The following is a 115343-nucleotide window of genomic DNA, read 5'->3' as shown; positions in this document are numbered from 1 at the left end:
GCCGTCGAACAGGCTGTACCAAGCGCCCTTCAGGGGGGCTAAAGCACCTTCACCACCACCGAGTCGACGGGCGGCTTCCGGTTCGAAAATCAGTGCGATGGCACAGCCAACCAGGGAGCCGATGATCAATGTTGGGAAAGCGGGGACTTTGCGCCAAGCCATTGCCAGCAACAAGATCAAAGGCAGCAGGCTAACCAGGGAAATTTTGAACTCACTGCTAAGGGCGGTGAGCAATGATTCGATATCAGTTGCGGAGGCAGAACTGGCTTCAGAGGTAAAACCCAGGAAAGCGAAAACCGCCAGGGCGATCGCGAAGGCCGGGATCGCTGTGGACATCATATGGCGAATATGCTGGAACAGATCATTGGATGTTACCGCTGCGGCCACGTTGGTAGTGTCAGATAGCGGAGACATCTTATCGCCGAAGTAGGCGCCAGAGATTACCGCTCCGGCAGTGACCTCAAGGGATAGGCCCAGAGCGCCGGCAATTCCCATCAGTGCCACACCCAAGGTGCCCGCTGTGGTCCAGCTGGAGCCAATACTCAGTCCTACTACGGCACAAATAATACAGCTGGCGGCGTAGAACCACTGTGGCGACAGAATCTGCACGCCGTAATAGATCATTGAAGGCACTGTGCCGGCCAGAATCCAGCTACCGATAAGTGCACCTACAGACAGTAGGATCAGAATAGCGCCAAATACCAGGCCAATGCCGTGGAGCATCCCACCTTCCATGTCGTTCCAGCTGTGTCCGTTCTTCATCCCCATTAGGGCCACAACGCAGGCACAGAGCAGTAACGCTATTTGATTGGGACCGTAGGAGGAGTCTGCACCGTAGAAATATACGGATAGTGACAACAGGGCGACGAGAATCCCGAGAGGGATCAGGGCGTCCGTTAAGCTGGGAGCGCGCGGCTCTGAGCTGGGGTTGGATTGAGACAAGGTGAACTCCTGCTTGACTGCGTGGCTAGCGCCGTATTCGTTATCGTTGTTTTGCCGTCGGCGGCGGTTAATAGCCTTATTCTCATAGCTTGGGGCGGTGAAGTCCACTTTGTATCATCGCACCATCGCTGTATTTTGGCGTTGACCTGGTCGTCGAAACCGGATTTATCACTGCGGTCAACTATCTGGTCGGGTCCAGTGCTGGCAGTTCGTCGACGCTTCCGGTATGTTCTGCGCCCAGTAGTCCCGGCTGATCCAGCCGCAAAATAAATAAGTGCGGGCCGTCTGAGGCAGGTCCGACAGGTAGTATTTCATGAGAGCAAGTGAGTTAGACCCCTCTCAATTCGAGGATATGCGCCCCTATCGCGATGATGAAGTGCGCGAGGTTATCAAAAGGCTAATTGCCGACCCGGAAATGTCCCATGCAGCGGCGCATTTCCTTGTCCCCAAACTGGCTCAGCTGGAGGGCGCCGTCGCCTGGTTGGTACGTCAGTTTCTGCGCTTTGAACTGCGCAATGTTCGCAATGTGCGGGATCTTCAAGAGATTGTCGGCAAATATATGGAGAAGGTGATCAAGCGCACCACCTCCGGCCTGAGCATTTCTGGTCTGGACACCCTGCCCAGGGATCGCGCCTGCCTGTTTGTCAGTAATCACCGCGACATCGCTATGGACCCGGCGCTGATGATTCAGGCGATGTTCCGCGAAGGGCATGAGACCTCCCGCATTGCGATTGGAGACAACCTGCTCAGCAAGCAGTTTGCCAGCGACCTGATGAAGTTGAACAAGTGCTTCACTGTGGTGCGCAGCTCGGGCAGTCGCCGGGAAAAGCTGCAGGCAGCAACCCAGTTGTCCAATTACATCTATCACTCCATCGTCAACGATAACGAGCATGTGTGGATCGCACAGCGTTCCGGGCGCGCCAAAGATGGCCTGGATCGCACCAATCCAGCACTCTGCGCCATGTTCGCCATGACTAAGGACCGGGAAACGCCCTTTGCCGATTTTTGGCGCAAGTTGCACATTGTTCCGGTGTCTATTTCCTACGAATGGGACCCCTGTGATGCACAGAAGGCCAAGGAAATTTACGTTACCGAGCACAAGGACGAGTACAAGAAGGGTAAAAACGAGGACTTGGCCTCGATTGGTAAGGGCATTGTCGGTCACAAAGGCCGTGTACATGCCGCCTTCGGCACGCCGATTGAAGGTGATTTTAACGATGTAAACAGCCTGGCTGAAGAAATAGATCGCCAGGTTATCGGCAACTACACATTGCATCCATCCAATATGATTGCCTACGAGATGGTTTACGGTGAGGTTCCGCAATTACCGGTGGGATATCCGGCTAAAGCCTGGGACCCCGCTGCACATAAAGAAGAGCGGGAGAAGTTTGAAGCGCGCATGGCTCGGGTCGATGAGCGCTGGCGCGACAAGGCTATTCAGGCCTACGCCAATCCCGTGGTATCTCGCCTCGCCTATGAGTAAGGCCCGCTGAGTTCAGAAGCTGGTGGGGAGAGGGCGCTTAGTGGATAATAGCGCCCCCTGCGCCAGCCACTTAGTGAATAGACCTCACCCCCGTGCTCAACGAAAAACACAAAAGCGCCATTCAGGGCGCCTATAGCCAATTTCTGTCTGGCCGAGGGCTGAAAGCCCGCTACGGGCAGAAGCTGATGGTAGCCGCCATTGCCCGCTCCCTGGGTTCCATCGCCCAGAATGCCAGTGGTGAGCGCGATAGCGACAAGACTGATGGCGAGCATATCTGTGTGGTTGAAGCGGGTACGGGTACCGGTAAAACCGTAGCTTACCTTCTCGCCTCTATTCCCCTGGCCCAGGCCCAGGACAAGACCCTGGTGATATCCACCGCTACGGTGGCCCTGCAGGAACAGATTATCCACAAGGACCTGCCAGAAGTTGCTCGTCACAGTGGGCTCAAATTTGAGTTTGCCCTGGCGAAGGGCCGTGGCCGCTATCTCTGCCTATCCAAGTTGGATCAACTCTTGTCCAGCTTTTCTGCCTCCGGCACCGGCCTTTCCCTTGGTCTCTATGAAGATGAACTCCCGCAGGTGGAAGCGGAGAGTGTCGCTCTCTACCAGAAGATGACGGATAGCCTGACATCGGGTACCTGGGATGGCGATCGGGATAACTGGCCGGATACGATTGAGACGGATGATTGGAGTCGGGTTACCACTGACCATCGCCAGTGCAGTGGCCGCCGCTGCCCCCATGTCACCAATTGCAGCTTCTTCCGAGCGCGAGAGAGCCTGGGCAAGACACCGGTGATAGTTGCCAACCACGACCTGTTGCTGGCGGACCTGGCCCTGGGTGGTGGCGCGATTCTTCCGCCCCCGGAAGAGACTATCTATGTACTTGATGAAGCTCACCATCTACCGGAAAAGGCCCTCAATCATTTCTCTCACCACAGCCGCGTAGGGGCTTCCACCGGCTGGTTGGATCAAACCAATAAGGCCCTGGGGCAGATGCTGGGTGAGATTGGTGACGGCGCCCAGATCGACCGCTGCGGCGAGCAACTGCCGGCGGTTCTCACCTCTGCCAAGCAGGGGTTGGAGCAGATGTGGCCGCTGATTGAAGAGCTGTGTGAATTTGAAGATGAGCGGGGCAATACCATCCGCCATCGCTTTGAAGGTGGGGTAATCCCCGATTCCATGTCGCAGCTGGCGGAAAAGCTGCGGGAAGACTTTGATGAGTTGGAAAGCCTGCTCAGCAAGATGTTGCAGACCGCCCAACGCATGATGGAGGACGGCCACTCGCCGGTACCCCTGGCAGATCTGGAGCGCTGGTACCCCCAGTTGGGCAGTTGGCATGGGCGCGCTGAGGCCAATCTTCTGTTGTGGGCGAATTACGCCCGTGCCGATGCTGATGGCGCATTGCCCCAGGCGCGCTGGGTCACCCTGGTGGACTGGGGCGGCTCCACAGATTTTGAGGTTTGCAGCTCACCGATACTCGCAGGCAAAACCCTGGAGTACAGCTTGTGGCGCCGCTGTTACGGCGCGGTACTGACTTCGGCCACACTCACAGCTTTGGGGAAATTTGATCGTTTGCAAATGCGTGCCGGTACTCCGGACAATGCCAGCTATCAGGTGGTGCCGAGTCCTTTCGATTTTTCCCGTGCAACACTGCAAGTGCCCCCGGAAGCTGTAGATGCGGGCAATGCAGAGCAACACACAGACGCCATTATCGATGCGTTGCCAGATCTGTTGAAAGGGGAGGGTGGCGCTCTGGTGCTGTTTTCCTCCCGGCGCCAGATGGAGACGGTTTACGAGGCGCTCCCTGGTACCTGGCGCAACCGAATCCTGATGCAGGGGCAGCAATCCCGCCAGCAGTTGCTGGATAGCCACCGTGAGATTATCGATGGCGGTGGCAGCAGTATCCTGTTCGGGCTTGCAAGTTTTGCCGAGGGATTGGACTTGCCTGGTGACTACTGCCGCCACGTGGTTATTGCGAAACTGCCTTTCGCGGTGCCCGATGATCCGATTGAGGCGGCGCTGGCGGAGTGGATTGAAGCTAAGGGCGGCAATCCATTTATGCAAATCACAGTGCCGGATGCAGCCCTAAAATTGGTGCAGGCCTGCGGGCGCTTACTGCGGGCAGAAGGGGACAGCGGCACAGTCACTTTGCTGGATCGCCGGGTGGTTACCCGTCGCTATGGTCAGGCAATACTCAATTCACTGCCGCCCTTTAATCGAAAAATTTAGAAAATCTTTGGTCGTATTTGCGCTGTTACTCAGATTGGGCAGGTGGCTATTGCGTATTATCACGGCTGTAAATGTGAAGGTTCTATGAGTTATGCAACCTATTTATTCTGAAATCGCTGATCAGCTCCTGTTCCTCGAGTCCGAACTGCGCAGCCTGCAGGTTTGGCAGGATAATGCGCCGCCTGCAGAAGCCCTGGCCAGCACCGAGCCATTTTGTGTGGATACTTTGACCTTGCCCCAGTGGCTTCAATTTATTTTTTTGCCGCGTATGCAGGTCCTGATTGAAGGGGAGATGCCCCTGCCGGGCCAGTGTGGTATTGCTCCGGTTGCCGAGGAGTTCTTCAAGGGGCGGGATGATGCTGCGGCATTGCTGGCTATTTTGGAGACTATCGATCAGCGCCTGCAGCGGGGCTAACCAGCTTCTGATTCCCTGAGCCCGGTGCTCCCAATCACTCTGGGCGGCATGTCACATTGTTAGTGTTGAGTCCCGCGACTCGGCGGACATCGCTGTGCAGTGGCCGCGCTCATGAGCTAATATCGAGCTTTTGCCTGAGGCGGGGAGCAATTTCTCCGTCAGATAAGCGAACACCGCGCGTTTGTAGCGGTCCGAATGGCATTGCTAATGGGGCTTGAGGTAATTGGTCGGTATGCAGAGATTTTCCCTTCTGTGGTTAATGTTGACGCTTTCGGTGCTCGCCGGTTGTGAGTCACTGATGTATCCGGGGCGGGACAGGGCCGCTCAACCAGCGGAAGTTGCACCACCGGTAGAATCACCTGATTCTGCAATGCAGTGCCCAGAGCCTGCGGAAGTGATTTGTGCGGAACCGGAAGTGAAGGTTGTTGAGCGGGTAATCGAACGAACTGTAGAAAAAGTAGTCGAAGTGCCCGTTGCCAAAGATAAGCTGGTTTTGGGGTCGGTAGAAGAAGTGGCCATAGAGCCTCCCGGCCTGATCCTGGAATCCGTTGTCGATACAGGTTCACCAACCTCCACACTGCGGGTCAGGAAGCTGACTCCGTTCGAGCGGGATGGCAGGGACTGGATCAGGTTCCAGATTGTTCAGTCGAGCAAAATGGACCCGGTTTCGGTAGAGCTGCCGATAAAACGCCATGTTCGAGTGGAGCGCCTGGGCTTTGATAATCAGCGCAGGCCGGTAGTGGAGCTTAACCTGACCGTTGGGCGTATAACCCACCAAGTCGAAGTTAACCTGACCGATGAGGGCGGCTCTGATCTATTGATGCTGCTGGGACGCAACTTCCTCAAAGATGCCGCTGTTGTCGATGTGAGCCGGCGCAATGTCCAGGGCCAACCCCAAATAGACGGGGTTAAATAGGCCAGTTATCCAATTGGGTTCCTAATTGGGACCTCAGAGTTACGGGGAATGGCGAATGTCGCCGCGTGTCCAAGTTTATGTAATTGCGGCGTTACTCGCATTGGTAGGAGCAGGCCTGACCGCCTATAAAAACCTCGAGTTGGGTTTTCCGCTGTTGCCGGGTGAGTACCGCACCGTGTGGACCATCGAAGCAAAAGTGGGCTTCGATGCCGATGGCGGTCCGGTGAAGGCCGCACTGACCCTCCCGCGCGAGCAGCGCAATATGGAAATACTGGGGGAGACCTTCAGCTCCTCCGGTTTTGGTTTCTATATCGCGAGAGAAGATGATGCCTATCGGGCCATTTGGTCTCGCCGGGCCGCAAGAGGCCCCCAATCTCTCTTCTATCAGCTGGATGTCTACCAGCGTCCCGGTGCTGCGCTGGCGCAGCCTCTGGATCTGAGCACTGAGATACAAAAACCCTTCCTGGGGGCCCGTGAGCAAGAAGCGGTGCGCTTGGCGATTTACTCCCTGGTTGAGCAGGCCCGCGAGCGCTCTTCTGATGTGGAATCTCTCACTACCCAGTTACTATTCGAATTGAATGACGATGAAAATCAGGATCGCAACCTGATCTTCCGTCATTACGCTGACCGCTCTTTCGTGGATGTTGCCTTGCTTGTACTGGCCACAGCCGATATCCCCGCCCACCGTATTCGCGGCCTCTACCTGGAGGATGATCGACGTCGACTATCTCCAGAAGATCTGCTTGAGGTCTATGATGGCAAGCGTTGGATCGTGTTTGAACCCAGCAGTGGCCAGCCTGGTGTGCCGGAAAATTTCTTTATTTGGCAGCGCGGCGGCAAGAGTCTTTTAGATCTTGAGGGCGGTCGTAACTCCCAAGTGACTTTCTCTGTGATTGCCAATGATGTCCCCGCTCGCGATGTCTCTATGCGCAGCACCAAAGATGAGAAAGATGCGCTGGTGGATTTCTCGATCTACAGTTTGCCCATTGAGCAGCAGAGTATTTTCAAGCTGATTCTGCTGGTGCCTGTGGGAGCCCTGGTGGTGGTGCTGCTGCGTGTGTTTGTAGGTCTGCGCACCTCCGGTACCTTTATGCCGGTACTGCTGGCAATTGCCTTTATCGAAACCCAGCTGATTACCGGTTTAGCGATTTTTACTTTGATCCTGATCCTCGGCCTTTGGGTGAGGTTCTATCTCAGTAGGCTCAATTTGCTATTGGTATCGAGGATCGCCGCCGTCGTGGTGACGGTGGTGATAATAATGGGGGCAATCAGTGTGGTCAGCTATAAGCTGGGCATTGAGCAGGCTCTCACAGTGACATTCTTCCCGATGATTATCCTTGCCTGGACTATCGAGCGTATGTCGATTGTGTGGGAGGAGGATGGTCCCTACGAGGTGGTGGTGCAGTCCGGGGGCAGTTTGTTAGTGGCGATACTGGCTTGGTGGGTAATGACCAACCGCTATATTGAGCATTGGACGTTCAACTTCCCCGAGTTACTGTTGGTATTGCTGGCCTTTATTCTGGTGGTGGGCAACTACACCGGATATCGACTCAGTGAGTTGATGCGTTTCCGTCCGCTGGTTCGCTAGGGGGCGTTATGCTGCAATTTTCAGTTAAGCATATCTTCAATAAAGTTCGCGGCGGAGTGGTATCTCCGCTGACCCTGCGCCGCATGGGGGTGTTGGGGATGAATGCGCGTAATATTGACTATATTGCGCGCTATAACGATCGCAAAAAATATCCCATCGTCGACGACAAGCTAAACACTAAGCGCGCGGCTAAAAAAGCGGGAATTCCTGTGCCCGAGCTGATCGAGGCATTTGAAAGCCCTGCCAGCCGCAAGCGAGTTATGGAGGTGATTGACCCTCTATGGCAGTTTGTTATCAAGCCGGCACGGGGCTCGGGTGGTAAAGGTATTCTCGTTATTGCCGGTCGCAATGGTGACAAATATAAAAAGATATCCGGTGCTGAAATTGATGCGCTGGATATCTTGCGGCACGTGAGCAATATTCACAGCGGCCTCTACAGTCTCGGTGGCAAACCCGACAGGGTGATGGTGGAGGCCCTGGTGGACTTTGACCCGGTCTTCGATCGCTACTCTGTTGAGGGTGTGCCTGATGTGCGGGTTATTGTTTTTCGCGGTTATCCGGTGATGGCCATGCTGCGCTGCTCAACCCACGCCTCAGATGGTAAAGCCAATTTGCACCAGGGCGCTGTAGGTGTTGGTATCGACCTGGCCACGGGCAAAAGTTGTCATGCGGTAATGCGCGGGTTGCGAATTGACCAGCACCCGGATACTGAAGTGCCTTTCGATGCATTGCAGGTACCAGGTTGGTACGAGTTGGTCCGCTTGGCGGCAAGCTGTTACGAAATGACCGGGCTGGGTTATTTAGGCTGTGACATTGTCCTGGATCGTGAACGTGGCCCGCTCTTATTGGAGGCTAATGCGCGCCCGGGATTGGCAATCCAAATCGCCAATGGTGTTGGCTTGCGCGAGCGCTTGGGCTTTATCGAAAAATTTGATGAAGAAATGTTCAGGAAAAATGTGGATGAACGGGTGGCATTTTCCATGCGCAAATTTGCCAGCGACTAGGAAAGTCCGCTAATAGTTTATCGATTTTATTATCTTGCAAAGCAATACTTATTGCCTGGTTAGGGGGTGGTCGCCCCTTCGATTGATCGAATTTTTTCAATTAGAGTTTTTAGCCGCTTTCCTTGCATTTTGAGTCCATATTCAAGTTCTTGGATTTTCGTTTGGATCGAAGTGAGTTCCCACTCGCTGGGTGGCTGACCATGTTTTTCTCCATGGCGTAAAAATTGAAGGGATTTCCAGTTCTTCAATAACTTGGCGAATCCACGAGCCTCACTTTCCAGAATCTCTTGCCAGCTCTCTTTATCTTTAGTCTTTTCAATTTTCTCCCTGGCTTGTTTGAAAAGCTGCTCTACCTTTACTTTTTGGATCTGAATAGGTGGAGCAACCCTTAAATTATAGGTGAGTCCAACAAGGCTCAATGATTTGATCAACCATTTGGTAGGGTCATACTGGAACCAGCGAATACCACTTCGATAATCTATCTGAAAGGTGTGGTGATAATTGTGATAACCCTCGCCAAATACAAATAGGTTGAGGAAAGCGTTATCTCTTGCGCTGATTGATCCCTTATAGGGGCGTCGGCCCCATAAATGTCCAAATGAGTTAATCATAAAAGTAGTGTGATGATTAACCACAAGGCGCAATACTCCGGCCAGCAAAACCATACCGAGAACGTCTCCAGTAATGATCCCCAAGATTATAGGTAGGCCAAGGTTCATGGCGATAATGATGGGAACATAGTTATTGTGTTGCCACATTACCAACTTGTCCCTTTGAAGATCCTTAACATTTTTGTAATCGAGATAACTGCTGGGATATTCGTGCATCATCCAGTCCATATGGGAGAACCAGAAGCCGCGCCCTGCTGAATAGGGGTCTCGATTGTTATCGTCGATAAATTGATGATGGTATCTATGGCTTGCACACCAATTTAAAGTGGTGTTTTGCATGGCTGCCGCACTGAATAAAATAAATAAAAGTCGAATTGACCAGTGGGCTTCGTAGCTTTTGTGTGACCACAACCTGTGATTTCCTGCTGCTATAGAAAAGCTGCAAAGTGCACCAAAAATGGCAAATGCAAGCCATTGATACCAGTGGTACCCGTAGACAAATCCATAAATCGGTACTGCGGTAAGTGCTAACAAACCTGTGCTGGCAAATAAAATTGTGGGAATCCAAAAACGTTTTCGCTGATTGCTGGAACTTAGAGGAGTTGCGTTCATAGCAGGCCCCCTTTATTGAGGATTGCCCATGACTATTTTGAGAGAGGGGTGGAAGTATTTCCTTTGGCCAGATTTTACTTTTTCTTCGTAGCTTTTCACTTGAGTGCATTGTTTTGGTGCATTTTGGCCATCTGAAGGATCGCATTGGTTCGCTATTCCACAGAAGCGCTGGAGTATGAAAGCTAAGGCCTTAAAAAACGCTGTTTTAAAAGTTGGCATAAGGGTTGCATTGGTAAATGTGCGGGGCAAAGGACCCGCATTTCGGGAGAGTTTCTTAGGGTTATGGCAAACCATTAACACTGGGTGACTTCCCGTTTTCTCTCATCATCGCTGATTACGGCCCCGCATTGCGGGGCCTTTTTTTTGCCCGCACTTTGCGCAAAGCTCATAATGCTTTAGTTTAGGGTCTCCCCAGGCGTTCCCAAATTTGACGGCCCCGGGAGAGAGGCTCTCTTTTATGGCAAGGATGCATGAGCCAGGTAATTAATGAGCTAATTTCGATAGTCGAGCCCTGTGTGTCAGAGTCACTAACCCCAAATCCGTCCAGCGCAGTGTTCCAGTTGGCAACCAGCGATGAGCTCTCTTCTTTGGATGCATCGCGCCTGCCTCGTCATACCGCTTGTTTGCAAGATTTGTTTTTGGATTCAGATTGCGGGTTGTGGGAGTGGCATCCGGATTCCGGTGCCCAGCGTGCTCAGGGTGAAATTTGGCTCCTGTTTGCAGAAACTGCAGAACTCTCTTTGACTTCCCTGTGGACGGGTGATGAATTGCGTTCGGTTCACTCTGATGAGCGGGATCGAATTATCACTGTGCGGCGTCGTCTTACTAACAAAGGTGGACACTTCGATACTACTTTTCGGGCCTACGACAGTCTCGGTCAGTTGCGCTGGTTACGATTGCGGGGACGCGCAATAAACCTCGAGGATGACAGTGGATTTGTTGTGATTGGAAGTTGCGCTGACTTCACTGAAACTTTGGCCCAGCGCTACCTATCCAACCTGCCTGGCGAGCGCCCCTTACAAACACTGTCTGGAGTTGGCGATGGTTTATGGGAGTGGGATCTACGCGCAGATGAAATGGTGCTTGATGATGCCTGCTGGGGGATTTTGGGTTACGAAGTGAGCCCGATACGCAGTATCGGTATTTCAGCCGCGGAGCAGTGGAAGGCTCGAATTTTAGCGGAGGACTTCCCTCGGGTTGAGCAGTCCATGCGGGATCATGTGCGCGAGGGGTTACCGCTCGATGTGGAATTTCGCATCTGGCGTTCGGATAGCAGTGTGGTTTGGGTTCGCTGCCGCGGCAAGGCCCAATTAAATAGTCGCGGTCAGCCCGTGCGGGTGTTGGGAGTTTTACAAGACGTCAGCCGCAGCCGGGAAAGACTTTCGCAAATGGAGCGGGAGCTGGAGTTGCAGCGGGAGGAAAATGCGCATCGGGCAGATTTATTATTTAGCCTGAGCCATGAATTACGCACGCCACTTAATGCAATTTTAGGTTACAGCCAAATTGTCGAATTAGATCAGAGTCTCAACGCAGACCAGCGTCAGCGCTTATCAGAAATTCGTCGCGCGGGGCAGCATTTATTGCATTTGGTCGGCGATGTATTGGAGCTGGCCAGAATCGACAGTAGGCGTTTGGGCCCCTCGATGGAATTAATTCGTCCGGCCGATTTGGTAGCAGAATGTAAACGTTTGCTCGAGCCCCTGGCTGAAACCCGTCGCGTAAGTTTGATGTTTGAGCCTCTCGGCTGGGAGTCCGCTTATATTTGTGCGGACCCAGTGCGCTATAAGCAAGTTGTATTGAACCTGGCGGGCAACGCGGTGAAATACAATCGTGAAAATGGCCGTGTCATTATTAATTTTACGCCGCAGGCCGATGGCTGGTTGAGACTGAATATTTTGGATACCGGCAAGGGGATTGCAGCAGAGAGACGCAAAGAAGTTTTTGAGCCCTTTAATCGTCTGGGGGAGGAAAAAGGGCATATCGAGGGTACGGGTGTCGGTCTTGCAATTGCCAAGCGTCTGGCGGAGGCGATGGGGGGGCGGATCGATTTTGACAGTCAGGAAGGGCAGGGCTCAGTATTTTGGGTTGAATTCCCAATGGTCGATGCAGCGGAGTCTTTCCTGTCATTTGCAAATTCTGTTGATGCCCCGTCAACATTACCCGACTGTAGATTGCTGCTAGTGGATAACCGTCCTGAAAGTGTGGCTCGGGTGGAAAAACTTTTGCAGGGGGCGCCGCAAGTACAGCTTTCTGTGGCCGCAGATGTTGTTGAGGCCATATTTATGGCGCGTACCCAAGCACCGGATGTAGTGTTGTTTCACAATACCTTACCGGGAATGTCGGTTGGGGATTTGGTAAGTATCCTCAAGCAGGATCAAGTCACTCAAAAAACCTGTTTGGTGGTTATGGGAGGAGAGGCTTCCTCGGGGGTGACAACCGCTTTGCCGGATAACTTTGATCGACCGCAGCTTGCGCGAGTTTTGGTGGAGTGTTTGACGGGGAAGAGGTGAGCTGGGCTCTTGGAATCAGCACCCCGGCATCTTATTTGCCGGAGTGCCGTTCAGGCTTTTAGCGTATGTGCCCCATATGTTTGCCCACGATTTTCACCAGGGGCTTAAATACTTTCGGAGTGGCGCAGACCAGGTGGCCGGAGTCCAGGTAATCTTCACCACCGCGGAAATCGCTGATCAGGCCGCCGGCTTCTTTGACCAACAGGGAGCCCGCTGCGATATCCCAGGTGTTCAGGTACATTTCCCAGAAGCCGTCGAATCGCCCGGCAGCAACATAGGCAAGATCCAGCGCTGCGGCGCCAGGGCGGCGGATTCCCGCAGTTTGCCCAGCGATATCTTTTAGGGCGGCCAGGTAGGCGTCGATGTTATCCAGCGGCAGGCCGTTGAAGGGAATGCCGGTGCCAATCAGAGAGCCGCGCATGCCCTGGCGTGAAGAGACGCGGATACGGCGGCCATTCAGGGCAGCGCCGCGACCGCGACTTGCGGTAAATTCTTCGCGTTTGATGGGGTCCAGTACGACTGCGTGCTCAATGCGGCCGCGATAGCGACAGGCGATAGAAACAGCGAACTGTGGGACTCCGTGGATAAAATTGGTGGTGCCATCGAGAGGGTCGATAATCCACTCGTAATCGGGCTCAGCGCCCTCTTGCAGGCCGCTTTCTTCAGCGCGGATGCTGTGCTTGGGGTAGGCCTTGCGCAGGTGATAGATAATCTCCTGTTCGCTGGCCTTATCCACTTCAGTAACGAAATCGTTGCGCGTCTTTTCTTCGAATTTCATCAGGTCGCCGCGCTCCCAGGCCCGTTCGATCAGTTCTCCTGCCTTACGCGCCGCGCGCAGGGCAATATTTAGCATGGGTTCCATAACTATTCCGCACAAAGTGGTTAAAGGGGTTAAAAAGCAGGCCGCAGGTTAACTGCGACGGACGCGATTGTAGGGATTCCGATTGGTTTTTGCTACACTCGCGCGCCCCCATGACACCGATTTATTACTTTCAGTATGGCCAAGTCACCTTTAGACACGACTCCACTTGCCGCGCTCGACAATGTGCGCGTGGTTCTGGTTAACAGCGCACACCCCGGAAATATTGGTGGTGCGGCGCGCGCGCTCAAGAATATGGGCCTGAGTCAGCTGTACTTGGTAGCGCCTCGGGAATTTCCTGCAGCCAATGCTGTTTGGCGTGCAGCCGGGGCAGCTGAGCTGCTCGATAGCGCCGTTGTGGTGGATACCCTGGAAGAAGCCGTGGCTGATTGTGGTCTTGTTGTGGCCACCAGCGCTCGCGAGCGCCGAATCCCTTGGCCCCTGCTGACCCCGCGCCAGTGTGGAGAGCGTACCGTCGCCGAGGCCGCGTCTCATCCGGTTGCTTTGGTGTTTGGCCGCGAGGATCGAGGGCTTACCAACGAAGAGTTACAGGCCTGTAACTACCATGTGCATATTCCTGCCAACCCGGAATACAGCTCCCTTAACCTGGCGACTGCTGTTCAGGTACTTGCCTACGAAGTGCGTATGGCGGCCCTGGAAGCGGAAAAGGGTGAGCCTTTGAATTACACCGATTGGGATCGTCCACCGGCCAAGGCCAGCGATATGGAGCTGTATTTCGATCACCTGCAACAGGCGCTGGGCGAGCTGGGCTTTATTGACCCGGATAACCCCCGTCAGACAATGACCCGCCTGCGCCGACTGTATAGTCGGGTGCGCCCCGATGATATGGAGCTGGGTATCCTGCGCGGTATGTTGACCTCAATCCAGAATTACATCCATCGCTCTGGTGGTAAGGGGCGACCCGACTAGTTGAGTACCCGAGTGTCCCGCTGGGTTATATACTTGACTACAGTAGTGGGTTATTCCATACTCGCGCCCCGATCGGAAAAGGGCTGTACATCAGTTGGGAGCTGATATGCGTTTGACAACCAAAGGCCGCTACGCGGTGACTGCCATGCTGGACCTGGCGTTGCACGCTGATCGCGGACCGATCAGTCTGGCAGACATATCCAAGCGCCAGGGTATATCGCTGTCCTACCTGGAGCAGCTGTTCTCCCGGTTGCGGCATTCTGGGCTGGTGTCCAGTGTGCGCGGGCCCGGCGGTGGCTATCGCCTGGCGCGGGATGGTGAAGAGATTTTTGTGGCGCAGATCATTGATGCGGTCAATGAGTCTGTAGATGCCACCAGCTGCGGCGGCAATGCGGATTGCGCCAATGGCGAACAGTGCCTGACCCACTACCTCTGGTCAGACTTGAGTGATCAGATTCATAGCTTCCTCAGCAGTATCAGCTTGGCCAACCTGGTTTCCCGAGCTGAGGTGCAGGAAGTTGCGCGTCGGCAAGATATGCGCGAGGCGCCGGAAGAGAGGGTCGCTGTACTCGGCGGCCTGTGATTGGGGCCCAAACGGGCCAGCAGACAGATATTAGAGATTTACTAAGCGGAAACGGTATGACTATGAAGCTTCCCATCTATCTGGACTATTCGGCTACCTGTCCGGTTGACCCACGCGTCGCCAAGAAAATGGCAGAGCAGCTGACGATGGAAGGCAATTTCGGCAATCCGGCCTCCCGCTCCCACCTGTTTGGTTGGAAAGCGGAAGAAGCTGTGGAGAATGCCCGACGCCAGGTGGCGGAGCTGATCAACGCCGATCCGCGCGAAATTGTCTGGACCAGCGGTGCCACCGAGTCCGACAACCTGGGTATCAAGGGTGCGGCCCACTTCTACCAGAGTCGCGGCAAGCACATTATTACCTCCAAAATTGAGCACAAAGCGGTTTTGGATACCTGCCGCCAGCTGGAGCGGGAAGGTTTTGAAGTGACCTACCTGAATCCCCGTGAAGACGGCATCGTCTATCCGGAGCAGGTTGAGGAAGCCATGCGCGAGGACACCACTGTGGTGAGCCTGATGCACGTCAACAACGAGATTGGGGTGATCAACGATATCGCTGCAATCGGCGAACTGTGTCGCTCGCGCAAAGTTATTTTCCATGTGGACGCGGCCCAGAGCGCCGGCAAGTTGCCGATCGACCTTCAGGAAATGAAAGTTGACCTGATGTCCTTCTCCGGCCACAAAATTTACGGCCCCAAAGGTATCGGTGCCCTTTACGTACGCCGCAAGCCCCGCGTCCGTCTGGAAGCCCAGATGCACGGTGGCGGCCACGAGCGCGGCATGCGCTCCGGTACCCTGCCGACTCACCAGATTGTCGGTATGGGCGAAGCCTTTGGTATTGCCAAAGAAGAAATGGCTCAGGAAGCCGAGCGTCTGCGCTCTCTGCGCGACCGTTTCTGGGATCAGATCAAGGATATGGAAGAGGTCCATATCAACGGTTCCGCCGAGAAGAGAATTCCGGGCAACCTGAACGTGAGCTTTGCGTTTGTAGAAGGTGAGAGCCTGATCATGTCGCTGCGCGACCTGGCGATCTCCTCCGGTTCCGCCTGTACCTCTGCGAGCCTGGAGCCCAGCTACGTACTGCGAGCCCTGGGTGTTAACGACGAACTGGCGCACAGCTCACTGCGCTTCAGCTTTGGTCGTTTTACCAGCGAGAGTGATGTCGATACCGCTGCCGCAGAAGTGCGCAAGGCAGTGGAGAAACTACGTGAATTGTCACCGCTTTGGGATATGTACAAAGACGGCGTAGACCTGAACAAGATTGAATGGGCCGCTCACTAAGCGCGCGCAAGAGTTAGGAGAAAAGTCATGGCCTATAGCGATAAAGTAATTGACCACTACGAGCACCCCCGCAATGTTGGACGTATGGACGACAAGGCGGACAATGTAGGTACCGGTATGGTGGGCGCGCCCGCCTGTGGTGACGTGATGCGCCTACAGATTCAGGTAAGCGACGAGGGTGTTATCGAAGACGCCAAGTTCAAGACCTACGGCTGTGGTTCCGCCATTGCCTCCAGCTCCCTCCTGACCGAGTGGGTGAAAGGCAAGACGATCGACGAAGCGGAGCAGATCAAAAACACTGCCATTGCAGAGGAGCTGGCGCTGCCGCCGGTGAAAATCCACTGCTCGGTTCTCGCCGAAGACGCGATTAAAGCTGCGGTTCGCGATATCCGCGAAAAGCGCGGTGAGTCCGATGACGCTGTAGAAGCCAAGGAATCTGCGGCGGGTTAACTTCTCGTCCAAATGTAGCGTCCAAACATAGCGAAGGTGTTATTTTGGCTATTAGTATGACCGAGGCCGCTGAGGCCCACATTCAAAGTCAATTGGCCAAGCGAGGCAAGGGAATCGGCATTCGTGTCGGTGTCAAAACGGCCGGCTGTTCCGGTCTCGCCTATGTGCTGGAATTTGTCGATTCGTTCGAAGCCGAAGATACGGTATTTGAGCAAAACGGCGTTAAGTTGGTGGTGGACCCCAAGAGTCTGGTTTACCTCGACGGCACCCAGCTGGATTTCGTCAAGGAAGGCCTGAACGAAGGCTTCACCTTCTCGAATCCCAATGTAAAAAATGAGTGTGGCTGCGGCGAGAGTTTCCACGTCTGATTCGCTCTCGCCCCACAAGGCCGGGTGCGCTGCGCATACCGGCCTTTTTATTGGCCCCTCGGACAGTTGGGGGCCGTGCAGCAGTAAGCGGCAACTTCAGCCGCGTCCCAGGCTGTGCCCCAGTAGGTATATTCAGATGGCAACCAACCTGAACCATTTCGAAGTTTTTGGTCTGCAACCCGCGTTCGCGGTCGATCGCAGTGCCCTGGCGACCCGCTACCGGGAATTACAGCGGGAATTCCACCCGGACAAATACGCTTCCCATTCCGAGGGCGAACAATTGTTGGCCATCAAAATGGCGGCTCAGATCAATGAGGCGCACACCGTTTTGCGCGACCCGGTACAGCGCGCCGCCTACCTACTCAAGTTGGCCGGGGTAGATGTGCCACCTGAGCAGACCACCAAAGATACTGAATTTCTGATGCAGCAGATGATGTTGCGCGAGCGCCTGGAAGAAGTGCGCGAGCAGCCCGATCCGGCAGCTGCGCTGGATGAGCTCAGTGCTGAGGCGCGGGGGCTGATCTCCAGTGAGGAACAGCGCTTTGCCGAAACTTATGACGGGGGAGATCTGGGCGCAGCAGAGGACTCGCTGCGCAAGCTTCAGTTCCTGGCCAAGCTTGAGAAACAAATTGACGAGCTGGAAGAAGACCTTTTCAACGACTAGTTGCGAGAGCACCGACTGAGAGGGCCAGACGGTACCGCGCCCCGCTTAAAGAAGAGATAACTAATGGCATTACTGCAGATTTCTGAACCGGGCCAGAGCCCAGCTCCCCACCAGCGCAAGCACGCAGTGGGTATCGATTTGGGGACCACTAACTCACTGGTAGCGACCGTGCGCAGTGGATCGGCAGAGGCCATTGCCGATGACCAGGGTGAAGTGATCCTGCCATCAGCGGTGCACTACGGAGCCGAGGCGATTACCGTGGGTGCTGAAGCCCGCGCGTGCGCTGCAGAAGACCCCTACAACACCATGATTTCTATCAAGCGCCTGATGGGGCGAGGTGTTGCGGATATCAAAAGTTTTGGTGAGCAGTTGCCCTATCGCCTGGCTGAGAGCAGTGGCGGTATGCCTTCGATTGAAACTGCAGCCGGAGCGGTAAACCCGGTGCAGGTATCGGCAGAAATCCTGAAAAAACTGGCCGCGCGCGGCCGCGAAGCGCTCTATGGCAAAGCGGGCGGTGAGCTGGATGGTGCGGTGATCACCGTGCCGGCCTACTTCGATGATGCCCAGCGCCAAGCGACCAAAGACGCCGCCCAACTGGCGGGTCTGAAAGTCCTGCGCCTGCTCAACGAGCCCACAGCAGCGGCTGTTGCCTACGGCCTGGATAAGGGCGAAGAGGGTGTGATCGCGGTCTATGACCTCGGTGGCGGCACCTTCGATATCTCTATTCTGCGCCTGTCCCGGGGTGTGTTTGAAGTCATGTCTACCGGCGGCGATACAGCCCTTGGTGGCGACGATTTCGATCGCACTATCGCTTCCTGGATCGCCGAGCAAGTGGGATTGGGTACCAATCTCGACGCCGCGACCCAGCGAGTCCTGTTAGACAGCGCCTGTGCTGCGAAAGAATCCCTGTCCAGTGTCGAGCAGGTGGAAGTGAAATACGGCGACTGGTCAGGCGTGCTCGATCGCGACACCATGGCTTCACTGCTGGATCCCCTTATCGACAAAACCCTACGCGCCTGTAAGCGCGCCCTGCGCGATGCCGGTATCAGTGCCGATGAGGTGCAGGAAATAGTTTTGGTGGGTGGCTCCACTCGTACTTTGCGCGTGCGGGAGCGGGTTGAGGGTTATTTTGGTCGTCCCCCTCATGCGGAAATTGACCCCGACCAAGTAGTAGCAATCGGCGCCGCGATTCAGGCTGATGTATTGGTGGGCAATAAGTCCAGCGAAGAATTGCTGCTGTTAGATGTTATTCCCCTTTCCCTCGGGATTGAAACCATGGGTGGCCTCGCGGAAAAATTGATTGATCGCAACACGACCATCCCCGTCTCCAAAGCCCAGGAGTTCACCACTTTTAAAGATGGCCAGACTGCCATGGCGATCCATGTCGTGCAGGGCGAGCGGGAGCTGGTGAGTGATTGTCGCTCACTGGCGCGCTTTGAATTGCGCGGCATACCGCCGATGGTGGCCGGTGCCGCCCATATCCGTGTGACTTTCCAGGTGGATGCTGACGGTCTTTTGTCGGTGACAGCTATGGAAAAAAGCAGTGGCGTCAGTGCCGATATTACGGTTAAACCTTCCTACGGCCTGGAAGACAAGGATATTGCGCGCATGTTGCAGGAGTCCTACACCCACGCCGCTGAGGATATCGCCCTGCGTGCCCTGCGCGAGGCCCAGGTGGAAGCGGAGAGAACCCTGGAAAGCATGTTGGTGGCCCTGCGTGAGAACGGTGCCGAGCTGCTGGACGAAGGTGAGTTAAACGAGCTTGAGCACGCGATGGAAGCTCTGCGCCTGGCCCATAACGGCGGCGACGCAGAGGAAATTCGTCGACGTATCGAAGCCTTGAATAAGCTGTCTGAGCCTTTTGCTGCCAAGCGTATGGATGCCTCCATTAAGCGGGCTATGCAGGGCCACAGCTTGGATGAATTTGATAAATAACCATGATCAGGCGCAGACTCTGCGCTGCCGGCGGCCGGGGAGTCGTTACTTTCTCCCCGTCGGATTGAGACCACAGAGGTTCAGTACCCCATGCCGAAGATAGTATTTTTACCCCATCCGGAAATGTGCCCTGAGGGCAAAGTGGTGGAAGCGGAGAGCGGTGTCAGCGTGATCGACGCGGCCCTGGCCAACGATATCGAAATTGAGCACGCCTGTGAAAAAGCCTGTGCTTGTACCACCTGTCACATCATTGTGCGCGAGGGCTTCGATTCCCTGGAAGAGCCGGACGAGCTTGAAGAGGACCTGCTGGATAAAGCCTGGGGCTTGGAGCCCGAGTCTCGCCTGTCCTGTCAGGCGATTGTGGAAGATGAAGACCTGGTGGTCGAGATTCCCAAGTACACCATCAACCAGGTGTCGGAAAAGCACTGACCTGCACGCTGAGGAAGCTGAATCATGAAGTGGACTGATATTCACGATATTGCCATAGAGTTGAGCGAAGCTCACGAGGATGTGGACCCTCTGACGGTCAACTTTGTCGACCTGCGCAACTGGGTGATGGCGCTGCCCGGATTTGATGACGATCCTGATCGCTGCGGAGAGAAAATCCTCGAAGCGATCCAGGCTGCCTGGATCGAAGAGCAGGAGTGACCGGCCTTCGGGGGCAGTATTGGCAAGAGAGTACAAAAGTCGATCAATACCCCGTATAATCCGCCGGCCGCGAAATGCGGTGATCAAAAATTGAGTACCCCCCGGTGGGTATGAAAGGAATATCAGGGAAGAGCAACTGAGTAGGTTGCTCTTTCTTTATGTAGGGAGCCTCTGAACAACTCCGCAACAATCCCGCAACACCTCTGCGAGCCTTGAAGGCCCGCCCTGCGGGGGCTTACAGAGTTGTTTAGAGGTTCCTAAGTTAAGTTACAAAAAATCAATTTGGAGATAACCATGGCCCTGGAGCGTACCCTTTCTATCATCAAGCCGGACGCAGTAGCCAAGAATGTAATCGGTGAAATCGAGAGCCGTTTTGAGAAAGCTGGCCTGAGCATTGTTGCCATGAAGATGGTTCAACTGTCCCGCGAAAAAGCTGAAGGTTTCTACGCTGAGCACAAAGAGCGTCCTTTCTTCAAAGACCTGGTTGACTTCATGACTTCCGGTCCAGTTGTTGTACAGGTTCTGGAAGGCGAGAACGCTATCCTGGCAAACCGCGACCTGATGGGTGCTACCAACCCTAAAGAAGCTGCTGCTGGCACCATCCGCGCTGACTTCGCTGACAGCATCGACGCCAACGCTGTACACGGTTCCGACTCCGCAGAGTCCGCTGCTCGCGAAGTAAGCTACTTCTTCGCCGACGACGAAATCTGCGCGCGCGCTTAATCCGCGCCACAAATCGCACCGGTCTGTCCGGACCGGTGCAATTCTTCCCCCGAGGTGAAATGAATGACCACAGAGAAAACCAACCTGCTCGGCCTTTCGGTAGAAAAGCTGGCCGCCTTTTTTGAATCATTGGGCGAGAAGCGCTTCCGCGCTGTTCAGGTTTTAAAGTGGATTCACCAGAATGGGGTTGATGATTTTGCTGAGATGACCAATGTCAGCAAGGCCCTGCGTCAAAAGCTGGCGGAAGTGGCCGAAGTCCGTGCCCCGGAAGTATTGAATCAGTGGGATTCCGCCGATGGCACACGGAAATGGTTAATTAAAGTCTCCGGTGGCAATGCTATCGAGACTGTTTATATCCCCGATGGTGATCGCGGCACCCTTTGTGTCTCCTCCCAGGTGGGCTGTTCCCTGGATTGCAGCTTTTGTGCAACTGGCAAGCAGGGCTTTAACCGCGATTTAACGGCGGCAGAAATTATCGGGCAGGTCTGGATTGCCTGTAAATCTTTCGGTCAATTGGACCCGAAAGGACCGCGCAAGGTTACCAACGTAGTTATGATGGGCATGGGTGAGCCATTGCTCAATTTCGACAATGTGGTCGATTCCATGAACCTGATGATGGAAGATAACGCCTACGGTATTTCCAAGCGTCGCGTCACCCTGTCGACCTCCGGTGTAGTGCCCGCACTGGACCGCCTCGCCGATGTGACCGATGTGAGCCTGGCAATTTCCCTGCATGCGCCCAACGATGAATTACGTAACGAGTTGGTGCCGATCAATAAAAAATACCCTATTGCGGTGCTACTGGATTCCGCCAAGCGCTACATCGACCGCATGCCGGATACGCACCGTAAAATGACCATTGAATACACGCTGATGCGCGAGGTTAACGACCGCCCGGAGCACGCTGAGCAATTGGCAGAGCTGCTTAAAGAGATTCCGGTGAAAATTAACCTGATTCCCTTTAACCCGTTTGAGTTGTCCGACTACCAGCGAGTGAGTAATAACGCACTGCGTCGCTTCCAGCAGATTTTGCTCGACAAAGGTTATACCGTGACTGTGCGCACTACACGCGGCGATGATATTGATGCGGCCTGTGGTCAGTTGGCAGGCAGTGTTAATGACCGTACCCGCCGCTCCGAGCGCTACCGCAATGCAGAGCGCCCTGTTCGTATTGTTAACTAGTCGCTGGTAATTTTTTGTATAGGTTGCCAAATTGTTGGCAGCCTATTGGCTTCGATTTTCCCCTTCTCAAAAAAACTCTGTTTAGCCTAAAAGTTCCTTTCTATTCTATTTTTCGTGTCAACGAAATTGCTTTATCTAACGTTTAACGCTCGAGGAAAATTTACCCGGGAAGGGAGCGTTGGATATATGCATGAGATTAGGTCAAAACGATCATATTTTTTTAATTTGCATTTTGCTTGCAACATTTTGACTTTGAATGAAATAGCTGGCCATTGGAGAGAGGTCTTCACTAGACCGTCTGGCACTGGATCTTTGCAGTAGCTACACCCGTATCTCCAACATCCATCAAAACATTATGACGCTATAGCGTGCTATCCAGTCATTTTCATTTGGCCTGGAGCTGTTACAGCGTGCTTAGGTTCAGGAAAAACAAAGTGTAGAAATGCTTGCACAGCTGTGTTGAGAGTTGAAGTGCATGGAGTTCTCTGAGTTGCCTGGCTTAGGAAAAGAAAAGTTATCGACGGGACTGTTCGAACATTATGAACGCGGAAAAAAACCAATTAACCCAATTGCTTGTAGCGCTGAATAAGCTGCTGTTCATTTCTTTATTTCTATTTATGGTGGGCTGTGGGGGAGGTGGTTCCTCTAGCGGTGAGGATGATTCATCGACAGAAACTACTGAAAATGATAGCGGCTCTGGGGATAGCTCTGGCTCAGACGATGGTGACGATTCGGACGGTGATACTGATGGTGATACTGATGGTGATACTGGGTCAGATGATGAATCCGATTCAAAGCAGGGGATCTTGGTTGCTGAACTGATTGCAAATCCCTTCTCCGGCACCAGCATAGGGCTCTCTTGGGAGGACTCTGAAGAGACCTACAGCATCTATCGCGATGGCGAATTGATCGCAGAAACTACAGATAACCATTACGTGGATGAAGGCCTCTCAGTTAATACTGAATATAGTTATTGGGTCGGTGTGGGGAGTATTGATAGTGATACTAATAGTGTTACTGCAAAAACACTGGTTAATAACACGAATGATGGCCTGAGCAATGGTACTGAAGCAGAGGCCATTGAAAAGCGCATTGTTGATTTTGATGAATGTCAAAATGAGCGCTCAGCCGTAGATGTTGACGATAGTAGTCTCGACAGTTGCTTGCAGGCTGTGCTGGATGAAGTGGGAATGGCAGAGCAATTGGAGGATATGCGCGCTTTTGCTGCTCGAGTTAGAAGTGAGCAAGACCCGGAGATGGTTGAGTTGGGTATGCGGTTATTCCACAGTAAAAGTCTTAGTGCTAACGGTGATACCGCCTGCTCTTCTTGCCACCACCCGACAATAGGCTGCGCTGGTGATGATCTTTCCATGTCTGTTGGGGTTAATGCCGTTGATCCCGATTTGCTTGGCCCAGGGCGTTCCGATGGTGAAAACGAAGTGCCGTTGGTTGCACGCAATGCCCAGCCTATTTGTAATGTGGCGCTCTGGGATAATGGATTATTCTGGGACAACCGCGTTCTTTTCACGAGCGACGGTGGCCTTAAAACAGACTCCAGGGATGTAACCAATAATACTGAAGCGGCGGTAGGTACCGGTACTTTGGCACTTATGATGGCCCAAGCCCATTTTCCGGTGACTGATGCTGCTGAGATGGGGGATATTTCTGAATTTGGCTACGACGAAAGTAGCGACGATGACCTTACTGATTACCGTGAGGAATATCTTATACCAAAGCTCAATGAGGAGTCCTGGGGCCCCTTATTTGCTGCCGCTTATGGAGACAACAGTATTGACTACAGTAGGGTCGCACAGGCGATTGCCGCCTATGAAGCGGTATATATTTTCATTGATAACCCCTTCTTTGACTATATCGACGGTGACCTGACAGCGCTGGATGACGATGCGAAGCGGGGAGCAATTACTTATTTTACGCCAGGCTCTGGTTGTACTGCTTGCCATACGGGCGCCTTCTTTACTAACCAGGGTTTGAGGGTCGTTAACTATCCTCAAATTGGTGTCGGAAAAGAGGATGATGGCGCTGATTGGGGAGGGGCAGTACTCGGTGGCTTTCGTGTTCCAACACTGCTCAATGCAGGCATTACTGGTCCCTGGGGGCACGCCGGGCAGTTTGGCTCCTTAGAAAGAAATATTGAGCACTATGCCGGGCAAGCGGATTCGGTGTCCCGGTATTTCGCAGATAGTGAAATGTGCGATCTGGATCAGTTTGCTGAGCTAGAAGACTGCGCAGCGAAAGTTGCGCCCAATGGTCTGGAGTTGACCGAGGCAATTCTGGAGATAGATGGTGATGCAGCACTTCCGATAGACGACGATGAAGTGAAGCTGTTAGCGGCATTTCTTGAGGCGCTCACTGACCCGGATGCTGAGAATGTAAATTCAAATGCAACCCAATCCCTGATTCCTCCCCGTGACGGCGGACCCGATGGAATGCAGCTGGATGCCTGGGATCAGGACGGCAACGAACTTTAACATTCCTGCATTTTATTTGAGCATCTCACTAATATTGACTTACTGGTGAGATGCCAACTCTTCATTAGCGACCTTTATTCGCATTCATCATTCAGGCAACCGCCTTCTGCCTTAAAATTCACCACAGTTTCATTCTTACTTTGCTTCCAGAGCCAGGCCGGAGTTGATTCGAGAGTGAATTCCTACGATCAGGGCTAGGTATAAGTCATCGTCTGGATTGCGAAGTTTTAGTCAGTTGTTGCTGGAAAAAAACTCTATCCCCTGAAATTCTGGTGAGCTGGTCGTTCCCTCCGGGATTCACTCCGGACTTTTGTTCACATTTCTTCCTTAATTGGTCAACCAAATCTATTGGTGTCGCGTTATCACCTATGAACTATTAAAAATATATGGAAGGGACCACTAGGATTCTTATGAGTGCTCAGAAGTTCGATCAAAAAGTCTTTCCCAGAGTCCTACTTAGACTCTTTTTCCTCACGCTGTTTTCGCTGTTAGTTGGTTGCGGCTCCGGGTCATCTGGTAGTGAGGATAATTCGCCTGCAGATACCGTTCAGGGTGATGATGGTTCCGGTTCCGGTTCCGGTTCCGGTTCCGGTTCCGGTTCTGGCTCAGGGACGGGCACCGATCCTGAGCCTGATCCTGAGCCTGATCCTGAGCCTGATCCTGAGCCTGAGCCTGAAGAAGCCGGTGAACCCGCTGAGCTAATTGGCTATGCCCACTCGGGAACCAGTATCGGTCTTAACTGGGAAAGAGATGGTGAGACTTACTTTATCTATCGAAACGGTGAAAAGGTCGCGGAAACCAGCAATAACTATTATGTCGAACAGGGCCTCTCAGTTAACACCGAATATGTTTACTCTGTCAGTACAGTTGATGCTGCAAACGAATCGGAAACTTCGCAGGTTACAGTCAAGACACTAGTTGATGACACAAATACTGGCCTGAATAACGGTACAGAAGACGATGTTCTGAATGAACAAATATCTAGTTTTGCAGAGTGTAGAAATGTTTCTAGTGCATTGGACCTGCTTGAGGAGGATCTGGACACCTGCCTAGGGGCAATGCTTGAGCTTAACCGGATGGTGACCCTTGTTGAAGATATACGTGCTTTTGGAGCGCGGGTTCGCAGCGAACAGGATCCGGCCATGGTAGAACTGGGCATGCGCCTGTTCCACAGCAAGTCTTTAAGTGCTAACCAAGATACCTCCTGCTCTTCCTGTCATCATCCTGCGATTGGTTGCGGTGGAGATGATCTATCGATGCCTGTTGGGGTAAATGCTGTGAATACTGCTTTGTTAGGACCAGGCAGGTCGGACGGTATTAACGAAGTACCACTAGTGCCTAGAAACTCGCAGGCAATTTGCAATACCTCGCTTTGGAGTCGCGGCCTGTTCTGGGATAACCGTGTTTCTATGGGGACTAATGGGACCCTGCGGACAGAATCAACGGACGTCACCCGAAATACTAGAGCAGCGGTGGACTCTGGTTCCCTGGCACTGTTAATGGCTCAAGCCCACTTCCCTGTTACAGCACCTCCCGAGATGGGTGACATAATCGATTTTGGATACGATGATTCTGTTGATGAGAATTTTACTTCCTATCGTGAGGATATTTTAGCCGCAAACCTGGATGTTGAAGCCTGGGCGCCGTTATTCACTTCAGCATTTGGTGATTCTGAGATTAATTTCAGTCGGATCGCTCAAGCAATAGCTGCATATGAGGCAGTGCAAATATTTATCGATAATCCGTTTTTTGAATATACCGGGGGCAACCTGGAGGCGCTCAGCGCTGAGGAAAAACGTGGTGCCATTACATTTATGTCTAAGGAGGCGGGGTGCACTTTTTGCCACAAGGGGGCCTTTTTCACATCTGAGGCATTGATGGCTGCGAACTATCCGCAAATAGGGGTAGGCACCGATGAGAGTGGGAATGGGGCTGATTGGGGCGGCGAGGGATCACTTGGGTTTGGTGCCTTTCGTGCACCGACGTTGCTCAACGTGGCACTTACCGGGCCTTGGGGGCACAATGGGCAATTCGGTACGCTGAAGAGGAATGTTGAGCACTACAGTGACCAGGGAGCCTCAATTACCCGGTATTTTGAAAATAGTGAAATGTGTGATCTTGTGCAATTTCAGGATGTTGAGGGTTGTGCCAATAAAGTGGCTCCAAATGGTTTAACCCATTCCCAGAACATTATTGATGGAAATGAAGGAGGAGGAGTTAACCGCCTTTCTGCCGATGAAATTGATCTTGTAGTGACATTTCTCGGGACGCTCACAGACCCCAATGCTGCCGATACCAGTTCGAATGCGATTCAATTCTTGATTCCTCCCAGAGATGGTGGGCCTGATGGGAAGCAGTTGGATGCAATCGACAAGGATGGCAGAAGCCTGTAACTGTTTTTCTCCAACATCGCCGATTGGGTAATTTAAACTGAAATAGCCCTTCTCAGCAGTTGCCAGCAAATGCCGGCAACTGCTGTTCTAATAAGTACAAGAGTATTGCCTGGGTTAAAAGCTTAAAACCCGCTCTTGCCTATAGCGTTCCAAGTGTGATTAATCTTCCATTCAATTTATCATTTTGAGGACATTGGCAATGTACTGTTGCGACGCCCTTAGCAGAGTTTCTTACTCTGAATCGTTACAGTAGTTCAAAATGAAAACATCCAATTTGTAATTACAGTGAGATTTTTCGCTGCTGGACACAGTGGGCCGAAATTATTCCTGATTCCATCTGGTAAATACTAATTTAAAGGTTTTCCCTGTAATTTAATGGCAAGCATTCAATTACCCTTTGGTGTCAGCATTGGCACTTCGCCCTGTATTTAGTGTCCAGAACTCGGAATAAGAAAAGGTCATTGACGGGCAGGTCAAGAACTATGAATGTTGATAAAAATCAAATCACACTATCGCTAACGGCTCTGGTAAAGCTGCTGGTCCTATCTCTATTTCTTGTGATGGTGGGTTGCGGAGGAGGTGGTTCCTCAAGTAGTGACAATGACACACCTACTGAAACTTCTGATACTGGCAGTGATGGTGATTCTGGTTCAGGTGATGATGAAAATGGCGATGGCGATGGCGATGGCGATGGCGATGGCGATGGCGATGGCGATGGCGATGGCGATGGCGATGGCGATGGCGATGGCGATGGCGATGGCGATGGCGATACAGGCTCAGGTCAGGGAATTATTCCTGCAGAACTGATCGGCAACGCATTTTCCGGTACCAGCATTGGTCTTTCCTGGGAAAGCACCGGTGCGACCTATGTTATCTATCGTGGCAGCGAACGAGTTGCTGAGACGACTAGCGGATACTATGTCGATGAAGGTCTCTCATCAGACACTGAATATACCTACTCAGTAACCACCGGCGATGTCGACAGCGAAGATGAGACCGCCAGCGTCACTGCCAGAACATTGGTAAATAATACTAATGACGGCCTCAGTAATGGTTCTGATGCAGACGGTTCTGATAGCCGAATTTCCGATTTTGATGAATGTCAAAATGCGCGTTCAGCGGTCAATATTGCTGATGGCAGTCTCGATAGCTGCTTACAGGCAGTGCTGGATGACGTTGGCATGGCCGAGCAGTTGGAAGATATGCGCGCCTTTGCTGCCCGGGTCAGAAGTGAACAGGACCCTGTCATGGTAGAGCTGGGTATGCGCTTGTTTCACAATAAAAACCTGAGCGCTGATGGCGATGCATCTTGCTCTTCCTGCCACCACCCGGCAATAGGTTGTGGTGGTGATGACCTGTCCATGCCAGTTGGTGTTGATCCCGTTGATGCTGAATTAGTCGGTCCCGGTCGCTCCGACGGCCAGAATGAAGTTCCGCTGGTACCGCGAAATGCCCAGCCTATCTGCAATGTAGCCCTTTGGGATAATGGCTTGTTCTGGGATAACCGAGTGGCGATCAATGGTAATGGCGGGCTCAGGACAGACTCCCGGGATGTTACTCGCAACACAGAGGCGGCCGTGGGTACTGGTACCCTCGCACTGATGATGGCCCAAGCCCACTTCCCGGTCACAGAAGCTGCTGAGATGGGGGATATCACCCAGTTCGGTTACGACGATACCAGCGATGATGGTTTTACTGATTATCGTGAGGATATTCTCGCTGAAAAATTAACCCAGGACTCGTGGGGTGTAATGTTTACCGCAGCATTTGGCGATTCGGCAATTAACTTCAGCAGAATTGCAGAGGCAATTGCCTCTTACGAAGCGGTGCAAATTTTTATCGATAACCCCTTCTTTGATTATGTTGATGGAGACCTTGCGGCCCTCAATAACGATGAAAAGCGAGGGGCAATTACCTTTATGACACGAAATTCAGGGTGTACAAATTGCCACTCAGGAGCCTTTTTCTCTAATCAAGGGTTGAGAGCTGTCAGTTATCCACAGATTGGTGTTGGTAAAGATGAGAGTGGCAGTGGTGCTGACTTGGGTGGTAATGGAAGCGGCAGCTTCCGCACGCCAACGCTGCTTAATGTGGCGCTCACTGGCCCCTGGGGACACGCAGGTCAGTTCGGTACATTGAAAAGAAATGTCGAACACTACACTGGTCGAGCCGACTCTGTTTCCCAGTATTTCACCAACAGTGAGATGTGCGATTTGGATCAGTTTGCAGAGGTGGATGAGTGTGCCGCGAAAGTTGCGCCCAATGGCCAGGCACTGACTGAAGCACTGTTGGCTGAAAATGGCGACGGCGCTGTGAATTTGGACGACGAGGAGGTTGATTTACTGGTAGCGTTCCTCGAAACCCTAACTGATCCAGATGCGGCAAATACTGACTCCAATGCAGTCCAGTCATTGATTCCGCCGCGGGACACTGGTCCAGATGGCATGCAGCTGGATGCGGTTGACCAGGAAGGTAATCAACTCTAACTCTTCTAAGCCCTTTTTACTTATTCCGCCGGTACACCGGTACTGGCGGATTGACAATACTCGACAAAGTCATCACTAAATGGAATTGATTGGGTTTTAGGGCTGCAACTGGCAAGGCTTTCCGGCAGTATAGGGATTTGGAAAGTGCCAGCTGAGGCGGAATCAGATTTCTCACACAAAATACCGATATGTACTTTTACCACTGCCAGTGGATGCCGGTGGTCGATGTTGGGTTTTGCTGTGTTTTGCGGGCTTGCTTTGTCCAGGGATTGGCGTTAGCACTCATTGGTGTATTGGTGACACCCGCGCAATCTCGCTGGGCCGATAAGTGAAAAATAAAGATACAGGTGATGTAGTGTCCGCGAAATTTAAGAGCCTGTCGCTCCTGGTGCTGCTCGGTACTCTGCTGGGGGGGTGTGTAACCTCTGGGGGACCCGAGCGCAAGGAAGTTGACCTGGATAAGGCATTGGAGACCCATGTTCAGTTGGGGCTTCGCTATTTGCGGGACCCCAACAGCAGGGAGCAGTCCCGCCGTCATTTTAATCGTGCTTTGGAATTGGGCAAAAAGAACCCACTGGCACATCACGGTCTGGCACTGCTTTATCAAGCGGATGGTGAGCTGAATATTGCGGAATCTCACTTCAAGAAAGCCTTGCGCTATAGCGACGGGTTTTCCATGGCTCACACTAATTACGGCGTTTTTCTCTATAAACAAGAGCGCTATAAAGAGGCCCTCAAGCAGTTCGAACTCGCCTCTACAGACCTCACCTATAATCGTCGATCTTTTGCCTTGGTTAACTACGGTCGTACGGCCGCGCGTCTGGGTCTCACCGACAAGGCGGAAGGGGCCTATGCCAGGGCGTTAGCACTGAACTCCGATTTGCCGCTGGCGTTGATCGAAATGGCTGAGCTGAAATTTAACGCCGGTGATTACGCAAAATCCAAGGCGTACCTGGATCAGTTTAGTGAAAAGAATCGCCAGACTCCCCAGTCACTGTGGCTTGGGATTCGTATCGAGAAGGTGTTTGGCAATCGTGACAAGGAGCGAAGTTACGCCCTTGCTTTGAAGAATTTGTACCCGTACTCTGCGGAGACACTGAAATATCAGGAGTTGAGTGGTAATGACGGATAGTAGTCCCGAACACTGCGAAGGTGGTGAGGTCGTATCCAATACGCAAACTTCTAAGGGTTCCGCTGGCAATCTTTTGCTGGCGGCTCGGGAAGCGGCCGGGCTGTCCCGAGAGGAGTTATCGCAGCGCCTGTGTATTATTGATAACACAGTTGAGTGGATTGAAAGCGATAATTACGAAAAGCAGCCAGAAGCTGTCTACACGCGAGGCTATATCCGCAATATTTGTCGCGAGTTGAATATTCCTGCTGAGCCGGCTTTGGAAGCCTATGATAGGGATCGGCCGCAGCCAGCACAGCGCAGTGAATCCCGGCGAACCACTAAAGCCGAGGCATTTCGCCCTGAGCGCAAGCGCGGACATGGTGCCCTGGCCCTGATTCCCCTGTTGCTCGCGGGTGGTGTCTTCTGGTGGAAGTACGGTACTCCAGTCAATATTCCCGGTATGCCCATGGGTGAGGATACTGCGGACCTGGTTGCCGAAGCCCCCGTTGCCAGTGAAGTTGTAACTGATCCGGTTACTGAAGTAGAGGGGCAGGAAGTTGCAGTTGAAGAGTTGAGCTCAGAGCCATTTGCACCAGCATCAAATGGAGTTGCTCATGTTCAGCTTGAGGTTGGCAGTGCTGAAACGGTGGAGAATAAACCCGCTGCTTCTGTGGAAAAAGTGGTTGAGCCTGTTCCCGCCCAAGTAGCCCAGTTGGACCAGGCCCTGAAAGGCGCATTGCGGCTTCGCTTTGATGAAGATGCCTGGGTTGAGGTGAAAGACGCACAAGGTGTGATTTTACTGGCCGGGGTCCAAGCTGCTGGCAGTGCCAAATCTTTAGATGGAGATGCTCCATTTGAGCTGATGTTGGGAAATGCCCGTGCAACCCATGTGGTTTACCGCGATGAAACTATCGACAGCCAGCCTATTGGCGACCGCCGCACTCGTCGTCTGATTGTCGGCGATTAAGATGATCTTCCCCGTTTGGGCGCGAACCCTGTAGGTTTGCGCCCAATCTCTCTATAATCTCCCCTCGATTTTTATCAGTAATACCACCAGGTCAGCCTATGCAATTTGAATCTCCCATTGTCCGCCGCAAGTCGCGCCAGATCATGGTGGGTGATGTACCGGTCGGAGGGGATGCCCCGATCTCGGTGCAAAGTATGACCAACACCGAAACCTGCGATGTAGCAGCTACTGTTGGCCAGATCCAGCGCCTGGAACAGGCTGGAGCCGATATAGTGCGGGTTTCTGTGCCCAGCATGGATGCCGCAGAGGCGTTTGGAGAAATTAAAAAACAGGTGAATGTCCCGTTGGTCGCAGACATTCACTTCGATTACCGTATCGCCCTGCGGGTCGCAGACCTGGGGGTGGATTGTCTGCGTATTAACCCCGGCAATATTGGCCGAGAGAAGCGTATTCGGGCCGTAGTGGATAAAGCTCGCGATCTGAATATCCCGATTCGTATCGGTGTCAATGCGGGCTCCCTGGAAAAAGACCTGCAGAAAAAGTATGGCGAGCCCACGCCGGATGCTCTGGTAGAGTCGGCGCTGCGCCATGTATCGATCCTCGACAGCCTGGACTTCCAGGACTTCAAAGTCAGTGTAAAAGCATCCGATATCTTTATGGCCACGGCTGCCTATCGCAAGCTGGCCCAGCAGATTGAGCAACCGCTGCACTTGGGTATTACCGAAGCTGGTGGCTTGCGTGCCGGCACAGTGAAGTCGGCGATTGGTCTCGGTGCCCTTCTGCTCGACGGTATCGGTGACACCCTGCGGGTTTCCCTGGCTGCAGACCCGGTAGAAGAGGTCAAAGTGGGCTGGGATCTGCTCAAAAGCCTGCGTCTGCGCAGTAAAGGTATTAACTTTATTGCCTGCCCCAGCTGTTCGCGCCAGAACTTCGATGTGGTGAAAACCATGAATGAGCTGGAGACGCGCCTGGAAGATGTGACTACACCGCTGGATGTGGCAGTAATTGGCTGTATCGTCAACGGCCCCGGCGAAGCGAAAGAAGCCGATGTAGGCCTGACTGGTGGTACCCCGAGCCATGCCATCTATGTGGATGGGCAGCCAGACCGCAAGTTTAAGAATGAAAATCTGGTGGATGATTTAGAGCGTTTGATTCGCGAGAAGGCGGCCGCCAAGGCCGAGCGCGAAGCGGATATCATCGCCAAGGCGTAGAGGGCAACAGCTCCCTGCGCAAGACCCAATTAATTGAGTGAAAAATTAAGGAACAGCGTTGAAACAGCTTCGCGCAATTCGCGGCATGAACGATCTGCTACCGGAACAGTCCCCGGTATGGCAGTACGTGGAAGCCACACTGAGTGAACTTACTAGTCGCTACGGCTACACCGAAATTCGCACTCCCTACCTGGAGTCGACCCAGTTATTTTGCCGTGCGGTGGGCGAGGCTACCGATATTGTCGAGAAGGAAATGTACACCTTTGATGACAAGAGCGGTGACAGCGTTACCCTGCGCCCTGAGGGCACAGCGGGCACTGTGCGTGCAGCAATCCAGAGCAACCTGCTGAACCAGCCACAGCGCCTGTGGTATTTCGGCCCTATGTTCCGCTATGAGCGCCCACAGAAGGGGCGCCTGCGTCAGTTCCACCAGTTTGGTGTCGAGGTGTTTGGCATTCAAGGGCCGGATATCGATGCAGAAATCCTGATCATGACTGCACGACTGTGGCGTCAGCTGGGTATCAGCGAACATGTGACCCTGCAGCTCAATTCCCTGGGTAACGCCGAGAGCCGCGCTGCTTATCGGGATGCGCTGGTCACTTATTTAAGTGAGCGTCGTGACCAGCTGGATGAGGACAGCCAGCGCCGTCTGGAGCGCAATCCGCTGCGAATTCTCGACAGTAAAAATGCGCAAACTCAGGAACTGCTGGCGGATGCGCCCTGTCTACTGGACTTCCTCGATGAGGAATCCGCCGCCCACTTTAGTCAGTTAAAGGCACTTTTGGACGGGGCAGGCGTTAAGTATGAGATCAATCCCAAGTTGGTGCGCGGTCTCGACTACTACGGAAAAACTGTATTTGAGTGGGTGACCGACAGCCTCGGTGCCCAGGGCACTGTATGTGCCGGTGGCCGCTATGACGGCCTGGTAGAACAGATGGGTGGCAAAGCCACCCCGGGCGTGGGTTTTGGCCTGGGTGTTGAGCGTCTTGTATTGATGCTAGAAACCCTAGAAGTGTTGCCTGAGTCCCTTTCGCAACAGGTAGATGCCTACCTGGTTGCCGTTGGTGATGTACAATCAGCTGCCATGACAGCCGCCGAGCAATTGCGCGACGAGCTGCCCTGGTTGCGACTGCAGTTGCACTGTGGTGGAGGAAGCTTTAAAAGCCAGATGAAGAAAGCTGATAAGAGCGGCGCCGATTATGCGCTGATTATCGGCGAAGATGAGGCTGCAAGTGGTCAGATAACTGTGAAGTACCTTCGCGCTGACCAACCGCAGCAAACGCTGGCACCGAAAGAGCTGGCAGCACTGCTGCAAGGCTGAAAGAAACACTGAGGGAGGCGGAGGCCCCCGCCGGGAAAGTTAGTAATCTACAGGAAAGGCAAATTACCCAATGGCTGAGCATCTTACCGAACAAGAACAAATAGAAACGCTGAAGCGCTGGTGGGCGGAAAATGGCAAGGGAATTGTGACTGGCGTCGTGCTGGCCCTGGCCGGTTACTTCGGTTATCAGTGGTGGCAGGGAGATCAGCGCACTAAGGCTGAAGCGGCCTCTGACCTGTACCAGACTTTCGTTGAAGCGGTCTCCGCCAACAACAATCAACCGGACAACAAGCAGCTTACCACTGCCAAGAATGTGGCCGAGCAGCTGAAAGATGATTTTGCCAAACGTATCTACGCCAGCCAGGCTGCACTGCGTCTCGCGGCTATTTCAGCGGAGAGCAATGACCTGGAAGCTGCCGAGCAGCAGCTGCAGTGGGTACTCGACAACACCAGTGAAGCAAGCCTGGAGTTGCTCGCTAAACGCCGCCTGGCCGCTGTTTTGGCGGCCCGTGGTGAGTCTGATGAAGGCCTGAAGTTGCTCGAGGGCACTATACCCCCGGCATTCGCGGCCCTTTATTCTGAGACTCGTGGTGATATCCTGAAGCAAAAGGGTGACATCGCCGGTGCGCGTGCCGCGTACGAGCAAGCACTGACAGAGCTTCTGCCAGAGCAAGCGGGCAACACCCAACTTCTGCGCCTGAAGGCTGAAAGCCTGGCGATAACCGAGAGCAGTGACGCTCAGAACCAAACCGAGCCTGTATCTGAGGGAGACGAGTAATGGGATTTCTGAATCGCGCTGCGGGTCGCACTGCAGCGGTGGCGCTAGCGGTGGCCCTGGCTGCCTGTGCCTCTAATGACGAGAAGGAAGATGTCGACCCCGTCGAACTGGTGGATATTAACTCCACTGTTGCCCTGCAAGAGGTGTGGTCTGCCGATATTGGCGGTATTGACCAAAAGCGTTACGCGATGCTGCAGCCGAGCCTTATCGATGGTCGCCTGATAGCTGCCAGCAGCGATGGTGAAATCAGTGCTTTTGATCGCAGCTCCGGGCGCAAGCTCTGGGAGACAGATCTGGATGTAGATCTGAGCGGTGGTGTGGGCACTGGCCTGGGCATGGCGGTAGTCTCCGACTACCGCGGCCGCGCCGTGGCTCTGGACCTCGAAAACGGCGCTGAGCTATGGAATTACCAAGTCTCCGGCGAAGTAGTTGCCGCTCCAGCGATCGGTGCTGGCGTGGTTGTCCTGCAGACCGTAGATGGCAAGCTGGTTGGCCTCGACGCTACCAGCGGTGAAGAGTTGTGGAGCCACAATACCAACTTGCCAGTACTGACCCTGCGCGGTACTGCAGCACCTGTTATCAGCGGTGGTATGGTGATTGCCGGCCTGGATAACGGCAAACTGCTGGCCCTGGACGCCCGCGATGGCATTCAGCGCTGGGAACAGCGAGTCGCTATTCCCCAGGGCTCTGCGGAGCTGGAGCGGGTAGTTGATATCGATGGTGCTCCAGTAGTGCGCGGCGATTTGGTGTTTGCCGCCAGCTACCAGGGCCGTGTTGTCGCCCTGTCCAAAGATAATGGCCGCGGCCTCTGGGCTCGCGATGCCTCTACCCACCACGAAGTGGCAGTAGGTGGTGGCCATGTCTACCTCAGTGATGCCTCCGGTAGCGTCTATGCCTACAATGTGGGCAGCGGCCAGATCGAGTGGAGTAATAACGAACTATTGCGCCGCGAATTGAGCGGACCGGCTTTCTTCCAGGACGTGGTCGTTGTGGGAGATCTGGAAGGCTACCTGCATGTGCTGGACCCCAATTCCGGACAATTTATTGGCCGCGAGCAGGTGGACGGTGATGCGATTCGCATCCCCATTCTGGTTGATGGCGATCTGATATTTGTGCTGTCGGATGACGGCAAGTTATCAGCTCTACGCCTCGCTGATTCCTGATAATCGCAGCCAACTGACGAGAGGCGGACAGGCTGTCCGCCTTAGGGCTTAGAGCCCGCAAATGGAGCCTGCTGTGCAGGCAAGTTGAAATCGCCCGCCTCGCGCGGGCTTTTGTATTTTTTTATACGGCTAAAACCAGAATTTGTATGCTGCCAGTAATTGCCCTGGTCGGGCGCCCCAATGTGGGCAAATCCACACTTTTTAACCGGTTGACCAAGTCTCGCGACGCATTGGTGGCCAACTACGCCGGGCTTACCCGCGATCGCAAGTACGGTGAGGCGGAGATCGACGGGCGCAAGCTGTTACTGGTCGATACCGGTGGTATTTCCGGTGGCGAAGAAGGCATCGATGCGGCTATGGCCGAACAATCTATGCAGGCCATCGAAGAAGCAGACTTCGTACTCTTTTTGGTGGACAGCCGCGCCGGCCTGACCCCAGCCGACGAGATGATTGCCGAGCGCTTGCGCACCCGCTCCAAGCCCACTTTCCTGGTGGCCAACAAAGTTGATGGGGTAAACCCGGATATTGCCCTGGCACCTTTCTATGAATTGGGTATTGGTGAGCTTTTCCCGACGACTGCTACCCACGGGCGCGGTGTTCGCTCCCTGATGCAGCGGGTAATCGAGGACCTGCCCGAGCAAGAAGTTGAAGAGGAAGCCGAAGAAGCGACCGGAATCAAGATTGCCATTGTGGGCCGCCCCAATGTGGGGAAATCCACCCTGGTTAACCGCCTCTTGGGTGAGGACCGGGTTGTTGTCTACGATCAGCCCGGCACAACCCGCGATAGCGTCTATATCAATTATGAACGCGACGAAAAGCCTTACACCCTGATCGATACTGCGGGCATTCGCCGCCGGAAAAATATCAAGGAATCGGTGGAGAAGTTCTCTATCGTCAAAACCTTGCAGGCGGTGGAAGATGCCAACGTGGTGGTGCTGGTGATCGATGCCCGCGAAGGCCTGGTGGACCAGGATATGCACCTGATGGGCAGCGTAGTACAGGCGGGACGCGCGCTGGTAGTTGCCCTGAACAAGTGGGATGGGCTGGAAGCGGATCATCGCGACTATGTGAAAGCCGAGTTGGAGCGTCGCCTGCGCTTTGTGGACTTTGCTGATGTGCACTTTATTTCTGCACTACATGGCACCGGTGTTGGGCATCTATACGAGTCCATTGAGGGTGCTTACCAGAGCGCTACAGACAAACTGTCCACTAATCACCTCACTCGTATTCTGGAGTGGGCGGTAAGTGAGCACCAACCACCTTTGGTGCACGGACATCGTATCAAATTGCGCTACGCTCACGCCGGTGGACAAAATCCGCCGGTTATTGTGATCCACGGTAACCAGACTGAGCAGGTACCGGCACATTATGTGCGCTACCTGGAGAAGACTTTCCGCAAGGCTCTGGATTTGCACGGTACTCCGGTAAAAATTGAGTTCCGCACCAGCGCTAACCCCTACGCGGACAAAAAGAACAAGCTGAGTGACCGCCAGAAGGCCAAGAAACGCCGCCTGATGAAGTTTGTTAAAAAGAAGAAAAAATAAGAGGCGGTAACTTAGGTTACCTGTAAGCCGGCAAGGGATACTGCCGGTTTGCGCACCACTCCAGCTTCTACAGCCTTAACCCACAATGGAATGGCATTGTGGGATTTCTATCGTACCAGTGATCCCGTTTTTGACGGGGCCAGGGAAGAAACCACAAGGAGAATACGATGTTGAAGCTGAAGAATCCTGCATTGCTGCGCAACCAGTCCTATATCAATGGCCAGTGGATTGACGCTGATTCTGGCGATACCTTCGATGTGTTGGACCCGGCAACTGGCAAGGCGGTTGCCAGAATCGCCAACTTGGGGGCAGATGAGACTCGCCGTGCTATAGAAGCTGCTGATAAAGCCTGGCCTGCCTGGCGCGATACTCCGGTAAAAGAAAGAGCGAAAATTCTCAGACGCTGGTATGAGCTGATAATTGCTAACGCTGATGACCTAGCCATTATTTTGACCGCAGAGCAAGGCAAGCCACTGACAGAGTCCCGTACCGAAATTGTGTATGGTGCTAATTATGTCGAATGGTTTGCGGAAGAAGCCAAGCGCGTCTACGGGGATGTTATTAGCCCGCCTTCCAGTGATAAACGGCTCTTGGTTATCAAGCAGTCGATTGGTGTGACCTGTTCTGTAACGCCATGGAATTTCCCCAGCGCTATGATCGCACGCAAAATGGCTCCCGCTATTGCCGCAGGCTGTCCATTTATTGCCAAGCCCGCCTCCGAAACACCTCTATCCGCACTGGCTCTCGCAGTTCTCGCTGAGGAAGCGGGAATCCCCCCAGGTGTTTTTAATATTGTCGCAGGGGATAAGGCACCGGAGATTGGCGCAGAAATGACGGCCAATCCATTAGTGCGGAAATTTACTTTTACCGGTTCTACCGCTGTCGGAAAATTGCTGCAAGCCCAGTGTGCAGCAACCATGAAAAAAACCTCTATGGAATTGGGAGGTAATGCCCCATTTATTGTTTTTGATGATGCTGACATTGGCGAAGCCGTAAAGGGCGCAATTGTTTGTAAATATCGCAATGCCGGTCAAACCTGTGTATGCGCTAATCGCATTTTCGTGCAAGAAGGTGTTTACGAAGAATTTGCACAGAAATTTTCCGCTGCGGTAAACCAGCTTTCCATGGGCAGTGGTTTTGATAGCGGTGTCGACATGGGTCCTATGATTACCACCAAAGCAGTGAAGAAAACGGAATCTCTGGTGGAAGATGCGCTGCAAAAAGGCGCGCAAACCCTAGTTGCTGGTGGTCCCAGTACTATGGGGGAGTGCTTTTATTCTCCTGTAGTATTGGGTGGGGCCACCGATCAAATGCACTTGTTCAAAGAAGAGATCTTCGGTCCGGTAGCTCCGCTATATAAATTCTCCTCTGAAGAGGAAGTCATTAAAATGGCCAACGATACGGAATTTGGTCTGGCTTCTTATTTTTACTCCAGGGATATCGGTCGTATTTGGCGTGTTGCAGAGGGACTTGAATACGGTATGGTCGGTATCAATGAGGGTATTATTTCAAACGAAATGGCACCCTTTGGCGGTGTAAAAGAATCCGGGCAGGGGCGCGAGGGCTCAAAATACGGTATTGAGGATTACCTGGAAATAAAATATCTGTGTGTCGGCGGTATTGATAAGTAGTTTGTTAAAGTGTTTGGATTTTAAATGGTTGTAGAGCCTATTGCGCGGGTGCATTCCTGCTTTGGAGAAAAGTTTGGAGTACCCCGCCAGCCACTATTGGCGGATGCCAGTCGCGCCAGTATTGTGTTGTTACCTCCCCTGGATACGCCAGATGCAGTTGCCGGTCTGGAGCAAAATAGCCATATCTGGGTAGTGTTCCAATTTCACCAAGCCGCTGGGCAGTGGTCAGCTAAAGTGCGCCCGCCCCGTTTGGGCGGCAATAAGAAACTGGGTGTACTCGCCACTCGCTCGCCCTTTCGTCCCAATAATATCGGGCTGTCAGTAGTTCGTCTTCTGGAGGTGCGCACCTCTCCTAAAGTGGAGTTGATAGTTGCCGGGGCAGATTTGGTCGATGGTACGCCAGTGTTGGATATTAAACCCTATGTTCCCTATGCGGATGCGTTAACGCATGCGCAAAGTGAATTTGCTGACGCAGCTCCAGTGCAAATTCCCGTTACTATCCCCGAGCCAGTTCTGAATAAAGCCAAAGCCTACCGCGATGACTGGGGTACAGATCTCCCCCGTTTAATTGAACAGGTGTTATCCCAGGATCCAAGACCGGCATACCAAAAGACCGACCCTCAGCGCATTTATGGCATGCAATTGTGTGAATTCAATTTGCGTTGGCGTTATACCGATGCCGGAATAGAAGTGGTGGCACTGGAATAACCCTCGACCAGCTAGTTTCAGTATTCTGCAGCAAGTCAGGATGTGTCTCCTCCGTGACTGTCTAGGGTTCGGAAAGGATATGTCATTCATTTTCATGGGAAATACAATTCCCCAAGATACGGCATTCGCCTAAAAATAACGCCTAGCTATCCAAGGGCACAGCTATGCCAGTACGTGAAACCTTTAATTATCAAGGCTTAGATGCTATTCGCGTCGGCCGAGTCAATATGGGTGTTAATACAACCTTTGTTGTTTATCGCCTCAATGGAACCGTAATTGATACAGGTCCCAGCAATCAGTGGAAGTATGTCAAGCCGTTTATACAAAGCGCACCGCTAAAGCAGTTATTGCTGACTCATCACCACGAAGACCATAGTGGCAATGCCGGCGCTATCCAGAAACTTACCGGTGTGCAGGCGGTGGCCCCGGATCTGACTATTGGTATATTAAAAAAAGGCTTCCGAATTCCCCCGATGCAGAAGTTTTTCTGGGGAACTGCGGGAAAAGCGGAGGTGGCACCTCTTCCAGAGGAAGTCTACATTGGTGAAGAAAAAGTGGTTCCAGTATTTAGTCCCGGGCATGCAAAGGATATGACCTGCTATTTACTGCCTGAGCGCGGCTGGCTGTTTAGCGCTGATTTATTTATTGCCAACTACTTAAAGTTCCTGCGTATTGATGAAGATGTCCCTACATTAGTGAAAAGTATAAAGGGGGCCCTGGATCATTCATTTGACGTTATCCTTTGCCCTCATAGAGGTGTGGTGGAGGATGGTTGGCAGCAGTTGAGTAAAAAATATGAGTACCTGCTTAATCTATCTGGAGAGGCGCAGGAGTTGACGCAACAGGGATTTTCCTTGGAAGAGGTTACACAGCGCTTACTTGGAAAAGAGGGATTATTCAGTGCTTTGACGGGATATAACTTTTGCAAGAGGAATTTGATTGCTTCTTGTTTGACAGTTAACTTGGAAGAGATGCCCCGCTTCTAAATTCAGTTCTGGTTTCAGGGTAGCTTAAGCTGCCTGTCCCGCCTGTTTTACTTTTAGTACAAAAAATGTTCGTGACATTCTTGCGCTTAGTTAATTTTATGCCAAAAAGCCATCTATACATAAAAAATTAAAAAATTTTATTAAGGTTGACGACCGTTTTAGATAGTTATTATCATGCGTGGCAACTTGAGTAGTCAGTCCCATTATGGGTTTATGGGGCTAGATAGTACGGGCGATTAACTTTGACAGGATGTTATAGATTAGGAATCCAGCTGATTGGATTGCTGATATTTTTCTTCGGTAGTCAACTAGCAGTGGCTATAGATGAGTCTGCAGATGATCATCATCGTTGCATATCCCTACCCGACCGTCAGTCGTTTACCGGAATTTATGGGGTTGCTAAAAACACATCTGAATTGTGTTTTGCTCGCAGTGAAGAGTTAACTGGTACACTTGATCAATTTATATTGATTGATGTATCTGAAAAGTTACCTGATCAGAATGTACCCCAAGATATCCTTTCAATTACCACTTCTAGAGTTAAGACTAAGAAATTCCTTAAATCCAAGGCCATTCTAGTTTTTTCTGAACCCCACAAGAGGCACTCCTTGGCAAAGCTATGTCAGGAGCTTGTGAGTTCAGGTTTTGAAAAGCCAAAAGTACTGATTGGCAAGAGACCCGAAGAGTTGTCTCAAGCGAAGACCACCATAGTGTCTCCGAATGATTATTTGGTTGAGTTCAGTCATTTTGGCGCAGTTACTCTTGCAGCTACTCACAGTATTGGTGAAGAGCTAGTAAATATGGGAATCTCAGTTGTACCTCACCAGGTAGATGAAGACCTGAATACCAGAATACGCAGTGCATTTATTAGTTATTCACTAAATGGCTACTTGCCAATATTTGTTGTTGCGGAAGATGGGCAAGAACAACGTATAGCAAAAAAGTTAAAACTAGGCTTTAAAGGTGAGGCTTTCGTTATTGCCGGTGGATTAAGTGCTTTAAAGAATGCCGTAAGGAATAGTGCATTAGGTGCAGCTAAACGAGCGGGAGTGGATGGGATGCCGGGCTGTGCAAGATAAGAAGTACCAAGTTAAGTTTAGTCTGCTCGCCTGTTTACTGGGAGCGATAGTATTTGCTTGCTTTTGGGTATATAAGCAAGTTGAACCCAATGATGCAATATATAAAACTATCCAAACGATACGTTATAGTTTTGAAGTTAGTAATCGGTCGAATCGATATATAGCGAGCCCCGTTTTCAGTGCGTTTGCACCGGTAGAGCAAAATTCCTATCAAAAAACGGAATCTATTAACGCTAACTTTCCATTTGAGTTAAAAGTAGACCAGTCAGGTAACCAGGCGTTGTTATTTGATTTGCCTGGTCTAGCTCCCTTTTCCAGCCAAGTTGTCAATATAACCGCTGTAGTAAAGCTGGCCGATAAACCTCAACCATCTACTTTGGAAGACCCACGCTACCTTGGAAGTGAGCCGGGGATTGAAACAAAAGCACCAGAAATAGTCTCTCTAGCCTCTAAACTCAATGGTAATCCAGAAAAGATTAGTAGTTGGCTTTATCGCAATATCAGAGATATCGGCTATGTTGCCGAAGACAGAGGAGCGAGCTACGCAATAACAGCTCGGCAAGGAGACTGTACCGAATTTGCGTCGGCCTTTGTTGCGTTAACTCGATCTTCAAATATTCCGGCCCGTATGGTTGGGGGATTCACTATTGATAGTTCAGGTCGCTTATTTGCTGAAAATTATCACAACTGGGCTGAATACAAGGCTAATGATCAGTGGGAAATTGCTGATCCGCAGAATAATATACTGAATGCCGGATATGGATCCTATGTTGCATTTTATAACTTCGACGAGTATTCACGCTTGAAAAATAGTCAGCGTTTTTTGATTTATGACAAACGTCTGAGTGTGCAAATGCAATAGAAAATAAATAGTTCAGGAGTTCTCGTGAGCTTCTTGAGAATTGCTTTTAAAATTATCTAGATCTTTTCGTTTTGTATTTACGGGCGAAATAATATTGGGGAAATTAAATGAAAGGCTACTTGTCTGCACTTTTATTCATGGCCTTGACTGTGTTTGCTATTCAAGTTTCCGGTTACGGCGTAAATTCGATAGGCGCAGAAAGCTCCCCCGATAATGTTGACGATATAGAGAATATTTTCATAGATAGTGATACTACTATTTTAGAAACTGATAATTTCTATTCGGGTAAGAATATTGTTGTTGATGGCGTTGTGCTCACTCTGACTGGAAAGCACAGCTTTAATAGATTGGAGGTAGTTAATAATGGCCACGTTACTGCTTTAGTAAATGAAATAGTTGATTTGGAAGTGACTACTACCCTAATCGTATCCGCTGAATCTTCAATTAACCTTGATGGTAAAGGGCTAATCGGATCTGGCAGTAGTTATTACGGTGCTAGCCACGGAGGCACTGGCGGCGGACTTGCTTCTGACACGACTTATGGCGACTTTGCTGAGCCAACTTCCCTGGGAACTTCCCACAATTCTCATGCTCGAGGTGGGGGAGCTATAAAGCTTACGGTTGATAAATTAATTCTGGATGGTGGGATTTACGCAAATGGCGTACAGCCTGCTTACTATGGTGGTTCCAGCGGTGGCTCCATCTGGGTAATTGCCAATACTATTTCTGGGCTTGGTGAGCTGTCTGCTAATGGTGGTGATTCTGCAAATTCTTCTTCTTATTATGGCGGGGGTGGTGGTCGTATAGCCCTCTACTACGGACTTAATGAAGGTTTTGATTTCAATAATATCCAAGCCAAAGGAGGTAATTCATACAGCTCTTCTAAAGAGGATGGAGGCTCTGGAAGTACCTATATAAATGATCAATCTACGGGAGAGGGAAGGCTTGGTTTTATAGGTCTAAATAAAAATTCTGCACAAAGTTTATTTCAGGATGATATTCCGGCAAATACTTCCGTTGAATTTGTTAACACGAATCTTGTCCTTCTCGGTGATGTTTCGGGTATTACATCAACGGAATTTGTTAATAGTAATGTAACCATAAAGAATCCTGTTCCCCTCAAAACATTAATCCTGAAGGATAGCAGCCTTATACTAAATACCACAGGGATCCCTCAAGCGGAAGGAAATACTCTGCAACTTGATGGAAGCTATTTAAGTATATATCCGAACTCTACAGATGTACCGCCGACACAGTGGGATTCAGTTGTTCTCAGTAATCAGAGCTCTATCTCTCATGAGGCTGTAAGTGGGGATGGTGATTCGTTGGTAGGTATTAACTGGGATGTGGGCTATCTATTGGTAGATAAGGAATCCTTTATTGATAGCAGTGGGAGAGGCTTGATAGGAGGAAGTACTAGCTTTTACGGTGCTAGCCACGGAGGCACTGGTGGCGGACTTGCTTCTGACACGACTTATGGCGACTTTGCTGAGCCAACTTCCCTGGGAACTTCCCTCAATTCTCATGCTCGAGGTGGGGGAGCTATAAAGCTTACGGTTGATAAATTAATTCTGGATGGTGGGATTTACGCAAATGGCGTACAGCCTGCTTACTATGGTGGTTCCAGCGGTGGCTCCATCTGGGTAATTGCCAATACTATTTCTGGGCTTGGTGAGCTGTCTGCTAATGGTGGTGATTCTGCAAATTCTTCTTCTTATTATGGCGGGGGTGGTGGTCGTATAGCCCTCTACTACGGACTTAATGAAGGTTTTGATTTCAATAATATCCAAGCCAAAGGAGGTAATTCATACAGCTCTTCTAAAGAGGATGGAGGCTCTGGAAGTACCTATATAAATGATCAATCTACGGGAGAGGGAAGGCTTGGTTTTATAGGTCTAAATAAAAATTCTGCACAAAGTTTATTTCAGGATGATATTCCGGCAAATACTTCCGTTGAATTTGTTAACACGAATCTTGTCCTTCTCGGTGATGTTTCGGGTATTACATCAACGGAATTTGTTAATAGTAATGTAACCATAAAGAATCCTGTTCCCCTCAAAACATTAATCCTGAAGGATAGCAGCCTTATACTAAATACCACAGGGATTCCTCAAGCGGAAGGAAATACTCTGCAACTTGATGGAAGCTATTTAAGTATATATCCGAACTCTACAGATGTACCGCCGACACAGTGGGATTCAGTTGTTCTCAGTAATCAGAGCTCTATCTCTCATGAGGCTGTAAGTGGGGATGGTGATTCGTTGGTAGGTATTAACTGGGATGTGGGCTATCTATTGGTAGATAAGGAATCCTTTATTGATAGCAGTGGGAGAGGCTTGATAGGAGGAAGTACTAGCTTTTACGGTGCTAGCCACGGAGGCACTGGTGGCGGACTTGCTTCTGACACGACTTATGGCGACTTTGCTGAGCCAACTTCCCTGGGAACTTCCCTCAATTCTTATGCTCGAGGTGGGGGAGCTATAAAGCTTACGGTTGATAAATTAATTCTGGATGGTGGGATTTACGCAAATGGCGTACAGCCTGCTTACTATGGTGGTTCCAGCGGTGGCTCCATCTGGGTAATTGCCAATACTATTTCTGGGCTTGGTGAGCTGTCTGCTAATGGTGGTGATTCTGCAAATTCTTCTTCTTATTATGGCGGGGGTGGTGGTCGTATAGCCCTCTACTACGGACTTAATGAAGGTTTTGATTTCAATAATATCCAAGCCAAAGGAGGTAATTCATACAGCTCTTCTAAAGAGGATGGAGGCTCTGGAAGTACCTATATAAATGATCAATCTACGGGAGAGGGAAGGCTTGGTTTTATAGGTCTAAATAAAAATTCTGCACAAAGTTTATTTCAGGATGATATTCCGGCAAATACTTCCGTTGAATTTGTTAACACGAATCTTGTCCTTCTCGGTGATGTTTCGGGTATTACATCAACGGAATTTGTTAATAGTAATGTAACCATAAAGAATCCTGTTCCCCTCAAAACATTAATCCTGAAGGATAGCAGCCTTATACTAAATACCACAGGGATTCCTCAAGCGGAAGGAAATACTCTGCAACTTGATGGAAGCTATTTAAGTATATATCCGAACTCTACAGATGTACCGCCGACACAGTGGGATTCAGTTGTTCTCAGTAATCAGAGCTCTATCTCTCATGAGGCTGTAAGTGGGGATGGTGATTCGTTGGTAGGTATTAACTGGGATGTGGGCTATCTATTGGTAGATAAGGAATCCTTTATTGATAGCAGTGGGAGAGGCTTGATAGGAGGAAGTACTAGCTTTTACGGTGCTAGCCACGGAGGCACTGGCGGCGGACTTGCTTCTGACACGACTTATGGCGACTTTGCTGAGCCAACTTCCCTGGGAACTTCCCTCAATTCTTATGCTCGAGGTGGGGGAGCTATAAAGCTTACGGTTGATAAATTAATTCTGGATGGTGGGATTTACGCAAATGGCGTACAGCCTGCTTACTATGGTGGTTCCAGCGGTGGCTCCATCTGGGTAATTGCCAATACTATTTCTGGGCTTGGTGAGCTGTCTGCTAATGGTGGTGATTCTGCAAATTCTTCTTCTTATTATGGCGGGGGTGGTGGTCGTATAGCCCTCTACTACGGACTTAATGAAGGTTTTGATTTCAATAATATCCAAGCCAAAGGAGGTAATTCATACAGCTCTTCTAAAGAGGATGGAGGCTCTGGAAGTACCTATATAAATGATCAATCTACGGGAGAGGGAAGGCTTGGTTTTATAGGTCTAAATAAAAATTCTGCACAAAGTTTATTTCAGGATGATATTCCGGCAAATACTTCCGTTGAATTTGTTAACACGAATCTTGTCCTTCTCGGTGATGTTTCGGGTATTACATCAACGGAATTTGTTAATAGTAATGTAACCATAAAGAATCCTGTTCCCCTCAAAACATTAATCCTGAAGGATAGCAGCCTTATACTAAATACCACAGGGATTCCTCAAGCGGAAGGAAATACTCTGCAACTTGATGGAAGCTATTTAAGTATATATCCGAACTCTACAGATGTACCGCCGACACAGTGGGATTCAGTTGTTCTCAGTAATCAGAGCTCTATCTCTCATGAGGCTGTAAGTGGGGATGGTGATTCGTTGGTAGGTATTAACTGGGATGTGGGCTATCTATTGGTAGATAAGGAATCCTTTATTGATAGCAGTGGGAGAGGCTTGATAGGAGGAAGTACTAGCTTTTACGGTGCTAGCCACGGAGGCACTGGCGGCGGACTTGCTTCTGACACGACTTATGGCGACTTTGCTGAGCCAACTTCCCTGGGAACTTCCCTCAATTCTTATGCTCGAGGTGGGGGAGCTATAAAGCTTACGGTTGATAAATTAATTCTGGATGGTGGGATTTACGCAAATGGCGTACAGCCTGCTTACTATGGTGGTTCCAGCGGTGGCTCCATCTGGGTAATTGCCAATACTATTTCTGGGCTTGGTGAGCTGTCTGCTAATGGTGGTGATTCTGCAAATTCTCCTTCTTATTATGGCGGGGGTGGTGGTCGTATAGCCCTCTACTACGGACTTAATGAAGACTTTGATTTCAGTAAAATTGAGGCAAAAGGGGGAGATTCATACAGTTCCTCAAAAGAGGATGGCGGTGATGGTAGTGTTTATATTGAATCGCCAGCTCTTTGGGTAAGAGCCTTAAATATTGATGAAAAAATAAATTTTAATCTCACCGAGCTAACCGTTTATTTTAATACTTCTATTGAATCGTCTTCGATTGAAGTCGATGATTTTAGTCTAGAGGATGAGGGCGGACATTTTATAGCGATCAATAAGGTTGAACATACAGGAGTCTCCCAGGTAGTAATCTCATTTTCTGAGAAATTACAAGAGGGTGATTATAAATTATCGGTAGGTCCAAATATCTTTGCTGCTAATGGTATGGGGATGGATCAAGATAGAGATTCTATCGAATTAGAACCTTATGATGATGTGTATACATACATATTTCAAATAGATACAACGAGGCCAGATAAGCCAGTTGTAGACCTGGCAACCATTCCGGTGCTTCATGAGTCTAATAAGTCAGAGGTTAGTCTATCTGGTAGACGTGAAGAAAATACCTCGATTTGGATAAATGGTATTGAACAGGTTGTTAATGGAAGCGGTGATTGGGCTGGAACTTACTCATTACCAGAGGGTGAATCAATTCTTAGTATCGCTGCTATAGACTTGAGTGGAAATACATCTGATTTAGTTCAATTGAAGTTTTATATAGATACAATTGCTCCTTCAGTAACAAGTGTATACCCCACTGGACTTCATAGCATCTCACCACAAGTTGTCGCGTTAAATGTATTAGAAGCGGGATCTGGTATTGATCTGGAAACCAGTAAACTAATTATTAAACGCAATGATATTTCTCTATCCGGTTCCATAGATTTCTTCGAGGATCAGATTCAATTTACTCCCCAAGCACCATTTATTGATGGTGATTATGAGATTGCTGCTCAGGTAGCCGATAAGTTAGGTAATATTTCTTCACAACGTACTTATACTTTTACCCTGGACTACACGCCGCCAGTGGCACCAGTATTGGATGCATTTCCGCAGGTTACTACCGTTAATGCTCAAGTATTTTCCGGTACTAAAGAAGCGGATAGTGAAATATTGGTGAATGGCAACCTGACCGCTGTTAACTCATCTAGCACCAGCTGGAGTACCCAAGTTGCTCTTTTGCAAGGGGATAATGAAATTTCATTTACGGTACGCGACGCTGCAGGAAATGTTAGTGATCCATCAGTTGCACAGATTCGTTATGATAATACTCCTCCCGGGGTAGTAAGCCCGGTAATTGACCCCAGTGGTAGTGGTACTGAGGTGACCCTGGATTGGAGCAACTATAACGAGTTCGATAATGGCAATGACATAGCTGAGTATCGAATCTATCAAAGTGCGGCTAACTTTACTGATATCGCCGGTAAAACTCCGGTAGCGACAGTAGCACAGGGATCTAAGCTGTATCGGGTTGAGGGGTTGCCACGCGGAACGGCGATGCATTTTGCTGTTGTGGCTTATGATTCCCAGGGATTATTTAATCCATCGGTAAGTTCTATTGCAGTGACACCGGTTGATACCGTTGCACCAGATGAAATTACTAATTTAGTTGTGACACCAGGTGCAGATAACCTGATGCTGAGCTGGAATCCTTCTGCTAATTCTGCCGAAGATTTGGCGGGCTACCGTGTGGCATTTACTGAGAGTGATCGAGTGGATGATATTCCACTGTCGTCTTTGGCTGATCCCCAGGCACTGGTTCAATATCAAGTTACTGGTTTAAGTGCGGCTACTTCATATCCGTTACGTGTTTACGTTTACGATAATGATGGTAACAGCTCCAGCGGTATTACCGATTCCGGTACTACCCTATTGCCTAATCCGTCATCGGTCACTGTTGAGGCGAAGAGCAGCCGAATTGACCTTCAGTGGTCCAGTGTTTCCCCATATTCGCTTTTAAAAAATTATGCAGTATATGTAGAAGAAAATACTTTCAGTAGTATTTCGGGTATGCATTATCAATCACTGCGCAGTAAAGGGAGTGAATCTGATACTGAACACAGCTGGTCTATGGCTGGTTTGGAAAACGACAAGACCTATTATGTGGCAGTGGTGTCGGTGAATAATTCCAGTGGCTCTGAACAACTGGTGACACCGGTTGCGGTAACCCCTGTAGCAGATACCGACGGACCAGTAATTAGTGTTGCGGAGTACCAGCAGGGTGGTCAGGTTTTGGATCTAAATACTGCACCGGAATTATCGCAGGATGGTAATTTTAAAATCACGGCAACTGACGATTCAGGAGTAGCTCGTGTTGAGTTTTATTTGGATGGCAAGTTGGAAGGGACAGAGTACACAGCCATAACCAATGTCTTCACCCATGATATTGCGCTGCTTAATTTAGCTGATGGTGATCATGGGTTAACCGTAAAAATCTATGATATTTGGGAAAATGTAATAATTGAGCAGTATCAATTTAGTGTGGCCCTGGCTGCACCTACTGCCCCGCAAATTACTAGTCCATCCGAAGGCTGGTTAACCAATAGCGAGCAGGTAACAATTTATGGTACTGCTGAAAAACAAACCCAAGTTCAGGTTTATCTTGAGGGTGTGCCTACCGGTTATTCTGATACTGTCGATAATTACGGCAACTTCCAGGTAGATATTTCTCTGCAAGAGGGTGAAAACTCAATTACTGTAGCGGCTGAATACCCAGGTCGTGGAGGGTATGGTGCCCAAAGTGATGTGCGTAAAGTTAACCTGGATACCGACATCCCTGATGCGCCAAGCAACGTGACGGTGATAGAGCGAGAGCTGGGCCAGATCTCCCTTTCCTGGGACGCAGTAAGCAGTAATGACAGTAATAACCAAATAGCGGGCTATAACGTTTATCGTTCCAATGCTGAATTTACTTCGGTACTTGAAGGGGAACGGATTAATTCACAGCTATTAACCGAATTGAAACACAGTGACTTACCGACAGAAGATGGCGAATACTTTTATGCTGTTACTGCGGTTAATGAAGCGGCTACAGAGGGCAGTCTGTCCAGTTTGGTAGAAGCAAAGGCTGATAGTGAAGGCCCCCATGCGTTACAAGTGAGCTACCAGACAAACGGCTTGGTGGATAGCGCTAGTGGTCGCCATGGGCCGGGTACGGTAGAAGTAACCGTGCAATTTGATGAGCCATTACGCAATCAACCCTATTTTGCTATGGCGCCAGATGGTGGTGTGCCTGTCGCAGTAGAACTCAGCAAAGACTACAGCAATGACACTCTATATACCGGTAGCTTTATTATCGAGCCAGGCATGATGTCAGGTACCGCTTATGCAGTGATGTCTGCCCACGATAATGTGGGTAATCGCGGCACCGTTATTGAACAGGGTACCAGCCTGTTGATTGATGCTGAGGGCCCTGAAGTTATTGCTCTTACACTAAATCCCGGAGAGCCCTTAAAAGTTCACGAGCAGGATGGTTTGCAAGTGGAAGTGATATTGCAGCTGAGTGATGAAGTTAAAGCTGGGGCAATGCCTGAGCTGCTACCACTGGTGGGCAACACCGTGGTGCCCGGATTGGAATCTGGAATTATCCTTAATCGAGACGCCCAGTCTACTCAAGGACAGCCACTGTGGGTGGGCAGCTTTACCCTGCCAGCCTCTGTCGGCCAGGACGAGGAGGGCAATCCCACTGTAGATACGCTGCGCTTTAGTTTCCTGGCAGAGGATGATCTGGAGAACCAAAGCGATAAAATACGAGTGGCAAACTACTTCCAGGTTTATCAGGGTGACTTGCCACCTCTTGAAATTCCGCAGAGTTTGCAAGCTACTGCATTACCTGGCGGTGAGGTGGCGCTACAGTGGGATTCTGTTGAAGATGCTCGTTATGTTTTGTACCGCAAGGCCGAAGGAGATGCAGACTTTACGGAAGTTTTGCGTCTTTCTGAAACGAGTACTCAAGATACCTTGCCCACTGATGGTAACTACTATTACGGTATTGCCAGTGAACGCCGTAGTAACGACCAGATCGCAGTGAGTTCAATGAGTGTACCTGTCAAAGTGGGTGCCGATAGCATTCCGCCGGCAGCGCCAACGGAGCTGGCACTGGAGTTAAATGGGGCAGGTATCGTCGCTACTTGGCAGGCCCCCAGCGTCGACATTGAGGGTAGCTCCGAAAATGGAGAAACACTGACTTATAACCTCTATCGATTGGCGTTGGCCGAAGGGGAAAATGCTACTCATGAAACTCTGCAATCGGTAGGTCCTCTGCAAACGGGTATCCCCGATACCATTGCCTTGGATAAGGCACCCAGTGAAAGTGAGCATGCCTATGTGATAACCGCCTTGGATGAGGCGGGTAATGAATCTGCTCCCAGTGTGACGGCTTATCTCAATTTTGGTCTTTTACCGGTCTCCGACTTGAGTATTCAGGTAGACGCCAATGGCAGTCCCCAATTGCAGTGGAATCACTCTGGTAGCGCGATTTCTGGCTATCGAGTTTATGTTGGAGAAGAGGGAAGTCTGCAGGAAATCACCAGTGGATTAATTTCCCATAGTGGCAATCCCACGAGTTTTGTAGATAGTGACTTCAGTGCGGCGGAGCAGGGTGTAAATGCTGAGCGACGCTACACCGTAGTGGCTGAAGATAGTCTGGGAGCTACAAGTATTGGCCACAGCTTGTTATTACCGGCACTCTCAGTGGAAGTGGTTGAATCGAAGGAAGGTGAGTCAGCCATTAAGCGCGGTGTGATGAATGAGGTGCGTTTCCGAGTACAAAATCGCGGTAGTGGCGATATTAGCGGTGTCAAACTCTTTGCGACTGTTAATGATAATGGCACGGCCCGCGAGCACCAGTCTGTAGCCTTTAGTGTGGCTGCAGGTGGGCTGGTAGAAATTCCTATAATTATCGGTGGTTACGACAAGTTGGATACTATCAGTGATATTCAATTGCGTCTGGAACAATCTCCGCTTCCAGGAGAGACGATATTTATTAATACCGCCGATCAGGTTCTCGTTGGGGATGCGGCGTTGCGCTTGGATCTGGAAACCGACACTCTCTATCGCGGTGGTGTTGGGAAAGTCCGCTTTACTCTGGAAAACACATCCGCAGTAGAAACTGAGGTGCTGGTGGCACGCAGCAACGGCAGTGTAACTTCCGATGAAGTACGTATACGAATTGAAGACACGGATAGCAACCTGCTTGCACTTCAATCGGTACAGCAATTCACCGGTAATGTGATTACGGTAGCCAGTGGTGAAACCGTGGCACGTGTCCAGCCAGGCAAGACTTTTGTCTCTGACTGGATTGAAGTGGCTATCCCTGCAGCTGCACCGGATGATGTCACAATCACTTTAGAAATTGATCAGTTCCGCTACCACACTGGAAAAGATACCCAGGTGGCAATTCAAGGTAATGGCACTCGCATCCAGGCTTCACTTCAGGAAACTGCTTACTATGGTGAGTTGGATACTGTAGCTCCGCAGCAAGTTTATGGGACCGAGGAAGTTATCACTATTACCGGGCGAGCCCTCGACCGCGATAGTGACGCTGCCCTGAGTAATGTGCCTTTGTCTTTGGTTATGGAATTGCGTGGCTTTGAGCGCAGCGCTTCAGTCATTACCGATGCCACTGGTAATTTCTCTTACCAGTTTGATCCGCAGGGACAAAGCGGTAATTGGCTGGTCTCCGTTATCCATCCGGACAGCCTCTCTCGTCCTGTTCAAGGTGAGTTTGCAGTACTAACTTCTTCAGTAACGCCTGGGCAACTGAGCGTAAATATTCCACGTAACTACACCCAGGAAATGCCGATTACAGTGACGGCTGGCCACGGTACAGCGCTGAGTGATGTGCGTCTGGAATCGGTGGCTGCACCGGGTGAAGAGCAAATACAAATTCCCAGTGGCTTGCACCTGGACTTGGGGTCTGTCATTGAGCTGGCGGAGCAGGAGAAAGGAGTTATAAATCTTTCGCTCTCTGGCGATAACCTGGCCCCGGATCAGGGCTACCTATATTTTCAGGTATTGGCATCAGTAAATGGTATTGAGCAGTCCCTGGAAAATGTAGCCCTGGAATACAACTTGGCGGAGAGCCGCCCGGCTATAAATTTCACTCCCTCTTATGTGGACAGCGGTGTTGCCTTGGGTGGAACAACGACAGAAACCATCGAGTTGAAAAACACAGGGTTCGATACGCTGCGCAATACCACCCTGAGTTTAGTAGATGGTGAAGGTAATCCGGCACCTACATGGGTAAGAGTTGAGGGTACGGCCGCACTGGGGGATTTGGAAATTGGTGAAGGCCGCGATATCAATATCGCATTCAGCCCAGATAATACTGTGCCTCAGGGAAATTATGAATATCGCCTGGTAGTTGAAGGGGATGGTGGTTATAGCTTCACCTTGCAGTTGTTTGTGGCTGTAGTGACCTCGGAAATCGGCAATGCGTTCTTCCATATCAGTGATATCTACACGGCAACCCTGGATGAAAATAATACGCTCATCCCAGGTTTGACGGGTGCCAAGATCGAGCTGCAAAACGAGCAGGTACTATCTGAAACTCGCACTATCAATAGTGATGCCAACGGTGAAGCATTCTTGCAAGATCTGCCTGCAGGTCGTTATGCCTATCGTGTCACTGCCTTTGATCATGAAAGTGTATCCGGTCGACTCTGGGTTAAACCCGGGGCCACAGTTGCGGAAGATGTTTTCCTGATGAATCAAATCGTTAGTGTGGAATGGCAGGTGAATGAAATTAACCTGGAAGACCGCTACGAGATTACCTTGGAAGCTACCTTTGAAACCCAGGTCCCCGTAGCCGTAGTTATGCTTGATCCCATCAGTGTGACTCTGCCGGATATGCAAAAGGGCGATGTATTTAGCGGGGAGTTGAGTCTCACTAACTATGGATTGATAGGTGCGGAATCAATGATTGATAAATTACCTACCGGTAACGATACCGTGTCCTTCGAGTTTCTTGCCGAAGTACCAGAGACTTTAGAGGCAGGAGAGGTTGTGTATATACCGTACCGTATTACTGCCCTAAGGGACTTTAATCCGAATGAAGATGGCGAGGCTAGTGGTGCAGGTTGCGGTGGCCACAGTTATCAGTATCAAGTGAGCTATCAGAGTCAATGTGCCAATGGGCAAATAGTTCCAGGCGGCACTTCTACCCGCTGGGGCACGGCCTCGTATGGTTCTTGCGGTGGCGGTGGCGGTGGCGGTGGCGGTGGCGGGGGTTATTACTACGGAGGCGGAGGTGGCGGCGGTACTAGTTACGGTGGTGGCTATTCGTCTATTGGCGGTAATGACTCACTGCGTTGTGTGCCTGATCCAGCCTGTGATGACCCGGTATGTAATAAGGATAACAGCCCTCAGTAGACGCGATGTGGCTCTGCTGGTAAGAAGCTAATAAATACAAAAATAGAATATTGTAGTGGATGTTCTACATTCGCCTTTAATAAAGACCAGGAAGTAAGCATGAATTTTTTCACCGGGAACTCCGCACAGGGAATAGTGGCGTATTTATGGAAAAAAAATAAGAGAAGGCTTAGTCCCCTCTATTTCGGTGTGATCTTTTCTCTTTGTGCTTCACTGGCAGCCCCTCTGGCGCTCGCTAAGCCAGGTATTAGTAGTGATGGTGCTGCTCCCGCTGCGGTAAGACCCGATAGTCGGGAAGACTTTGAGGATATGCGGGTTAAAGTATTGGGCGGCTACGTGCGTATGAACCGCCGCTGGACTCGTAGTGGCTGGGAATGGAATAGACGCTGGAGCCATATTGAAAAAGACTTTAAAGCGACATCATGGATTATAGGAGGAGATGTCGTGAGCTGTGCGGTTGGCTACGAACGTATTATTCGCAATGGTCAAACTTACATACCGGTAAGTTATGATGCACATTGGAATTGTCTTGGTTTTGATAGGCTTGGAAAGCCGGGGCATTTATACCATTCTCAGCTTGCGCTAACTTTTACAAAAAATGACGGTTGGGGTGACTACACTTGGCGAGATAGAAAAGGCAATCTGATATTTTACCAAAATTTAAACCCAAAATATTATGAAGATAAAAATAGTGTACGTGTAACTCTGGAATATGATGGAAACCGTGTGAAATCTGTTAAAGATCACCATGGAAATATCGTAATTACTTACCACTGGGAGGAATATGAAGAACGGAACGGAGATTCTGCTTACTTACTGAAAAAATTGGAAGATTACACTGGTCGCAGTATCACCTATCACTATGGAGAGGACAGTGAGGACAGTCTTAATTACCGCCAGTTAATTGCCGTTACGGATGTGCGTGGTTTTAATTGGACCTATCAGTACCATGAACTCGATAATGGAAAACGCACTCTCAAAAGCATGACTGACCCCAATGGCCGTGTTACTACATATTCTTCAACGGCTGATGGAGATATTAATGGTAGTAAGAACGCCGATGGTGTTGGTACTAGCTATAGCCATAGCTATGACGAAGAAAAAGAGGAATATCTACTGACCCAGCAGGATAGCTCTGGAGTTATTACTGAAACCTTCAGCAACGCTGCCGGTATGCCATTAAGGAAAGTGGTCGGTGGTGAACTGCAATACAAGATTGAATATCTGTATTCTGATAATGAAACTGCCGATGAATATGCTAGGCAATATAGCACTGGCGTAGATACCAAAGTCTATCTGAATAGTTTAGATCCAATTCGAATTATCAGTAGTGTTACTACCGATGCTAGAGGATTAGAAACCAAATATTATTACGACACCTTTAGAAATATTACCCGTACCGAATTCGCTGATGGCAGTTATACCACTACCGATTGGAATACCGAATTAACCTTGCCCCTCAGAGAGCGGGATGAGCGAGGAGTTATTACTGAATATGAATATGATGAGCAGGGTAATTTACTAACGCTAACCGAAGCGTTGGGAACTCCCGATCAGCGCACAACCCGCTATACCTACGATGAGTATGGCCAGATGATTACTGAGACTACAGGAGAATCTGTAGCAGGTAATACTGCCTTGGCTACTACCACTTGGGATTATGATGGCTATGGGAATGTTATCAAGGTTACTGATCCGGAAGGCAATAGCATTGAATATCGAGATTACGATAGTAATGGCAATGCTAAAACTATAGTGGATGCTCGTCAGAAAACCTGGACACAAGATTATGATTCTGTCGGTAATTTAATTAGTGATTTAAACCCTTATGGTCAAGGTAACATTTATGATTACGATGATACTGGTCATTTAGTTAAAGTGACTGATGCAAGTGGAAATAGTAAGCATATTACGAACAATGCCTCTGGGTTACCACTAGCAGTCATAGATGATGCGGGTAACCTGCTAGAACTTGATTTTGATAGGGGTAACCGCCTTGTAACAACTACTGATTCTGAGGGTGTATCAATTGGTTTGGAGTATGATTACCAAAACCAATTGACTGCTATTATCGATGGCGAGCAGAATCGTATTGAGTATTCATATCAGGGTAACCTGTTGTCAAAAATTGAATATCCAACCTATAAAGAAGAGTTGAGTTATGACAATCGTAGCCGCTTGGTGAAAAATAAGCAGGATGCTAACAACGTAGAGCACTTGCTTGGTTATGGTTACGACCTGGTTGGTAATTTGAGTAGTGAAGTCAACGCATTAGAAAGCACTCATAAATATAACTACGATAAGCTAAATCGATTGGTTGCTATTGTTGATCCAGTGAATGGTGAGGATAAAAAAACTGAATTTGGTTACGATGCTCGGGATAATTTAATTCAGGTGAAAGATCCAGAGGGGCGTCTAACCATATATACTTATGATAAAAATGATCTTCTTAAAACTGAAAGTAAACATATGTTTATAGGCTCTAGCAAGCGGAGGGTTTATAGTTATGACGGCACTGGAAATCTAATTGAAGTTGTAAATCCTGAGCAAGAAAGACTTATTTATAGTTACGATAATGCTAATAGGTTGGCAAAATCAGAGGTTTTTGCCAGTAAGGTTAGTGTGAGTCCGATTAAAGTTGTAGATTATTACTATAATAATAAATCACAGTATGTAGGTTATTTGCAGTATCCAGGTTCTGATATTGCAAATGCTACCCCTGATATTGTTCGACATGGTGAGACATATTCTTACGATAGTTTAAATCGTTTAGAATCTGTTAAGGTAGACTATTACGGTGAGGAAGATGAATCTGAATCAATAGCTTTTTCCAAAGCTTATAGCTACAGCTATTACGGTAATGGTCAGAAAAAGACCTATACTAATCCTGAGGGTATTACTTACACCTACTATTATAATAAAAATAATCAGCTTGCTGCTGTACATATTCCTGGCGCCGGCCAGTTGGCTTGGACCAACTTTCAATGGTTGGCACCTCAGACTTTGCTTCTTCCGGGAGGCAGTACGATCATACTGAGTTATGACGATTTTTTACGTGTTAAAGATGAAATTCTTATAGATGGCGCGGGCAACGATAATGCTCATGCTATTTATGAGTATGACCTGGAAAGTAATATTGAAAAAATTACTACTAAATATGGTAAATATAATTTTGAGTATGATGAGATTTTTCGCTTAAGAAAAGCGAGTTATCCACTGGAAGGTCTTAAGATTGATGAGGAATTTAATTACGACGGTGTTAGTAATCGTATTAGTTACTCATATGTGGGAAGTGATGATGTAGGCGATAGTTTTAAAGCTGTTCAGTCACAAAGTAGCTATAACAATAATAATCAGCTCAAGGCTATTACTGGTGATGATAGTTCAATTTTTAAGTATAACGACAATGATCATACTATTCAGAGAACACAGGCTGATAATACCTGGGATTACCTCTATAACCATGAAGAGCGATTGATTACAGTTAACAAAAATGGGCGTTCTGTCGGGGAATACCGATATGATCCATATGGAAAACGTATTTATAAAAAAACTGAGAGTCTCACTTTTTTCCTATATAACAAAGAAGGTATGGCTGCGGAATATGATTCCAATGGAAACTTAATTAAGGAGTATCATTTCAAGCCAGGCTTGCCGTGGATGACGAACCCATTATTTCAGCGAGTTAGCTCTGGAGAGGTTTTTTATTATCAAAATGATCATCTTGGTACACCAAAAAAGATGATTGATAATTCTGGTATGGTAGTTTGGGAGGCTAGATATAAATCTTTTGGTGAAGTAACTTTGGCGGTTGAAAAAATTCAGAATAATTTAAGATTTGCTGGGCAATATTATGATCATGAGAGTGGTTTATATCATAATTATATGAGGGATTACTCGCCTGATATTGGACGCTATCTTGAAAGTGATCCTATTGGTATTTATGGCGGAATAAATCCCTATATCTACGCCAATTCAAATTCTATCCGTTATGTAGATCCAGAGGGTCTTAATCCATTAGGAGCAATGTTAGGAGCTTTGTGTGCTGCAGTGCAGGGAGGAGGGCCGTGTGAAATATTTTTTGGAGCCTTGTCCGGCGCACTTGGTCCACTTGGGGGCCCGCTAATTGGTGGGGTGGGGGGGGCCGTATGTGCAAAGCCTGGAAATGCATGCAAGGATGCAGCTGTCGGTTTTGGTACCGCCGCAGCAGGATCTCTAAGTGAGAAAGATGGGGGTATAGAAAAGAAATATAAAGATGCAGCAAAACGATCAAGAAATAGTGACTCAGGAGTAGCAGCGAAGAACAGAGCTTATTTTAATCGAAAGGCTGTTGCTCGAAATATGAGGAATACTTGGAGAGGTTCAAAAGTTGGTTGTATTGCAGGAATATATATGAAGGCACTTGATATTGCGGCAAATCCGGATTCCTACAGGCCCAACATGGATCCATTGTGAAATACCAAAACGTGATGGAGTTCTAACCTGTGAAGGCTAACTTTAAAATTCTTAGGTTGGGTTAATAAGTTCTAGTGGAGGTTGTGAAAAGCACATTCTTTATATTTGCTTTTTGGCGGCTCTCCACCCCTCTCCACTTGCTTTTAGAACGTGGGAAAATTACTTTATTCTGGTGGTTGATTTGATAGTAGATTACAAAATTCCAATAGGTTACATAAAGCTAATCTTACTTGGCTCTTTTGTAATGGTGCTCGGAAGTTTTGGGTATCTGGGTGACTCTTTTAATCAAGCAAGAAGCATTAACGTATTGTCACTCTGGTGCTTCTTCGGTTCTGTTGTCTATTTTTTGATGGTAAGTCCACGTAACCGTAAAGTCATCGCAAATGATCCTGGTGTTTATGTGCCTAGTATTTTCCTACCTTTTACTTCGGCTGCCAGCTGTAAATGGGATGATATTCTGGATTACAGTTTTAACTATAAAGCTCATTGTCCCGCTCTAGTGCTTCACACTTCTCATGGTGATATGAAAATATATAGTTTTCTCTGCTTTAGGGATGGTGAGTTAGATATACTTGCTTCAGATTTTTTGGAGTTAAAGAAATATATAGTAAATAAGATGTCTGACGCTAAAGATAGTATGGATGCTAATGATGTGCCTATTAAAATAAATAAAGATGCTCGCTCTTATAGTAAGGCTGATAAAAACGACTTAGGTTTTTTATTTTATAAAAACACCTTAATTTTAAGGTGATATCTGGAAATATTGAGTATGTTACAAGGTTGGGGGAGATGGGCTGCAGTTTGGTGTTGTACTCTTACTACACCACTGGTTGCAGTAGCCCAAGAAGAGTCGCTCTGTGCAGAAGTGCGTATTGAAATATTGCAGGAGCTGACACTTGAGCGTCAGGGCTTTGAAGCGATTATGCGTATTACCAATAGCCTGGATACCTTTGCGATTGAGGATATCGCAATCACGGTGGATTTTGCCGATGATGAGGGTAATCAGGTCACTGCAACCTCCGATAGTTCTGCCAGTGATGCAGAGTTTTTTATTCGTGTTGACGACACCCAGAATATTGGTTCTCTGGTAACGGCAGAGGATGGCACAGTTACTGATGGAGAGATCAGCTCGGGCAATGTCGGTGAATTTCGTTGGTTGATTGTTCCCACCGCCAATGCTGCTGGGCAAACTGATAACGGCGAACTATTTTTTGTCGGCGCTACTTTGTCATATTCTTACGGGGGTAAGGATGAAGTGGTGCAGGTTGCACCGGATTCTATTGTGGTAAAACCCCAACCTCTATTGACCTTGGATTACTTCCTCACTGAGCAGGTTGTAGGTGATGATGCCTTTACCACAGAAATCGAGCCTCCTGAGCCTTATACCCTTGGCGTGCGTGTCGATAATAACGGTTATGGCACTGCACGTTCAGTCAATATCGAATCTGCCCAGCCCCAAATTGTGGATAACGAACAAGGCTTGGCGATCGATTTTGCGATTACTAATAGCTTTGTGGAAAACGAGCCACAAAGCCCCAGCCTGTTGATTAATTTTGGTGATATCACTCCTCAGGGAATGAAGGCTGGGCGCTGGGTGATGGAGTCCTCCCTGTCCGGTCAGTTCATTAGCTTTGAGGCCAGCTTTACCCACGCTGATGAGTTGGGCGGAGAGTTGACCTCGCTGATCGATGCTACCAATGCACACTTGTTACTTAAAGATGTACAAGTGGACTTACCGGGGCGTGATAACGTTCTGGACTATCTGGCCTATACCGCTGATAGCAGTCTTGCGGTGTATGAGAGTGAAAATACCGGTGTTGATCTGGCCCTGTGTCGTAGTTGTGCGGAGGTGGATACGCTTTCCTACACTTTGGGTTCTGAAAATGATGGAACCCGTAGTTTAACTGGTGCTGCCGGCGAGGGCTTTGGTTATATCCAGGTCAGTGACCCCTATGCTGGAGAGAAAGTATTACAGCGTGTTGTGGGCGAGGATGGCCGCGAGTTAAATAAAAATAATTACTGGTTATCCAAAAAGCGTGCGGCTAATAAAGTGGACTTTGATTACTTTATCAATGTCTTTGACTATGAGGGTGCAGATAGTTATACCCTACACTTTACCGACTCTGCTGCGCTGCCCCAGGCGCCGGTGATTCAAGCAATTTTAGACCGAACCGGTCATGAAGGAGGGCAGGTCGGGTTCCTGGTGCAATCCTCCGATCCCAATGGCACAGTGCCACAACTCTCTAGCAGCAGCTTGCCCTCTGGGGCTATTTTCACCGATGGCGGCGATGGTACGGGTATATTTCGTTGGGAACCGGCAGTTGGTCAGGCTGGCAATTATGTTGTTTCCTTTACAGCTAGTGATGGTGCTCTCTCTAGTTCTCGTGCGGTTAACCTGAAAATAAACCCCTCTTCTGATACGGATGGTGATGGCCTTGATGATGCCTGGGAGATGGAGCACTTCGGTAACCTGGATCGGGATGGTAGTGGCGATTACGATGAAGACGGCCGCAGCGATGCGGAAGAGGAGGGCGTAGGCAGTGACCCGACTGTGCCAGAGGTAGCCCCTGGCGCGCCCCAGTTGGCTAGCCCGGTATTTGATGCTGAAGTACTTGCTGGTGCTGCGGAATTGTTACCGGTACTTACCCTCAGCAATGGTGAGCATGCGGCGGATTTAAGTGTTGCTTATGAGTTTGAAGTCTATGCCGATGAGGCGATGTTAACTAAAGTCGCCAGTGCTACTTTGGAAGAGAGCGTCGATACTACGTCATGGGCAGTGGGTGCTGATGACTTGGTTTCCGGACAGGTATTTCTCGATAACAACCTTTATTATTGGCGTGCCCGTGCAATTACCCTTGTGGACGCCGAAAGCGGAGATGTCTCGGTCGCATCCAATTGGGAGGCGAGCCGCTTTTTTATCAATACAGTTAACGATGCTCCCACTGCACCGGCAATCAATGCCCCTCAGTTGGATGGGATCGTTGCTGAAACCCGTCCTGAGTTGATTGTGGCTCACGCTTTCGATGTGGACCGGGATACTTTGACTTATGGTTTTGATCTTTTCCATGAGTCCGATCTGGATAATCCCAGTGCCCAGGTTTCCGGTCTGCTGCCCGGTGGTAATTTCCAGACTAGCTGGCAGGTACCCAACCCCTTAATTGAAGACAATGCTTATGTTTGGCGGGCTTGGGTAGAAGATGAGCATGGTTTGCGCACTGAAAGTGATTTGGGTTCCTTCCTTGTTAGTACATTAAACGATGCGCCTATAGCGCCCGCTGTAGTGTCTCCCAATGGTGCCTTATCGAGCTGGCTTGATAATAATGGTGTAGAGCTACGTTTAACTAACGGGAGCGATCCAGAGGGGCAGTCGCTTACTTACTACTTTGAGTTGGACACTCTGGCGAGTTTTGACAGTGATAGCAAAGTGGTTTCAGGTCCAACTGCAGAAGGGCAGCTGGAGACATCCTGGATAGCTGAAGGTCTGCAAGAGGATATTACTTATTACTGGCGCGCTAAAGCCAGCGATGGCGAGGTAGAGACTAGTTGGGTAACTTCCAGCTTTAGTGTGGATACCGATAACACGGCACCGCCAACTCCGAGCCTGCAAAATCCTGGTTCTGCTGCGGTAGTAGAGAGCCTGCGTCCTCTGTTTGAAGTTAACCCAGTCACTGATGCCGATGGCGATAGCGTACAGTATCGCTTTGAAGTCTACTCCGATGCGGATTTGACTCTATTAGTGGCAAGCCAGGTTCAGGCGTCTACCCAGTGGACCCCCGTGTTTGATTTCAATGACAACAGCCACTATTACTGGCGTGCTCAGGCTGAGGACAGCAAGGGTGAGGCTAGTGACTGGAGTGCGGCCAATACTTTCTTTATTAATGAGAACGGGGTTAACGATGCTCCGCAAATATCCCTGGTATTGCCGGCGAGTGATATAACCGTCAGCGAAGCTGAATTACTTATTCAGTGGCAGGACAGTGATCCCGACAGCGATGCAGATATTGCCCTTTATTACTTGTATGAAGGTGGCGGTAGAACCCTGATCGCTGATGGTATCGGTGAGGATGAGGATGGCGACTCCGATCAGTACCATTGGGATGTTTCTAATTTATTAGCTGGTAGTTATAGCCTGGAGCTGGAAATTACCGATGGAGAAAATACGGTAACAACCAGTGGTTGCTGCACCATTCAAGTTCCTGAGCGGGAAAGTCACATTACGGTGCAGGCACTTACAGACCTTGAAACCGATGAAGCGGGTACTAGTATCGCTGTGCTTGAGGTTAGCCTGGATCAGGCCCTGGCGGCAGATACCAGTCTGACTTTGAATCTTGGGGTCTCTGATGATTCTGAGGCGGCAATTCTTGGTAATAACTATCTCCAGTTTACCGCAGATAATTGGCAGACTCCGCAGCTGATCCAACTGGTGGGATTGGATGACTGCTCTGTGGATGGGGATATGGCTTACAGCTTGGTATTCCAACCAGTACAGAGTAATGATAATGCCTACAGCGGCCAGTTATTGGACAGTGTGAGCCTGCTCAACCTGGACAATGAAACAACTGGGCAGGTTCTGTTTATTTGTGATTATTCCCTGGAAAGCCAGGTACCGGTTAATGATGGGGCAGAACTGGAATCCAGCTATCGGGCACGTTTGGATAATCTGGGTGGAGGCTTGGAGGACGCCAGTGCAAGTCTAAGTTTGCTCGATTCTCCCGATTTAAATTACAGCGCGTCGATTGTCAGTGGTGCAACTCTAATTTTTGCCGATATCGGATCTGATGGTAGCGCATTCAGTAATGAGCTGTTAGTTATTCGCCATACCGCAGGGCAACCCTTGGATTTTTCCAAGTTTGTCTGGGATATTGTTGCCGGTGAGTCGCAAACTACCTTGGAAGGTACCGATAGTAATAACACATTACAGGGTACCGATACCGCCGATCGAATCGATGGTAAGGGGGGTAACGACACAATTTATGGTGGCGACGGTGATGATGTCATTATCGGTGGTAGTGGTGCCGATACGCTTTATGGTGAGGGTGGTAACGATATCTTCCTGGTAGAGGATAATGATGGCAGTGCGGATCGCTTTAATGGTGGTGAAGGCTTTGACCAGGTATTAGGGGGCACTGGGGATGACAGCATCCGGATTAGTGTCTTCAGTGGAGAAAGTACGGTTGAGCGAATTGATGGTGCCGATGGCTATAATGTAATTTATGGCACCACCTCGAATAACACCTTGGATTTTTCCAATACCGAATTGCTGAATATCGACTTTATTGATGGTCTCGGCGGCAACGATACTATTTATGGTAGTTCCGCCAGCGATAAGATAATCGGTAATAGTGGAAGCGATAGCCTGTACGGTAATGCTGGCGATGATATTTTTTATATCAGCGGCTTGGATTCCGGTTCTGATCGTGTGAATGGTGGTACTGGCTTTGATCAGGTTATCGGTAGCGATAGCGATGACTGGTTCCGCTTTAGTGTGTTCAGTGGTGATGCGCGAGTAGAGGCGATTGATGGTGCTGAAGGTAATAACTGGATTTTAGGTACTTCATCTAACAATACTTTAGATTTCCGCGATGTGAGCTTAATCAATATTGCACGTCTGGATGCAGAGGCCGGGAACGATACGCTTTACGGTTCTAATGTAGCCGATGAAATTGTCGGTGGTCTTGGCAGTGACCGTCTTTATGGTGAAGGAGGTGACGATCGCTTTTTACTAACCAGTGGAGATACCGGTTTCGATGTTTATACCGGTGGTGAAGGCGATGACTGGCTGCTGGGGAATTCTGGTGATGATGAATTCCGCTTTAGTGTATTTTCTGGTACTGCGACGGTAGAGGTGATTGATGGAGATGGTGGGAATAACCAGATTATAGGTAGTTCCTCCAACAATACTCTGAACTTTACCGATACTCAGCTGCTTTCCATCAATCTAATTAATGCTGCTCAAGGAAACGACGTCGTCTATGGTTCGGCAGCTGCGGATGTGATTGAAGGGGGAATTGGTTCTGATGTGCTGTATGGCAATAGTGGAGCCGATATCTTTGTGCTGACCGCCGGTGATACTGGCTTTGATCAATATCGAGGTGGTGAAGGAAGTGACCAGATACTAGGGACCGATGGCGATGATGAAGTTCGCTTAAGTGTCTTTAGTGGTGATGCCAGGGTAGAAGTTATTGATGGTGCAGGGGGCAACAACCGAATTGTCGGTTCAACTTCCAACAACACCTTGGATTTCTCTGAAGCACAACTCAATAATATTTCTGAAATTGATGCGGGTGCTGGTAACGATACGGTTTACGGTAGCTCCGAGGCGGATCGAATTGTCGTATCAGCTGGTTCGGATAACCTATACGGTAATGCCGGTGATGATATTTTTGTCCTCAGTGGCGAAGATACCGGTTCCAACCGTATTGATGGGGGAGATGACTTTGACACTCTGCTGGCAACTTCTTCTGACGATACCATCACTTTCTCTGTATTTAGTGGGACCGCTACGGTAGAGCGGATTAATGGCGGAGCAGGCTCTAATACCATTCAGGGTACCAGCTCTAACAACACCTTGGATTTCCGCGAAACAGAGTTGATCGATATAAGTTTGATTGATGGGGCTGCAGGGAATGATGTGATTTATGGTTCCAGTGAAGCGGATATTATTGAGGGGGGTATCGGTAGCGATACACTTTATGGTGAAGCTGGAGATGATATCTTCCTGGTGACTGAAGGTGATACTGGCTCAGATTCTTATCGAGGTGGCGAAGGCCGAGATACATTAAAAGGCTCTGCATCCGACGATACATTTATTTTCAGTGTTTTCGCCGGTGATGCTTCTGTAGAAGTTATTGATGGGCAGGGCGGTATCGACACAATTGTGGGAACCAGCTCCAATAATACTTTGGATTTCTCTGAGGCGGAACTAATCGGTATTGCACAGATTGATGGCGCTGCGGGTAACGACTCCATCTATGGTACTGTCGCTGCGGATACTATTGTTGGTGGTCTGGGCAGTGATTATCTGTCTGGTGGTGATGGCGACGATACCTTTGTATTTACCAATGGGGATACAGGGTCGGATACCTATAACGGCGGTGAAGGACAAGACCGATTGCTGGGCACTGACCAGGACGATGATTTCATTTTCAGCAGTTTTACAGGAGTTAATATCCTAGAGGAAATTGATGGTGATGAAGGTGAAAACCGCGTTTTAGGTACCAGTGCCAATAATATCCTTGACTTCACTGTGACTCAGTTAAAAGGTATCACTTTGATTGATGGAGCTGCGGGGAATGACACCATAAAGGGCTCTGAAGAGTCAGACCTTATTGTTGGTGGTATTGGCAGTGACTCTCTTTATGGTAATGGTGGCGATGATATTTTCCAGGTGACCTCCGGTGATACTGGCTATGACCGTTATGAAGGGGGAGAGGGTAGTGATACTTTACAAGGGACTGATGAAGATGATGAATTTCGCTTTAGCGTCTTCTCTGGTACTGCAACTGTCGAGGTAATTGATGGAAAAGAGGGGATGAATCGTATTGTGGGTAGCACTGCCAACAATACCCTGGATTTCCGCAATACCTCTTTGATTGGTATTGCTTCTATCGAGGCGGGCAATGGCAATGACACCATCTATGGTTCAGTAGCTGCAGACACGATAGAAGGTGGTTACGGCAGTGATAACCTCTATGGTGAAGCGGGTAATGACCTCTTCTTATTAACTGCGGGTGACACGGGATATGACCGTTACTCCGGTGGTGAAGGCACCGATGAGATCCGAGGCTCCACTGGCGATGACTTAATTCGTTTATCAGCATACTCCGGTACGGCTACTGTGGAACTTATTGATGGGCTTGAGGGGGTCGATAAAATTCAGGGGACTACAGGTAACAACACTCTGGATTTCTCCTCCACAACACTGGACTCCATCGAAGAAATCAGTACTGAGAAAGGCAACGATACCGTTATAGGTTCCAACACTGCAGATACTATTCGTGGCGGTGAAGGTAATGACTCCCTGGAGGGCGGCCCAGGAGATGATAGCTATCTATTTGCCCGAGGTGACGGTACAGATGTAATTATCGATAACGGCAGTAGTAGCTTAGATGTAGTACTTTTTGAGGGTGCAATTGCTCCAGAGGATCTCTGGTTGGTAATTAATGGTGAGCACCTGGATATCTATCTGCTCGCTGGGACTGAAAAGATACAGGTACGTAATTGGCAGTCGAGCGAAAGTGCGATAGAAGTATTTGCTGTGGAAACTGGTGCTCAGCTGCCATTTCAAAATGTTACCGGGCTTGCAGAGTTCATGACTGGTGTTGGTACGCCTGTAAATGGTGTTATTAATCTCAATACGGATCAGCAGGCTGAATGGAGTTCAGCGTTAGCTGATGCTTGGGAGTAATTTGTAGAAGTTGATTGGCTGTGCCTTCGGGTGCAGCCAGCTTAAAAGCTGAAGATACGGAAGGAAAGTGTATGCGGTATCCCCAGAAGAATCTGTTGCGTACTTAGCTTTAAGAGGCGCTCACTACTTAATTGAGCTGATTAGGTTAATAGTTGGTGCCAGTATTATTTATAAAAATATATCAGAATCCTCTGTGGCAGCAGGTGAGAGTGTTGGTGCTGTGAGGAAAGCCTGAATAGAGGCTATTTCTCTGCTTCAATAATAAATCGTTTGATTCTTACCCCAGCATCCTTTCGCATTTCCGGGTGGATTTTCTTATAGTATTTGTTCATTACCTGGTCGGCAAACTGCTCTCTTTCTGGGTGGCCTAGATGACGGAACTGGGGAACCCATGATAGAAAGAAGGTAGTGAGCTTTTCCCAGGTTTGAAAATTTTCCACATGATAGATTTCATCGAATCTTGGTAAGTAGAAGCCTGCTTCTTCGGCATAGTTCCGCATTTCCTCTAGCGTATAGTGATTATAAGGATCGTAAAAACTTTCAAAATAGGGTTTCCATGTAGCTGTTTCCTGTTCCTCGTATACGGTCTCCCAGAAATTTTCATGATCAACCTGAAAACCACAAACTACTTTACCGTTAACTTTTAAATATTTATAAAAACTATTCCAGACTTGAGCTTGGTCCGCTACCCAGTGTAAACAACTAAAAGAAAAAATAATGTCGAATTTGCAGTCGAACTGGATTTCGTCTGCGCTCATTTGCTCGAAGGATAGGTTGGGTATATTGGCGTAATTTTTATTAGCATAACAAATCATATCCTCGGTTAGATCAATACCGATAATCCTGCCATTTGTCATACGCTCAGCTAAATAGCGGGTTACCTTGCCATCGCCACAACCCACATCAAGAATAGTGGCAGCTTGGCGATAATCGCAGCGATGTATGGCTTCCATAGCGTGGCGCCACTGCATGTCAGAGGCGTTTACGTACTCTTGAGCCTGCCACTTATCATGCCTGATAGGTTCATTCATTGGTGTGACGCCCTGAGTCTCATTGGGGATGGGTGAATCAGTTTAGCCCGAATACACTTATGATCTGTGTAGCAATTTCAGTCATCGATAAATATGGCACAAGAAACTGTGCAGTTCGTAAAACCGTCATTCTGACCACCTGCGGAACGAAAGGTAAAAGTCTGGGAAAGTACTGTGAAACTCAAAGGATCTTGCCACTGCCAATCGGTTAAGTTCAGTCTGGACTCCCGGCAACCTTATCCCTTCAACCGTTGTTACTGCTCAATATGCAGAAAAACGGCTGGAGGAGGTGGTTTTGCTATTAACCTGGGGGCGGATTTCCAAACCCTGAAAGTGGAGGGCGAGGAATATTTAAGTATCTATCAGGCTGAAATTGGGATAACGGGTCAGGAAAATGGCGGGAAAAGTCCGGCACGGCGACATTTTTGTTCAAGATGTGGCAGTGCGTTATGGCTTTGGGACCCGCGTTGGCCAGAACTGGTACACCCCTTCGCTTCTGCGATTGACTCTGAGTTGCCGGTACCGCCGGTTCGTAGCCATATGATGCTGGATTCTGCTCCGGGTTGGGCGCAGCCAGATATACGGGAAGGGGATGAAGTGTTTGAAGGCTATCCAGAGGAGTCCCTGGCTGAATGGCACCAGCAGAATATTCCCAGTGCTTAGCAGGGGATAAAGAGAGGCGGGGCGAGCCTGAGGCCGCCCCGCTTCAGGTCTATAGCGGTGACCTAGTGTTTACTCTTCCGCGAGATAGAGCACCAGATTATCCAGGAAGTTGACCAGATCCGCCTTTTCAGAGTCTGTCAGGGCATCAAACTGTTCCTTGCTGGATTCAGCTTCACCACCGTGATAGACAATCGCCTCGGTCATAGTGGTAGCGCGTCCATCGTGTAGATAAGGTGGTGTTGAGCCAACGCCCCAGAGGTTTTCGGTGAGGAATACAGAGGCTCCCACATTGCCCTCATCAATTTCCTCGGCCATGGCTGTGCCCATATCGTGACGCTTAAGGTCGCCATACAAGCGGACTATTGCTCCGCCATTCTCCGACTCCTCAAACTGTCCCAGCGTTTGTCCGGATGGAAGCTCCTGGGGGTTATCCATGATCTCTGTGAGCAAGTTAAATTGCAGGGATCTGCTAGGTAGGCCGGCTATATCGCCTGCGGGATAAGTCTCATCGCGGTAGTTGGCGTGCTGAGAGGGTTCATAGAAGACTGGTGATGCAACTTCCATCTCAGGGGAGTGGCAAGAGGCGCAGCCAATAGAGCTAAATAGCTCTTCGCCATTTTCGATACTGGCGATTTCTCCGTCGCTTAGTGGTAAGCCGTAAGTCTCCTGCTCTTCCTCGGTTAGGGAATCGATCACGCTGTTAAGCTCGATTTTGGTCACCGGGCGGGGCTGTGCTGCGTTGTAGATAGTTAACGCGGTAATGTCACCAACGCTGAGCTCGTTAGTGATCGAATCAAAGTCGCTGTCTGCATCACCGACCAATTCAGTGGCCTGCATGCCCAGCTCCTGGTGTGCCGCGCCACGAACGAATGCGCGTACAAATCCGGTTAAGCCTTTCCACTCAAAGGGTCTGACTACCAGGTCAGCGTCAAGGCCTTCAACATTATCGTAGTTGACCTCATCACAGGAGACGGAGATCTCACCAAAGCTAACGCCTTTTGCGGTTAGTGCGACAGTCGTATCTGTGCCGGATGAGCAGCTCTCACTGATAGCCTCATCCCGCAAAGTGTGCAGCTCGGTAGTCATTTCTTCCGCTACCAACTGTACAGCCCCCATACCGAACAGGTGGGGCGACTGGCGCTCGATAAAGCCTTTTTGCTTACGTTCAGGGTCCATACGAATCACATTATCGTTCACGCCACCACCGCCATCGGCTACCGGTACGTTGTGACAGCTGATGCAGGAATCACCGTTGGGGCCTGTCGCACGATGGGGCAGGACATTCGCCCATGCATTAGGTCCTTTCAGGTCGGGCCTTGGGAAGCTGGTAAATCTTTTGCCGTTGCCCACATTGACCCCGACCCCGTCGAGAGCGTTGTAATTCATCTCGAATAATTCATCGCCTTCCTCAAAAGCATGAACATAGGCTTCCAGGGTTTCCATGGATTCGAGATCAGATTGCTCCAAATGCCCACCCAGGTGAATTTCAATTGCTCCAGCATGCAATATCTGTACGGTATCGAAGACTTCACTGAAGTCGAAGGGAGTGGTTCTTTGCTGTCTTTGGTTTTTTCTTGCGTGCTTGGGAACTCGGTTTTTATCGTGCTTGGAACCAAAGTCGGCAAGCGCTGGAGTGGCATTAAATGTTAAAGCCGATATTGCCATAGTGACAGGCAATAGGTGTTTTTTAAGTATCATCAGCTATATCTCCGGGTACTGATATTGAGCGGACGTAAGGTGAGTTCTTCTACGAAAATGCACTCGATGCGGAGACACTCGACCGCTTTTCTTTTAAGCACGATTCCCCAAAAAACTGATTATCAGTTGTGCTACAAGGAAAAATTGATAGAGATTTTGGTAATAACATTTTTATCTCGCAAAGTGCATCCAGTAAAGGTTTAACAGCATCCTTGCAAGCTTCTTATAGGTAGAACTGTGCCTGTTCTGCCACTTATGGCTGGCGTCAAGACCACGGGAGATACAGTATTGCGATAGCAGATTTTAAAGCTCAGATTAACTGACCTAAAGATCTAAAATGCGATCCCGATTGTGTCGATTTTGCCCATAACCTACCGCGCTAGTACGCGGCTATGTTTTTGTTTTTCGGCTTTTTTAGTTGCCGTTTGTGATAAATAAGTTCCTTTGAAAGGGTAGGTATTTGCATATTTGCCTTTCGGTGACAGGCTTTCCTGCTTCACGGAAAGTCCCTATTCCTGGTGGTTGTGACATTAGATTTAGGAAAAAGTGCTGGTTATTAACGTTACTGAAGGCAATGGATATTTTGAAAAACTTATAATTATTTTCGATTAAGAGTGAATTCCCCAATTGTGGATTCGTATTGTCTTCAGGTGACACATGGTTTGTAGGCTAATAACTCATCTGTTTGTGGAATTTAATTTCACCTTTGTTGATAGGGTTTATGGAAACGCTTCTTATCTTCGGTGAGTGGCCAGTTCGCTATACCAGATCAAAATTCAGCATGTACTTGTGAGCGTAGACACAGAGATGAAGGGTATTTGATCGCTGTCTTACTTACAGAAAGGTGCTTTGGGGGGGCGACTAATTTGAACCGTATGATTGTCAAAAAAGTTTAGCTTTATTGAAAACATTATTGGCGTATTTTCCTTTCTAATAGAGGGATAGAGTGATCGGTCTAAAACAATAGTGTTTCCGTTCGAGTGCTCAATGTATTTAGGCTTAAAGTAAAATTGGCGCACTATTCATTTGAATGGCGCGATAAAGATCTTTGTCGCCATATATTTCAATATAGAAACAATGAGATAGTTCTATTATTGCGCCTGTAGGCGAGGAAGCCCCCAACTTACTATCAACTACAAAGCTGCTGAGAGATATTTTAAACGAGTGGTTCATTTTTTCTCATTGTGGCGTACAAGGAACATGGATAGTGATATGGATTGTCACGACAATGTCACAAAAAATCGAATAAATTTGTCTGTATGGCCTCGTTTCACGGCAGTTGGTACTTTTGAATGAGGTAGGTTAATTCGAAGCTGCTAAAAATATTAGTTTATTCGAATTGTATTAATTCCTAAAAAATTTTAGGGGGTCGGGTGAGAAAAGTATTGATTTTGGGAGGTGATGGGTTTTGTGGTTGGCCTACATCTCTCCACCTTTCAGAGGCGGGTTATGAAGTTATTATTGTTGATAACTTATCACGGCGAAAAATTGATATTGAGCTTGAAGTTGATTCATTGACACCAATCAGGCATCTGTCAGAGCGGCTTCGTGTATGGCGTGAAGTTTCCGGTATGTCCATCAGGCATATTTATATTAACCTCGGACAGGAGTTTGAGCGATTGCTCACTCTCTTAAAAGAGGAAAAACCAGACGCGATTGTACATTTTGCTGAACAGCGTGCTGCACCCTATTCGATGAAATCTGTCCGGCATAGACGTTATACACTTGATAATAACTTGAATGCTACCAATGATGTCCTGGCGGCTATAGTAGAAAGCGGATTGGATATACATTTGATTCACTTGGGTACTATGGGTGTCTACGGGTATGGAACATCTGGTCTCACTATTCCCGAAGGATATTTAAAAATTCAGGTAGAGACTGAAGGGCATTTGAGTGAACAGGAGATTCTTTACCCTAGTAATCCAGGTTCTATCTATCATATGACAAAGGCACAGGATCAATTGTTATTTGCCTTCTATAACAAGAACGATCAGGTACGTGTCACTGATTTACACCAAGGGATCGTTTGGGGTACCCAGACCCGACAAACACAGAGGGATGAATCTCTGATTAATCGATTTGATTATGATGGTGACTATGGAACAGTCCTCAATCGATTCCTGATGCAAGCGGCGATTAATTACCCACTTACCGTTCATGGCACTGGTGGCCAGAAGCGGGCATTTATTCATATTCAGGATACCTGTCAATGTATTCAGTTAGCTATTGAAAATCCTCCAGAGATAGGCGATAGAGTCAAAATTCTGAATCAAATGACAGAGACGCATCGTATCAGGGATCTAGCAAATTTAATCTCCAACAAGACAGGGGTGGGAATTGCCTACTTAGACAACCCCAGGAAAGAGTCAGCAGAAAATGATTTGTTGGTAAATAATGATCAGCTTATCGAGATGGGGCTCAATCCTATAACCCTGAATGATAATCTTCTCACTGAAGTTGAGGGTATTGCCAAAAAATATTCACATCGATGTGACCAAACTAAAATCCCTTGTGTATCGAAGTGGTGATTTTTTCATACTTCAATGGCCCTGGTTTATATGAAATCAAGGCTGCCTGTGGAAGGTGAGGTTTTATGTCTATAGCTGAAGAGTGCAAAATATGAAGATTTTGATTGCTACGGATACTTATCCGGAGCAACTAAATGGTGTTTCCAGAGTGCTGGAAAAAACTGAGAAAGAACTCACAGCGCGGGGACACCAAGTAAAAATTGTTTCTGCTAATGATTTTACTAATTTCCCCTGGCCAGGCTATAAAGAAGTGAAAATTGCAGTATTTCCCGGTGGGAAAGCTGCCCGAATTATTGAGGATTTTTCACCGGACGCTATTCATATCATGAGTGAAGGTCCAGTGGGGTGGGCTGTTCGTGGCTACTGCAAGCGGAATAATTTGCGTTTTACGACATCTTGGCTATCCCGTCTCTCTGAATATGTATCGATTCGCTATAAAGTTCCACTGAAGTGGTTACACGGTCTCCTGCGTCGCTTTCATAATTCCGGAGCGCAAACAATGGTGACTACAGATGGTATGGCAGCGGAAGCTCGAGCCTTGGGAATTGCCCGTGTCACCCGCTGGCGTAGAGGCGTAGAGTTAGAAAAATTCCATCCGGTTGAGACAAAACTTTTTGAGGGCCTAACTCGACCTATCATGCTCAATGTAGGGCGTGTTGCAGTGGAAAAATCACTGGATAAGTTTTTATCGCTTGAGCTACCGGGAACAAAAGTTATCGTAGGGGATGGTCCTCAGCTCAATGAATTAAAGAGGAAGTTTCCACAGGCGGTATATCTGGGAATTAAAGAGGGTAAGGACTTAACTGAATGTTACAGCGCTGCGGATGTTTTTGTATTTCCTTCGGTAACTGATACTTTTGGTCTGGTTAATCTTGAGTCTTTAGCCTGTGGTTTGCCCGTTGCCGCCTACCCTGTGACAGGTCCGAAAGATATCATTGGTGATGCCCCCGTTGGAGCGTTGGATAGCAATCTGCAAGTGGCCATAGAAAAGGCACTATTATTGGACCGATCGGACTGTGTTACTCATGCCAGGACCTATTCCTGGGATGTGGCCACTGAGGATTTTATTTCAAGCCTGGTTCCGGTAAGTGCAGTAGAGGCTTTGCCTGTTGATGGCTAGATAAAAGCGTTGCTCGTAAAGTTCGCAAGGCTTACTTACGAGCTGACTTGAGCAACTCAACCCAGCAGTACTTGTTAACAAATGCATAGTGTCCCAGCTGGTGCCAGCTTTGAGTTGAGCTATTTGGCATTATACTTGAGAGGTATTCTGGCATTTTAATATCAATTATATCGTCGGCATCACCATAAAATATTTTGGTGGAAGTAGTGATTTCACGAGGATCAAACCCCCAATCCCAAAGCGCCATTATCATTTCAAAAAAACCCTCCCCATGCTGCGTTGCTCCAGCAGAGAATGATTCTTCAAACATTTTCTTAAGAGCCGGGTCTCGAATAAACAGTACGGCATCAGAGGCGTCTTTCTTTGCAAAGAGCTGAATATAATCTTGTATATTGCTATTGGCTTGGTATGCACTTAATCGGCACAGACAACGAGTAAGAAATTGCCAACGATGGATCTTTGCGATAAGTCTGATATCCGGGTTTTTTAGCAGGTCAGTCATTCCTGGGTAGTCCAGTGGCGCAACAGGGGCTGCAAGGGCAATTTTAGAGACTCTGTGGGGAAGTTTGTTAGCGATAGAAAGTGCATGAGGGGCACCACCTGAATGGCCGACTACCGAAAATGTCTCGATATTTAGACGATTAACCAGTTCTTCAATATCCGCCCCCCAATCAACCATTCGCCGGCCTCTATGGGGAGATGATCCCCCCACACCAGGTTGATCCACAGAGATGATTCTTACGCCAAGAGATGCGGTAAGGTCCTTATCAGGATTGCGAATTAGTCGCGAATCTGAGAAACCATGATTGAAAAGCACAGGCCAGCCATTTGGATCACCATAGTCATCATAAGTAAGGATACGGCCGTCACTTATCTGCAAGGCAGGCATTCTGGGCGCTTCTTTAGGTTAGGTATGATCGGAGTATAGTGAGACTTTGTTTTGTGATGGGTGAGGCCAATGTTGTAACTTGTATCTGACCCAAAGGGGGAGTACCAGTTGATTAGGCGAGAAGGAGAATCACATTGAAAATAAAGACCACGCTGATCAACATCTGCTGTTTAACGTTACTGTTGGTTGTGGGTCTCCCTGTAGCACAGGAGACGGCATCTGGTGATCACGTCAAGGTGCGTTGGCTGGCACCTGATACATTTCGCCAAGGAATGAGAGAGACGGTTGGATTCTACTTTGAGGTAGATCCTGGATGGCATGTGTATTGGCGTAATGCTGGAGATTCAGGGGCGGCTCCACGGTTTGATATGGAGGCTCTGGGCGCTTTATTAGGGCCGATCGAATGGCCATTCCCAACGCGCCTCCGGGTAGAGCATCTTACTAACCTGGGGTACTCCGGGAATGTTGCCTACCTGTTCCAGCTCCTCCCAGATAAGCGCACGCAAGAGATCATCCTGCATGCGGACCTGGAGTGGTTGGTTTGTAAAGTGGATTGCATACCGGGCTTTGCCACTATGAGCCTTGTACGGCCGGTTGCAGAGCAGGCGGCTTGGTCAGCTACAGATCTGGCGTTAAGGAATTACTTTGCCAACAGGCTTCCAGGGGGAGAAGGTGAGAGCCCGTGGCAACCAGTATCCATTTCAGCGCGAGGTAATGAGCATATTACTTTGCAGCTCAGCGGGAATCGTAGCGATGAAATACCTAGTATTTTCCCCGTAAATGGTGACTTGTACTCTGCGTCTGAGCCAGAAGTTCAGCGCGAAGATGAAACTCTCCTCTACAAGTTCAAGCGCTTGCCAGGCTCTGAGATTAGTGAAAGCAGCGATTTTGTGATTGCAGACTCGAGCCGGGCCTGGAAAGTCTCTGCCCCCCTCTTATCCCAAGAGGGAATTGAGACGAGTGCAACCTCTATATGGCTTTTACTTCTGTCAGCATTTATTGCCGGTATCCTATTGAATCTGATGCCCTGTGTTTTCCCGGTGCTGTCCATAAAGCTATTTGGAATGATTAACGGTGGTAATCGCCCAGCCGAGCGTTTGCGTGAATCTTTCCTATATAGCGCCGGCATTATGGTGACTTTTCTTGCTTTGGGGCTTGCTTTATTGGCGCTACGCTGGGGAGGGTTGGCCGTTGGCTGGGGTTTTCAACTTCAGTCACCGGTTGTGGTAATTGGGTTAATTATGCTCTTCTGGCTGATGGCCCTATCCTTTAGCGGCTTTTTTGAGTTTGGGCACCGATTAATGGGGTTTGCTAGCTCCAGTAGCCGTGGCTCCTTTACCACCGGTGTTTTAGCTGTCTTTGTTGCCGCCCCCTGTACCGGTCCATTTATGGGAGCAGCTCTGGGAGCAGCGGTGGTGATTCCTCCACTTCAGGCTCTACTCATCTTCTTATGCCTCGGTTTAGGGCTCGCTGCGCCATTTATTTTGATGTGTGCAAGTCCTGTAATACTGAGGCATCTGCCAGCTCCAGGTCCATGGATGGAGAAGTTGCGTCAGTTTCTGGCATTTCCGCTTTACGCAACGGTGATATGGCTACTATGGATTTTAGGGCGCCTAGCTGGGGACTCTGGTTGGTTGGCCGGTTCAAGCCTGTTGCTCGTTGTTACTCTTGCAATCTGGCTAGTAAAAAATTTTTCCAAAAGGGGGGGAGCAGCGGGTCTGATTTGTGTCGCTGCTATTTTGCTAATATCTCTACCGGCAATCCGTATGGAGGGTGGTGAGCAACCTGCAGAAATGGCGTATGACTGGCATCGTTATGACAAGGCACTTTTGACGGAAGCCTTGGATAATGGGCGCCCTGTATTTATTGACTATACCGCAGCCTGGTGTATTACCTGCCAGGTAAATAAAAAGCTGGTGCTTGATACCCCAAGTGTACAAGCATTATTTAAAAAGAATAACGTGCTTCTTATTCGGGCCGACTGGACGCGTTATAACCCTGAAATTACCCAAGCTTTGCAGGATTTAGGGAGGAACTCTGTACCTGTATATGCATGGTATCCTGCAGGAGAGAAAAAACCAGAGTTACTTCCACCACTGCTGCAAGAGTCTTTAATTGCAGCACTGTTTAGTAAGCACTTAACTGTTAATAGTGAGGATGGTTAATTATGAAATTATTTTTCAACGTGAATAATTCGATACTTAGAGGAGTTTTGCTTTTATTCCTGATGTTGCCGAGCGTCGTGTTGGCAGCAGCCGTTCCTGGACAAAAAGCGCCAGAATTCTCAGTAGTGGATGCTGCGGGAAAAACTCACAATCTCTCCGATTACACAGGCCAATGGTTGGTTATTGAATGGTTTAATAAAGATTGCCCCTATGTCAGGAAACACTATGGCAGTGGTAATATGCAGTCCCTTCAAAAAAGGTATACAGCACAGAAAGTAAATTGGCTCACGGTTATTTCTTCAGCTAAAGGAAAGCAGGGCTATTTGGAGCCAGAGCAGGCTATGGCAGTTGCACAGAGTCATAATCTCGGCGCAAGCGTACCCTTCTTGCTGGATACCTCTGGAGTTATGGGGCGTGCTTATGGGGCTAAAACTACTCCGCATATGTTTATCATTAATCCTCAGGGGGAAGTCGTATATGCTGGAGCCATTGATGATAATGACTCAGCCAATCCTGCGGTTATAGGCAGTTCACACAATTATGTTTCTGCTGCACTGGATGCTTCACTGAAGGGACTGGCTGTGCCCAAGTCCTCGTCGCGGGCTTATGGGTGTAGTGTGAAGTACTAAAGGAGTTTATTTGGGGTGGAAAAAGCTCGTTATAGCTACCTGGTTCAGGCGTTGATATTTATCACCTTGGCGGTACTAATGGTTACTGCCGTGGGTTATTTCCACCAAAGAGATATCCCTGAGAACCAGGCCCCTCAGTTAGAGGGGCAATCGCTGCAGGGAAATCTTATTGACCTAAAGCAAATGTACCCCAAAGGGCCAGTATTAATTTACTTTTGGGCAACCTGGTGCCCCTATTGCCGGATAGTTTCCCCCGCTGTGACTGACCTGTCTCGGGATTACCAGGTTGTTGGTGTTGCGATGCAGTCTGGTACAGAAGAAGTGGTTACCGAATATATGCGGAATCACGAACTTGCTTTTCCTTCTCTAAATGATCCACATGGCGTTTTAAGCGCCCAATGGGGCGTGAAAGTGACGCCAACCTTGCTGATTGTCGACACTGGCGGGCGTGTTGCCTGGGTCACCACTGGCGCCACATCCAAGTTGGGTTTGCAGCTGCGCTTAAAGATGACAAAGTAGTCTGTCACTATTAAGGTCACTGCGTCGTATTTAAGCTTATATCAAACTCTCTTTCCCTGAGCCTGGGATGGTTGGCGTTAAAATTTCCTAATTGCCGGGGAGGGCTGCCCTTATAGATATGCTTCTATAATTCCTTAAAGGTCTGTCTCTTGCGCTGGAGAGTGGCGTGTCGGTTATTGATTCTTTTGACTATCAAGATCTGGATGCGCAAAGGGTCGGCCGTTTCGATTTTGGTATCAATACAACCTTTATTGTATATCGGTTGGGTGACACTATTATCGATGCCGGCCCCAGTAACCAGTGGAAATACGTCAAGTGGTTTGTAAAAAATAAACCTTTTCGGCAATTGGTCCTCACCCATCACCACGAAGATCATAGTGGTAACGCCGGTGCAATTTATAAGCTTACCGGTATTCAACCAAGAGCCCCTAAGGCGACAGTAGAGATACTAAAGAGAGGCTTTCGGATACCTCCAATACAGATGCTGATTTGGGGAAGGGCCGGGCGCGCAGAAGCTGCTCCACTACCGGAAGATTTAAGGTTCTCCGGCGAAAAAGTAGTGGTTATCCCCGCACCTGGGCATGCTAAAGATATGACCTGTTATCTGGTTCAGGATCGAGGGTGGATATTCACTGCTGATTTGTATGTAGCTAGTAAGTTAAAGCTGTTGCGTAAAGATGAAAGTATTCCAATTTTAATGCACAGTATCAAAAAAGTGCTCACTTATGATTTTGATATTATATTTTGCCCTCATAGAGGGATTGTGGAAAAAGGGAAAGTTCGCTTGCAAGCCAAGTATGATTATTTATTAAATCTTGCAACTGAAGCACGGGATTTGGACCGGCAAGGTTTGCCTCTTGGTGAGATTACCCACCGGCTATTGGGAAGAGAAAACATGATGAGTGTCGTGTCTGGTTTTAATTTCAGTAAGAGGAACTTGATTGCCTCCTGCATGCGCTTTGACCCTACAGAAGTATCTGATTATTGATTTCTCACTAAAAAAAAGAAAAATAGTAAATTGCTTCCGTATGCAATTTGCATTGAGCGCCGAATTTAAACAGAAAGTACAAATTGGTACTTCTAAATAAGTTGTCGGTATTCTTGGTCTCTTTTTATTTGCAGTCAGTCTTTCGATTCGCTCATGTTAGTATTCGCAACATGTATTAAGGGATATCAAGTGAGTTTGAAGATGAAGAAGATTGGCCTTTTGGGTGGAATGAGTTGGGAGAGTACGGCAATTTATTATCGCCTGATTAATGAAGGAATTGCTCAAAGGTTAGGAGGGCTGCACTCGGCCGAAATTCTACTTTATAGCGTCGATTTTGAAAAAATTGCACGGTTACAAATGGAGGGTGATTGGGCTCAGGCAGGTAAGCTATTGGTTGAGGCGGCAATATGCCTGGAAAAAGCCGGTGCTGAGGGAATTTTATTGTGCACTAATACTATGCATAAAGTAGCTGGAGATATTATCGAGACTCTTGATGTACCTTTTTTACATATTGGTGATGCTGCAGCTGAAGCACTTAAGAACAGAGGGATAAAGACCGTCGGCTTGTTGGCGACAGCTTTTACTATGGAGCAAGATTTCTATCGTGGCTATATGCAGGAAAAGTATGGGATTGAGGTTTTGATTCCGGAGCCTAGCGATAGAGAGATAGTCCACAGGGTTATTTACGAAGAGCTCTGTAAGGGGAGAGTCCTTAACAGTTCAAAAATGGAATTTATTCGTATTGTGGATTTGCTATCCAATCGAGGTGCCGAAGGTGTGATCCTAGGGTGTACAGAGATTTGCATGTTGCTTTCGCAAGAGGATACCTCTACTCACCTGATGAACTCCACAGAGATTCACGCTCAAGCCGCAATAAAGTTCGCACTTGATTGTTGAATAGTGTTGCTAGGTTTACTTAGAGATATCTTTGTCAACCAAAAGTTAGACTGATGCTCCACTGTGACATCCATTAAAGCCACTCTACTAGCTTCGAAGCGTATCAGTGGGTGGTTTTTTTATAACACAAATCTACTCTTGTTAGGTTTGCTTGTCCCATATTCGTTAGTTTTTTAGTATTAACCTCTTTTGTTAAGTGGGTTTTCTGTGGATGTTTGTCTGTGAGTTAGAGCTAACAAGATAAAATATCTTCACAGTATTTGTTTGTGGAAATGATATTTATCATGTTTATTACGGTAGGCTAAGGTTATTTTTTTACCTCAAATCATCAAATAAGTTTCATTTGTCCTCTGTAGAAGTTATTATTTGGGATATACCCTGCTTGTGTATGTGCGCTCTATTTTGCTCCCTCTTGTAATTAAATTTAATTTAATCATCTAATTATATTTATTTTATTTTTGGCAGTTTTGTCAGTATTTACATTTTTAGTCGTTCTTAATTTTTAAATTTCCTTTTTTGCTCTTGCAAATTGTAGTTTTTCTGGCATTTTCTCTGGTTGTCACACTTCTTGCAGTGAATGTATTGGTGGTAACCTCCCTCTGCATAAGCGAGCTTTCAAGTGCGTAAAAAATTTTTATTGATCTCCTGGAGCACTACCTTAATTAGCCAATTTATTTTTGCTGTAACGCACAAATTGGTTTAAATGAAAGCTGGTTGATTTGGCTCGGAAGAAAATAAGAGATAACTAAAACAGGGTATTTCTCCTATGAATGAAAAAAAGAAGCGCTGGCTTACGGCCTGTGGCGCTCCCTCTCTGCTGGCAGCTTCGATTGCTGCATTAAGCAGTCCCACTTTTGCTGAAGATGCACTCCTTGAGGAAGTGATAACAATCGGTACCCGTGTTGAAGGGCGTTCCGCTACAGATTCCTCCGCTCCCATCGATATCGTGACCGGAGAAGAATTTGTAAACCAGGGTGATGGAGATCTCAGTAACCTGCTTAGAAACGTTGTTCCATCCTACAACGTTAATGCAAAGCCAATTTCTGATGCTGCCTCAATCGTTCGCCCTGCAAACCTGCGTGGACTGCCACCCGATAGCACACTGGTTCTGGTAAATGGTAAGCGTCGCCATCGCGCTGCCGTCATTTCCTTCCTCGGAAGTGGTGTTTCAGATGGTGCCCAGGGGCCAGATATCTCTGCAATTCCGGCGATTGCTCTGAAACAGGTTGAGGTCCTGCGTGACGGTGCCGCAGCCCAATATGGCTCCGATGCGATTGCCGGCGTTATCAACTTTCAGTTAAAGGATGCAGCTGAGGGCGGCACGGTTGAAGCCAAGTATGCTACTACCGCTGAAGGTGATGGTGATCAGAGTACGATAGCGGCGAATTTTGGCCTGCCTCTGACAGACTCTGGTTTTGTGAATGTCAGCCTTGAGTATCGTGAGCAGGATTCTACCAGCCGCAGTGTGCAGCGGGATGATGCAGCCCAGTTGATCGCCGATGGCAATACCTATGTTGCCAATCCTGCGCAGATCTGGGGCCAGCCAGAAGTTAATGACGACACCAAGTTCTTTGTTAACAGTGCCATAGAGCTAAATGATACTGCTGAGCTGTATGCCTTTGGTAACTATGCCAGCCGCGAAACAGATGGGGGCTTTTACTTCCGGAACCCGGAAACTCGTCCCGGCGTTTATGCGCTTGATGATGAGCCCTTAATTGGTGATCTGGATGCTAGCAATGGTATCTATGATTGTATTGGCATGACCCATGAGGAAGCACAGTCTAGTGATGAGTGCTTCTCATACACCGAAATGTTCCCAGGCGGATTTACTCCGCGCTTTGGCGGTGAGCTAGAGGACTACTCAGCAGTATTTGGTGTTCGTGGTGAATTTGCAAATGGCATTGGCTACGACGTAAGTGCCAGTACCGGTCACAACGAAGTAGACTTTTTAATCTACAACACCGTCAATGCCACGCTCGGACCTGACAGCCCGACCAGATTTAGCCCTGGTGGTTATATACAGGAAGAAAACAACTTCAATATCGATTTGACTAAGAGCATTGAACTTGCCGGAATGCCTCTGTTCATGGCCACGGGCTTTGAATGGCGTGAAGAAGAGTTTGAGGTCAAACAGGGTGATACTGCCTCCTGGCAAGTTGGTGATCTGGCGGAGCAGGGTTTCCTGATTGGTTCGAATGGATTCTCTGGTTTTGGTCCTGAGGTGGTAGGCACATTTGACCGGGATAATATTGCACTTTACACCGACTTCGAACTCGAAGTCGTCGAAGCTCTTCGATTAGGTGCGGCACTGCGTTGGGAAGACTTCTCTGATTTCGGAGATACTTCCAATTTCAAATTGTCAGCCCACTATACAATCAACGATGTGATTGCCCTGCGCTCTACGCTGAGCACCGGTTTCCGTGCTCCGACACCAGGTCAGTCCAACATTACCAATGTCACTACGGCTTATACCAATGGCGCATTGGCTAACCGGGGAACTATACCGGCAACCAACCCCATTGCTGTATTGAAAGGCGGTAAGCAGCTGCAGCCAGAGGAGTCTCAGAGCTTTACTTTCGGTACAATTATTGCCGCAGGTGATTGGGATATTACCCTGGATTACTTCCTCATCGAGGTGACAGATCGAATCACTCAATCTGCTAACCAGGAACTGACCGATGAAGAGCGGGATCAGTTGGTTCAGGATGGCATCAGTGGTGCTGATTCCCTTGAATATTTCCGTTTCTACACCAATGACTTCGATACTCAAACCCAGGGTGTTGACCTGGTGGCGACTTACCCACTCGGTGATGCGACAGATTTCAACCTGGCTTTCAACTGGACGGAAACGGAAGTTACCGATTTCAGTACGGATACCATGGATGAAATGCGTATCAGGCAGCTGGAGGATGGCTTACCAGAGGTGCGCGGTAATGCATCTGTCACCCATAGTGGTGACAGCTGGCGCGGCTTAGTGCGACTCAACTACTACGGTAGCTACTGGGAGGCACATTTGGACGATTACAGCTTGCCCATTGATGCCGGTGATGAATGGACTGTGGATATTGAGGCTGCTTATGACTTCAATGATTCCATGACCTTGATTGCCGGTGCGGAAAACGTATTCAACAACTACCCGGATAAAAACCCCTGGTCCGGTGTTGCTGGAGCGGAATATCCGGAAACGGCACCTATGGGATTCAATGGAGCTCTGTACTACGTAAGAGCGCAGTATGAGTTCTAAGTAGTTCTAGTTGCTATGTAGCTGGCTAACCTGGTGTTTCTTAATACCGGGTTAGCCGACTGCAGAATTATGTGACGATTAGATCCCGCTGTAAGTAGCGGGATTTTTACATATCCCACAGTGAATTTGTGGCCATAGATAAGGTAATTCTTTCCTTATCTTGTATTTGCTTTAGGTCTTCAAACACCTCTTTCACCTCCATCGACTCAATTGCACCATACACCGCCTGATAGAGTTCTGAGAAATAGCGATCTACCTCTCGTCCCATATTATTAATTTCACGAATTGTCGGTGGATCACTCAGATTGAGGCGGCGAATAAAGTCATTGGCACTTTCTTCATGGGTGTATTGCAACCATGTCTTCATCACCTTATTTTGCGCTACATCATTGTAGTTCTGCAGGTTTTTCGCCATTCTCTGCTCATGCTCAAGCATGTGTTTTAATAGCAATTGGGTTCGGTAGTCCTCTGATTTTTCCAGTAAGGTCTCGTAAACAGCTGCCATTTCCAGGTGAAATCTCTCAGCATCCTTGATGACTTCAAATGCTTGTTTGAAAGTCTTCATAGTAAGTACCCTCTGATGACCAGGCTATTGCCTGGGCTTTAAAATATTTTTACATCAGCACTCGCTCTCTACTTTATATAGCATTTATCCAGTTAATAAGGACCTGTGGAAATATTCCGAAAAAAACCAGTACGGCGGCGAGAGTTGCGATTAAAAACTGCCCTGAAGTGGTAATTTGTAACGTTTCGCTGTTACTGCTAGTGTCAATGGCATCTCTTTGTACCATCGTAAGTAGAAGACGAAGGTAATAGAAGAGGCCCAATGCACTACCAATAACCACACCAGCGAGAAGAGCCCACATTTTTCCTTCAACACCTGCGGTAAAGACGTAAAACTTCCCAATAAACCCAATAGTTAAGGGAATTCCAGCCAGAGATAACAGCATTAGAGCAAGACAGCTCGCCAGCCATGGACTACGCCAGAGTAATCCCCGATAAAAGTCTCTGTGATAGGGATCATCTGCACTGTCGGTCACGTCACTGACATTTGTTCCATTGGTTAGTTGGGCGGCCTCCACTGAATCGGCTATCAGGCCAACGATTGCAAAGGCTCCTAGTGTAGTAATGACATAGGCGACCATATAATAAATAACCGCCTCTGTACCAAACGCGCTATTGCCGATGATAAACGCCACAATTAAGTAGCCGATATGGCCGATTGAGGAGTAGGCCAGCAGCCTTTTGATATTCTCTTGCATTAGGGCCAATAAATTTCCTATTAGCATGCTGGCTATGGCAGCGATTGTCAGTAAGTCAATAAGAATAGGGCTCTGGTAGAGATTTAAGGTATTAAAGAAGCGCAACAGGAAGGCAATTACGGCTGTTTTTCCCACTGTGGCGATCAACGCCGTCGTAGGCGTAGGTGCGCCCTGGAATACATCGGGTGTCCAGATATGAAATGGAACCAGAGATAACTTAAAAGCAACAGAAATGACCAGCAGAGTGGCGCCAGTTGCAAAAAGAGCAGAAGTCTGTGAAAGATCCTGTATACGTGTAGCGATACTGCCAAAGTCCAGTGCCCCAGACGCCGCATAAATTAATGCGATACCGAATAGCCCGAGAGCGGTAGAAAGTGCTGAAAGGATTAAGTATTTAAAGGCAGATTCCAGGGAATTTACTTGATCTTTGCTTGAGGATAAATTGCCAGTAACCGCAAATCCCAACAGTGGATAAAGTGCGAGGCTAATTAATTCTATACCGAGGAAAAAGGTGGCAAAGTGGCTGGCAAATACCAGGGTGCTTGCTCCCAAAATGGCAAGTAAAAGTAGTATATAAAACTCTTCTGGATAGCTATCCGGATTTCTATTCAGGTCACACCGAAGTTTTAAGTAGTTGTATCCCATAACGCTGACGGCTATGGCGGTAACTAATATCAGCAGACAGAAGAACAATGAGTTGTAGTCAATCGAGAGTAGGGCAGTCACTTGAATGGACCCGTTATTGCCCGATAGGGTGGCTCCAACCCAGAAACAGGCAATGATAGCGGCTACCAAAGTGATAAGAGTTGTAACCAGAGCGCCCGCATGATTTCTCCAGAAGGATACTTGGAGCAGCAAAATTACAATACCGGCACTAATCAGTAAAAGCGGTAGGATAGAAAATAGTTCTTGGGCACTCATAGAGATGTACCTGTATTAGCGCTTTTAGCAGTAGGAGAGGATAAGCTTGCTGAAGTTTCCGGCCCTGTCTTTTCTATGACGACTTCTTCATTTTCAGGGGCCTGAAATTTTTGCATTGATTTAGCAATCGTAGGCTCGGCGATATCAAAGATAGGCTGGGGGCGGAGCCCGAAGATCACGAGAAGCACCGCCAGTGAAAGAAGCGCAGAGATCTCCCTGAGGCTTAGATCACTGACAGTTTTCCCCTCTGTAGCTGGTTTCAATTTGTCATTAAACTTGCCAAAGAAGACACGCTGCATCATCAATAGTGCATAGAGTGCTGCTCCAATAAGCCCAATTGCTGCAATAACCGTTAACCAGTGATTAGCTTTAAAGCTACCAACAAGCACCAGGAATTCGGCAACAAAATTACCCAGCCCAGGCAGTCCCAGCGAGGCAATGGCAAAGAAGAGTGCAACGGCGGATAGCTTTGGCAGAAGAGGCCAGACACCGCCGAGCTGGCTCATATCCCGGGTATGGAGACGATGCTGTAGTGCGCCTACTAATGCGAAGAGTGCAGCGGTACTCAAGCCGTGGGCGATCATTTGCATCACTGCGCCCTGCAGGGCGATAGTATTCAGCGCGTAGAGCCCCAATAGAACAAATCCCATATGGCTCACACTGGAATAGGCCACAAGTCTTTTCATATCCTTCTGAGCGAATGCCAGCGATGCGCCGTAGACCACACTGATGGCTCCAATGGTCATTGCAACCGGTGCAAAAGCTTGTGAACTCTCCGGGAATAAGGGCAGTGTAAAACGCAATAAACCATAGGCTCCTGTTTTCAACAGAATCGCCGCCAGCAGAATACTGCCGGCAGTAGGGGCCTGGGTATGGGCGTCAGGTAACCAGGTATGGAAGGGCAGCGCTGGCAACTTGACGATAAAGGCAATAAAAAATCCGAGCATTAACCAATAAGCTGCTGTTGCAGACAGTTGAGCACCCAACAAATCCATATAGTTAAAGGTCAGTTGTCCGCTATTCCGATAGTGGATAAATGCCAAGGCAACGATGGCAATCAGCATTAACAAGCTGCTTGCCTGGGTGAAAATAAAGAACTTTATCGCAGCGTAGACTCTGCCCTCATAGCCCCAAACTGCAATCAACAGCAGCATGGGAATCAGCATGACTTCCCAGAAGAAAAAGAATAAAAACAGGTCGATAGCGGTAAACACACCGACAATACCGGCCAGTGTCCACAGGTAGTTAAAATAAAAGAAGCCGCGCCGGAAGGTGACATCATTCCAGGTCATTACTAACCCAAAGATTCCCATCCCCATTGTCAGTAGCAGCATAAGAAAGCTGAGTCCATCAATCGCCAGATGGAAGCTGATCCCAAACCTGGGTATCCACGATATCAAAAGGCTATCCCACCACTGACTGTCACCTGTAACAGCTGTGGACTCTGCCTGGGGGAAATAGCTGATCAAGAGCAGGGATGCGATAATCAGGGAAACCAGGCTGATTAAGCGTCCACCCTCATAGAGATGTCTCTCTGCCAGCCAGGCTAATATTCCGCCAACAAATAAAATTATAATTATTGCCAGTAATGTCATAGAGCCACCAACAGGGCTAGGAATAAAATTGATCCGGCTACAAAGGTGGCCAGGTACCAACGTATTTGGCCGTTTTGTGAAGAGCTGAGGGCGTTATTTAGATGTGCACTCAGCGAAGCGGTACCCTTGTAGATGCTGTCGATAATATCTTTGTGGTTAAGGGCGGTGATAAATTTAAAAGGTCTTACAAAGACTCGGTCATAGACCCAGTCAAAACCCCATCCCTTAAACCAAAACTGCATTAGTGGAGAGCGCTGCTCCCCAACCTTTTTCTCGAACAGGAACATTTTCCAGGCGATAAACAGGCCGATCAGAGGCATTGCAATGGCAATGGCTTCAATGACCCAGGAATGGTGTTCATCGGTTGGGGTGCCAAAGACTCCCTGGAGAGGCGGAGCGAGAATTCCACCAAATAGGGCAAGTACAGCGAGGATGCCCAAGGGAAGCATCATCACCGTGTTATTAGCGTCTTTACAGTGTGAGGAGGCGCTGCCCTCACTGCCCAGAAATGCAAGAAACAGAACCCGGAAGCTATAAACCCCTGTGACCAGCGCTCCCAATAGACCGGCAAGCCAGAGCAGGTTTACTCCTTGATGGTATTCATAGGCACTGAGCAAAATATGATCTTTGCTGTAGAAACCGGACGTAAATGGGAGCGCTGCCAGGCAGGCGCAACCGATGGTAAAGCAGATAAAGGTAAAGGGGATTTTGCGATAGAGGCCGCCCATGGCGAAGATATTCTGCTCGTGATGTACGCTGAGGATTACTGACCCCGCGGAGAGGAAGAGCAGAGCCTTGAAGAAGGCGTGGGTCATCAAATGGAAGATGGCTCCTGACCAGGCACCCACACCCAGGGCCAGGAACATATATCCAATCTGGGAGATGGTTGAATAGGCCAGGACCCGTTTGATATCACTTTGTGCGATAGCACTGAATCCGGAGATTAATAGAGTCAGAGCGCCGACAATGGCTACAGCTGTCATGGCGGTTCCAGACAGCTGATAAAGCGGGTGCATGCGGGCGATCAAGTAGACCCCGGCCGTCACCATGGTGGCAGCGTGGATAAGGGCGCTGACGGGAGTGGGGCCTGCCATCGCATCGGGAAGCCAGGTCTGGAGTGGAATCTGAGCTGACTTACCCACAGCGCCACCCAGTAACAGCAGCATAGCGATAGTGACAATTTGAGTATTGACCCCGGGATTCCCTGCTGCTGTGATGAGCTCCGGTATATTTAGTGTTGAGAACTCAAAGAACAACAGGAACAAGCCGATCGCCATGGCAGTATCGCCGACACGGGTGACGATAAATGCCTTCTGCGCGGCCGCGCCGTTTGCGGGGTCCTTATACCAAAAGCCGATGAGCAAGTAGGAACAAAGACCAACGCCTTCCCATCCCAGATAGAGAAGTACCAGGTTGTCCGCCATTACAAGAATTAACATGGCAGAGACAAATAGATTCAGGTAGGAAAAGTAGCGGCGGAAATCCGGATCTTCACGCATATATCCGGCTGAGTATAAGTGAATAAGGAAGCCCACTCCGGTAATGATCATCAGCATTACCAGGGTTAGCCAGTCCACATGAAAGGTGAAGCCGAGTTGGAGGTCAGATACTCGCATCCACTGCCAAACTGACAGCGTGACGACCGATTCCGGGTTGCCCAGAAAGGTGGAGAGTGCGAGGTTAAAAACCAGAATCGCTGCGATTCCCACACTGCCCACCCCAATCAGGCTCACTAACTTTTGTGAGGGCTCCTTTTGTGTAAAGAGTGGAATGCTGATGAGGGTCAGGAAACCAAGAAAGGGAAGCAATGGTATCCAGGCTAGTGATCCGTTCATATTAACCCCTCAATCCATTGAGCTGGTCAATATCGACCGTGTGTTTGCGATAATAGAATTGCAAGACCAGCGCCAGTGCAATGGCTACTTCGGCAGCGGCCAGGGTGACAACAAAAACAAACATCACCTGCCCATCAGCATTGCCCCAGTGTGCGCCGGCGACAACAAACATTAATGCTGCGGCGTTGGTGCAGATTTCAATACACATCAGCATAAAAATAATATTTCTTCGGATTAGTAATCCGGCTAACCCCAAGCAAAACAGAATGGAGGCCAACAGCACGCCAGCCTCCAAACCAGGTGCAGATTCGATAGGCATAGCTTCACTCCGGTTTAACTGTTCTTCTGTGTCGGGCGAGGTGAAAAGCTCCAACAAGCCCTGCCAAGAGCAGCATTGAAGCCAGTTCGACAGCGAGAACGTAATGACTAAAAAGTGCGATACCGACCTGTTTGGGCCCGATATAGTGATAGGTTTGCTCTGAAGGAATTTGCCCGCTACTAACCAGCAGAAGTAACTGGATTAACAAAATGGCTGATAGAAGGGCTGGGCCAATCCAGGTGTGGGGTTGTAACCAGGCTTGCTCCTGTGCAACTGAAGCGTCTCCCTGGTTGAGCATCATGATGACAAAAATAATCAATACCATGATGGCGCCGGCATAAATAATAACTTCCAAAGCTGCTGCCAGGGGAGCGCCAAACTGGTAGAAAATAACGGCAACCGATAAAAGTGAAGTGACAAGATAAAGTAGCGCGTGGACCGCGTTCTTGTGAAAGATAACCATGGCGGTTGAGACAATGGCAACCGCAGCGGTTAAGTAGAAAATGTAATTCACTGGGAAAACCTCTTTTTAGTTATTAGCCTTATTGAAATCAGAGATTTAGGCTTTTTACATTAATGGGCTCGGCCTCATTTTGAGCTTCGCCCTTGTCCTTTCCTGAGATGGCCTTTCCTGCAATTTGATAAAAGCTGTAGTCGTGATACTTACCGGGGCCACTGATTAGAAGATCCTCCTTTTCGTACACCATGTTTTGCCGGTCGTACTCACACATCTCAAAGTCAGGTGTTAGCTGAATGGCATAGGTTGGGCAGGCATCTTCACAAAGCCCACACATAATGCAGCGGGAAAAATTGATACGAAAATATTCGGGACGCCAGCGGCCGTCAGGATCTTCTGTTTTTTGCAGTGAAATACAATCAGGAGGGCAGGCAACGGCGCAGAGATTACAGGCAACGCAGCGCTCGTCACCGTTGGGATCTCGGGTGAGCACGATCCTGCCGCGATATCTGGGTGCCAAGTAGGGCTTTTGGTCGGGGTATTGTACGGTAACGTTCTTCCGGAACAGGTGTTTAAATACCAACCACATGCTGCGAATTTGGCTTGAAATCATTTCTTTGGCCTCGCACGCTTATTTTAATTTTCTAGGCAGTCCACAAAAGTACTGCTGCGGTAGCCAGTAGATTGATCAGGGCCAGAGGTAGCATGACCTTCCAGCCGAATTTCATTAATTGGTCATAGCGGGGGCGTGGAATCGCCGCCCTTAAAAGAATAAACACACCAACCAGAATGGCAGTCTTCAGGCAAAACCAGATAAATGGGGGCAGTAGGGGGCCGTGCCATCCACCGAGAAACAGGGTGGTGATTAGCGCTGAAATTAGAATCACTGCCAGATATTCACCTACAAAGAACATGCCGAACTTCATACCGGAGTATTCGGTATGGAATCCCGCTGTCAGTTCGTGCTCAGCTTCCGGAAGATCAAATGGAGTTCTGCGGCTCTCGGCAATACCGGCAATAAAGAAAACAATAAAACCCAGGAATTGAGGGATGATAAACCAACCACCTGCCTGGGCATTAACAATCTCGCGCAGATTGAAACTGCCTGAGAGCATAACAACGCCCATCAGGCTCAAACCCATAAATACTTCATAGGACACGGTTTGAGCGGCAGCCCTTAGCCCACCGAGCAGAGCATATTTATTATTTGATGCATATCCCCCAAGAATTACGCTATAGACCGCAATAGAACTCATAGCCAGCACAAACAGTAAACCGATATTCAGGTCGGTGACCCCAATATTGGGCGATATGGGCACTACGGCAAAGGCAATCAACATGGTTGCCATAACTACAGTGGGTGCCAGTACAAATACGGGAATATCTGCAAATTTCGGAGTGAAGTCTTCCTTAAAGAATAGCTTGATCATATCTGCAATAACTTGCAGGGTGCCAAATTTCCCTACTCGGTTAGGGCCCGGACGATCTTGCCAAAAGCCCAATAGGCGGCGCTCGCCCCAAGTTAAAATGGCTGCTAGCAGCACGGTAACTATCAATACGCCGAAAATATTGAGCAATATGATCCAGATATTTGTGCTCATAATTAGTCCTCTTGCCCGATTGTGGAGCTTTCTTCCACTGGCAACAGATTGGCGCCACCCGGTAATACGGGGGCAAGAGTTTCAAGCCCTGGAAGACCATAGGGCACACCCAGGCTGCCCGAAGGTTGGCTATCGGAGATAATCACACTGCCCCGGAATACACCGCTATTGGTGTCTAATGCCACTGTGTCTCCCTGGTTGAGGTTGGCACTTTCGGCATCACCGCGATTTAAAGTAAAGAATGGCTTATCGATCACTGTAGCGATGGCCATTGCGCGGTTACTGAGCTCTTCCGAACCAAACATTCGGTAAATCGGCAGTGTCGCTAGACTGTGGTTCTCGCTATCTGTATCGCCATCGGAGGCTGTGGGCAAGGACCACTCCGATAGTGCTTGCTCTCGCCGCTGGATATATTTACCCGAGGCACCACCACGGCGTTCGCCACCCACTTCCTGCTGAAACTTGAAAATCGATTGGTTGGAGTTCCATCCGGGAGACCAGATATTGGCTTGCAGCGGTGATCGGTTTGGATTGTGCACACCTTCCATGCTAAAGCTCATAGGAGCATCGGGGTCTTGGTGTGGGGGCTCTTCTGAGACATGTTCCTCTGCGTGAATAGCCGTGCGCCCACTGTAGCGAGCGGTCTGTCGAGCAACCTTGAGCCCGTCAATCCGGAAGTTTTCATCCGGCCCTAAATCTTTGATGACCTTGAGTGAAGCAACACTTTCTGCCAGGGAATCGGTGATATCCGGGCAGTGATTCCAATTGATAATAGTGTCGATACTCTCGGAGTGTTCTGTGCAAAAACCAGCGGCATCTACCAGCCAGCGCCAGCTCTCCTGGATATACCCAGTGCCTTCATAGACCGCATAAAATCGCTGTGCCAAACCAGTATTGTTAACAAATGTCCCTTGGGATTCGGCCGTTGCGGATACAGGAAAGATTAAGTCGGCATGTTTGGCGGTTTCATTGAGCAGGGTGTCCAGCAGAATAATATGGTCGATGCTGGCAAACAGACTGTTTAACTCTTCACTCGCGATTCTTAAGGAGAGGTCATTCTCCAGAATCACTAGGGTTTTATCGATATTGGTTTTGTCATTCTTGAGTTCAGTGATCAGATGCTCAAGGGAACCGGTTTCGGGCTCAAACAGTTGAATAACTCCCAAGCTATTAGCCTCTTCACAACACAAGTATAGAGAAGTAGGTTTGCCATTTTTTTCTGCCAGTGCACTGGCGATTTTGGCTGCGCTGTGGGTAAGGTGGATATTTTTGCTGCTGGTTCCAGAGATGATCACTGGGTTCTTGGCCGCAGTTAATATTGCTGAGATTCTTTCAGCTTCCTCCAGATTCTCTGGACTCAGTGAAGTTTTGTTGCTTTTAACCTCCAGAATATTATTGGCAATTGCCTGGCCGATTTGGGCAGCCTGTTCCGGCAGGGTATAGATCGCTTTACAGGTAATATCTGAGATCTGATTGAGTTCAGTGCCGATAAAAATAATCGGACTGGGTTCACCCTCTAATTGTCGAACGGAAGCATCCTGCCACAAGGGTATTCTTAATGATTCAGCTTGTTCTTTTTGGCGGCTCCGTGCTGCTTGGCGAACTGCCAGAGCAACCCTGGGGGCTGTGTTGTAGATATCTTCTCCGAGTATCAATACAACATCTGAATTTTCTATCTCAGGGATGGTCGGGCTGTGGATATTGGCATCGCTCTGAATTCTATCGACAAGGTGTAGTAGCTGCATATCCCGCTGGTTGAGACCAGAGAAGAAGTTATCCCGTCCTACAAACTTTAATAGGGCGAAGTTATTTTCCAGCGATGCCCTAGGTGAGCCAATGCCGATTAAGCGATGCTCATCTCTCTGTGCTGATGCGAGTTTTTCTGAAAGTGAGAACACCGCGTCCTTGGGGGAAACCTCTTTGTGCAGACGTTCATCAGTTTCTGCTGTAGAGCTGATCACATCATCTTTGCGCGCAGAAAGTACCTGGGTTATCCGGCTCTTACTGTTGACATATTCGTATCCAAAGCGCCCCCGATCACAGAGAAAATAGCCGTTGATATCGTGGTGATATAAGTTGACCACACGACGCAACATCGGGTCTTGGTTGTTGCCGGATTCCCTCGCTCCAGGCGCGGTGTTGCAACCCACGGCACAGTGTTCACAGACTGAGGCGGCTGTTTGCAAATCCCATTTTCGGACAAAGTGCTGGCTGAAAGTCTTATCGGTAAATACTCCGGTGGGGCACACTTCGACAAGGTTCCCACTAAAACCATTTTCCAGCATGCCCTCGGTATTGCGGCCAAAAAAGACTTGGTGATTGCGACCCAGTGCTTGTAAATCCTCGCCACCGGCATAGTCGTGATAGAACCTGACACACCGGTAGCAGGTAATACAGCGATTCATTTCGTGATTGATAAAGGGGCCGAGATACTGGTTTCGGTGGGTGCGCTTGGTACCCTGATAGCGGCGCATGGTATGACCGGACATTTCAGTCATATCCTGTAAGTGGCACTCGCCGCCCTCCTCACAAACCGGGCAATCGTGAGGGTGGTTGGTCATCAAGTCTTCTATCACAGAACCGCGAAAATCTTTCGCAGCTTCTGAACTGACACTGTAAATACCGCCGTCTTTTATCGGGGTCATACAGCTCATAATCAACCGGCCTCGTTGATCTTCGCTGTCCTTATGCTCGATAACCGCACATTGGCGGCAGGCGCCAACAGAACCCATGGCGGGGTGCCAGCAAAAATAGGGGACATTCAAACCCAGGGACAGGCAGGCAGTGAGCAGGTTTTGATCTCCATCAACCTGGTATTTATTACCGTCTATTGTGATGGTTGGCATTTGAAATCCATTTTCTTTTTATTAATGCTTTCAGGGGCAGGGTTGTCGCGCTAATTTATTTATAGGGGCAACAACCGCCTTCAATATGGTCGATAAAATCCTGCTCAAAGAGTTTTAACGCGCTTTGTATAGGCTCTGCAGCGCCGGGAGCCAGGGCGCAAAAGGTATTGCCGGGGCCAATACGCTCGCACTGTTCCCTGAGGAGTTCCAAGTCTTCTTTAGTCCCCTGGCCAGACTCTATTCTCTCCAGAATTTTGACGGCCCAGGGCAAGCCGTCCCGGCAGGGGGTGCACCAGCCACATGATTCCCGCGCAAAGAACTGGGTCAAGTTCAGTACCAGGCCTACGGGGCAGGTTTTATCGTCGAGCACGGTGATCGTGCCGGTCCCCATACGGCTGCCGGCCTTGCCGATAACGTCGTAATCCATGGGAAGATCGAGGTGGTCCGGGCCGAGGAAGTCGGTCGATCCTCCACCGGGAAGAATGCCCTTCAGTTGCAGGCCATCTTTCATGCCACCGGCATGTTGTTCAATAATTTCGCGAATGGGCGTCCCCATTGGGAGTTCCCAAGCCCCTGGATTATTAACCTTGCCGCTAACACCAAATATTTTGCTTCCCGCATCGTCACCCTGGCTAAGGTTTTTGTACCACTCCACGCCGTGGCTAATTAAATGGGGGAGGTTGCACAAGGTTTCTACATTGTTAACGACAGTGGGTTTGCCCCAAAGCCCGCTGACCTGTGGAAAGGGGGGCTTGGCGCGGGGAATGGCCCGCTTGCCTTCAAGGGCGTTTAGCAGTGCGGTTTCTTCACCACAGATATAGTTACCGGCGCTGCGGTGCAGGCAGATCTCCAGATTAAAGCCACTGTCGAAAATATTTTCGCCAATCATGCCCTGCTGCTTGGCTTCATCGATTGCCTGTTCGAGCCGGTTTGCAGCCAGGTGGTATTCACCACGAATAAAAATATAGGCGTGAGAGGCGCCAATGGCATAGGCGGCTATAGCCATTCCCTCAAGAAGGAGGTGAGGGTCTCGCTCCATTAGCAATCGGTCTTTGAAGGCGCCGGGTTCCATTTCATCGGCGTTACAGACGATGTACTTCTGCTTGGGCGAATCTTCACCCCTAGGTACAAAACTCCACTTCAGCCCAGTGTTAAACCCCGCTCCACCGCGTCCGCGCAGGCCTGCATCTTTTACTTCGTTGATAATATCGTCCGGTACCATGGTGATGGCTTTGCGCCAGCCCTGGTAGCCGTCGTTTTCCACATATTGCTCTATAGTGGCGGCAATATTTTCACTGGAAATATTTTTAGTCAGCGGATTTGTCAGCATGGTATTTTTTCTTCTTATCGATTAATTCATCAATACCTTTCTCATCCAAATGGCGGTGCATCTCCTCGCCGAGCATAAGGACTGGGGCTTTGTCACAATCTCCCAGGCAGGGCGTTTCCAGCAGGGTGAAAATCCCATCTTCGGAGGTCTCTCCAGGCTGGATATTTAAGCGCTCAGATATTTTTTTCTGCAAATTATCGCAACCCATAATCCAGCAGCTGGAGCTTTTACACAGGTAGATCACTTCCTTGCCTACTGGTTGGCGGAAAATCAACTGGAAGTAGGTGGCGACACTCTCAAGTTCTGCAACGGGAATATCCAGATAATTGGAAATTGCCTGGAGGCTCTCATCGGAAATCCAGCCGCGATGTTTCTGTACAATCCGCAACGCCTCGAGCCCCACTGAAGTTTTTTCGTGGTAGTGGGTGGCTTCCTGATCAATTTCCTCTTTTTCTTGTACTGTTAAGGTCGCCAGGTTGTCTGCTGAATTGCTATTGCCTTGCTCCATTACTTCAATCAATTCCGGTTCTAGTAAGCTGGACATAGTCGCCCCCGAGATAGAACTTGCGGAGGTTTCATTGAGGCGCTGCTGCCATCTGTGTGTGCGATGACTGAAACGCTGGGTGTATTTCCGTGCACTTTTCTACTCCGCTGCTGTACGGCCCTGCGCGTGCCGTAGTTTTTTATTGTTATCTGTCCACATCCGCCATGACGAAGTCGATGCTGGCAATAATGGCAATAAGGTCAGCAATCAATAGTCCGTTGGACATTAACGGAATCATTTGCAGGTGTGGGAATGAAGGGGTGCGAATTCGGGTCCTGTATGAGGTGGTCCCCCCATCACTAACGATCTGGTAGCTGTTGATTCCTTTAGTGGCCTCAATGGGATAACACACTTCGCCGGCTGGCATTACCGGTCCCCAGCTGTTATTCACAAAGTGCTGAATTAAAGTCTCGATATCCTCCATGGTGCGCCCCTTTCGCGGAGGGGTAGTCAAAGGATGGTCCGACTTATAAGGGCCTGCCGGCATATTTTCCAGGCACTGGCGGATAATCCGCAGACTCTGCCATATCTCGTCCACCCGGACCCGGCAGCGGTCGAAACAGTCCCCACCATCGTAGCTGGGAATCTCGAACTCGAACTGATCATAGCCGCTATAAGGGCGCTTTTTGCGCAGATCCCAATCCAGGCCCGTGGCACGAAGGCCTGGCCCGGTAACCCCCCACTCAAACGCCTCCGCCGTATCGTAGACACCAATGCCGCGGGTGCGGCGTTGCAGGAGTTTATTTTTAATCACCATGCCGTCGTAATCGGCTAAGCGTGCGGGCATATAGTCGAGAAATTCCCGCACCATCTTGTCCCAACCCTGGGGTAAGTCCTGCGCTACACCGCCGATACGGAACCATGCCGGGTGCATCCTGCCGCCGGTAATGGCCTCAACTATTCCAAACAGTTTTTCCCTATCAATAAACATATAGAACACGGGAGACATCTGTCCCACGTCCTGGGCAAAGGTGCCAAAAAATACCAGATGACTGGATATGCGGAAGAACTCGCACATCATCACCCGTATCATCTGTGCGCGTTCAGGGACCTTAATGCCGGCGAGTTGCTCCAGTGCCATCACATAGGGCAGGTTGTTCATGACACCGCCGAGGTAATCGATACGGTCAGTGTAGGGCACATAGGTATGCCAAGCCTGGCGCTCGGCCATCTTCTCCGCACCGCGATGGTGGTAACCGATATCTGGCACTGCATCGATAATCTGTTCACCATCCAGCTGAAGGGCTACACGGAATACCCCGTGTACACTGGGGTGATTCGGGCCCAGGTTGAGGAACATAAACTCTGAGTCTTCATTACTCCTGGCCATGCCCCAGTCTTCCGGCCGGAACAGCAGGGCGTCTTGTTCTTTGCGTTCTTTCTCTTCTGACAGACTAAATGGGTCGACTTCGGTAGCTCGGGCGTGGTGATCCTTGCGCAGTGGATGCCCCTTCCAGGTCAGCGGCATCATGATTCTCTGTAAATGGGGATGACCTGGAAAGTCGATACCGAATAGATCCCACACTTCCCGTTCATACCAATTGGCATTCTCCCAAACGGCAGTAATAGTCGGTGCGCTCAGATCACTCTCGGGAAGAGCCACCTTGATACGGATAAATAAATTGCGGGTAAATGAAAGTAGTTGATATACCAGGGTGAAATCGCTGGAAGGCTGTTTTTCGGTTCCCTCCCCACGGTTGACCCGCAGCCGTTCGTCGATAGCACTCAGGTCATACAGCATTTCAAATGGCTGGGCGATATCCCGCTTGAGAAAGAGCAAAAGAGGGATCAAGGCATGTTTCTCGATCCACAGTGTGGGCATATCATCACAGTGTGGCTGCCACCAGAACGAGTGAAGCTTGTATCCGGTGTCGAGATCCCGAATAAATGCCTCTGCTGCTTTCCTGTAGGGAGTTGCTGTGTGGACAGTTTTCGCAATTACGCCAGTCATTGGCTATTCCGTTGTTTTTTTCTTATTCCATGAAGCCTAAACACTGTCGGGCGCACGTAGCATGTCAGCTTTCATACGTTCCTCCCTATGGAGATCACGCTGACTGGGCTTTGGAACCTTGTGAGTTCCTTGATCATCCACAACCCAGCTGAAGGCTCGTCTCTCCGCAGCCACCGACTTTTGCAGCAAGGTCAATCCCTGCAGTAGGGCCTCTGGGCGTGGTGGACAGCCGGGCACATAAACATCGACCGGGAGAAACTTATCGACCCCCTGAACCACACTGTAGATATCGTACATACCGCCGGAATTTGCGCAGGAACCCATGGAGATGACCCAACGGGGCTCGATCATTTGCTCGTAGAGTCGCTGTACCACTGGTGCCATTTTCAGGAAAACCGTCCCTGAAATTACAATCAAATCCGCTTGTCGCGGGGTTGCACGGATGACCTCAGCGCCAAAGCGGGAGATGTCGTGGCGGCTGGTGAAGGCGGTGGCCATTTCTACATAACAACAGGACAACCCGAAGTTAAATGGCCATAGGGAATTTGAACGGCCCCAGGAAACCAGTTCTTCGAGTTTGGTAAGGAGAATATTTTTTTCTAAATCTTGAGTGCTTATTTCTTCAGAAGGATTGCCGTGTTCGGTAGCAATCAGGTCGTCGGCTTTGCTCAGCTTCCAGCGCATTATGAATTCTCATTGTTGTTATTGGGGTTTTTGGCGTTTCTCCAAACTCTTCTGGTATCCGCCCCAGTCAAGTGCACCCAGGCGCCACAGATAAATAAGCCCCACCAGCAGTATCACGATAAATACGGTGGCCTCGATAAACCCGAGCAGGCCAGTTTCATAAAATGCGATGGACCAGCTAAACAGGTAAATCGCCTCCAGGTCGAAGACGATAAACAGGATGGCAACAAGGTAATAGGCGACAGAGAGGCGCAGACGCGCATTGCCCTGGGAAACAATACCCGACTCATAGGGCTCATCGGTAGCCGGGTCTCTGCGTTTCTGACCGAGAAAATAGGAAAGGCTGAGCATTAAGGTAATTAGGGCAAATACGGCCAGACAATAAACAATCAATGGCCAAATCTGAGGAGTGAACTGATCCGGGTAATTCAACTTCGCTCTCCCATGTTTCTGCGGGCGAAGCCCGTATCAATCACTGGTCTTGCAGTAAAAGGGCAAATCAAGAATTCTGATTTTGAGGGTGCTCTCACGCAAGAAGAGATAATTTGAAAAACGATTATTGCTTTTCTGAGAAATTTTTTAGTTGTCGGTAATCCTATTCGCTTGTCTGATTTATAAATCGTTGCGGGAGATAGCGCCAGTGGTGCGAAGGAACGTTTAATTCTTATGTGTATACTTTTTATTCGGTAGGGTTATGTAATGTCTTGCGACAGCTGAATAAATGAAAATGTGCGCCAGTTTTCAGAAGATGAAGGAGGGTCCTATTGCTATTAAACTATTCCTCTGATTAAAAGCAGATCGGTATTTTAGGGATACGCTGTACTGGAATTAGAATGTGATGTTATTGATTTGTTTGGCACCTAATAATTCCATCATAGTGCACTCCACTTGCGGTTCTGTATGGGACCTTCCACTTGTTATGAGTGAGGTAGTTTGGCCAAGCAAGTACATTTATCCAATTCTTCTCGGTATTTCTAACAAGGTACACATCGCTTGCGTTACATTGAAGCTTGTACCTACGGAACCCTTCTTCTATCACGGAATAATCTCGCCCCTTAAACTGAACTTCAGAGTCACCCCAATGGCCATCTGAGCTTTCAAAGCTTACATCGGGGTTGTGGATTTTTATAATGCCAAAGAGGAATGTGATTCCTAAAGCCAAAATTAATAAGCAAATTGCTCTTATTGTGGTGGTAGTCATCGCTTGCTTCTGAGTAACTTTTAGTCTCTTTTTAGGCATGCTTTCGGCGTAGGTATATAGAGCTTAACTTCTATAAGAATTGTAATATATAAGCAGTTTGTTGATTGGCGACAATGATTTGCTATGTGTAGATTACTTGCGAATTACAAGGTCACCACCACTAAATCGAATTTTCTGTCCTTCGAAGATAGCTTCCTCCCAGTTATCAGGGTTGGACGACTCGTTTTCATTTACCACTAAGTAGCAAAAATTTGGATTTTCAGTTTTGGGTAAACTACTTACTAGTGAACCTGCACTGATGCCATACTTTTCGCATAGTTCAAGCTGTCCTATCGCCGACTTTACCTGAATTAAAATGCCAATATGTTCAGCTTTAAGTTCTATCGATTCAAAGTCATTCACCGATTCTAGCTCGATTAAATATCTTTTTAATTCTTCTATGGCTGGGTTCATAGTGATTTACTCATGATGCCTCGCTGAGCCGAGGGCATACAGAATTTATTTTGTGATTAGCTCAACGAAGCATATGTAAATATTGTGCACATTCTAGTTATGATTTGTACCAATCTTTAAATGGAAAATCTAATAAATTGGAATTGTAATACTTTGGATCTCCAGTAACCTCTTTATCAATCCACTCCGGCAATTCCACACTCTCAGATTCACTTTGCATCTCGACCTCAGCAACAATCAAGCCGTCATTATCTCCATGAAAGATATCTATTTCCCAAGTGTGTTTTTCGTGTTCTACTATGAACCTCGTTTTATCTATGAGGGGACCATCACATAGCTCCGCAATCATTTCATTTGCGTCTTCAAAGGATATTGGATACTCAAACTCAGTCCGTGTAATTCCTTTACTTTCACCTTTCAATGTTAGATATGCATGATCTCCGATTACGCGAACTCTGACTACAGCTTTGGACTCCGTACTTATATAGGCTTGTTTGATTCTCTTTCCACCTGTAAAAGAAGCAATAGCCTTTTTATCAACTAAGAACTTCCGCTCAATTTCCTTTGCCATACTTTCTCAACCCTAAAATCTTAACACTTGCTTAATAGGCATATACGAGGTGGTCAAAATCTGAAACGTAGCGTAGTAGTCAGCCAGTATATGCCCTTGTTGGAGCACTTATAAACTGTTCTTGCCGACTTCTTTCAATGCAATCAACGCTTCCCTTGCTTTTTCAGATTGTACAAAAATATGGTCATGGAAGTATGCTGCAATTACATTTGCGCTAATACCCTTAGAAGCCAGTTTGTTTGAAACAGCGGCTGTTAATCCAACAGCCTCTAAACTAGAATGTACGGTTAAAGTTATTTGTTTATAAGTATTTTTAAACTGCAACCCCTCACGGCTTGCGATATCTTTTGTTAAGACAAGTGTTAATCCTTCTTTTTCGTTTAAGCTCGCAAGTGGGTTCCATTCAATATATTGAGCTAATGAGCCTGAAACAGTGCAAAATACAAATTCATCTTCAATAAGTTCGGGATTCATTTCGCTCAAAAGACGCTCTAATTCTATAATTCCTGACATTGCTTGAAAATTCCATATTTTTACTTGTACAGCAAGCGCCAATCAACATGGAGCATGGCTGCAAAATGGTGGTGGTCCAACAAATACTTGTTCTTGTGATCGTGCTTGGCTTTGTATGGTTGTTCTTGCCTGATTCTGATACTGAATTCCTTTTTGTTAGCGGAAAATGAAAGCCCATATTCAATGGTAACCTAAGTCCTTGATTTGTAACATATTGTTTGATAGCCAGCCTATCAAGGGCCGCATAAACGGGGACTTATCAGAAACCTATTAAGTGTAAATTGCATAGTCAGGTTTGGGCTTTAGGCAGAAAAATAAGATGACAAGAAAATGAAGAAGAGATAGAGGAACCTTTGGTGTTGTAACATATCGTCATACATAGGATTTTATCTCCCCCTGATAGTTCCATGCATAGGAATATGCAAATCATTGAACTTTATAACTTTCCATTTTAGTAATTAAGAAGTCCCAAAAAGCCTTGATACGTGCTGTGTTTCTCAGATCCTTATTAGCCAGAATCCACAAGGATGAGTTGTATTTAGCGTCCAGTTGATAGAGTTCAACTAGATCGTATGAGTCATCAGTTGGTAACAACGCTATCCCTTGATCATTAAGCGCAGCGTTCAATGCTGTAGTGATAGAATTACAATGTATGGATTTAGCGTTGTGTTTAATTCGTTTCTGATACCAGTGCACTGCTGGGTTGTCTAAGTGCACGTAGTCAATAGCTGTTAAGCGTTCAATTTCGGACAACTTGAAAGGAGCGTTATACCCACTAACTTTCAAAAAGTCTTCAGAAGCATAGATGCTTAAGTTTACATCTCTCATTTTACGTGCAATAAGGTTTTCCGGTGCTGTATGACTTGCCCTAATGGCAATGTCCGCATCGCGATGCTCGATATCCAGAGCCTGCTCACTTTCAAGGATCTCAAACTCAACGTCGGGGAATGACCTCCGGAATTCACTAACCCACTCGGGCAAAGTGGTCGTTGCCATTGTTGAGGGTGCGGTAACACGAATTAAACCTTGAACTTTGTCATGTTGCAGAGAACTTTGAATGAGGATGCCATCGGCCAATGACTCCATTCGCTTGGCACTATCCAAAACAGTTCGCCCCGCCTCAGTCAGTTGGTAGCCGCGACGACTAACAATAAATAGCTGCGTTGAAAGCTCGCTTTCAAGCTGCTGGATCCGCCTCCAAACAGTGGTTGAATTAACATTCAACTGACTAGAAGCCGCCTTTAAGGTTCCTTTCTCTGCAAGCGCGATAACGACCTTCAAATCGTTCCAATCCATGACATTACCCTGATGTTGCATTCATGCAATATAAGTTTGCCTTTTTGTCTATATAACTGCAATAAGGGAACACCTAGTCTGTGCTCGTCATTTAACGAAATAGGGTTCCCTTCATGAGAAAACAGGTAGTCATCTTTTACGTGGCCTCATCTATGTTCGCGGTGCTGATGATGATATCAGGCATGGCCAAACTAACAGGGAAGGAAGCCATTGTTCAGGCAACGGTTGATTTAGGCTACCCGCTTTATTTGTTGAAAATCTTAGGAATCGCCTATTTGATTGGCGCGATTGCAATTCTCCAACCAAAGTTCAAAACACTTAAACAGTGGGGATATGCAGGCTTCTCCATCGCTCTGATCGGGGCTTCGGGATCGCACCTACTGGCCGGGCAAGCGCTCAGCACCGCTTTACCAGCTACTGTCCTATTAGCCGTTTTAGCGGTTGTTATAACCTTGAATGCGAGACTGACTCGCCTTAATTTTTCTGATGAGGAAGTCAGAAATAATATCTCCTCACCGCAAAGAGCAATGTCAGAGGCCAATAAGATATGACCAGTTACGGTGTATTGGATAGAAATATGTCGGCTTACTCCGTTGATTGATCTGACAAGAGTAGCAATCAACAGGAATATAGTTTTATGGAGGTTGCTAATGTTGGATCACTGGGAAAATAGCCTTACCTGACACTCTTCAGGATACCTTGGAAGATGAGGTAACCGGTTCAGGCCGTATTAGCTGTCGGTCGAGTGAGTGTCCTGAAGAATTTAAGCATTGCATTTACACTCAGGAGTCTCTATCTGTTAGCCTCGATTTGCCTCCAATAAAATTTTCAGGGTCTGCTGGCAATTCTTTTTAAAAATTAGATACATTGAGGACAATCTTACGCCCTCCGTATAAAGGCTCAAGGACCATGCGTGCTTGTTGTAGCTCAAGGATATTGTACGTATATTCTTTTTGTTCTTTCTCATAATATTGATCGTATTCTACATACAGCACAGAGTCTTCTATAGACCAAACAAAATCATAAGTGAGCGGAAAGTGTGGGTGGCCAATATATGTATTAAACTCGCCTTTCTCTCCCTCTTGATAGGTCCAATGTTCTCCGGGCCTACTCCAAGTTTGAATTAACAGGCTTCTGGTAAGGTTGTCGTCACCTTCATAAGGTACCTGAATTGCGCAACTGATAGCAGTAGCTATTACTAAAATAATCAGAACGATACGCATAGTATCCTGGAAAACGCACTGTTTTGTAAGATTCTAGCAGGCTATCTACTTTTTTAGTTTTCATTAAGTAGTAGTTTCCATTGCTCTTAAAATATACTCCACCTGATTTACCCTCATGCCGCCTGCTTGGTCAGTTAGGCACTTTATCCTCGAATTTTGTAGCTATAGACAGATTCATGGATTTTTTTATAGCTGGGGTCAGAGCCATCAGATTCTACAACAGTGACTCCCTTTGCAGGCATATACAAACCGTACTCTGAAACGAATACACTACCATATTTGATATAAGCACCACTTTGGTCGCAATAGGAATGTCTTTTTCCAATGGGCTCGATATGTTCTACCTCGCTAGAAAAATACTCCCCTTTCTCTGCACATTTTAATAATAGCCGCTCCAAAGACTCAGTCGCTGCTTCTATATTTATGCTGTCTTCATCTATACTTGACGAACAGGAGCATAGAATTAAAACCATAGGTAAAAATACGTTTTTCATTATAGCTATTTTTTATTCCTAACACTTTAATCGATCAGCTGTATTGATTTTTTGGTAATTAGTTGTACTCTGGGCTTAGTACTAGGTACTTGCCCTGAACCCTAAAATTTAGCTTTTGTAGATCGGGCATCCATGTACCTTTATTGCTCCCCTGTGAATCCCATTGAGCTTGTTCATGCCAACCTTCATGGAGGATGGGATCTTTGCAATAAAAGCCATCTTTTCGAATGAGAAATTTGTTACATGGCAGAAAAGGGCGCTCCCAGGTGGGGTCTGGTAACCAATATGTCCCATCGGAGTAGGGCACTACGAAAACTGTCATTTCAGGATTTTTGACCACAAGAGCTTTATACCATTGATAATCGACTTCTAGTGCTCCAGCCTCTGGGATCTCGGACAAATCTATTCTGATTTTTGAGCTGCTCTTAGCAGCTTTATTTGGGTTCATAGAGGCGTGTTGCGACAAAGACTAAGCCAATTAAGATGCTCAAAGTGGTAACTAGTGATAATAGCTTGCGTCGATTCATAGGATTACTTACGCCTTTTGCACGTCCTGTTACATAAAGCCTCCACCGGTAAAGTAGACGCTAGCTTATATTCATCTTATGTGGTCATTTTTTCATATTGATCTTAAGGAAGGACACATCACTTGTCCATTAGGAGTCTAGCTCAGTCGGTATACTTGATTCTCTTTATAAACTTTCAACCCTAATATAAGAGATCCCAGTAAAGAGAGTTAACGAAAGATACTTACTGCTTTACACAAGGTTTCAGTCTCACTCTTATGGAACTCAACGCATTTGTGGTTTATTCGTGCATCATTAACTTTCTGCTCTACCCAAATTTTGGGTTGCATAACTACCATTACATTGGGGTTAGGTACCCCGTAATTCGACGGTTTTCTCTGTCTCGCATGCTCTCCTCACGGCTAAGCTGTTTGTAAAAGACGTGAGAGGACGTAATTGAATATCTATACAGGTATATGGTACCAGAGTGCCGTTGTTTGTGGGCAATGAATGTAAATCTTTCAGCTTTTAGAAACGTGTCGCACTTTTTTGGAGAATCAACTTCCTTATGCAGTTTCTCAACTTGTTTTGCTAGATATTCGTCTTCTGTCAGAGGTTGAGGTTTCATCCCTTTTCATACTCATACTACGGCTGGTCTTCTAGACCAACTTTTTCTCTCTACTTTCCCGTTGTTATCTATACTTCATTTCTGGATGTAGTCCGATGATGTCGGAGGTGGTACTCGTATCTACCATTAGTTGATTAATGATAGCGATCACTTTAACTATGAACGCTGTTGAGAATGCAACAAGGTGCTCTTCGCAAGTATTTTCGGAACCTTCTCCCGATATATTCAAAGAGAAGGCGATTATTCAATGGAGCAAAACTTCATCCAAGATTTGATTCGCGATCTCCCAAGTACCACGTAGTAAATTTCTTCCACCATTACCGCGCATCAGTCAAGATAACGTACGCAATAGAATTCATAGAGCTTGCCTTACTTATTGCCATTATAGGTACGCTTGTTTTGTAATTGATATCTATTGCGCCTGAAGTCTTTACTAGAAAAGTATATATTTTGACTTACAGTCGTCTGTAAATATGAGATAATGCTGGAAATAACTCTGTCGATAATAGACCTGTCTTCCATCCCATTTGTAAATTGGATTTATCTCAATGAAAAAAGTATTAACAGTATTGCTTCCAGCAGCAGTGCTTACAGGTGTTGTTGCGCCGAAAATTGTTGGCATTCAACTTGAGTCATCCATTGATGAAATAGTCACTGCCGCGAATGAAAATTCGGCATACACGGTTGAAGTAAAAAGCATGGATTCATCCTGGTTTTCAACCCAGACAACCTTTTTGGTGAGCTTGGATGTCAGTGCTTTCTCGGATGTATCAGGTGCCCCTGAAATTGATCCTTTTTCTGTAGAAGTAGACTTTAGTGCTTCCCACGGCCCCTTCCGTTTCGGCGAGCATGCTGGTTTTGGTTGGCTTGGCTGGACGCTAGAAGTTGCCGGTGATCAATTGCGTGAACATTTGGTTTGGGCTGAGGAAGCTCCTTTTTACCAGATCCATGGCAATATGAATGCCTTAGGTGGTTATTACTATAACGATAGCATTACGCCATTTACTACTGATGTTGAGAATCAAAAAGCTCAGTTAACCTTTAGCGGTTTTCAAGGGAAAGGGCAATATCAGGATGAGCAACTAGCTTATCAGGGGAGTGCCGATAGCCTTACCGTTACTTCCGAGCTAAGGGATTTTAAGGTTGAAAGGTTGACTATGGATATGACCATGCCTTCCTCCCTTGAAGCAATTTTTGAGAGTGCTTTTTATGATTCTGATACAACAATTAACCTTGGCGTCATCAAGTTAATAAATGATAAAGAGCAGGAAGAAAATGTTGACATTGCTGATCTATATATAAAAGCCAGTACTGAACTTAACCCAGAAAATCAGCTGGGGAATATGCAAGTTGCCTATGGAACTAAAAAGGTTGATATAGCTGAATTCCATGGTGAAGACCTGGCCCTTGAGCTTGAGGTCACCAATATCAGTCAGGAATTTTTGAAGTCTTATCAGGACTTTGCCGTCTCACTCAATAAACTACCTACGGAAGAAGCAACCGCTAAGACAATGGAGTTTATGAGCGAAAACTTGCTATCTTTAGTGGCTGGCGAGCCTCAACTGAACATTACCAGCTTACGTGGCACTTTCCCACAAGGCAGCTTTAACAGTAACCTTCATACTAGCTTAGTTGGCATCAGTGCGTTACCGGAGCAACCGCTAGATCCGGCTTTTTGGCTGTCACACACCTTAGTTGACGGAGAGCTAAGTGGCGATAAAGCTGTGATTGAATTTATTGCCGTACAAGTGATGAAAGCCCAATTGAAAAATAACCCTCAAACTCAAGGTATGAGTGAAGAGCAACTGGAGCAAATCGCTGCTCAACAAGTGCCGACGATATTAGCGTCTCTTGAACAGCAAGGTTTGTTAGTGTCTACCAATGACGGCTACATCTCAAATGTCAGCCTGAAAGACAGCGAGCTTAAGGTGAATGAAAAACCTATGCCGCTACCGCTTTAGCAGATATTAGCTGTTTGTGATAGAAGTGGCTTATTTTAAGCCACTTCATACTTCCCCTTCTCTTGTTACTCTTCCAAGGCTGATGATTCATTTGTTTTCCTGTTTTAACAGTGTTGTCCTGGGTTGCCAATAAGGTTGGACATAGGTTAGTGTTGTAGACGGTATAATCGCAATAATATCTCATCTAAACATTGCTGCCCCGTGGTTATCATGAGCTCATATGTGACTCTCTAAATACTGATGATGTAGTTATTAAATCAAAGCTAAGTAATAATAAGTGTTATAGCTTGTGGTGCTCTATTTTTAATTTTAGTATTTTTTTTGGTAAGTAATTATCAATATATTTAGATTGCGAAAGATCGCTTTGTGGATATCTTTAGGGTGGGGTATTGTTAGAACTCTATTTTCAGTTTTTTGATTTCTGATTTGCTAAATTTTTTATCTTCAATATCACATGTATCCCTTACTTTATTCATGTGTTCTCCGTTCGGCATTTTACACTTGTGTATATAATGTGTGTATTTAGCATTGTTAGCACCTAGCAAAACATGTAGTGCTGAGTCTGGTGCCTAATCAAGTTACGTGACTATGACTTTTTGCTTTTGCGGATTTTAAACATTATTATTTCCAGAACTCCTTACATCAATTAGCTACGAGACCGCTGGATCAATATTTCCTGAAAATATTTTACTTGTAGATGGATTAATTCCATAAGGCTATTAACGCTTGGGGTTATCTGTAAAGCTTCGCCGTGTCCAGCTAATTGATTATTGTTAAGCGATGCCTTATCTCTCTCCTGACTTGCATTGAACAGCTTGATTTACCTCGCTGAGTATAAAGTTACGAAATGCCTGTACTCCAGGAGTGTAGTGGTCTAATCCTTCCGGACACTTCGCTAAGATGGTAAAACTACCAAGCGAGGTGAAGTATGACAACAAAAGGTACACGTCGGCATTTCAAGCCGGAATTTAAGAAAGACGCCGTAGCGCTAGTCTCTGAGCAAGGGTATTCAATTTCTAAAGCAGCAGAGGTTGTAGGAACAACAGCCAATAACCTGCGACGCTGGATAAAGGAACTGAAGCAGGAAGAAGACGGTGTGAGGTTGGATGTAGGTGAGCGCGCAGAATTAGAGCGATTACGACGTGAAAATAAGCAGTTGCGGATGGAGAAAGAAATCCTAAAAAAGGCCAGCGCCTTCTTTGCGAAAGAAATGAAATAAAGTACAGCTTTATTGAAAAACAGCAAGGCAGCTTTCCTGTTAGGGTGCTCTGCCGGGTAATGCAAGTAAGTAAAACTGGTTATTACGATTGGTGTTGCCGTGGTAATAGCTCAATAGATGCTCAAACATGGCAACTATGCCATCGTTTGAAGGCCCTATTTGCAGAATCTAGACAGAGCCTGGGAAGTCGTCGGTTAATGAAGCTGTTACGTAAAGAAGGCTTTGAAGTCGGGCGCTATCGAGTCCGCAAGCTCATGAAAAAGCTAGGCTTGGCAGTAAAGCGTAAGAAGCGATTTACACTGACGACAGACAGTAAACATCACCTGCCGGTCGCAGAGAACCTTCTGAATAGGGAGTTCTCACCGAGCGCTAAAAATCAAGTTTGGACGACTGATATTACATATATTTGGACTTCGCAGGGCTGGTTGTACTTGGCGGTAGTGATTGATCTCTATTCGCGCCGGATTATTGGTTGGCATCTAGATCGCAAGATGGAAACGGCCCTGGTAACTCGTGCGTTGATGATGGCTGTCAATTTGCGTTCGCCCCCAAAAGGTCTCCTGCATCACTCTGATCGTGGCAGTCAGTATGCCAGCCATACCTACCAAACGTTATTGAGTCAGCATGGGATGGTGTGTTCAATGAGCCGTAAGGGAAATTGTTGGGACAACGCACCGACTGAACGTTTCTTCAGCAGCCTGAAGCGGGAGTGGGTAACGGGAAACCTTTATCCGACAAGGGAGGATGCGGTAGCAGATGTAAGAGCCTATATTGCTTATTACAACTCACGCAGAATACATACAACACTGGGAGACCTAGCCCCTATCGAATTTGAGAAATGTGCTTAAAGAAGTGTCCGGTTGGAGTTGACCACAACAGAGTATCAAGTTTTTCGTATGGGCAGACAAGATAATAAGAGAAGTTGGAATCAATACTTACATCGAATGGTTTTACGATTCTTCCAGATTTTAAGTCATCCTCGATTAGCGATATTCGGCCCAGCGCAACGCCTTGGCAGTTTTCGACTGCAATTGCGAGAGAGTTACTATCATTCATGACGCTACCTGATCGCGGATCGACATCGTCGACCCCGGCTGCTTTGAGCCACGATGCTCAATCGTCAAAATTATCTTCATGCAGTAAGGTTTGATGCTTGAGGTCGGAAGGCTCTTTCAAAGGATTTTTGCCGTTAAGCAGCGAAGGGTGGCAAATCGGGCTTAAATCGAGCGGCAACGAAAGCCTGGTCACTGAGCCTTGCCAGTTTCCATCACCAGCTCGAATGGAAATATCGACGCCATCGTTAGTGAAATTGGCGAGAGCCAGGGTATGGTGAACATTCAACTGTATATCAGGGTAGGCTCTCCAGAAGTTACCTAACCGCTGTATTAACCATTTGCTGGCAAAACTGGGGGTTACGCTCACGGTTACCACCGGAGATTGACTCTCGGCTTTGATGAGGTGGAGCGTATTTTCGAGTCGATCAAAACATGCACTGGCTTCGGATAACAGCTTTTTCCCAGCATCGGTCAATGAAATCGACTTTCCCGCACGATGGAACAATTTTACACCCAGTCTCGACTCCAAATTTCTCACTTGGTGACTGATCGCCGTTTGCGTAACGCTCAACTCCTTCGCAGCATCGGTAAAACTCATATGCCTTGCCGCAGCCTCAAACCCACGCAAGCCGGCCAAAGATGGTAAAGATCGTGTTTTGGTATGAATTAAACTCATAAGTACATGTAATTATATCCTTTTGCTACCAATTTTAAAGATCGTATATTGATCTCCACCCATGAATTATTTGCACTAGAGGATAGCGTAATGTCCGAAACAAGAGTTGCTATTATGACTGGAACTGGTCAGGGAATTGGTGCCGGCTGCGCCCGCGAAATGGCTAAGGCGGGTTACAAAGTCTCGTTGATGTCCCCCTCCAACCGCAGTGTTGAACTGGCCAAGGAATTAGGTGGTATAGGGCGGCAGGGTTCGGTTCTCGAAACCGCAGATCTGCAAGCAATGGTCGACGACACGATGCAAACCTATGGCCGTATCGACGCCGTCGTTAGCAATATGGGCCATGGTGGCGGGGTGCCGGAAGAAATTAAAACAGTAGGGTTCGATCCTGATTTCAACGGCCCCCTGCTCGAGCTAAGTGATGATCTCTGGCATGAGAGCCTCGATATGTACGTGCTCAATGTCGTCAAGCTTGCCCGTATCGTCACGCCGATTTATATCGAGCAGGGGGGAGGGGCATTCGTCAATATTTCTTCAATGAATACGGTTGAGCCGAGAGCGCCTTATCCGATGAGCATGCTGCGTGGCGCTTTACATAGTTTTGCCAAGCTCTATGGTGATCGTTATGCAAGATACAATATTCGCATGAATAATTTAATGCCGGGCTTCTGTGAAAACGTAAACCTGTCGGAGTTTGCCCGCAGATCCATACCCGCACAGCGCACTGCCACGTTCGAAGAAATCGGGCAGACCTGTGTCTTTCTTGCTTCACATGAAGCCCGATACATCAATGGGCAAAGTATCTTGTCTGATGGCGGTATGAATCGGGCGGTTCGCTAGACACTAGCGACTACTTGATTTAGTTGAAAATCCTATTAGAGCGCTCAGTACTTTGAAGCCCAAATTGCCAACCTATGCATGATTGCCTTCTGTGATATCTTGTCTTCTGGAAGCGGTTGAATTACTTTATCGTGAACTAAAAGACGGTAAATATATTCGAGTTTCTCGTGAGCTGAATCGGTAGCTTCGAACTCGACAACTCCTCGCTTGGTGCCATATGCAGTACCGAGTGCTATAGCCTTTTTCACTAACTCTTTTTCGTTTTTGAGTTTCTTCATTATTATGTCTCAACGAGGTTGTCGATATTACGCACCTACCGTTTTTAGCAGAGGGAAACTGCGGAACCGCAGGTCTAGTAATTTTTCAGCTTACCTAAATTTGTTAAGGACTGAACCTCGGCACTAACTCTCCAAGTATGCCCCAACAACCGATTCTAATTCTTGAACTAACTCTGAGTCCATGTACTTGTATTCATCTGGGATATCTAAGACATGAACTGGCTTATGATCCAGGATTCTAGAGAATTCTGCTATTAGCCTATTTTTATGCTTTTGTTCCATGATGAATATCACGTCAGCCCAGCGAACATCCGCTGAGCTGACTGTTTTTTTAGCTCGCGGGCTGGTACCCGCAGATTTAGCGTTGAAATCAGGGTGTTTTCTCCAAATGGCTTCAGCTGTAGGACTACGCCACTGATTCCGGCTACATATGAATAAGAGATTTCGCATATCTTAATCTTTCTCAGGAAGCTCAGTATTTAGGATTTGAAGCATAGTTCGCTTGGGGTACTCGATCCCTAATTGCTTAGCTCTACGAAGCTTTTCAGAGCATGTATACATCAACTTCCAGTTTTTCTCCGAAATCCTCGGCTTTTCAATTCTAGCACTATTCTTATGGGGCTTAGCTTTGGTCTTGGATCTTCTCGCAGCCCTGTTTCTTAAATCATCCATTATTCTTTCCTCTATCAATTATCGGGTTCAGCAGCCGCGATAAAACGGAGAGGACTCCTAATCTTGCGTGTGTTTAACACTTGGCGCGACGAGGAAGCACACAATGCTGAGTCCAGCAACACCTAGCATGGGCATGGACTAATGGAGTTATAGCCCACTGTAGGAAGATTACCGTTCAATGGATTCCATTAAATGCTAACTACTAGCGAATGGCAACTGCAGCACTGTGAGATCTTATGGAGAGGAAGCCGCTAGTAAAACGGAGATTCATTACGGATAGGGAACCGCCAATTGCGGAGCCGCACGATGGGTGGCATGGGGGGGCTAGAAACTACCGGCTACCCGATTTAGGTTTTTTTTCGCTACGATGGAGAATATATGCCAATGATGCGGTGTACCATCTGTAGTTTCTCCTGAAAGGTCATGTTCAGTCCACTTTAATAGCTCAAAGTTACTGAGGTATTTTCTTATCTTCGATTCATTCATAACTAGAGTATCACTCCAAAATGCTTCCTTATCATACTCAGGCCCAGCCATTGTGTCTTTCGGCCCTAGGAATGAACCACAAAAGATTCCACCCTCTGTCAAAGAGTCAGTTATTTTCAACCAAACTGACTCAAAATCTTTTTCAGGACAAAAGAAAAGACTGGCATCAGCAACTACCAGCGAGGACTCAGGATAGTTAAAAGTATTAAAACTATCCTTTGATAGAATAACCTGCTCATCATCTTTGAATCGTTTACGACATCTAGATATAGATTCATTTTCGATATCAAAGGCATGAACTGTGAAATCTTTACCGCGCAAATAAGCGATATCTGATCCTGCTCCACAGCCACAATCAATAGCAACCTTTCTTCCTTTTACTTCGCTAAGAGCAAAAATTAAATCTTCTCGAGTATCACTGTGTTCTGTTGAGTCATAATATTTGGAGATTTCTCTCGTTGACATTCCCTATCTCCGATAAGCAGAAAATCTAACGTCGCCAACAGCGGCCGAGCGTAGCGAGGTCCAGCTCCCGAAGGGGGGATGCTACTTGGCCTTGGTATTCCCAGTATGGGCGTGGACCAATCCCCTGTAGGAATATCACTGCTGAATGGGATCCATTAAATGCTAACTACTAGCGAATGGCAACTGCAATACCGTAAGGTATCGTGGGGAAGAACCGCTGGTAAGACTACGAGCTGACGGACCGAAATATCCTAGAAGGCTTAGCTTGGAGGCGAGGTGGACAGGGATACCGAAGCCATATGATCTAACGGGTAGAGTAAATGATATCGTTGCGTGATCGCTGGGTAGATACTCATTACCGATAGCGAGCTGCCCATTGGGGCCCGCACGATGGGTGGTGTGGAGACCGGTAGATAAAAACTACCGGTTACCCGATTTATAAATCGTTAACGGGGGATCAGGGTATTTAAATCGATGTCAGTTCACGTTTATCCAACGCAATTCGTCCTGATAGAACGACCATCTTGATATTTTTAAGGTCACGAATATCACTCCAAGGCTGACCATCGACAAGTAGTAGATCAGCAGATTTACCAACTTCAATAGTCCCCAGTTGATCAATTAACCCTAAAGCTTCGGCACCATTTCTAGTGGCGGCTATAAGCGCTTTCGCATCAGGTAGTCCAGCATCAACCATGCGTGACAATTCATTGTGGTAGCTGTCACCAACAATCATTTTGCCTTGTGTATCAGTGCCAACTCCAAATTGAACTCCAGCCTCGTGTAGGGCCGGTATATTCAAGTGTCCCTTGGGTTCTCGGCCTAAAGTTGGCACATAAACTATATTGTGCTCGACAATTAATTGCATTGTTTCTAGGCTAATGAGATTGCCATGTCGCACACCATGCTCAATGGTAGTTATTCCAGCTTTAATAGCTTCATTAGTTTCTTGTGGAGAGCCTGTGTGTACCGCAACCCAAAGCCCATGCTTGCGAGCTTCTGTTGTAATAGCCTGCAAGGTTTCCTTTGAGATGCGTGGTAACGTGATTTCGCCTTGTTCATTTGTATGGCCCTGATAGACGGCTTTAATACCGTCAATGCCTTGCTCAACCAGAGCAGCGATTTTCTCCTTTACATATTTTGGATCATCGGATTGCACGACCATTTGCTCGATCATCCGATTTGGTATTCTTTGAACCGGATGTCCACCAGGAGCAGTAAATATAGGCCCCGCAATAAACATATGTGGCCCAGCAACCTCCTGGTCATCAAGTGATTTTTTTAGCTTATAAATTCCCGAGCTGGGATCGCCGACGGAACGATAACTTGTAATACCTGATTCGATCAGCTTCCGTCTAACATCTGGTTGCAATCGGATCGAATTCCAAATCATTGCAGGTAAGCTGCTCTCGCTAGAATCAGCTTTACCACTGAAAAAATGACCGTGAAGCTCTATGAGTCCAGGTACAATTGATTTACCTGTTGCATCAACTTGAATAGCATCTATTGGTACTTCACAAGTATTCCCCAGACAGGAAATTTTTCCATCTTCTACAAGGATTCCAGGGTTCTCAATGGGCAACGTACCAGTACCATCAAATAAGCTACCATTGCTAATCCACATGCTTCTACTTGGTTGCTCCCAAACAT

General features: G+C 48.2%; 82 protein-coding genes (2 of these 82 cut by a window edge). 50 read left to right on the top strand and 32 right to left on the bottom strand.

Annotated features, from left to right (window positions below):
* Positions 1-942, bottom strand: the 5' portion of a protein-coding gene (gene nhaC / locus ACJJIS_RS17215) for a Na+/H+ antiporter NhaC (protein WP_413665846.1). The gene continues 525 nt to the left of window position 1, outside the view; the window shows 942 of its 1467 coding nt (coding positions 1-942); it begins with the start codon at positions 940-942; the stop codon falls past the left edge of the window.
* Between the two features lie 313 nt (positions 943-1255).
* On the opposite strand from nhaC, the gene ACJJIS_RS17210 reads away from it, so the two are divergent.
* The 6 genes from ACJJIS_RS17210 to ACJJIS_RS17185 all read left to right on the top strand — a co-directional run bounded on the left by ACJJIS_RS17210 (position 1256) and on the right by ACJJIS_RS17185 (position 8576).
* On the top strand, positions 1256-2425 hold the full coding sequence (locus tag ACJJIS_RS17210; protein WP_413664551.1) for a 1-acyl-sn-glycerol-3-phosphate acyltransferase: 1170 nt from the start codon (positions 1256-1258) through the stop codon (positions 2423-2425).
* 92 nt (positions 2426-2517) lie between these two features.
* The gene (gene dinG / locus ACJJIS_RS17205; protein ID WP_475708660.1) at positions 2518-4653 is read left to right on the top strand and encodes an ATP-dependent DNA helicase DinG; all 2136 of its coding nucleotides are present in this window, start codon (positions 2518-2520) and stop codon (positions 4651-4653) included.
* 91 nt (positions 4654-4744) lie between these two features.
* Entirely contained in the window at positions 4745-5068 is a 324-nt protein-coding gene (locus tag ACJJIS_RS17200; RefSeq protein WP_475708659.1) for a YqcC family protein, read from the top strand.
* 232 nt (positions 5069-5300) lie between these two features.
* Complete coding sequence (locus ACJJIS_RS17195) at positions 5301-5984, top strand: ATP-dependent zinc protease family protein (RefSeq protein ID WP_413664553.1); 684 nt, start codon at positions 5301-5303, stop codon at positions 5982-5984.
* Between the two features lie 55 nt (positions 5985-6039).
* Positions 6040-7572 (top strand): inactive transglutaminase family protein, encoded by a 1533-nt coding sequence (locus tag ACJJIS_RS17190; protein ID WP_108731979.1) that lies wholly within the window; start codon positions 6040-6042, stop codon positions 7570-7572.
* A gap of 8 nt (positions 7573-7580) precedes the next feature.
* Positions 7581-8576 (top strand): alpha-L-glutamate ligase-like protein, encoded by a 996-nt coding sequence (locus ACJJIS_RS17185; protein ID WP_444892899.1) that lies wholly within the window; start codon positions 7581-7583, stop codon positions 8574-8576.
* Positions 8577-8635: 59 nt separating this feature from the next.
* Here ACJJIS_RS17185 and ACJJIS_RS17180 read toward each other — a convergent pair whose 3' ends face one another.
* Complete coding sequence (locus ACJJIS_RS17180; RefSeq protein WP_475708658.1) at positions 8636-9799, bottom strand: acyl-CoA desaturase; 1164 nt, start codon at positions 9797-9799, stop codon at positions 8636-8638.
* A gap of 470 nt (positions 9800-10269) precedes the next feature.
* Between ACJJIS_RS17180 and ACJJIS_RS17175 the strand changes: the two genes are divergently transcribed.
* Complete coding sequence (locus ACJJIS_RS17175; protein ID WP_475708657.1) at positions 10270-12309, top strand: ATP-binding protein; 2040 nt, start codon at positions 10270-10272, stop codon at positions 12307-12309.
* Positions 12310-12367: 58 nt separating this feature from the next.
* Here the strand turns inward: ACJJIS_RS17175 and ACJJIS_RS17170 are convergent, their stop codons facing one another.
* Complete coding sequence (locus ACJJIS_RS17170; protein ID WP_282934081.1) at positions 12368-13171, bottom strand: inositol monophosphatase family protein; 804 nt, start codon at positions 13169-13171, stop codon at positions 12368-12370.
* A gap of 135 nt (positions 13172-13306) precedes the next feature.
* On the opposite strand from ACJJIS_RS17170, the gene trmJ reads away from it, so the two are divergent.
* From trmJ to ACJJIS_RS17020, 30 genes are all read left to right on the top strand, one after another.
* Positions 13307-14098 carry a tRNA (cytosine(32)/uridine(32)-2'-O)-methyltransferase TrmJ gene (gene trmJ / locus ACJJIS_RS17165; protein ID WP_475708656.1) on the top strand — a complete coding sequence of 264 codons (792 nt, stop codon included), beginning with the start codon at positions 13307-13309 and terminating at the stop codon, positions 14096-14098.
* Between the two features lie 106 nt (positions 14099-14204).
* The gene (gene iscR, locus ACJJIS_RS17160) at positions 14205-14681 is read left to right on the top strand and encodes a Fe-S cluster assembly transcriptional regulator IscR (protein ID WP_282934079.1); all 477 of its coding nucleotides are present in this window, start codon (positions 14205-14207) and stop codon (positions 14679-14681) included.
* Positions 14682-14743: 62 nt separating this feature from the next.
* Positions 14744-15958, top strand: coding sequence for an IscS subfamily cysteine desulfurase (locus ACJJIS_RS17155; protein ID WP_444894792.1), 1215 nt, complete (start codon positions 14744-14746; stop codon positions 15956-15958).
* A 27-nt stretch (positions 15959-15985) separates the two neighbouring features.
* On the top strand, positions 15986-16408 hold the full coding sequence (gene iscU / locus ACJJIS_RS17150) for a Fe-S cluster assembly scaffold IscU (RefSeq protein WP_108731985.1): 423 nt from the start codon (positions 15986-15988) through the stop codon (positions 16406-16408).
* Positions 16409-16464: 56 nt separating this feature from the next.
* Positions 16465-16776 (top strand): iron-sulfur cluster assembly protein IscA, encoded by a 312-nt coding sequence (gene iscA / locus ACJJIS_RS17145; protein ID WP_444895049.1) that lies wholly within the window; start codon positions 16465-16467, stop codon positions 16774-16776.
* A gap of 136 nt (positions 16777-16912) precedes the next feature.
* The gene (hscB, locus tag ACJJIS_RS17140) at positions 16913-17440 is read left to right on the top strand and encodes a co-chaperone HscB (RefSeq protein WP_282934078.1); all 528 of its coding nucleotides are present in this window, start codon (positions 16913-16915) and stop codon (positions 17438-17440) included.
* A gap of 63 nt (positions 17441-17503) precedes the next feature.
* Positions 17504-19375, top strand: a complete 1872-nt coding sequence (hscA, locus tag ACJJIS_RS17135; RefSeq protein ID WP_475708655.1) for a Fe-S protein assembly chaperone HscA — start codon at positions 17504-17506, stop codon at positions 19373-19375.
* A 90-nt stretch (positions 19376-19465) separates the two neighbouring features.
* Positions 19466-19804, top strand: a complete 339-nt coding sequence (gene fdx / locus ACJJIS_RS17130) for an ISC system 2Fe-2S type ferredoxin (protein WP_475708654.1) — start codon at positions 19466-19468, stop codon at positions 19802-19804.
* A 24-nt stretch (positions 19805-19828) separates the two neighbouring features.
* Positions 19829-20023: a Fe-S cluster assembly protein IscX gene (gene iscX / locus ACJJIS_RS17125; protein ID WP_282934076.1), complete on the top strand. Its 195-nt coding sequence runs from the start codon at positions 19829-19831 to the stop codon at positions 20021-20023.
* 294 nt (positions 20024-20317) lie between these two features.
* The gene (ndk, locus tag ACJJIS_RS17120) at positions 20318-20746 is read left to right on the top strand and encodes a nucleoside-diphosphate kinase (protein WP_108731991.1); all 429 of its coding nucleotides are present in this window, start codon (positions 20318-20320) and stop codon (positions 20744-20746) included.
* A 63-nt stretch (positions 20747-20809) separates the two neighbouring features.
* Entirely contained in the window at positions 20810-21928 is a 1119-nt protein-coding gene (rlmN, locus tag ACJJIS_RS17115; protein ID WP_444892905.1) for a dual-specificity RNA methyltransferase RlmN, read from the top strand.
* Positions 21929-22467: 539 nt separating this feature from the next.
* Positions 22468-24417, top strand: a complete 1950-nt coding sequence (locus ACJJIS_RS17110; protein ID WP_475708653.1) for a cytochrome-c peroxidase — start codon at positions 22468-22470, stop codon at positions 24415-24417.
* Between the two features lie 410 nt (positions 24418-24827).
* Positions 24828-26810, top strand: coding sequence for a cytochrome-c peroxidase (locus ACJJIS_RS17105; RefSeq protein ID WP_475708652.1), 1983 nt, complete (start codon positions 24828-24830; stop codon positions 26808-26810).
* Positions 26811-27292: 482 nt separating this feature from the next.
* A complete protein-coding gene (locus ACJJIS_RS17100; protein ID WP_475708651.1) occupies positions 27293-29296 on the top strand; it encodes a cytochrome-c peroxidase in 2004 nt (667 codons plus the stop codon).
* A 355-nt stretch (positions 29297-29651) separates the two neighbouring features.
* Positions 29652-30428, top strand: a complete 777-nt coding sequence (pilW, locus tag ACJJIS_RS17095) for a type IV pilus biogenesis/stability protein PilW (RefSeq protein ID WP_475708650.1) — start codon at positions 29652-29654, stop codon at positions 30426-30428.
* Complete coding sequence (locus tag ACJJIS_RS17090; RefSeq protein ID WP_475708649.1) at positions 30418-31374, top strand: RodZ domain-containing protein; 957 nt, start codon at positions 30418-30420, stop codon at positions 31372-31374. The genes pilW and ACJJIS_RS17090 overlap by 11 nt, the downstream gene beginning before the upstream one ends.
* Positions 31375-31472: 98 nt before the next feature.
* Entirely contained in the window at positions 31473-32585 is a 1113-nt protein-coding gene (gene ispG / locus ACJJIS_RS17085) for a flavodoxin-dependent (E)-4-hydroxy-3-methylbut-2-enyl-diphosphate synthase (RefSeq protein ID WP_282934070.1), read from the top strand.
* A gap of 58 nt (positions 32586-32643) precedes the next feature.
* On the top strand, positions 32644-33906 hold the full coding sequence (gene hisS, locus ACJJIS_RS17080) for a histidine--tRNA ligase (protein WP_282934069.1): 1263 nt from the start codon (positions 32644-32646) through the stop codon (positions 33904-33906).
* Between the two features lie 70 nt (positions 33907-33976).
* A complete protein-coding gene (locus ACJJIS_RS17075) occupies positions 33977-34684 on the top strand; it encodes a YfgM family protein (RefSeq protein WP_475708648.1) in 708 nt (235 codons plus the stop codon).
* Positions 34684-35847: an outer membrane protein assembly factor BamB gene (gene bamB, locus ACJJIS_RS17070; protein WP_282934067.1), complete on the top strand. Its 1164-nt coding sequence runs from the start codon at positions 34684-34686 to the stop codon at positions 35845-35847. Before ACJJIS_RS17075 ends, bamB begins: the two co-directional genes overlap by 1 nt.
* 146 nt (positions 35848-35993) lie before the next feature.
* Complete coding sequence (gene der / locus ACJJIS_RS17065) at positions 35994-37391, top strand: ribosome biogenesis GTPase Der (protein WP_282934066.1); 1398 nt, start codon at positions 35994-35996, stop codon at positions 37389-37391.
* A 167-nt stretch (positions 37392-37558) separates the two neighbouring features.
* Positions 37559-39022 (top strand): NAD-dependent succinate-semialdehyde dehydrogenase, encoded by a 1464-nt coding sequence (locus tag ACJJIS_RS17060; RefSeq protein ID WP_475708647.1) that lies wholly within the window; start codon positions 37559-37561, stop codon positions 39020-39022.
* 24 nt (positions 39023-39046) lie between these two features.
* Positions 39047-39730, top strand: a complete 684-nt coding sequence (gene tsaA, locus ACJJIS_RS17055) for a tRNA (N6-threonylcarbamoyladenosine(37)-N6)-methyltransferase TrmO (protein WP_475708646.1) — start codon at positions 39047-39049, stop codon at positions 39728-39730.
* 164 nt (positions 39731-39894) lie between these two features.
* The gene (locus ACJJIS_RS17050) at positions 39895-40716 is read left to right on the top strand and encodes an MBL fold metallo-hydrolase (protein ID WP_475708644.1); all 822 of its coding nucleotides are present in this window, start codon (positions 39895-39897) and stop codon (positions 40714-40716) included.
* A gap of 242 nt (positions 40717-40958) precedes the next feature.
* Positions 40959-41795, top strand: coding sequence for a hypothetical protein (locus ACJJIS_RS17045; protein WP_475708643.1), 837 nt, complete (start codon positions 40959-40961; stop codon positions 41793-41795).
* A complete protein-coding gene (locus tag ACJJIS_RS17040) occupies positions 41785-42657 on the top strand; it encodes a transglutaminase-like domain-containing protein (protein WP_475708642.1) in 873 nt (290 codons plus the stop codon). Before ACJJIS_RS17045 ends, ACJJIS_RS17040 begins: the two co-directional genes overlap by 11 nt.
* Before the next feature lie 107 nt (positions 42658-42764).
* Positions 42765-54575, top strand: a complete 11811-nt coding sequence (locus tag ACJJIS_RS17035) for a fibronectin type III domain-containing protein (protein WP_475708640.1) — start codon at positions 42765-42767, stop codon at positions 54573-54575.
* Positions 54576-54674: 99 nt separating this feature from the next.
* Positions 54675-59030 (top strand): RHS repeat-associated core domain-containing protein, encoded by a 4356-nt coding sequence (locus tag ACJJIS_RS17030; protein WP_475708639.1) that lies wholly within the window; start codon positions 54675-54677, stop codon positions 59028-59030.
* 172 nt (positions 59031-59202) lie between these two features.
* Positions 59203-59781, top strand: coding sequence for a hypothetical protein (locus ACJJIS_RS17025; RefSeq protein WP_475708638.1), 579 nt, complete (start codon positions 59203-59205; stop codon positions 59779-59781).
* Between the two features lie 18 nt (positions 59782-59799).
* On the top strand, positions 59800-67437 hold the full coding sequence (locus tag ACJJIS_RS17020) for a beta strand repeat-containing protein (RefSeq protein ID WP_475708637.1): 7638 nt from the start codon (positions 59800-59802) through the stop codon (positions 67435-67437).
* A gap of 242 nt (positions 67438-67679) precedes the next feature.
* Here the strand turns inward: ACJJIS_RS17020 and ACJJIS_RS17015 are convergent, their stop codons facing one another.
* Entirely contained in the window at positions 67680-68468 is a 789-nt protein-coding gene (locus ACJJIS_RS17015) for a class I SAM-dependent methyltransferase (protein WP_413664571.1), read from the bottom strand.
* A gap of 174 nt (positions 68469-68642) precedes the next feature.
* On the opposite strand from ACJJIS_RS17015, the gene ACJJIS_RS17010 reads away from it, so the two are divergent.
* Entirely contained in the window at positions 68643-69131 is a 489-nt protein-coding gene (locus ACJJIS_RS17010; RefSeq protein ID WP_475708636.1) for a GFA family protein, read from the top strand.
* A gap of 69 nt (positions 69132-69200) precedes the next feature.
* On the opposite strand, the gene ACJJIS_RS17005 is transcribed toward ACJJIS_RS17010, so the two are convergent.
* Entirely contained in the window at positions 69201-70829 is a 1629-nt protein-coding gene (locus ACJJIS_RS17005) for a di-heme oxidoredictase family protein (RefSeq protein WP_475708635.1), read from the bottom strand.
* 371 nt (positions 70830-71200) lie between these two features.
* Positions 71201-71329, bottom strand: coding sequence for a hypothetical protein (locus ACJJIS_RS17000; RefSeq protein WP_444906238.1), 129 nt, complete (start codon positions 71327-71329; stop codon positions 71201-71203).
* A gap of 873 nt (positions 71330-72202) precedes the next feature.
* On the opposite strand from ACJJIS_RS17000, the gene ACJJIS_RS16995 reads away from it, so the two are divergent.
* Positions 72203-73360: an NAD-dependent epimerase/dehydratase family protein gene (locus ACJJIS_RS16995; RefSeq protein ID WP_475708634.1), complete on the top strand. Its 1158-nt coding sequence runs from the start codon at positions 72203-72205 to the stop codon at positions 73358-73360.
* 91 nt (positions 73361-73451) lie between these two features.
* Positions 73452-74480 (top strand): glycosyltransferase family 4 protein, encoded by a 1029-nt coding sequence (locus tag ACJJIS_RS16990; protein WP_444914564.1) that lies wholly within the window; start codon positions 73452-73454, stop codon positions 74478-74480.
* A 31-nt stretch (positions 74481-74511) separates the two neighbouring features.
* Here the strand turns inward: ACJJIS_RS16990 and ACJJIS_RS16985 are convergent, their stop codons facing one another.
* On the bottom strand, positions 74512-75369 hold the full coding sequence (locus ACJJIS_RS16985) for an alpha/beta hydrolase (protein ID WP_475708632.1): 858 nt from the start codon (positions 75367-75369) through the stop codon (positions 74512-74514).
* A gap of 134 nt (positions 75370-75503) precedes the next feature.
* Here ACJJIS_RS16985 and ACJJIS_RS16980 point away from each other — a divergent pair, with 134 nt between their 5' ends.
* From ACJJIS_RS16980 to ACJJIS_RS16955, 6 genes are all read left to right on the top strand, one after another.
* Positions 75504-77534, top strand: a complete 2031-nt coding sequence (locus tag ACJJIS_RS16980; protein WP_475708631.1) for a protein-disulfide reductase DsbD family protein — start codon at positions 75504-75506, stop codon at positions 77532-77534.
* 2 nt (positions 77535-77536) lie between these two features.
* On the top strand, positions 77537-78163 hold the full coding sequence (locus tag ACJJIS_RS16975) for a thioredoxin family protein (RefSeq protein ID WP_444935056.1): 627 nt from the start codon (positions 77537-77539) through the stop codon (positions 78161-78163).
* 15 nt (positions 78164-78178) lie between these two features.
* Positions 78179-78682, top strand: coding sequence for a protein disulfide oxidoreductase (locus ACJJIS_RS16970; RefSeq protein WP_475708630.1), 504 nt, complete (start codon positions 78179-78181; stop codon positions 78680-78682).
* Between the two features lie 166 nt (positions 78683-78848).
* Positions 78849-79670 (top strand): MBL fold metallo-hydrolase, encoded by an 822-nt coding sequence (locus ACJJIS_RS16965; protein WP_444935058.1) that lies wholly within the window; start codon positions 78849-78851, stop codon positions 79668-79670.
* Positions 79671-79871: 201 nt separating this feature from the next.
* Positions 79872-80567: an aspartate/glutamate racemase family protein gene (locus ACJJIS_RS16960; RefSeq protein ID WP_475708629.1), complete on the top strand. Its 696-nt coding sequence runs from the start codon at positions 79872-79874 to the stop codon at positions 80565-80567.
* Between the two features lie 766 nt (positions 80568-81333).
* Positions 81334-83811, top strand: coding sequence for a TonB-dependent receptor plug domain-containing protein (locus ACJJIS_RS16955; RefSeq protein ID WP_444935059.1), 2478 nt, complete (start codon positions 81334-81336; stop codon positions 83809-83811).
* A 106-nt stretch (positions 83812-83917) separates the two neighbouring features.
* Here ACJJIS_RS16955 and ACJJIS_RS16950 read toward each other — a convergent pair whose 3' ends face one another.
* The 18 genes from ACJJIS_RS16950 to ACJJIS_RS16865 all read right to left on the bottom strand — a co-directional run bounded on the left by ACJJIS_RS16950 (position 83918) and on the right by ACJJIS_RS16865 (position 103190).
* Positions 83918-84376, bottom strand: a complete 459-nt coding sequence (locus tag ACJJIS_RS16950) for a hypothetical protein (RefSeq protein ID WP_475708628.1) — start codon at positions 84374-84376, stop codon at positions 83918-83920.
* A gap of 73 nt (positions 84377-84449) precedes the next feature.
* A complete protein-coding gene (locus tag ACJJIS_RS16945) occupies positions 84450-85994 on the bottom strand; it encodes an NADH-quinone oxidoreductase subunit N (RefSeq protein ID WP_475708627.1) in 1545 nt (514 codons plus the stop codon).
* Entirely contained in the window at positions 85991-87589 is a 1599-nt protein-coding gene (gene nuoM, locus ACJJIS_RS16940; protein WP_444906229.1) for an NADH-quinone oxidoreductase subunit M, read from the bottom strand. The genes ACJJIS_RS16945 and nuoM overlap by 4 nt, the downstream gene beginning before the upstream one ends.
* Entirely contained in the window at positions 87586-89424 is a 1839-nt protein-coding gene (gene nuoL, locus ACJJIS_RS16935; protein WP_475708626.1) for an NADH-quinone oxidoreductase subunit L, read from the bottom strand. The genes nuoM and nuoL overlap by 4 nt, the downstream gene beginning before the upstream one ends.
* Position 89425: 1 nt before the next feature.
* On the bottom strand, positions 89426-89743 hold the full coding sequence (gene nuoK / locus ACJJIS_RS16930; protein WP_444892930.1) for an NADH-quinone oxidoreductase subunit NuoK: 318 nt from the start codon (positions 89741-89743) through the stop codon (positions 89426-89428).
* Positions 89744-89747: 4 nt separating this feature from the next.
* Complete coding sequence (nuoJ, locus tag ACJJIS_RS16925) at positions 89748-90257, bottom strand: NADH-quinone oxidoreductase subunit J (protein WP_413664586.1); 510 nt, start codon at positions 90255-90257, stop codon at positions 89748-89750.
* A 37-nt stretch (positions 90258-90294) separates the two neighbouring features.
* Positions 90295-90813 carry an NADH-quinone oxidoreductase subunit NuoI gene (gene nuoI / locus ACJJIS_RS16920; RefSeq protein WP_282934031.1) on the bottom strand — a complete coding sequence of 173 codons (519 nt, stop codon included), beginning with the start codon at positions 90811-90813 and terminating at the stop codon, positions 90295-90297.
* Positions 90814-90844: 31 nt separating this feature from the next.
* On the bottom strand, positions 90845-91801 hold the full coding sequence (gene nuoH, locus ACJJIS_RS16915; RefSeq protein ID WP_475708625.1) for an NADH-quinone oxidoreductase subunit NuoH: 957 nt from the start codon (positions 91799-91801) through the stop codon (positions 90845-90847).
* 2 nt (positions 91802-91803) lie between these two features.
* Positions 91804-94647 carry an NADH-quinone oxidoreductase subunit NuoG gene (nuoG, locus tag ACJJIS_RS16910; protein WP_475708624.1) on the bottom strand — a complete coding sequence of 948 codons (2844 nt, stop codon included), beginning with the start codon at positions 94645-94647 and terminating at the stop codon, positions 91804-91806.
* Between the two features lie 55 nt (positions 94648-94702).
* Entirely contained in the window at positions 94703-95977 is a 1275-nt protein-coding gene (gene nuoF, locus ACJJIS_RS16905) for an NADH-quinone oxidoreductase subunit NuoF (RefSeq protein ID WP_475708623.1), read from the bottom strand.
* Positions 95955-96521, bottom strand: a complete 567-nt coding sequence (nuoE, locus tag ACJJIS_RS16900) for an NADH-quinone oxidoreductase subunit NuoE (RefSeq protein ID WP_475708622.1) — start codon at positions 96519-96521, stop codon at positions 95955-95957. Before nuoE ends, nuoF begins: the two co-directional genes overlap by 23 nt.
* A 145-nt stretch (positions 96522-96666) precedes the next feature.
* On the bottom strand, positions 96667-98472 hold the full coding sequence (gene nuoC / locus ACJJIS_RS16895; RefSeq protein WP_444914552.1) for an NADH-quinone oxidoreductase subunit C/D: 1806 nt from the start codon (positions 98470-98472) through the stop codon (positions 96667-96669).
* Between the two features lie 36 nt (positions 98473-98508).
* Positions 98509-99156 carry an NADH-quinone oxidoreductase subunit B gene (locus ACJJIS_RS16890; protein WP_282934025.1) on the bottom strand — a complete coding sequence of 216 codons (648 nt, stop codon included), beginning with the start codon at positions 99154-99156 and terminating at the stop codon, positions 98509-98511.
* An 18-nt stretch (positions 99157-99174) separates the two neighbouring features.
* Positions 99175-99588 (bottom strand): NADH-quinone oxidoreductase subunit A, encoded by a 414-nt coding sequence (ndhC, locus tag ACJJIS_RS16885; protein ID WP_444906223.1) that lies wholly within the window; start codon positions 99586-99588, stop codon positions 99175-99177.
* 901 nt (positions 99589-100489) lie between these two features.
* Complete coding sequence (locus ACJJIS_RS16880) at positions 100490-100810, bottom strand: hypothetical protein (protein WP_444914550.1); 321 nt, start codon at positions 100808-100810, stop codon at positions 100490-100492.
* Between the two features lie 97 nt (positions 100811-100907).
* Positions 100908-101381 (bottom strand): CYTH domain-containing protein, encoded by a 474-nt coding sequence (locus tag ACJJIS_RS16875; protein ID WP_444935068.1) that lies wholly within the window; start codon positions 101379-101381, stop codon positions 100908-100910.
* Between the two features lie 108 nt (positions 101382-101489).
* A complete protein-coding gene (locus ACJJIS_RS16870) occupies positions 101490-101894 on the bottom strand; it encodes an ACT domain-containing protein (RefSeq protein WP_475708621.1) in 405 nt (134 codons plus the stop codon).
* Positions 101895-102320: 426 nt separating this feature from the next.
* A complete protein-coding gene (locus ACJJIS_RS16865) occupies positions 102321-103190 on the bottom strand; it encodes a LysR family transcriptional regulator (RefSeq protein WP_475708620.1) in 870 nt (289 codons plus the stop codon).
* Positions 103191-103303: 113 nt separating this feature from the next.
* Here ACJJIS_RS16865 and ACJJIS_RS16860 point away from each other — a divergent pair, with 113 nt between their 5' ends.
* Complete coding sequence (locus tag ACJJIS_RS16860) at positions 103304-103741, top strand: DoxX family protein (protein WP_475708619.1); 438 nt, start codon at positions 103304-103306, stop codon at positions 103739-103741.
* Positions 103742-104041: 300 nt separating this feature from the next.
* Here the strand turns inward: ACJJIS_RS16860 and ACJJIS_RS16855 are convergent, their stop codons facing one another.
* The 3 genes from ACJJIS_RS16855 to ACJJIS_RS16845 form a co-directional block, all read right to left on the bottom strand.
* Positions 104042-104413, bottom strand: coding sequence for a hypothetical protein (locus tag ACJJIS_RS16855; protein ID WP_475708618.1), 372 nt, complete (start codon positions 104411-104413; stop codon positions 104042-104044).
* A 143-nt stretch (positions 104414-104556) separates the two neighbouring features.
* Positions 104557-104907 (bottom strand): hypothetical protein, encoded by a 351-nt coding sequence (locus tag ACJJIS_RS16850; RefSeq protein ID WP_475708617.1) that lies wholly within the window; start codon positions 104905-104907, stop codon positions 104557-104559.
* A gap of 58 nt (positions 104908-104965) precedes the next feature.
* Positions 104966-105355, bottom strand: a complete 390-nt coding sequence (locus ACJJIS_RS16845; RefSeq protein WP_475708616.1) for a hypothetical protein — start codon at positions 105353-105355, stop codon at positions 104966-104968.
* A 1234-nt stretch (positions 105356-106589) separates the two neighbouring features.
* On the opposite strand from ACJJIS_RS16845, the gene ACJJIS_RS16840 reads away from it, so the two are divergent.
* On the top strand, positions 106590-108002 hold the full coding sequence (locus ACJJIS_RS16840; RefSeq protein WP_475708615.1) for a YdgA family protein: 1413 nt from the start codon (positions 106590-106592) through the stop codon (positions 108000-108002).
* Between the two features lie 928 nt (positions 108003-108930).
* Positions 108931-110069, top strand: a protein-coding gene (locus ACJJIS_RS16835) for an IS3 family transposase (RefSeq protein ID WP_475708187.1) whose coding sequence is annotated in 2 segments (ribosomal slippage) — positions 108931-109180 and positions 109180-110069 — 1140 coding nt in all. Because the reading frame shifts where the segments join, the coding sequence is not laid out codon by codon here.
* Positions 110070-110334: 265 nt separating this feature from the next.
* On the opposite strand, the gene ACJJIS_RS16830 is transcribed toward ACJJIS_RS16835, so the two are convergent.
* Complete coding sequence (locus tag ACJJIS_RS16830; RefSeq protein WP_475708614.1) at positions 110335-110952, bottom strand: LysR family transcriptional regulator; 618 nt, start codon at positions 110950-110952, stop codon at positions 110335-110337.
* A 90-nt stretch (positions 110953-111042) separates the two neighbouring features.
* Between ACJJIS_RS16830 and ACJJIS_RS16825 the strand changes: the two genes are divergently transcribed.
* Positions 111043-111792, top strand: coding sequence for an SDR family oxidoreductase (locus ACJJIS_RS16825; protein WP_444895008.1), 750 nt, complete (start codon positions 111043-111045; stop codon positions 111790-111792).
* A 44-nt stretch (positions 111793-111836) separates the two neighbouring features.
* On the opposite strand, the gene ACJJIS_RS16820 is transcribed toward ACJJIS_RS16825, so the two are convergent.
* From ACJJIS_RS16820 to ACJJIS_RS16810, 3 genes are all read right to left on the bottom strand, one after another.
* Positions 111837-112070, bottom strand: a complete 234-nt coding sequence (locus ACJJIS_RS16820; protein ID WP_413664607.1) for a DUF5062 family protein — start codon at positions 112068-112070, stop codon at positions 111837-111839.
* Between the two features lie 996 nt (positions 112071-113066).
* Positions 113067-113693 (bottom strand): class I SAM-dependent methyltransferase, encoded by a 627-nt coding sequence (locus tag ACJJIS_RS16815; protein WP_444895006.1) that lies wholly within the window; start codon positions 113691-113693, stop codon positions 113067-113069.
* Positions 113694-114159: 466 nt separating this feature from the next.
* On the bottom strand, positions 114160-115343 hold the 3' portion of the coding sequence (locus ACJJIS_RS16810; RefSeq protein ID WP_475708613.1) for an amidohydrolase family protein. Its footprint extends 82 nt past the window's final position; only the last 1184 of its 1266 coding nucleotides appear in the window; the start codon falls outside the window, past its right edge — the gene reads right to left on this strand; it ends in the stop codon at positions 114160-114162.

The organism is Microbulbifer maximicatervae (SeqCode) (assembly GCF_056231245.1).
Note: the sequence above shows the minus strand (reverse complement) of the source record. Positions and strands in the feature narration are given on the sequence as shown.

Coding starts and splice junctions, on each gene's coding strand:
- ACJJIS_RS17075 (WP_475708648.1), top strand. CDS start 33,977: ATGGCTGAGCATCTTACCGAACAAGAACAAATAGAAACGCTGAAGCGC.
- ACJJIS_RS16845 (WP_475708616.1), bottom strand. CDS start 105,355: ATGAACCCAAATAAAGCTGCTAAGAGCAGCTCAAAAATCAGAATAGAT.
- ACJJIS_RS17020 (WP_475708637.1), top strand. CDS start 59,800: ATGTTACAAGGTTGGGGGAGATGGGCTGCAGTTTGGTGTTGTACTCTT.
- der (WP_282934066.1), top strand. CDS start 35,994: ATGCTGCCAGTAATTGCCCTGGTCGGGCGCCCCAATGTGGGCAAATCC.
- ACJJIS_RS17100 (WP_475708651.1), top strand. CDS start 27,293: ATGAATGTTGATAAAAATCAAATCACACTATCGCTAACGGCTCTGGTA.
- nuoG (WP_475708624.1), bottom strand. CDS start 94,647: ATGCCAACCATCACAATAGACGGTAATAAATACCAGGTTGATGGAGAT.
- ACJJIS_RS17050 (WP_475708644.1), top strand. CDS start 39,895: ATGCCAGTACGTGAAACCTTTAATTATCAAGGCTTAGATGCTATTCGC.
- ACJJIS_RS17090 (WP_475708649.1), top strand. CDS start 30,418: ATGACGGATAGTAGTCCCGAACACTGCGAAGGTGGTGAGGTCGTATCC.
- nuoK (WP_444892930.1), bottom strand. CDS start 89,743: ATGCCTATCGAATCTGCACCTGGTTTGGAGGCTGGCGTGCTGTTGGCC.
- ACJJIS_RS16955 (WP_444935059.1), top strand. CDS start 81,334: ATGAATGAAAAAAAGAAGCGCTGGCTTACGGCCTGTGGCGCTCCCTCT.
- tsaA (WP_475708646.1), top strand. CDS start 39,047: ATGGTTGTAGAGCCTATTGCGCGGGTGCATTCCTGCTTTGGAGAAAAG.
- ACJJIS_RS17180 (WP_475708658.1), bottom strand. CDS start 9,799: ATGAACGCAACTCCTCTAAGTTCCAGCAATCAGCGAAAACGTTTTTGG.
- ACJJIS_RS17110 (WP_475708653.1), top strand. CDS start 22,468: ATGAACGCGGAAAAAAACCAATTAACCCAATTGCTTGTAGCGCTGAAT.
- ispG (WP_282934070.1), top strand. CDS start 31,473: ATGCAATTTGAATCTCCCATTGTCCGCCGCAAGTCGCGCCAGATCATG.
- ACJJIS_RS17035 (WP_475708640.1), top strand. CDS start 42,765: ATGAAAGGCTACTTGTCTGCACTTTTATTCATGGCCTTGACTGTGTTT.
- ACJJIS_RS16985 (WP_475708632.1), bottom strand. CDS start 75,369: ATGCCTGCCTTGCAGATAAGTGACGGCCGTATCCTTACTTATGATGAC.
- ACJJIS_RS16950 (WP_475708628.1), bottom strand. CDS start 84,376: ATGAAGACTTTCAAACAAGCATTTGAAGTCATCAAGGATGCTGAGAGA.
- ndk (WP_108731991.1), top strand. CDS start 20,318: ATGGCCCTGGAGCGTACCCTTTCTATCATCAAGCCGGACGCAGTAGCC.
- trmJ (WP_475708656.1), top strand. CDS start 13,307: ATGGCCAAGTCACCTTTAGACACGACTCCACTTGCCGCGCTCGACAAT.
- ACJJIS_RS16880 (WP_444914550.1), bottom strand. CDS start 100,810: ATGAACCCAGCCATAGAAGAATTAAAAAGATATTTAATCGAGCTAGAA.
- ACJJIS_RS17005 (WP_475708635.1), bottom strand. CDS start 70,829: ATGATACTTAAAAAACACCTATTGCCTGTCACTATGGCAATATCGGCT.
- ACJJIS_RS16975 (WP_444935056.1), top strand. CDS start 77,537: ATGAAATTATTTTTCAACGTGAATAATTCGATACTTAGAGGAGTTTTG.
- ACJJIS_RS16820 (WP_413664607.1), bottom strand. CDS start 112,070: ATGAAGAAACTCAAAAACGAAAAAGAGTTAGTGAAAAAGGCTATAGCA.
- ACJJIS_RS16875 (WP_444935068.1), bottom strand. CDS start 101,381: ATGGCAAAGGAAATTGAGCGGAAGTTCTTAGTTGATAAAAAGGCTATT.
- ACJJIS_RS16890 (WP_282934025.1), bottom strand. CDS start 99,156: ATGCGCTGGAAGCTGAGCAAAGCCGACGACCTGATTGCTACCGAACAC.
- nuoI (WP_282934031.1), bottom strand. CDS start 90,813: ATGATTTCAAGCCAAATTCGCAGCATGTGGTTGGTATTTAAACACCTG.
- ACJJIS_RS17170 (WP_282934081.1), bottom strand. CDS start 13,171: ATGGAACCCATGCTAAATATTGCCCTGCGCGCGGCGCGTAAGGCAGGA.
- ACJJIS_RS16850 (WP_475708617.1), bottom strand. CDS start 104,907: ATGAAAAACGTATTTTTACCTATGGTTTTAATTCTATGCTCCTGTTCG.
- ACJJIS_RS16840 (WP_475708615.1), top strand. CDS start 106,590: ATGAAAAAAGTATTAACAGTATTGCTTCCAGCAGCAGTGCTTACAGGT.
- ACJJIS_RS17195 (WP_413664553.1), top strand. CDS start 5,301: ATGCAGAGATTTTCCCTTCTGTGGTTAATGTTGACGCTTTCGGTGCTC.
- nuoM (WP_444906229.1), bottom strand. CDS start 87,589: ATGACATTACTGGCAATAATTATAATTTTATTTGTTGGCGGAATATTA.
- iscR (WP_282934079.1), top strand. CDS start 14,205: ATGCGTTTGACAACCAAAGGCCGCTACGCGGTGACTGCCATGCTGGAC.
- ACJJIS_RS16825 (WP_444895008.1), top strand. CDS start 111,043: ATGTCCGAAACAAGAGTTGCTATTATGACTGGAACTGGTCAGGGAATT.
- bamB (WP_282934067.1), top strand. CDS start 34,684: ATGGGATTTCTGAATCGCGCTGCGGGTCGCACTGCAGCGGTGGCGCTA.
- iscU (WP_108731985.1), top strand. CDS start 15,986: ATGGCCTATAGCGATAAAGTAATTGACCACTACGAGCACCCCCGCAAT.
- ACJJIS_RS16830 (WP_475708614.1), bottom strand. CDS start 110,952: ATGAGTTTAATTCATACCAAAACACGATCTTTACCATCTTTGGCCGGC.
- ACJJIS_RS17185 (WP_444892899.1), top strand. CDS start 7,581: ATGCTGCAATTTTCAGTTAAGCATATCTTCAATAAAGTTCGCGGCGGA.
- ACJJIS_RS17175 (WP_475708657.1), top strand. CDS start 10,270: ATGAGCCAGGTAATTAATGAGCTAATTTCGATAGTCGAGCCCTGTGTG.
- ACJJIS_RS17105 (WP_475708652.1), top strand. CDS start 24,828: ATGAGTGCTCAGAAGTTCGATCAAAAAGTCTTTCCCAGAGTCCTACTT.
- nuoL (WP_475708626.1), bottom strand. CDS start 89,424: ATGAACGGATCACTAGCCTGGATACCATTGCTTCCCTTTCTTGGTTTC.
- ACJJIS_RS16815 (WP_444895006.1), bottom strand. CDS start 113,693: ATGTCAACGAGAGAAATCTCCAAATATTATGACTCAACAGAACACAGT.
- ACJJIS_RS17060 (WP_475708647.1), top strand. CDS start 37,559: ATGTTGAAGCTGAAGAATCCTGCATTGCTGCGCAACCAGTCCTATATC.
- ACJJIS_RS16945 (WP_475708627.1), bottom strand. CDS start 85,994: ATGAGTGCCCAAGAACTATTTTCTATCCTACCGCTTTTACTGATTAGT.
- nuoE (WP_475708622.1), bottom strand. CDS start 96,521: ATGTCCAGCTTACTAGAACCGGAATTGATTGAAGTAATGGAGCAAGGC.
- iscX (WP_282934076.1), top strand. CDS start 19,829: ATGAAGTGGACTGATATTCACGATATTGCCATAGAGTTGAGCGAAGCT.
- rlmN (WP_444892905.1), top strand. CDS start 20,810: ATGACCACAGAGAAAACCAACCTGCTCGGCCTTTCGGTAGAAAAGCTG.
- hscB (WP_282934078.1), top strand. CDS start 16,913: ATGGCAACCAACCTGAACCATTTCGAAGTTTTTGGTCTGCAACCCGCG.
- ACJJIS_RS16870 (WP_475708621.1), bottom strand. CDS start 101,894: ATGTCAGGAATTATAGAATTAGAGCGTCTTTTGAGCGAAATGAATCCC.
- ACJJIS_RS17030 (WP_475708639.1), top strand. CDS start 54,675: ATGAATTTTTTCACCGGGAACTCCGCACAGGGAATAGTGGCGTATTTA.
- ACJJIS_RS17190 (WP_108731979.1), top strand. CDS start 6,040: ATGTCGCCGCGTGTCCAAGTTTATGTAATTGCGGCGTTACTCGCATTG.
- hscA (WP_475708655.1), top strand. CDS start 17,504: ATGGCATTACTGCAGATTTCTGAACCGGGCCAGAGCCCAGCTCCCCAC.
- nuoC (WP_444914552.1), bottom strand. CDS start 98,472: ATGACTGGCGTAATTGCGAAAACTGTCCACACAGCAACTCCCTACAGG.
- ACJJIS_RS16865 (WP_475708620.1), bottom strand. CDS start 103,190: ATGGATTGGAACGATTTGAAGGTCGTTATCGCGCTTGCAGAGAAAGGA.
- nuoF (WP_475708623.1), bottom strand. CDS start 95,977: ATGCTGACAAATCCGCTGACTAAAAATATTTCCAGTGAAAATATTGCC.
- ACJJIS_RS17155 (WP_444894792.1), top strand. CDS start 14,744: ATGAAGCTTCCCATCTATCTGGACTATTCGGCTACCTGTCCGGTTGAC.
- fdx (WP_475708654.1), top strand. CDS start 19,466: ATGCCGAAGATAGTATTTTTACCCCATCCGGAAATGTGCCCTGAGGGC.
- ACJJIS_RS17200 (WP_475708659.1), top strand. CDS start 4,745: ATGCAACCTATTTATTCTGAAATCGCTGATCAGCTCCTGTTCCTCGAG.
- nuoH (WP_475708625.1), bottom strand. CDS start 91,801: ATGAGCACAAATATCTGGATCATATTGCTCAATATTTTCGGCGTATTG.
- ACJJIS_RS16860 (WP_475708619.1), top strand. CDS start 103,304: ATGAGAAAACAGGTAGTCATCTTTTACGTGGCCTCATCTATGTTCGCG.
- ACJJIS_RS16990 (WP_444914564.1), top strand. CDS start 73,452: ATGAAGATTTTGATTGCTACGGATACTTATCCGGAGCAACTAAATGGT.
- ACJJIS_RS17210 (WP_413664551.1), top strand. CDS start 1,256: ATGAGAGCAAGTGAGTTAGACCCCTCTCAATTCGAGGATATGCGCCCC.
- ACJJIS_RS17015 (WP_413664571.1), bottom strand. CDS start 68,468: ATGAATGAACCTATCAGGCATGATAAGTGGCAGGCTCAAGAGTACGTA.
- ACJJIS_RS16855 (WP_475708618.1), bottom strand. CDS start 104,413: ATGCGTATCGTTCTGATTATTTTAGTAATAGCTACTGCTATCAGTTGC.
- iscA (WP_444895049.1), top strand. CDS start 16,465: ATGACCGAGGCCGCTGAGGCCCACATTCAAAGTCAATTGGCCAAGCGA.
- ACJJIS_RS16960 (WP_475708629.1), top strand. CDS start 79,872: ATGAAGAAGATTGGCCTTTTGGGTGGAATGAGTTGGGAGAGTACGGCA.